Raw genomic sequence first — 102,953 nt, 5'->3', positions numbered from 1 at the left:
TTTTAATGAAAAATTTTTACCGTAATGCTTGCTGATAATTTTCAGGCACCCCGGTCCACAATCCATCTGATCATGCTGTATATAGCTGGGGAAGTTAAATTTAGGCATACAGAAAAGTTAAATCTTTGGAAAATCGCTCAGTTTGCACTTTTATCAGCAGAGAGGGAATCTCCCTTAAAAAATATGAAACTCCCTTTACCCACTCTGTGTCCGGCATATCCGCGCGGAAGCCAGGCTAATGGTTTGAATGAATGGGCAAGTATAGTGTCAGGTATGTCTGAAAAGTAATTTCCTCTTTGTAGCGCTACTTCACTGAAAGAATTGCCACGCATCACTTTGAGTGTAGCTGTCCTGTCCTGGTAGTGGAAGGATCTCGTTAGTTTGTTCCATTTGGAAGGAGTAACTTTAACTGCAGAAACTATCTTGTCTTTGTCTATGACATCTTCATAAAAAGAAGGTGGTTGGCCTACTACCGGAACATGATTGATCTCAAGGATGGTGTCTCTTAGATCTATACCCTCCTTATAAGCTATGATATCGTTAACAGCTATTATCCTATGAATCGGTTTATTCCCTACTTGCAGACCAATAGCATTTATTCTTGCATTCAGAGTGGTAAGGTACTTGTGAGATTTGAATACTTTAGGCCCCAGGTACAGAGTCTTTCCGGGATAATCAAATATGACATACTCAAATCGATGAAAGAAATCCATCCCGAGAAGGTTGGATCTTCCATAACCTATGTAGCTGATAATCTCATCTCTCAGGATGCAATCTCCAACAGAAATGTTTTGTATGCTATAGTAAGAAGTATCAATAAAGTCATCTCCTTCATAAGAAAAGACACTTGGATAAGGGGAAAGCTCTATCCACTTTATCATTTTTTCCGCATCGGGCAAATTTACTTTCTTGTCACTCCGACGAATACTTAAGAATTCTGAAAATCCCGTATCCATAAGAAATGTCAGTACATTATCAGCGTCATCAAGTTTTATGTCAATAAAGGGGATATTATTATCGGCCAGAATAAATGGAACACCTCTCCCGGTGGGCTCAAGGTTCTCCACTTCATCACTGAATTGAATGGTTTGCTCTAAAAAGTTTATTTTCCAGGCCTGCTCCTTTAGAAGATCCCCCCCAATAATCCCACCTACATCTAGTGAATCCACATATAGATACGAATCAAAATGATGAAATAACGTACGACCCAGCCTTAGGCTATCCAGCATAACTGTTTTCCCCGTGTGCGAAATATCTCTTGCGTCAGTGAATTTCTCATTCCGAATAAAGCGGCTGTAGTTGACAGAGCCACCTAACACAGTATTGCTTGCACCTGTATCAAAAATAAAATCATATGTCTTTTGGTTTATAACCACTTTGCATACCATGTTATGGTTGTTGTAAGTAAAGTTTATAGTATCAACCTTTTGACTGCTCAAAACTGCCTTCGGGTTTTTCATGTTGCAAGCACAAAGGACAAGCACAAGCAGTGTCAGATTCAATTTGTTTGTGATATATTTAATTTTCATATCGATTTTATTTCAACACCAGCCGCACCAGGAGATAGCATCAGTATTGAGGAGCAGCTAACAAAATTCTGGAATTATGATCAAGACAAATGAGACGGTAAGCAATCTTACCGTCTTCATGATGATTAAACCAGATAAATCAATTACCTAAATAGAACATATAGCTACCGTCACTATTCATCTTTACACTGTCACTTGCATTCATCAGCATTTCATTGAGATTACAAGAATCATCACAAGAATCTCCACCGTTACCAGCGTTGTAAGTAAGGTTATTAACAATCCCAGTTTGAGTAACCTCCAGCTTCATGCCATTTTCTTCGTAACACATATTTCCATTCGCATCAGCAGGTGGCTCTTCGCCACAACCGAAAAGGGATTCTGTAACTTTGGAGGCTAGCACTTTGAGTATTTCTACTAAATATGGGTTAGGTCCTCCGGCTCCCCCTTTCAATAGCATCTGCTCATGGTTTGAAATAGTTTGGAAATCTTGCATTTCGTTTAAGTTTAGCTTTTTTAGCTGTTTCATAATATTAAAGTTTAAAAATTAAAAAAATATCAGACTCGTTTTTCTTATTATTCCGTGAGAATGTGCCGGTCTGCCTCTGGACCATAGGATCACATTTTTCAGCGGGGTAATCGCTCGCTGTATTCCTCTCGTATCCCGGAAAAAAAGAGAAGATCATGATAAAGCTGACTTCACAATGGTTCGATTTATTATTTTGATTTTTGACAATGTATTTCGGTTCCGTAATACAATCAGAAGGATGCGAAATATCATCTCAGACAGTAAGTGTCCAATCGGATCGCTCGCCAGAAGTCACTATTAGGTTTTCTTCTATTTTCATTGATAAATTTTTTTTTGATGGTCAATAAGCTAAAAGCCGACAATTTGTTTTTCATATTGATTTGGTCAATGTTCTACTGGGGAGGTCTTTTCCGGCTCTTTAATCAGGTCCCAGTATGGAGATGCAATTATTCTTTTGCAAAATGTTTCACTGACCACTGGTTCACCTACTTATAGCTAGCAAGTCAACTCCACCAAAGCCAATGGCCAATAGCCTACACAAAGTCCTGCATCCATTTGTTCCAGCTAAAACATAGCAGGGAACCGCAAAATTTCGTATAGAATAAAGTTATCTTCTCAAACGTTTAAGGGCTCTTAACCTGCCCTTCGCTCTATAAGGGAAATAAAGATGGAGGTTGCTTGTAGGATCATTCAACTTTGCCCCTAAAGATCCGGTGATCAAAGGTTTAAAGATGCGACCATATGATTGAATTGTATCTGGCATTTGTGGATAGATATATTTCCTGTGAAGTGTAATTTCCCGAAAAGAGCCTCCTTTCTTCACTTTGATAACTGCGGTGTCAGTTAAAAAATGTAAATCGTTCAACAGGTCGCTAAAAATGGAATACTCAAATGCCCTTTTTGAACCTGATTTGATGTCCTGATAAAAACTGCTGTCTCTGTAAAAAACTGATGTACCATTAATATCAAGTATTGTATCTCCTAATAAAATTTCATTGTTAGCCATTAAGTTCTCACTGATGGAGGAGATTTTTGGAACAAGAGTTCCCGTAACCTCAATCCCTATTGTATTAATATGCCTGATCAGCGAACTCAGGTACCTGTGTGATTTGAACATCGGTGGACCTAAGTACAATTTCTTACCGGGGTAATCAAGTATGACATATTGAAAGCGTTGGAAAAAATCCATGCCTATAACATTCTTATTTATATAAGGATTAAATTCAATTATCTCATCCTTCAACAAATGCTGACCTATTGAGGCCGTGCTGATGTGATAATATGATGTGTCAATAAGACCGGGTAGATCAAAATCAAACGAACTGCAATAGGAAGCCTGAGACCGCCATTGTGTCGTTTTCTGTAATAAGGATGGATTTACATCACTTTTACTTGTGTTAATCTGCATAAAACCAACAAACCCAAAATCTAAGAGGAATGTGAGGTTTTCATTACCTATTTTCGCATCTATATAAGGACAGTTATTCTTTAATTCAAAGGGAATGCCTTTTCCTTGAGGTTTCAGATATTTGGCCTGTTCGGCAAAGACAATAGTTTGGTCTGAAAAATTAATCTTCCACGCCAAGTGTTTTAGGTTACCGCCCCCTAGAATACCCTCCACACCCCGCAATCTGACCTGATTGTATGCTTGGAATTGATAGAATAGAGTGTTGCCAAGTATTAAGCTGTCAAATGAGACCTTATCAACGGTGTGCTTGATTTTTCTGTAGTCACTAACAAAACTTTTTCCCAAATAGGTGCCTCCCTTAGTGGAGTCATTAATTGTAGTATTGCTGGCCCCAGTATCAAATACGAACTCATTTTTGGATTTATTTATTCTCACTTCACAATAGATATGATCGTCTTTGAGATTGAAATGAATCGTATCTGCTTTTTGATGAGCCAGATTAACGATTTTTTCAGACTTATCACCGCATGAAAAAATTAAAACAGCGTAAAGTAGCATTGACCAGTACACAGCTATTTTTTCTTTAATTTTATTTAAGTGAAACATTACAGAAGATTAAAACAGATTACTCCAATTTAAGATATTCGATCCCCAAGAAAAAAATAACCTTTGGGATGTCAGAATCATACTCTTTATAGATTCAGGATTCATGATCTTTTGGATTTATTTTTAATTCACATTATTGTAGCCCCATGAATTAAAAATGCTTTACCAAACCCTGTTGCATAAAGTAAAAAGCTTACTAATACTTTAGATTGCAAGAGAAAATTCGGCAAAGCATTTTTTAATAAATCCTAATAGTTTATTGTTCCACTCCACCATATATAATATATAACTGTGCATGAGTCAAGGATTGGAAGGTGAGTGAGATAATAAAATTTTATCACCTTTTTTGCCAATAAATAAATAACCTGCCCCATTGCTGCTTTTGATAAAGCCGTTCCTGGTCGAACAATCGATTTTTTCAGTGCTACAGTCTTCCAAAGAGATAATTTTAAACAACTTCTTATTCTGCTTATAGATAAGATCAATATTGGATACTCCAATATCTGCGCTAAAAAGATCTGCCAAGGGAAAAGGCTCATCTCCTTTTACTGTATAGAAATTGGATACCTTCTGCGAATTTTCTAAACTCTGCGAGCAGGAAAGAAAAAAACACAGCGTAGAAAATAATATACTAAACTTTTTCATTTTTTTCAAAATTTCTTAAAATGCCATACAACAAGCTTCTTGCGATATATCCAGTCTGCCTTCCAGTCCATTTTCTCTGTCTTGTTCATCGGTTCTGCTCATAATAGCTGAACCCGTTGAATTATCTATAAGAATTCTCTCATAGTCTGTTATCTCTGTACCGCACGATGAGCCATTGTATCTCACTACTACACTGTAGTCACCATCATCACCCCAGGGATAAGTACAAGTATGATCATAATCTGTACCACCTTTCAGTACCATTTGTTCTTTGCAGGATATCGTTTGGAAATCTTGCATTTCGTTTAAGTTTAGCTTTTTTAGCCGTTTCATAATATTTAAAGTTTAAAAATTAGAAAAATATCAGACTCGTTTTTCTTATTATTTTGATTTTTGACAATGTATTTCGGTTCCGTAATACAATCAGAAGGATGCGAAATATCATCTCAGACAGTAAGTGTCCAATCGGATCGCTCGCCAGAAGTCACTATTAGGTTTTCTTCTATTTTCATTGATAAATTTTTTTTTGATGGTCAATAAGCTAAAAGCCGACAATTTGTTTTTCATATTGATTTGGTCAATGCACATGCTCTGCGGTTCCCTGATCTGTTTCACCTAACATATAGTCCCGTCTTGATCCTGATAGCAAGCCACACAGCAAGATCCCTGACAATCCCAGTTGTAAACCTATTTCTACTGGGGAGGTCTTTTCCGGCTCTTTAATCAGGTCCCAGTATGGAGATGCAATTATTCTTTTGCAAAATGTTTCACTGACCACTGGTTCGCCGCAAAACAGGCTTTCTAATAGAACTACTCCTGAAAGCCCTGATAAGGGCTCAATTTTTATTTCAGAAAATTCCTGATTAATCATTTGTATATTTAGATTCTGCTCTAGCATTCTGATGTGATATGCCCACCTTTCTGGCAGGTTAAAAGCTGCGAGCACCTGCTTGACGGATAACATTAAGTAATATCGGTTAGCAGCATTTGCTCCAAATGTAGAGAGTAGAAAGGGTTCGAGGCTATATATAAGCACATCAACTTTTCGGCTGTAAATACCGCATTCTTTTATTTTTGCAAGCAAAATCAAAAGCAACGGCAGTTTCCATTTCAATTGGAAAGCAGGCGGTTCTCTCAGGAGATACTCTTTGTTTTCTACCACAGCATGTACTTGATTCAGCAATTCAGCCAACAATCTCCTGAGAAGGAAAAATTGGTCAGACTGATCTGTTTTGCGGTAGCTTTGCAACCTTGACACCAGGTAAAACCCATATCCCAGCAGCCCATCATGCAGATCCAGAGAAGCCTCCTTAATATTTGTCAGATATTGAAAAATTTTATCGTCTGCATCACAAAGAGCCTCATTTATATCACCAGCAACAAAGTTATTTTGCATCAGGTGCTCAGTACTCCAGGCTATACCTGCCAATCCATTTCCAAAGTCTAATGATTGGGGACTCTCCTCGACTTTAATCCATATATCATCGAGGAGAGCTTCTGCCTGTACTTGATATTGTTGATTCTCAGTATGCCTGGCCAGATAGAACAGGTAGATACACACTCCCATTTTCCCATTCAGCAGTCCGATATTCTGCAGGCTACTACCTTTTTGTGAGATAAGATTGTTGATAAGCGTAAGCTTGGTTTTCATTTTCATCAGTTATGTGTAACCAGATGTTATATGCATTGCTAGCTAAAGCTACCCTTAGTGTTATATAGCGAATTCGGCTATAGCTTTTAACTCTGTTGCATAGTCATCTAATTCATCGAGCTTTTCATTTCTGAGACGGGCTGCTTCCTGAGCTTGTCCTTTCTCAGCGGTGGCTTCATTGTGCAGTTTTTTAAGGTTTTCAATGGCCATTTTCACTGCATTCAGTTGGTCAGCAGTTGCTTCGAAATTCCCGAGTTTAGCTACAAAATCAGATTCTTTGAGTAACCGATTATATTCGTTGAGTAACAGATTATAAAAGCTTGTAGAGCTTTCAATCCATGATTCAATCGCATCGACTCTGCCATTTTGTAATCCCCATCTATTCTGTAAATCTTTATCATTTTGGGACAGGACTTTCATTCGTTTCAATGTTGGATCAAAGTTTAGCTTCGGCATCATCCTTCTCTAAGTAGAATTTGTCATAAGCAAGGCTCTGTTCCTGGTATTCCTTTTCAAGTTTTTCGGTGAGTGTTTTTATTGCCATGAAATAGTATTTAAGAATACGTTGTGTCAAATATTTTTATTCAAAGATGAAAAAGAGGGGGGCAAATCATGCATGCGAAAAACATTAAAATCTATGCGAAAACCCTCATTATATTGTTTTTTTTGTGTTGTTTCACTTTTGAAGTATTTATTTTCTCATATCAGAATAGAGTTTCTTTTTTAACAATCCTTTTTCCCCGATGAAGTTATGCATTTGTACGCCATGAGTGTACACTTTGAAGTGACCTTTCCTGAATAGCTTGATGAACTATCCAATAAGTTGACAGGCTTTTACTTAATTCCTGATATTGGTTTACAATGATTAATCTTAATTGCCAACTATTGATTTATATAAGGTTAGCTGTACTTAAAAAATTATTTTTTCACCAATTCTTGTAGATCTCCGGAATCGATCTCATAGGCTTGAGCGCGTAATTCCATTCAAACTCAGAAAATAAAAGGTAATGAGTGATCAACTTCAGTCAACCCTATTTTAATTCAAGCGAGATGATCACCCTATCAGATGATGGAGGAGGCTAAGGATGAATGATTTAAAATAAGGGGCCACTATAATCTACAGTCGGACTCCTTAAGTCGGAGCATACCAAAGAACCGCATGTGTGCTCACAGTTAAACCCGATCTATGCATTAGAATAATTAAAAGGGGGGTAGATTATTGATTTGTGAGAATATTCCCTGCATCCATGGTCTTTTTTTAGTAGGTAGAGAGATTTTCAATACGATTTTATTGGCATGATTTACTGTCCAAGCCCCTAATGCAAAGCAATAGACTTTTAAGGTTTTTAAAGTGGCTCGATTGTGATGATTAAGGGCAAAATGTCTGAATAAACTCATCAGGTTATAGGCGACCATAATAAAACGAAAGGAGGCTTCGGTAGCCCGGAAATCCTGCAAACAAAAGCTGTCCAATCCAAAATCATCTTTCAATTCTTTGATCCTATTCTCACAATCAGCCCGCGTATTATAGATGTTCCATACCTGATCAAGGGGCAAGTCCAGATTGGTCACATAGCAACTATAGCGATAGCCTGGTAGATCTTCAAAGAGTTCTTTACCCGCTGGGCCAGGGCGGATATCTACCTGCTTTTTAACCACAATGTATCTTGTTGGTTTTCCGTTTTCATGGGAGAAGATCATCTCTTTGAGCTCAATACCTTTGGCCAGGCTTATCCATTCATCCAGCCCCCAAACGGCACTTTTTACATTGGGGTACATCCGCACAGCCATAAGGTACTTATGGTGCTCTTCTTCCAGGTAGCCGAGTAGCTCTTCGGTGTAAAACCCACTATCTGCACGTACAAGCCCAACTTTTTTGCCCTATAAAGCCTGATCGAATGTTACCTGCATAAAGGCTTTACAGCTACTACTGTCTGCGGTATTACCTGGTCTGAGCCATGCATTGGCAACCATGCGGGTTTGACCTACAAAGGCCATCAAGGGATGGTGAGAGTTTCTTTCTCGCTTATTGGGGTTATAACCTTTGGCGCTACCTTGTTGATCACCATAAGGAGTGATTACCGTACTGTCAAAATCAACGGTGATATTATCTACACCAACCTGGTCGAAAAACCAATGTTGTAAAACAGGAAACACTTCGGTGTTCCGCTTCTGAGCAAACTTCCCGAAGAAACGACTGTAGGTGCTTTGAGAAGGCATTTGATCCCAAAAATGGATTGTAAAACCGTGTCATAGCGTAGCCAGTCACACTGAATATACCGTGAAGCCCCCGTCCAGATACTCAGCCAAAAAGATTCTATAATTTGTTCAGGTTTATAGCCACGATTTGATCCTGGTTGTGGTAAATCAAGCTGGCTTAGAAAATTTCTGATGTTGGTCTGATCTATAAAGCGTTTCAATAAACTCATACCGCCATAAGGGATCACTTGCTTAGCACTATATGCTATCGGTAAGTTAACCATTTGGGTGAATTTAAAACTTCCGCAAAATCGCCCTTTTATTCCCGTTTAAAAAGAATTAGCCCTCCTTATTAAAGCCTATTGAATAATCAGGGTTAAAGCCTGGGTATTAAGTTTTGCATGGTATGAGCAATCCGTCAAAGTATGGTACAGTAGCTTGACTGACAAGAAAATGAAGTAATACGTATGCCTACGTAATTTATGCTGACTCCACGTATTCCATCCGCTTGAACCTAGGGCTACCTTGCATACGGAAACCAATGGTAAATAAATTTTATGGAGGTGAACGAGTGACTGCTGTTTACTGCATCACTTCAGATCACCAATAGAGAAACTGACATTATCCAGGGTATTGTATCAAACATTGAACGAACAGAAAAGAGATCAAATAAGACAACCACTCATGAAAAAGCTACACTTATCATTGGTACTACTGTGTTTAATGATGAGCACATGTCACGAACTTATGGCCCAGGAGCCTAATTTTTCGATGTATCATTATACTCCCTTTTTGACCAACCCGGGCAGAATAGGAGTGCAGGAAGATGTGAAACTCATGCTCAATTACCGCAATCAGGCCATTGATGTAGGGGAGAATTTCACTACCTCCATGCTGTCAGGGTATTACCCTGTTAATGTCGGGAACCATCGATTAGTGATAGGAGGTACTTTCCTGAGTGATAATGCTTCCGAATTTATCAAAACCAATGGGGGGATGCTGGGAGTGGCGTATAGCATCCATATTGCTCGTGGTATGGAGTTGAGTTTTGGGGCCCAGGGAGGCTATTTTCATCGTCGGGTAGAAAGTGATTTCACTACGGACGATCAATTTATCAATGGTGAATTTGATCCTAATGCACCTTCCTCAGAAACCGCCATGGGTCAAACCAAAGGCTATCCAACCATCAGTTCGGGGATGCACTGGCAGTGGAAAGATGCAGAGGGAAGGGTAAAAGCGTTTGCGGGGGGTGCCATCTTTAACTTTACCGAACCTAATACCGCTTTCATTGAACCGGGTGATGCTAATCTGCCGCTAAGTATAAGAGGAAGCGCTGGCTTGCGGGTGTACCAGGGCATGAAATTCTCTGTGATGCCTTCGGTACGATGGATCAGCCAGGCAGGTAACAGTTATGTAAATACCGGTTCATGGTTCCGGTACGAACTCGCAAGTACAGAACAAGGGACAAATCAAATTGGTTTGGGGCTTTGGTATAATTCCAATGATGCCGGAGTGGTATCGCTGGAATACAATCAACCCAACCTGACCGTAGCTGCGAGTTATGACCTGCCTGTTTCAACAGAACGAAGCGCTATACAAACACGTGGGATCGTTGAACTGGCCATTGCATTCCGATTGAAAAAAGGAAAAAAGAAGCAGAGAAAAGAAGTATCTGAGCGATCTGAGGTGGTGGAAGCAGTAGAAGAGACCAAAAGTGAAGAAGAGGCTTTACCAGAGAAGGTAGAAGAGGAAGAGGTGGAAAAAGAAGTACTTGCACAAGAAACAGAGGAGATTAAAAGTGGAGAAGAACCCTCTGAGGGAACACCTCTACAAGAAGAACCTGTACAAGACGTGAAGAAGGAGAAAGAAGTACAGGAACAACCTGATGAAGCTATTCCGGGTGAAAGCAAAAAAGTGAACCCTCCCGTTTTAAGCGAGTCTGATCTGGCAATACTGTCCCAAACAGTAAAATTTAAGCTCAATTCTTATGACCTGACGGACGATTCAAAAGCGTTTTTGGACGAAGTAACCGGGGTACTGAAACGTAACGATTGGTTAGATGTGGAGTTGGTAGGACATGCATGTGACCTTGGCCCTGAAAAGCTGAACGACGACTTGTCAGTAAAACGTGCAGATAAAGTAAAGAGATACCTGCTGGAAAAGGGAATTGTCACTTCCAGGATCAACATAACAGGAGAGGGTGAAAAAAAACCTATAGATACTTCGGGAACGGAAGAGGGACGAAGAGTAAATCGAAGGGTGGAGTTTAGAGTGGTGGAATAAGTTGTGAACTGCGATCACACATTGAGTAATTAGCAATAAACCCTAATTCGAAGCTAATCATCAATTTAAAAATGAAAATAAGATATTTAATCTCTCTGAATTTAATTCTGTTTGCACTGTTACATACTTTTTCAGCCAATGCTCAGTGTGAATTGCTGAATGGGAGCGGAAATGCTTCCTCCAATCCGCTTTGGGTTTCATGTTCCGGAGGATCATATACACTTTTTATTCAATCGAACAGCACTTTCGGTGCCTGGACGATAGACTGGGGGGATGGTAGTACGCTACAAAGTGGAACTGAATTGGCGCCCCCGGCATTTATTTCTCATACATACGCAGCTGCCGTGGCCAATTATGACGTTATTTTTACCGAAGTCGGAACAGGCTGTGTAGTCACCGGGCTTGTAGTCATGGAAGAGCCGGTCAATGCTTCCATACAGATCCCCATCGGTGGCGTTACTCAAGGTTGTGCATCCATTACAACTTATGAATTCACGAATTCCAGTACGGATGTATCTCAAAATACAACGTTCACCTGGGACTTTGGAGATGGGTCCCCTCCGCAGGTCTATGATCATACCAATGCAGGCCGGACGGTTCAATATACATATCCACCGGAAGCGACCAATTGCATTTATCAAGTGACATTGTCTGCCAGTAACTATTGCAGTTTCGGTACTGCTTCTATTGCCACGTTCAATCCGGTGCAGGTCTTTTCTAAAGATGAGGCAGCTATTCAGGCCAGCGACGTTCTGCTATGTTACCCCAATACCTCCGTTACTTTTGAAAATGTAACCAATCGTAATTGTACACCTCAGGGAAATGTTTTCCAGCGGCAGGAACTTTGGAATTTCGGGGACCACTGGGGGACAGGCGCAGATTCGATCATCGGATGGCGCCCCTGGCCTCCGGCATCACCTATTACGATCGATTATCCCAATATCGGCAGATATAATGTGATGCTTATAGATAGCAACTTCTGCGGCCTGGATACCACCTATCTTGATATCGACATTGTGAACAGTTCCAGTTCAACGATCACGGAAACAGCCTGCGACAGTTATACCTCACCCAGCGGTAATTTTGTATGGACCAGTTCGAACACCTATATGGATGTAATCCCCAATGCTGTAGGTTGCGATTCTACCATTACCGTGAACCTGACCGTCAACAATTCTACCAGCTCTACGATCACGGAAACATCGTGCGACAATTATACCTCACCCAGTGGCAATTTTGTGTGGACCAATTCGAATACGTATATGGATGTAATCCCCAATGCTGTAGGTTGCGATTCTACCATTACCGTGAACCTGACCGTCAACAACTCTACCAGCTCCACGATTACAGAAATAGCGTGTGATAGCTATACCTCGCCCAGCGGTAATTTTGTATGGACCAGTTCGAATACTCATATGGATGTCGTTCCTAATACTGCAGGCTGTGATTCTACTATTACCGTCGACCTGACCATCAATAGTTCTACTAGTTCAACAATTACTGAAACAGTGTGTGACAATTATACTTCACCCAGTGGCAACTCTACCTGGACCATTTCAGGTACTTACATGGATGCCATTCCAAATGCTATGGGTTGTGATTCAACCATTACAGTGAATCTAACGGTCAATAACTCTACCAGTTCTGCGATTACCGAAATAGCATGTGATAGCTATACCTCGCCCAGCGGTAATTTTGTATGGACCAGTTCGAATACTTATACAGATGTCATCCCAAATGCTATAGGTTGCGATTCAACCATTACCGTGAACCTTACGGTGAACAATTCCACCAGCTCCACGATTACTGAAACAGCTTGTGATAATTATACCTCACCCAGTGGAAATTTTACGTGGACCAATTCAGATACCTACACGGATGTCATTCCAAATTCTCATGGCTGTGACAGTCTTATTGCCGTTGTTTTAACGATACAACAAAGTACTTCAAGCACGGTCACCAAGATGGTAGGGGAGAGTTATACCTCTCCGAGCGGTAATTTTATTTGGACTGAGAGTGGTATTTATCAGGACATTCTTTCCAATTCAGTAGGTTGTGACAGTGTTATCACGGTAAATCTTGATATTAGAACGGACCTTTTTCTTCCTACTCTGTTCACCCCTAACGGAGATCAGAAAAATGATGCTTTTATTGTCAGAGGGAATCCTGATGTAGAAGAAATCAACTTTACCATTTTTGACAGGGATGGAAATAAGGTATTTAATACGGCTGATTGGCCACAAATCTCTGCCATAGGATGGGACGGTACCAAAGGAGGGAAGGAGCAGCCTTCCGGAACCTATGTGTGGGTGGTGAAGGGCTTACTTGCTGATGGCACGCCGCTTCTGATCAACGGAAAAGAAACAGGATTTATCAGACTGTTGCGTTAAGCGCCACATCCAGGATCATAAATATCCACACTGAATCACGGATGGTAAAAATCACTCTTTGATGGTTGTAAGCAGTAAGCAAGCTCTGGTTCCCGGTGATGGATCCATCATGAATGATTTAACCGTTGCGGGCACCACAAATGTTTCAGCATAATGTACGGTCATGGGGTCGAAATCTCCCTTAACGGTCATTTCGTCTCCCTCTACCAGGTTTATCACGCTGATAGCTCCGGCGGTTTTTAATTTAAGTGGCTTTTCTATCCATATACGTTTTGTAATAAATGTGTCACTTTGGGTGCCTAATATCTCATATTCAGTGCCATTCTCCTTTGTTCCGTTAAGATCGTTAAGGTGTTGGCGATAATCCTCTGTAAAATTTGATGAAAACTCGAGCAGTTGATTTAAATGGTCGGCAGACCATACCTTCTCCTTTTCATCAAATAAGCTCAATTCGAATATAGAACTTGATTTGGTGATACTGAGTATCATCAACTTATTCCCTTTTGTATGTAATGCATCATTTGGAATTACCAGGTGGTCGTGTTTTTGCAGCTTAACGGTTTCCAGAAGATTTTGAATTTTATTTCTGGCATTTTTCGTTTTTGCAGCAAGGGTAGTTTCTTCAAAATACTCTTTTGATATACCTTCTTGTAACCCAATACCAATAGAAGCGCTTTTTTCAGCATCCATTACATAATAGCTTTCATATTGCTTATGATGGATACCGTATTCTTCTTTTAAGAAGTTGGCATTGGGATTCAAATATAGGTTATTGTCTTTTTCATCCAGTGTATCGATGAAATTATAACGAATGGGTAATTCATGACCATATTTTTTGTAAACATCATCACCCAATAGTTTGGTTGGATTAAAGTAGACCAGGTTAATGGCGGGGGATTCGAAGAGGTAGTCTCCGAGTTTTAGCAGGATATTGTTTTCATCCATACTGCAATTAAAGCCCCATTTAAAATCGTTATTTTCACGATTGTACTCGGTTTCATTTTCCCATAGTTCAGGGTCAAAGAAAGGTGCATTAAAAAAAGGTTGGGTATAGGCGAGCTCATACCCATTTCTGATGATCTCCCCGGTAGCTAACTTTGGTTTTTTCCAGTTATTGGTTTCCAGAAAATAATCACAGCTGGTGATTGCTTTTTTCTTTATTTTATCGCAAATGCGCCAATCAATGAAATAACTCCATTTTTGTTGTTTTTGATGAGGTACATCCGCATTGTATACACCGATATTGGATACTTCTCCTCTACGGAAACGCTGTAGCTGCTCCCATCTCGAAATATCCGAATAGATCAGAATATCCGGCTCCCATATTTTCGATGAACCGATCCCATGGATGAGTACAATGCCTTCATCAATGAAGTCGATGTTATTTTGTAGTCCTTTAAGTTTTTGTTTGTCGAAATAGTCTTCAATATTATGCGTGGAGGTAGACAAATGATGATCACTTCCGGAGTTGTTTTTGTTGAGTAGCCTGATGATTTTAGGGTCTTTATAAATGTCCTTGGCCCTGCAGGTAACATTGGGAACTATACAATCTCTTAGAGCATGTAAATTTGAATCCAGGTAAGTCCCTAAGTTAGATTCTATAGTGATTACCACTTTTTTCTTATCAACAGACCGGATGTGATCCAGTAGTACCTGGCCAATATTACTCCAGCCTTCCCAGCAGGCATTGTCGCTTTGAGGTACTTCTATGTATGGTTTCTTATTTATCATTGTTATGTCAGACTGAAGTTAAAGATTTGCCAATAGTTATGATTTGATCATCACTTGCCGAATCAAGGGCATAGAGCGCTATACCCTGGCTTCCACCATTTCTGGCATGTGCAACGGCCTGTGATAGTTCACGGTTATCAATTTCCGGTAAAAAAATGCCACTCCAAATGGGTTTGAGATTATTGAATTTTTTAAGTCGTTGGATGTTTTTCCTGGTATGCTCTTCAATAAACGCAATACCTTCATTGTAGAAATTATGATAGAGCATAGGCAGAAAGCCATCCAGGTCCCACTTATGCCATTCCTGACGTACACTTTCCCAGTTGGGAAATACTGCGGCAGTGGCCATGAGGTCCTTTTTTTTAATTTCCGGCAGCCAAAGGTTATTTACTAATTGAGTGATACTGTCATACCTGAATTGTCTCCATTGTTGGTGAGAGGCATGGTCCCGGATATCCGTTAAAGGGTCAATTCCAGTTAATGCCTTAAACTTATCGATACAATAACTGGAATAACAATAGTCGTATTCAGGATACTCTTTGTCCTGCACAATGTTATACTTGGGCTGCAACCCTTCAGCAAGGATGACATCAGGAAGCCTGATATAGTCGAAATGGACTCCATCTATACCGGGAATAGATGATACGGAAATAACATTTTGCCGAACAAATTCCATAGCCTCTTCATTACACGGGCAAAGGAATTTGTAATAGTCAACGTATGCGGGTTTTGAAGCTGCTGATTCCCCTTTTCTGTTTACCGCAAACCAGTCCGGGTGCTGCTGCACGATCTCCGGAATGTTACAAGGCATCGTGAACATCCATGCATGAAACTCCATGTCAATAGATTGGCAGATCTTCACCACTTCATGAGCAATGGTAGACTGAACAGGGGAATCAGCGGATTCAAAATAAGCAGAGCGCCCGTTATATACATTCATTAAAAGTGCATCAAACCCGTTGGATTTAGCAAGGGTCAGTTTCTTTTTCCAATCGTCGATCTTCCAGTCTTCCTGTGGGTTGATCCAGGCCCAGTTTTTTTGTTGCTTTGCCAAAGGTTGAGCAGCCTGAGGGCTATCAGCATGCTCCTTTGGTTTACACTGTAACCCTGTTAAGCCCATGCCTGCCATTGCCAATGTGCCCAGGCCAGCTTTTTTTATGAATGTCCTCTTTTTCATAACTCTCGCTTTGTAGTCCATAACTTGCCTTCGTTGTTCACATGCCACGTTTCTCCGTTTATGGTTTTATAAGAGATCTCGAATAATGAAGGAGTTGTATAGATCTTTATCTTTTGAATATCCATGGTTTTCGGAACGGTGACATTCAATTCACTTAATTGCGAAGTAAATGCCCCTTTCTGATTTTTATACTCATGTTCTGCACTGTATAGCGTCATTAGAAAAAGTTTGGTCTCATAATTTTCGTCCGGAGTGAATACCTCATTATTTGTTCCCGCCGGCGCATCGGAGAAATGTAAATATCCCCAGGTTTCTGGCTGATGCATGGCAATAACGTATTGAGGTGACCATACCCAATTGTACTCAGGGTAAGGTTTTCCATTTTCAGGATTCACTTTTTTTACATACACACCATCCTGATTTTCAATTCTCCATTGTACCCTGGAGAAATTGATCCGCCATACATCTTTGGACTCAGGTCTTTGGTCTGAAGCAGCCTCTTTTAATACAGACCAGGGTAAAGCGAGTTCTATGGTCCATCCATTGTCCTTGTCACCCGGATTATTGATCGTACCATCCAAATGAATGCCTTTTTTTAATCCTGCAATTTCCCAACTGTCCAGTGCAATGCCCTGATCCCTGTATGGTTTCGTCAACATTAGGTCCCATACTGTACCTAGTGCATTGATTTCTAACTCGTAATAATTATGATTATCTCCGTCGGGGTCAATGAAGACCTCGAAATCATTTTCATGGTATATTACCGCATCATGTGTTGTGTAAGTGGCCCATAGATCTTCCTCCTTGAGCATAGCCATGATATACAGGTAATGATCATCCCAAAGCATTTTGACACGGGTCTCATAGTAGGGGACAGGTTTGCCGGTACCTTCAATATCGATAAAAAGGTCACTCCATGCTGCTTTTTGCCAGTCATCTTCCTCGGCTTTTCCATCTATGTTGAGAGGGTGTGTAGCACGTTGACATACATAGGACCTCGGAAAGGTGTCTGACTTTTCCGTTGGCTGAGCACATAAGGCCTGAGTTAGCATGGGCAATATCATTAACACTCTTAGCTTCATACGCGTGTTTCGTTACTTCAAAAGGGGGTATTATCTTTATCGATCATGTGATCATCATGGCAAATATGAGGCCTGCGCCTACTATTCTTCAGTGTATTTCTACCTATTTCCAACATACTTCACTTTGATGGAGTTGAAGTCAGATCAAATTCCAATACTCCTCCATTGATCAGGTCTTTATGCTCAATGAAAAAAGAACGAACGGGTCTTCCATCTTTACGGATGGAGCTGATATATTTTGCATCATGGGAAGGTCTGTTGCTTTTTATGATCAGCGAGCTTCCCGGATAATACTGACTATTCAAGGTGATGTTGACTTTATCGAAATAAGGCGATACCATGGCATAGCTCATATCACCAGGACAAACAGGATATATTCCCAGCATGCTAAAGACCAGCCAGGTAGAAAGTGTTCCTGTATCATCGTTACCAGGTATTCCTCCTGGCGTATTGGTATAATACTTATCTATCAATTCCCTTACTTTTTGCTGGCTTTTATATTCCTGTCCCGGAAGGTAGTTAAACAAATAGGGATAGGTTATATCCGGTTCATTGGCCATGTCATAGTTATCACTATCAAAAAGCAATTGTAATTGTGAACCAAATTTTTTATTGCCTCCCAGTAACTTAATGAGCCCTTCTATATCATGAGGTACATAAAACCGGTATTGCCATGCATTACCTTCTACATATCCAATGACAGCTTCGAAATTTTTGCCTGCTTCCGGATTGAACGGAGTGAGCCATGAACCATCCTGAAAGCGTGGTCTTAGCATACCCGTAGATTTATCAAACAGGTTCTTATACCCTAAAGACTTTTGCTTATACTTTTTGTAGTCAGACGGGTAGTCAAGCTCTTTGGCCAGCTGGGCGATGTTCCAGTCTGCTATGTAATATTCCAACGAGGTAGATACGCTTCCTCCCCAAACATCCGTCGAGTCTTCGGCTACATACCCCAGTGTATTGTAACTATCAATTCCCGGGCGCAGGGCATTTGCTTTTTCTGAAGTATCAGAAGCTTTTTTCATAGCATTAAAGGCTGATGCGACATCAAAGTCACGGATACCCCGCAGGTAAGTGTCCGTGATCACCGGTGACCCCGGATCGCCCACCATCACATCTGTTTCCATACCGAAAAGTTCCCATTTAGGCAGCCATTGGTTTTCTTTATACATATCCACCATCGTATTGACCATTTGCGATTGTAGCTCAGGGTAAACCAGGCTTAAGAAAGGGTGAACATTCCGGTACGTATCCCAAAGAGAAAAGACGCTATACCTGTCTTTACCGGAATTCATAGTTTTATGACTCCCCATGGCCGGGTAATCACCATTAACATCGTTTATGAGGTTTGGATGAATTAATGTATGATATAGAGCGGTGTAAAAAATGGTTTTAGCCTCCTTATTGTCAGAATCTACCCGGACCCTGCCGAGCAATTCATTCCACTTTGACTCGTTCTTAACGCGTGTGTCTTCGAACTCGAAACCGGGTTGCTCTGCGTTCAGGTTTTTTCTCGCGTTGGCAATACTTACATATGAGATACCAACTTTCACCTCTATGACCTCATTTTCCTTTGTGTCGAAGGTGAAATATGCTCCTATGTTCTCACCGGCCAATTCGTGCATATATTTTTCATAGGGTTTATAGGCATTATTATATTTCACCCAATCCGCTTCTACAGCCTTATATTTCGGCATTTTTTTCCACGCACCGAAGGACGTCGGCGCTTTGCTTAATTTCGCTACGAAATAGACCGGACGAACATCTTCGGCATTATAGCAGAATGTTCCAATGGTTTTAAAACCTTCCACTTCAGTGGGTGAAATGATCTTCAGACTTGCGCCTGTTTCATTCGTGAGCCCCAGGCCAAGGTTCAATAGAATGTTGGACCTGCCCTCAGGGAAGGTGTAGCGACTGATCCCGGATCTTTTTGTGCTGGTCAATTCAGTCAGGACATCATACCTGTCTAACCGGTTACTGTAATACCCGGGGGACGCTTTTTCCTGTGAATACGTACTTCCATATTTTTCGGAGTCGAATGAAAGTGAGTCTGTGGTGGGCATCAGAAGAATGCTGCCGGCTTCTGGACATCCTACACCGCTTAAGTTAATGTGGCTGAATCCTGTGAGGTATTTGTTTTCGTATACATAAGGTCTTGAATGCCATTCACTGTCTTTCTCAAATTTGTTTTCTGCGCCTTTACGGTGTGCTACATTAAAAGGAGTCACGGAAACCATGGCATGTGGAAAGTTTGACCCCGGGTGGGTTGCGCCATAATTAGAGGTCCCGATGAAAGGGTTAACATAGGAAGTTGGTGGCTGCCCGAACAGCATGGTATTCACCAGTAAGCCGGAAATGACTAAAAGCCGTATCATTATAATATCTGAACTCCTTTGTTGCTGAACCTGTTTAATTGATGATGATCAGGACTTTCTTCTGTTATGATCATATGTATCTGACTAACACTTTCTACCTTGAAGGGCTGAATGGTTCCTATCTCATTGGAAAGGCACATAGCAATAACCTGTGACGATGACCTGAACATGGCCTTTTTCGTGTAGGCATTTTCTCTGTCACCATCGGTAATGCCGATATCTTCGTGAATGCTGTCGATTTCAGTAAAGAAAAGGTCTGCATGTATTTCACCCAAAGCGTTAATTACATCTATACCAAGTGTCATAGGGTATTTATGAGATATTTTACCTCCCAATAGAACGGTTTCTATATTTTGATAATTAAATAGTTTAGTGGCAAGCCGTAATGAGTTAGTGAATATGGTCAGGGTCATGTCATCCGGTATATAATCGACCAATAACAGGTTAGTCGATTCTCCCTCCATCAGTATCACTTGTCCGGATTGAAACAATGACGCTGCCTTTTCAGCTATTATCTCCCGTTCAGCCTGTTGGGATATTTTTTGCTTTCTAAATGATTCCGGTGAATTCGGGTTGGCCATTGCGCCACCGTGTACTTTTTTAATATGCCCGTTACCGGCCAGCTCTCTTAAGTCCCGTCTAATGGTGTCTTCAGATACATTTAAGAGTTGGCTTAATTTAGAAGAATGCACTTTATTATGTGTTCTGATCTCCTGGAGTATCGCATTCTGCCTCTCTACTTTTAACATAAGACCGGTGATTTATTCTCGTTTACATTCAAAATTTGTCTAATCATCAAGTAATCAGCTTGAAATAGTCATCTTCATCTAAGATATCCCGCAAAATAGTGCAATTATTAGAATACTTAGGTGATTACCCTGAGAAATGTAAATGATTATATCCATAGCTTAAGCTTAGTAGTACATCGAACTGCAGGTTATGCTTAAACAAGCCATAATATGCAATCGGTATAATTGAATTTGCGCATTTATATGTCTTGCATATGTTTTTTGCAACATTTGTGCATGAAATTAATTGTTTATATGCATGAAATGCAAAATTTTTGCACGAAATTCTTTGAATTAAATTTCCAATGCTTTAACATTAGTGTTTATTTAAAATAATTATTTAATATGATAAAACATCTACTTACATTCTTTTGCTTCTCTATGTGCTTGACACTAAGCGCTCAGGCACAGATAGTGGGAAAAGTAATTGATTCCGGCACAGGAGAGGGGCTACCTGGGGTGAGCGTTTTTATTGAAGGCACTACCACGGGAACGGTGACTGATATTGAAGGAAATTATCAGATTCAGGCAAATTCCGGCGATGTACTGAATTTCAGTTTTATAGGTTTTAAAACTGCACAGGCCGTTGTTGGTAATCAATCGACCATTGATATTTCACTGGAAGGTGATATTACTCAACTTAGTGAAATAGTGGTAACAGCTTTGGGCATAGAGCGGGATAAAAAAGCAGTGGGTTTTGCAGTTCAGAGTTTAGATGGTAAAGAGCTTGTGGAGGCCAGAGAACCCAACGTACTGAACAATCTGGCTGGAAAGGTTAGTGGGGTGCAAATCAATAATACAGGTAATGGTCCTGCGGGTTCTACCGTTATTTATATAAGGGGTTTCAAATCTATTACACGGGATAATGAACCATTATATGTGGTAGATGGTGTGCCCATAGTGAACCGGTTTGAAGGTGGCGGAGTTAACGACAATTCTGCCACAGGCGCATTTGATGGTGGAGTAGGTATTCAACAGATCAATCCTGACGATATAGAGAGTATGACGATACTAAAAGGCCCGTCTGCTGCTGCACTTTATGGTAATAGAGGGTTGAACGGAGTTGTGTTAATTACAACAAAATCCGGTAAGTCAGGAAGTGGTGTTGGTATTTCATTTAACGCCAATGTAATGTTTGATAAGCCTTTAGAGCTATACGACAATATGCAACACGAGTATGGCCAGGGAAATAACGGTGTTTATGCTTATGGGGCAGGCGGCAGTTGGGGACCTAGGGCTGAAGGACAAATTGTTGATAACTACTGGACAAACTTTGGGGAGGCCCCTTTAACTATTAATGAGGACGATCTCAAAGATTTTCTTCAAACCGGCGTAACAAAAACGTATAGCGTCGCTGCCGATGGGGGTAATGAACAAACTACTTTCAGAGTTTCTTATACACGTTTTGAAAACGAAGGACTTCTGCCTAACACGGAGTTGGAAAGGAACCTTGCAAGTATCAAGGCTCAACATAAATTCACGGATAAACTAACCGTAGAAGGTAAGCTTTCTTATACAAACGAAGAAGCGTTTAACCGTCCTTGGTTATCCGGATCTCCCCGGAGTGTTTTCTTTAATTATATTACCCAGCCAAGGTCCATTGGTTTTGAAGATCAAAGAAACTTTAAAACGGCTGAAGGCTTTCAAAACCTTTGGGATACTACCGCTTTCAGAACTCAAAGAAATCCTTACTGGTTAGTAAATGAAGGGTACAATACGGATGAGACCAACCGATACATCACCCTGGCAAGAGTGGAATATAATGTTACTGATTGGTTGAAAGTTCAATTGAGACACGGACTGGATTATCAGATAAGAAAAGATGAAAGGGTAAATCCATGGGGTGTGGGTACTCCCAGCAATAGTCCTGGGTTTGAATCAGATTTCGTCATTAACACCAGAACTATTTCAGAGTCTAACGCGGATGTTTTGGTATCTGCCACAAAGACGTTTGGAGATTTTAATGTGAATTTTTCGGTGGGTGCGAACAGAAGAGACGGAGAAGAAACATTTATAGGAGGAAGAACGGACGAGTTTACCAGAGATCCTGAAGGAGTATTTAGTTTGAATACTCCGAGTATCGAAGAGCGTTTCAGAGGAAATAATAGTATAAGAAAAATAAGGGTGAATTCTTTTTACGCATTTGCCAACCTTTCTTACAAAGATTATTTGTTCCTTGATCTTACTACCAGAACAGATTGGTCTTCTACACAGGACCCTGATAATTCTGATATAACCTATCCAGGTGTTTCAACTTCTGTTGTATTGAGTGAAATGCTGTCTGATATGGGAGTGGATTTTCCTTCTGTGTTGAGTTATGTTAAGTTACGTGGCGGATATGCTGAAGCTGGTAATTTCCTTGAACCCAGCCAGGTGATCAATACTTTTAATGTCCGGAATTTTGATGGAGGAATTATCATAGCGGATAATTCAGATGCTTTGAGAAGTTCTGGACTGGTTCCGGAAAAGTCTAAGAACGTTGAATTTGGTGTCGATCTGAGTTTATTCGAAAACAGGATCTCATTAGACGCGACTTACTACCATACACAAACCGTTAACCAGATCATCGACGTTCCTGTACGTAATATTACTGCGTCAGGAAGGCAGACTGTGAATATTGGTCAGATGGATAATAAAGGTATCGAGCTTCAATTATCTGTAATACCTATCCAACTTTCTAATGGCTTTGAATGGAATTTGGTAGGTAATTACACCAAAAACACGAACGAGCTGGTAGATATCGGATCTCAGTTTGACAACACAGTCATCAACCTCAATAGTTTTGGATTGGTAAACGTTCTGGCTCGAAAAGACTCAGTAGTTTCTGAATTTGGAGTTATTACAGGTTCGGACTTTGCACGTACCGAAGATGGTAGGTTGATTGTCAATGCTGATGGTACTCCAAGAGTAGATCAGGAGAATCAGAACCAACGTTTGGGTAATATTTTGCCCGATTGGCAACTGGGGATAAATAACAGGTTCACCTATAAAGGACTTTATTTTAGTTTTTTAATAGATATCCGTAAAGGTGGTGATATGTATTCAGGTTCTTTGGCCACAATGCATGCCAATGGAAATGCCGAAGGTACACTACCTTTCAGAGAAGGTGGGCTGGTGCTGGATGGTGTTACAGTGGATGAGGATGGTGCTGTTACAGGAGAAAATACAACCGAAATAAATTCTCAGCAATACTGGGCTGTTGCCTCTGGCGTTACCTCCCAATTCATGTATAAGGCCAGCTTCGTGAAACTCAGAGAAGTAACTCTGGGTTATAGCTTACCTAAAAAATGGTTACAAAATACTTTTATCAATAGTGTACGTATTTCTGCAGTTGGTAGAAACCTGTTACTGCTGGATAGTGATCTTCCCGGGATAGACCCTGAATCACTTTTTGCCACTAACAATGCAGCTGCATTTGAACTGGCTCCTTATCCGACAACCAGGAGTTTTGGATTTAATCTCAACGTGAAATTTTAAGCAGTTTAATCATTAGAGGATGAAAAAGATAATAAATGTAAAAGCAAGATTAATCATGCCGGCCATAGTGTTCATGGCAGTACTGTCGGGGTGCACGAACGATTTTGAAGAAATCAACAGAGATGTTGCGGAGACTGAACTGGAAAATGTAGAGCCTAATTTCTTTATCGCGCCGGTTATCTCAAGAGGTCCAATGGGTGATTTGCAAAATGTTTTTAACGTGCAGTTCAGTTTGCTGGATATGTGGGTGCAGTACTTCGCTAATTATAACAGAACGTCCGGGACTTCAGCTCCGGGAAATGCTACTGCCTGGTGGAATAAATCGGTCGGTGATATAGAAAACCTGAATCGTGCTATTGCGGCCATTAAAGAAAGAGAGGAAGTCACGAATGACGAGCAGATTGCTCGCATAATGAAGGTATATATCTTTCAGAGGTTGGTAGGAGTGCATGGTCCTATCCCTTACTTTGAAATGGCTGATCTTACAGGTAACAACCCCAATTATGATGATGAAGAAGTGATTTATCAAGACATGTTGAAAGAGCTTGAAGAAGCGGCGGCAGCACTGTCAGAAGATTTACCTATTATGATACCTGAGCAGGATCGTCTTTTCCGATCAGATGTGGAAAAATGGCAAAAGTTCGCTCAATCCTTACGATTAAAAATAGCGATGCGACTTTCCGAAGTGAACCCTGAGCTAGCCAGGAGTCATGCAGAAGCAGCTATAACTGCCGGTGTAATCGAATCAGCTACTGATAATGGACTGATAGAATTGGGATCTCAGTTTGGTTGGGGTAGCCAGAATGGTTATCATACCTATCAATTTGGCTGGGGAGCGCCTATCAACATGAGTCGTTCTTTCGAAAACATACTTGTGGGTCTTGGAGGAATTGATTTTCCTGATCCGCCAGAGCCAGGGGAAGGGGAAGACCCAATCGTATATATCGTCGATGATCCGGGCGTGGCCATTGATGGTAAAGAGAGTTCATTGGATCCGAAAAGGAATCTGTTCAGATCAGGAGTTCCCTCAAAAGTAGACCCAAGAGGACCACTCTATTTTGGTAACTTTGGATTTGCGCAAGATGAGGCAACATTGGATAATGGTGAAGTGGTCAATGTAGATAACCAGTGGGTTGGTAATCCCGCCGGATTGAATACTGTAGACCTCGGGAAAGAAGAGTATAATACCTTTTATTACGCTTCACTCGGTAATAACTATTCCAAACAGGACCGTCCGTATGAAGTAGTAAAGTATCACGAAGTACTTTTTTTAAGGGCTGAAATGGCGCTGAAAGGCTGGGATGCCAAAGGAGATGCCAAATTCTTTTATGAAGAAGGTATAAGACAGTCTATGTTATGGCATGAAGTAGATGAAACGCTGATCGATACTTATATTAATTCGAATGACTTAAATACGTATGGGTTATCCGTTAATTATGATTTCGATTCAGGTCAAACACTGCCGAACGGATTACCTGCTGACAGCAAATTGGCTAAGATAATTACGCAAAAATATATTGGTTGTTTTCCCGACTTTTCATGGGAAGCTTTTGCAGACTTCAGAAAGACTTCATACCCCTTCCTGATACCTTTAGCTGACCCGGAACCATCTATTTACTCTTTGGGTGATTTGCAAGCAGCTAATCCTGACGCTTATCCAAAACGGGTAAGGTATCCAAATGTAGAGGCCGTAAACAACGCTGAAAAATATAATCAAGGTGTAGAATTCCTTGGTGGATCGGAATTAGAAAATGTTCCGTTGTATTATGATCCGAATAAATAATAGGTCCTTTAATACTTAGGTTACAAAAAGAGGTTACTTTTTTAAGTACCCTCTTTTTGTTTTATTAACAGATATTTAATTCTTTATATTTATTTTCATTGCTAAGGCTTTCTGATCTGCGATATCTTATGAAAATAAGAACAGCCAGGTCTTCAAGAGTAAAATTTTTTCAATTTGATATGATCAATAATTCGAATCATTATGTGTTTATATGCTTGTTAGGGGCATTGGTAAGTTGTAATAAACCATCTCCCGGTCCGCCTGCATTTGAGTTGTTGCCTTCTGAAGAAACAGGGATTGATTTTGTCAATAGGAGTGGGGAGACTGAGGCCATCAATATTTTCACTTATGAATACCTGTATAATGGAGGTGGTGTGGCTGTTGGAGATGTCAATAATGATGGACTAACTGATATATACTTCAGTTCTAACAACCAGTCTAACAGATTATACCTGAACGAGGGCAATTTCAAATTTCGGGATATTACAAATACCGCAGGGGTAGCCAGTAAGATCGGATGGAAAACAGGTGTTTCTATGGTAGATATTAATGGAGATGGCTGGTTGGATATTTACGTTTGCAGATCGGCTGATTCTGATGCTAAAAACAGAGAGAACTTGCTTTATATGAATAATGGTGATCTGACCTTTACCGAAAGGTCGAAACAATTGATGATCAATGATGATTCCTATTCTACACATGCGGCTTTTTTTGATTATGACCGTGATGGGGATTTGGATATTTTCTCGTTAAACCATGCGCTAATCGAACTCTCCAATTCTCAAAGCATGTTTTTTGTGAATAAAACTGTGAGAACGCCTCATGTAGGTAACAGGTTTTTAAGAAACGACAATGGTTTCTTTACTGAGATAGCAGATGAAATAGGTATTTATGGCCCCTCATCTAATTACGGTTTAGGCATCGTTGTTTCCGATATAAATAATGACGGATGGCCTGATCTCTATGTAAGTAACGATTATAAAGACAACGACAAACTGTACATCAATGATCAGAATGGCAAATTTCTTGACCGTTCATATGAGATGCTCTCCCATATGTCCAATTTTTCTATGGGCGCTGATATTACTGACCTGAATAATGATGGGCACATGGATATTTTTAGTCTGGATATGCTGCCCGAAGACAACAAACGTCAAAAACAGCTTTTTGGACCTGACAACTTTGAGTTATTCGAGCAACAGGTGAAGACAGGCTATCACTACCAGTATATGCGCAATATGCTACACTTAAATAATGGAAATAACACGTTTTCTGAGGTAGGGCAGCTTACCGGTATTTCTAATACCGACTGGAGTTGGGCGGCATTATTTGCGGATTTAAATAATGATGGTTTGGAGGATTTGTTTGTTACCAATGGCTATAAGAGAGACTATACTAACAATGATTTTCTAAATTATAAGGCGGATCAACAGATGAAACGTTCAATGGCGGGTAGTGATGCGGACCCTTATTTGGAAATGCTGAAAAAGATGCCTTCTAATAAACTCCATAATTATGTATACCAATACCAGGGAAACCTTCAGTTTAAAAACGTTACATCCGAATGGGGCTTCAATGCTGAAACATTGTCCAATGGAGCCGCTTGGGCGGACTTAGATGCAGATGGTGACCTGGATATGATCATAAATAATATTGATCAACCGGTCAGTATTTATAGAAATAACCTGGTGCTTGATGAATCCTCTCACTACCTAAAAGTGTCCTTAAAAGGAGAAAAGAAGAACACATATGGGCTGGGGGCAAAAGTCACAGTTTTTGTAAATGGAGTTATGCAGAAAAAAGAGCTTAATCCATACCGGGGATTTCAATCATCCGTCGAGCCAATTCTTCATTTTGGGTTAGGTGTCCATGCTCAGATAGACTCTTTAATGGTACAGTGGATAAGTGGAAAAACGGAAGTAGTATATAACGTAGAGGCAAACCAGTGGCTGGTATTGGAAGAGCAAAATGCTACATCCACTGAATACATTATACCTGGTACAAAAACATTCTTCACAGAGGTTAGTCCAAAGGATTCAATAATACATGTGGAAAATGATTTTAATGACTTCAAGGTTCAACCACTCTTACCTAAGGCCTATTCAACGCAGGGGCCTGCAGTAGCCTATGGAGACGTTGATGGCGATGGAATTAAAGACATTTTTGTTGGAGGTAGTAAAGGGTACGCCGGAAAGATCTTTCGTCAAAAAGAGGATGGAGGTCATACTATAAGTGAAATAAACAGTGAAGATATAGATGCTGTTTTTCTGGATGCTGATGGGGATGGGGATAACGATCTTTTCGTAGCCAGCGGGGGATATGAGTTTTTAAGAGACTCCATCCATTTGGCAGACAGATTATATATCAATAAATCGGGGGAATGGGTTCTGTCAGAGACGTTTCCCAGGCAATTATTGAATTCTTCATGCGTAACAGTACTTGATATCGATGGAGATAAAAATATGGATCTGTTTGTAGGAGGAGGTGTAGTTCCAGGGGCTTATCCCTTGTATCATCCATCATGTCTTTACAAAAATGATGGTAATGGTATTTTCAAAGACATGACTTCTAATGCATTACCACTAAAAGGTAACCTTGGTCTTATTTCAGATGCTGTTTCTATCGACATCAACAGGGATGGGGCTGTTGATTTAATGCTTGTAGGCGATTGGATCGGCATTAAGGTATTGATCAATGAAAGCGGACGATTTGTTGATAAGAGTGATGTTTACATCGAATCGGATTTGAGTGGATGGTGGAATAAGATCCATGCATTTGATTTTGAACAGGACGGGGACATGGATTTTGTAGTGGGTAATTTTGGCTTAAACTCTCAGCTCAAACCTACTCTGCAAGAACCTGTTACTCTTTACTATGATGATTACGATAAAAATGGCTCAATAGATCCATTGCTTAACTATTACATTCAAGGTGAAAAGTGGCCTTATGCCTCGTTAGATGAGCTTTCGAGACAAGTGGTAACCTTCAAAAAGAGGTTTCAAACATATGAGTCTTATGCAGAAGCGAACATAGAAAAAATACTAACTGCTGAAGAATTATCAGGTTCAACAGTTTTAAAGGCATCCGAATTCAGGTCTTTATTCCTGGAAAATATAAATGGGAAATTGATTGTCAAGCCGTTACCTGTTGAAGCACAAATTGCACCGGTATATGCTGTTCAGTCCATGGACGTCAACGGCGACAACATTCAAGACCTTATATTGGGTGGAAACCTTAGCAAATCCAAAGTGAGAACAGGAAAGTATACAGGTAATAATGGAATGCTCTTAATAGGACAGAAAGGAGGGAGTTTTGAATATGTTCCTCAATATCAATCAGGTTTCAATGTATCCGGTGATGTAAGAGAAGTAATAAAAACTGCCGATGGCTTGCTCTTTATCGTCAACAACAGTAATGCCAAACAGTACGTACGAACCACTGACTTAATTGACCTGCCGTAAGTTCAGTATTTGATACGCCCGTTAAGGCCTGTAAAAGAACTATTTTAAGATTATAAATACATAAATCAGCTTTAAATTGCAAAATGAAAAAACGCACAAGAATTGTTTTGCTTATTATAGTGCTTTTGGGTGCTATTCCTATATTTTGGATTTTTCAGGATAGCGAGGATACCACAAAAAAACCGCCAACCATTGATGCTTTAGCCCAGGGATATTGTGGCTCTTGTCACTTAAAACCGGAACCGGGCTCTATTCCTACATATTACTGGCGGGATTATGTTCTTCCTAAAATGGGTGAATTTCTAGGTACAAACGGACCTTTATTCAATCCGTATTCAGGTTTGGACCCGGTGGAAGCTAACATATTAAAAAGTGCGAATATTTTTCCAACTCAACCTCTTATTGATTCGGCACACTGGGCTGATATTGTGGATTACTACCTTAAAAATTCTCCGGACTCTATTCAATCAGACTTGAGCCGGAATGACCGAAGTGAAAAGTTAGAACTTTTTCAGGCTACCAAATATAGTATAGCAACCCGTTCAGCGACTTCTATGGTTACCGGTATTAAGTACGATAGCTTATCCGGAGAGCTGTGGATAGGGGATGGGTTCAATAAAGTACACATCTGGAAAAAAGATACAGGCCTTATACGCGCATTTTCAACGAAAAGTCCAGTGATTGACTTTGATTTTACGGGCGAGTGGAAGGCCATGACCGAAATAGGTATTTTGTTTCCGTCGGATAAGTCGGAGGGTTTTATGACCTCACCTATTAACAAAGATTCTTTGAGAGTGATCATTCCTAATCTTCAGCGACCGGTATATACGGATTTTCACGACTTTAATGGAGATGGTACAGATGAAATAATCGTTTGTAATTTTGGGAATTATACGGGTAGCTTTAACATTTATTCCCTTTCGGAGACAAAGTACACTTCAATTTTTGAGTTAAGTCAACCGGGAGCTATTAAGGCTTCTATTCGGGATATGAATAAAGATGGAAAAGATGATATTGTCGTATTATTTGCACAGAGCGATGAGAGCGTCTACATTTTGTACCAGACTGATGACTTGCAATTCCGTACTGAAAGAGTACTCCGATTTCCTCCGCAATATGGTTCTTCCGATCTGGCGGTAATAGACTTTAATAAGGATGGCTACTATGATATTATAACAGTGCAGGGTGATAATGCCGATTATTCTTATTTTACAAAACCCTATCACGGACTAAGAATATTCTTGAATGACCAAAAAAATAACTTTTCTGAGGCGCATTTTACACCTATTTACGGCGCTACACGGTTGCAAACGGATGACTTTGATGGAGACGGAGACTATGATTTTGCGGTTTTATCCACTTTTCCGGATTTTGAAAACCTGGCACATGAGAACTTTGTTTACCTTGAGAATAACAGTAGCGAAGAAAAATATAGTTTTATAATTAGGACGCCTACGTTAGAGACACTTACGCATGCTATAACATTAGAAAAAGCAGATTTGGATCAAGACGGAGATAAAGATCTTATTATTGGGGCATTCAATGCATCACCTGTGCCTGTGCCTTCGTTTGTGCGTACTTCTTGGAATAAGCCGGGAACGGAGATATTGATTTTGGAAAACCAGCTATTTCAATCTGAAAATTAGTATTTGATAGTTCTTCTTGAGTAGAGTATTCTTCCATCATCACTCGCAGAATGAACATTCATTAAATACAACCCTGTGGGAAGCTTGTTAAGAGATTCCTTAGAAATAGTAATGGTGTTATTTTCGGTAGGAGTTTGTGGTAAGAATAGTTTTAAAACAGTTTTACCTTTTGTATTGATAAAATCAATTTTCAATGCACCATAATCCTCCATTTTGTTTAAAATGACGGAGAGCTCATTTTCGAATGGGTTTGGATAGATGAAAATGTCCTTTTTAGTGGATTCAGGGATTTCCTGATCAAGATTACATTCAATGCTCTTTCTGCGAGGGGGCTTTAGTGAAGTCAAACGAACTTCTTCATACATACCCATTTTAGAGGTATCACTATAAACACCTGGTAGTGTTCGGAACTTATCATGTATTAATACGGAGTCCTGTTCGCATTCTTTTTCAATCACGGTATAGAAGGCATAATACAAATTGTCCTTCTCTTTTATGGATATCAGTTTATCAGCTTCCAGTGAACGGTAGGTCTCTGTGTATCCACCCGGCCATTGAACTTCCAAACTGTCGATAATAGTAGCAGAACCTAGTCCAAAATGAAGGATAGAGGAGTTGTGAGATAAATAACTGGAGCCTCCATCCACCTCTCGGATCAAAACCCTATCTTCTAAAAATAGCCTGACCAGGCTTCCATAAGCATTCCTGTTACTTTCTGAACCTTCAAGCTGTACTTTAGACCAGTGACCGGTATCAATGTTTTCGTTCTGAAAAATAGAATTATGAATGGAATTACGATCTTTTGCTGAAACAGTTACTACCGCTAGGTCCAATAAGCCGTCATTATTCAGGTCGCCGGTAGCTACTCCCCGGCTTCTGGAGGCATCAGAGACCCCCTGATCATCAGAAACGTTGGAGAATTTTCCGCTCTTCCTTTGATAGAGTACATTTTTTTGTGGGATATCAGCGCCAAACATATCTCCATTGGCAACATAAAGATCCAGAAAGCTATCATTGTCGTAATCAAAAAAAACCGCACCCCAGCTTACCCCATTGGTAGATTCAACAGATTCGATCGAAGATTGATCCGTAAATCCTGTGGCATGGGTAAAGTCGTTGTTGAGCAAGACATTTTCGGCGAGATGTGTGACATAGTAATCGAGGTCCTGGTCCTCATCATAATCTCCTATAGCTATACCCATGGAATTAATAGCTACGTCAGCGCCCATTTCAACCGGAGTTTTTTCAAACGTATTTTCTGTAGGGTTGTTTAAGTATAATGCGTTAGGCAAAAAACGCTTTCCATGGTCATTACCAACGTAAATGTCAGGATATCCATCACCATTGACATCTGTAAAACTTACCGCCAGCGTTGATCCTTCATCCGCCACGTTAAATGATTCTGCTTCATCAGTAAAGGAGCCACCGTTATTGATATAAAGTGTATTAGGTATTGTTTTGGAGATTGACTCATCCCTAAACTTGTCCGTATCATAATCTGCAAAATTTCCGACATAAATATCCAGATCACCATCCATATCGATATCGCCCATAGATGCTGAAGTACTCCATACATTTCTCTTAGAACTCTTGAGCCGTCCGGACACATCAATGAATCGTTCTCCCTGATAATTGATCAGGAGAATATTTCCGTAACCTTTATGTGTGGTTACAAGAATATCATCATATCCATCATTGTCTATATCTCCTACAGCTACTCCATGTGTAAAAGCGATTTTTAAAAGGTCAGAATCTAATTTATCACTTACGTCAATAAATAATCCGGACCCATCATTTTCGTATAGCCTGTCTTCTTTCAACCCTCCGGTAAGGTAGAGGTCTTCAAAACCATCATTATTAAAGTCAAATATAGCTATGCCACCGGTAATCAGGTTGGGGTCATGTTGAAAGTGAATGACACCGATGCTCTTACTGACTTCTTTAAAGGATTGTGCAATACAGCATGATGTAAGAGAACACATTACCAGAATGACCGGTAAGATCATGAATGCTTTAGCTATACCAGCGTTTGACAACGTCAGCTTCATATTAAAATAGAATTTACACTTTGTACAGTATCATTTAAATATAGGCAAATTACCGATTTGTTTGCACGAAAATAAGTGTTTATTTGCGCTTTAATGAGCTTTTCATTGATAAACAATTAAATTTATGCATGAATTTCTTCGGATTTCCGAGATATTTTGCGTTTTTTGCCGGATGTGTATAAGCTGAATTCATGGTGGAAAAGGAAAAGTGGCGTGTGATACCAATGAAAAGAGTGAATCAAAAGGCTTATTAAAGTCCTCTTTAACCATCGGAAAGATTTAATCGGAACAAGTAGAATGAATGTATGGTGTAAAACACATCTGGTCAATAAGAAACTAATTGAACAAGAAAATGTTGGCACCATTAAGGAGCTACTTCGAAAGACCGAACCATGTCACATTAATGTTGCCGGGGCTCTTCATGATACCGGAAAACGAAGAGAAATTGTCTTTACGTTATTTGCAATGTTCATGGAGGTTTTAAAGACATGCCTATTAGTATTTTTCTTAAAGAAAATCTGCGCTTTATTCAGATATCAATGGCAGAAAGACAATTCATTGAAAGGTAGTAATCTGAGGTATGAAAGGATGAAATCCTTCATGCTATATGCTTGTTAGAAATGGGTAAAACGAAAATAGATAGAAGGAAATTTGTAAAACTAGGTGCTCTTGCGGCTTCTGTGTCATTATCACCTCGATTAACAATGGCTCGAATTGAGCCACTAAAACAATGGCCAATCATGATGTCTACCTGGGATCATGGAATGACAGCCAATACTGTTGGTTTTGAACTTCTAAAAAAAGGCAGCCCGGCGTTAGACGCGGTGGAAAAAGGTGTGATGGAAGTGGAGTCTGACCCAAACGTGAGAACGGTGGGCATAGGTGGCTATCCGGACCGTGAAGGTAAGGTTACCCTGGATGCCTGTATAATGGATGGAGATGGGGCATGTGGTGCAGTAGCTTTTCTGCAGGGGATCAAAAACCCCATTTCAGTGGCACGAAAGGTGATGCAAGATACCCCTCACATTATGCTGGTAGGAAATGGAGCAAAACAATTTGCCCTTCAGAATGGATTCAAGGAAGAAGAATTACTAACAGACGCTTCAAAAAATGATTATAAAGAATGGTTAAAGACTTCGAACTATAAACCTCTTATTAATATAGAGAACCACGATACCATAAGTACATTGGCGATTGATGAAAAAGGTAAAATGGCGGGAGCTTGTACCACCAGTGGCGCGGCCTGGAAAATGCACGGGCGTGTAGGAGATTCCCCGATAATAGGTGCAGGTCTGTTCATAGATGGAGAGGTAGGTGGGGCTTGTGCAACAGGCTTAGGTGAGGAAGTAATCAGAACAGCAGGAAGTGCCATGGTAGTAGAAATGATGCGTAATGGTAAAACGCCACAGGAGGCCTGTAAAGCAATTGTACAGCGGATCATAGATCGACAGAAAAACCCACATGATGTTCAGGTGGGCTTCATGGCCATGGACATGAATGGGCAAACAGGTGCTTACAGCGTTCAAAAAGGGTTTACGTATGCTGTTAAAAATGATACAATAGAAGAGCTGACGGAAGCTCGCTATCAAATCAAATAGCATGCTCGAAAGAATCAATCAGGTAAACGGCGAGATTGCATTAAGTAAATCTCAAAACGTAAGTGTGAACAAGGTCTTGCTACACGAGGGATGGCATTTCAGACAGGAAGGCAGTGAGGAATGGCTTGAAGCACAGGTGCCGGGTTGTAATTTTATTGATTTATTGAGCAACCGGAAGATCAACGATCCTTTTTTTGGTGATAATGAAGCTCATTTACAATGGATAGAAGAAAAAAACTGGGAATACAAGTGCGTCTTTAAACTAGAGGAGGATTTTCCGGACTCGACTGAGATAGAATTAGTTTTTGAAGGCCTTGACACCTATAGCGAAGTTTTCCTGAATGGCCATAAAGTCGTAGAATCGAACAATATGTTCATTGAATATCGTACGCTATGCAAAGAGCATTTGAGGCGTGGGGACAACGAACTGTTCATTAAATTCCGGTCCCCTATTCTTGAAACACAGGGACTTCAAAAAAGACTGGGTACAGTTTATCCGGCGGAAAATGATAAGTCAGACCATAAACTAAGTGTATTTACACGTAAAGCGCCTTACCACTATGGCTGGGATTGGGGACCAAAGTTTGTCACTTCAGGCATTTGGAAATCCGTGTACTTACAACCTGTCAATAAGGCCAAGATCTCAAACGTTCACATTACCCAGGCGTGGCAGAGTGATACACAGGTAAAGTTGAGTTTTGAGCTTGAAATATTCGCCTTTGAACAAATTAACGGTGAGTTGTTCATTGATTCTGACCAGGTATCGAAAAAAGTCTCATTGGAGCGTACCTTTGAAGCAGGTATGAATCGGGTCAGCCTTTCCCTTACCCTGTCGAACCCGGAGCGTTGGTGGCCTAATGGCTTAGGGAAAGCTTATTTATACAATTTTGCCATCCGTCTGATGATAGATAATTCACTCATCAGTAAGGCACATCAACGTATAGGTTTACGGACCATAGAAGTGATCAATGAACCGGATAATTACGGAGAGTCTTTTTATATAAAAGTGAATGGTCATCCTGTATTTATGAAGGGCGCAAATTACATTCCATCTGATAGTTTTCTTCCCAACGTAAGCAAAAGAAAGTATGATCAACTGTTTGATGATATAAAACAATCCAATATGAACATGATCCGTGTTTGGGGAGGAGGGATTTATGAAGATGATTATTTTTATGAGTTGGCCGATGAATATGGAATATTGATCTGGCAGGATTTCATGTTCGCCTGTACTTTATATCCGGGAACAGATGAATTCATTGATAATGTTAAAAATGAAGCGACAAATACAATAAAAAGATTACGGAATCATGCCTGCTTAGCCCTTTGGTGTGGTAACAATGAAATTGAAATGGGCATTGAGTTTTGGGAATGGAAAGATAAATTCGGCTATTCTGACAAACAATACGAAGGGTTGAAAGCAGATTACCAGTTCCTGTTCCATACGGTGCTCCCTCAATTAGTTACTACATTAGATACCAACCGTTTTTACTTCTCATCGAGCCCTATTGGTTTTTGGGAGATCGCATCTGACGACCGTAAAGGAGATAATCACTATTGGGGCGTATGGCATGGGGAAGAAGACTTTGATAGCTACAAAAAGAGAGTTCCCCGATTCATGAGCGAATACGGCTTTCAGTCTTTCCCATTACAACAGTCTGTGAATAAGTTCATCGCAAAAGAGGATCAGCGCATAGACTCGGCAGCGATGAAAATGCATCAAAAACATCCGCGTGGGAATCGTATTATTAATGAAACCATTCTCAAATATTATAAAGCCCCTCAAAACTTTGAAAGCTTTTTATATTTGAGCCAGCTGGTTCAGGCCGAGGGGCTGAAAATTGCGTTCGAAGCGCATCGAAATGCCAAACCATTTTGTATGGGGTCACTGTACTGGCAGTTAAACGATTGTTGGCCGGTAGCTTCTTGGTCAGGGATGGACTACTATGGTAAATGGAAGGCACTTCATTACCAGGTTAAAAGGTCATTTTCCACTTTCCTGGTAACTGGTGAAATGGAAAATGAGCGTGCATCTTTTTTTGTTATAAGCGATAGTTTGACAGAACAGGCCGCCTTACTAAAATTAGTTTGGAAGGGGATAAACGGACAGACTATCAGTGAAAAACAACTTGAACTGAACATTGCTCCTAATGTATCTGAGTTGACTTTAAATGAAGATGTAGGCACATTGTCCAGTGAGCCGTTTTGTTGTGTCATGACGTTGGAAGTGGGGGGTGAGCAGGTAAGTAGAAACATACTTTATACAAAAAAAATAGGAGATGTTGAACTTCCCAAACCGGACATCAGCTGCAAGCTGTGGGAAACAGACGGAGTTGTATCGTTAAAATTAATGTCGTCTACCTTTGTGAAAAACCTTTATGTAGAGATAGATGGAATAGAAGGGAATTTCTCTGATAACTTCTTTGATCTTATCCCTTATGAAAACACGACGATTCAGTACAAGCTAAGAAAAGGTGATAAACTGGGAGAACTCTCCTTTTTATCTGTATATGATACTTATAACAAATGCCAATGACGCTAGGAGGTTTAGACATAATTATCATATTTATATACCTCGGGTTAACGGTTTTTATAGGTTTTTTAATTTCCAGGAGAGCTTCCAAAAATATTAGCTCCTACTTTTTAGGAGGAAAAACGATCCCCTGGTGGGTGTTGGGAGTATCCAATGCCTCTGGTATGTTTGACATCACCGGTACCATGTGGTTAGTATCGATGTGTTTCGTTTATGGTCTGAAAAGTGCCTGGCTTCCCTGGATCTGGCCTACATTTAATCAGATATTTTTAATGGTTTACTTGTCAGCCTGGCTTCGCCGGTCAGATGTAATGACCGGAGCAGAATGGTTAAAAACACGTTTTGGAACCGGCAGAGGCGCTACACTTTCACACCAGGTAGTGGTGATCTTTGCTATTGTCAGCGCCATAGGGTTTATCTCTTACGCTTTTAAAGGAATAGGGAAATTTGCCTATACATTTTTGCCCTGGGAACTATCTCCCGATACCTATGCACTGATCATTATTGGTATTACCACACTTTATGTTATTAAAGGGGGGATGTACAGCGTGGTTTTTACAGAGTTGTTACAATTCTGTATTATGACCATAGCTTCCATTGCTGTTGGCATCATAGCGATCTACGCGGTAAGCCCAGAAGCCTTAAATAAAGCGATCCCGGAAGGCTGGAAAGATGTTTTTTTCGGCTGGACGCTTAACATGGATTGGTCAGGAATAATAGATACGGTCAATAACAAAATTGAAAAAGATGGATTTACTTTGTTCGGTTTCTTTTTCATGATGATGCTTTTCAAAGGCGTTCTTTCCAGCATGGCGGGCCCTGTACCTAACTATGATATGCAACGGATATTGGCTGCCAGATCTCCTCGTGAAGCGGCGAAAATGAGTGGTATTGTTTCGCTCGTTATGTTTTTCCCAAGATACATGCTAGTGGCAGGACTCACAATACTTGCATTGGTTTTCTTAGGGCCTGAAATACATAGTAAAAATGAGATTTTCGACTTTGAACTGATATTGCCTTATGCAATACAAAATTTTATTCCTGCAGGGCTTACGGGTTTATTGATTGCCGGATTGCTGGCGGCATTTATGTCGACTTATGCCGCTACGGTAAATGCAGCCCCGGCTTATTTTGTTAATGACATCTATAAAAAATATATCAACCCTCATGCCAGTGACAAACGTTATGTGAATTTAAGCTACCTGGTATCGTTTATTTTAGTAGCTGTCGGTATTGTATTTGGCTTTTTTGTAACCTCCATCAACGACATAATGCAATGGTTGTTTGGCGCATTATTCGGAGGGTATACTGCTTCCAACCTGCTCAAATGGCACTGGTGGCGTTTTAATGGGTACGGTTATTTTTGGGGTATGATCTCCGGGTTACTGGGTTCGCTGATCATGCCGTTACTTTTTCCTGAACTTCAACCATTATATGCATTTCCATATATTCTGCTAATGGCTACGGTAGGCTCCTTTTTAGGAACGTTACTCACACCGCCGGATGACGAAACTGTTCTTAAATCATTTTACAAAAAGGTCAGGCCCTGGGGAGTATGGGGTCCTATCAAAGACAAGGTGAAGCAGGATGACCCATCATTTGAGGAAAACAAAGATATGGGAAGGGACATCTACAACATTTTAACAGGTACCATTTGGCAGCTGAGCCTGGTAGTTATTCCTATTTATTTAGTTATACAGGAATATTTTTATATGTCGATCGCTACAGGTGTAATGCTTTTGTGTTCGGTTTCATTAAAAGTATTTTGGCTCGATAAACTGAAAGATTAACAGACACACTTACATACCAAGAAAAGCTAAAATGATAAATATGAGCATGATAAAGAAGTTACCACACTACATGATTATTATTTCGATCATGGCTGCATGTTCAGGACATCCTGAAGAGAAGGAGCCGGCAGTAACTCCGGTTGCTGATCCATTACAATATGTAGACCCTTTTATCGGGACGGCAGCACATGGGCATACTTTTCCGGGAGCTACCGTACCTTTTGGAATGGTACAACTAAGCCCGGACAATGGCATAACCGGTTGGGACTGGTGTTCCGGTTATCACTATTCTGATAGTATCATCGTCGGCTTTAGTCATATGCACCTTAGCGGGACCGGCATTGGTGACCTTACTGATATTCGTTTGATGCCAACTTCTGCTAAAGTTGATCTGACTAAAAAGATCACGGACAGGGCGGACCATGACTATAAGTCCTTTTACACTCATGACGACGAGCGAGCTTCACCAGGTTATTACTATGTGAAGTTACTGGACCATAATATTGACGTCTCATTGTCTGCCACAACACATGCCGGGATACAGCAGTATGATTTCCCTAAAGGCCAATTGAAGTCTGTTGTACTGGATCTTTCTGACACGAATAATTGGGACAAGCCGGTAAGGACCAAAATGGATCTGGTAAATGATACATTAATTACCGGGTATCGTTATTCTACAGGCTGGGCCAAAGACCAACGTGTTTACTTTGCCATCGCTTTTTCTCAACCTGTACTATCACATACGTTTGCTGATGGTACATCACTGCTTAAAGGAGTAAAGCATGAAGGTATTAAGCTTAAAGCTGTTTTTGACTTTGAGAGTAAAGAGGAAAGTTCAACATTATTTGCAAAAACAGGTATTTCCAGCGCCAGTGTAGAGGGTGCTTTAAAGAGTCTGAATCAGATCAAAGGATGGGATTTTGAAAAGGTTAAAAAGGAAGCTGAAGCTGCCTGGCGAGGTGAACTAAACAAAGTAGCTGTTACATCAGATGATGAAGTTTTAAAACGCACTTTTTACACTGCATTATATCACACCAACCTGGCGCCTGTCATTTATTCGGACTTGAATAATGAATACAAAGGAGTGGATGGAAATGTGCATAAAGCCGAGGGCTATACTCGTTATGACATCTTTTCACTTTGGGATACATTCCGCGCGGCAAACCCATTGTTAACCGTACTACAGCCAGACAAGGTGGATGATATGATCAACTCGATGTTGGCCCATTATAAAGAATATGGTTTGCTACCCGTATGGTCCCTTTTGGGTAACGAAACGAATACTATGACAGGTTACCATGCTATTCCGGTGATAAGTGATGCATATCTCAAAGGCTTTACAGGGTTTGATATAAATGTTGCATATGAAGCGATGAAAGCCAGTGCTATGCAGGATATCAGAGGGGTGAACTTCTTGAAGGAATACGGGTACATCCCTTCTGAACTGGAGGTTGAATCCGTCACCAAGACCCTTGAATATGCCTATGACGACTGGTGTATTGCCCAGGTAGCGAAGGCCCTGGGAAAAGAAGATGACTACAAATACTTTATAGATCGTGCTTCTGCCTATCGAAAACTATTTGACCCTGAAACGAAATTCATGAGAGGTAAGTTAGCAGATGGCTCCTGGAGAACACCTTTTGATCCAAAGCATTCTTCTCACCGTGTAAGAACCGATTACACTGAAGGAAATGCCTGGCAACACAGCTGGTTTGTGCCGCATGATGTACAAGGGCTTATTGAACTAATGGGAGGCAATGGATCATTCATTGAAAAACTGGATCAACTGTTTTCAGAAGATTCAAATATTACCGGGGAGAATATTTCTGCTGATATCTCCGGATTAATAGGCCAATATGCACATGGGAATGAGCCCAGTCATCATATCGCATACCTTTATTCTTATGCGGGAGCTCCGTGGAAGACACAGGAAATAGTACGTGATATACTGCTTACCTTATACAGTGACCAACCGGATGGTTTATGTGGAAATGAAGATTGTGGCCAGATGTCAGCCTGGTATGTTTTCAGCGCATTGGGATTCTACCCGGTGAACCCTGCCGAAGGGATTTATGTGATAGGCAGTCCTGTGTTCGAAAAATCACAGTTAACCGTGGCAGGAGGTAAGAAGTTTATAGTAGAAGCTATAGGGAGCTCCACTGACAACAAATACATACAAACCGCTGAATTAAACGGGCGTACCCTGGAAAGAGCATACATAAAGCATTCTGAAATACTGGAAGGCGGGAAATTAGTACTTACCATGGGAAGCGCTCCAAATAAAGAATGGGCTGCTGCTTCATCACAGGTTCCTCCTTCTATGAGTAAGTAAAAAATGAAGTATGCCATGAAATCGCCTAAAGTTGTAATAAGCATCCTGGTTGTTATTGCTTTCCTATTAGATAGCTGCCAGCAACCGACAAGCAATGAAATTGCTAATAGTACTACTGATGACAATTTAGTTCAGTACGTTAATCCATTAATGGGTACGGATTCTGATTTTGACCTTTCTAATGGGAATACCTATCCGGCCATAGCTACTCCCTGGGGGATGAATTTTTGGACACCCATGACCAGTAAAATGGGGGATGGGTGGACGTATAAGTATGATGAAAACAAGATCAGGGGGATCAAACAAACCCATCAGCCCAGTCCATGGATCAATGACTATGCGGCTTTTTCACTCATGGGGATAAGAGGTTCTTTGAAGTTTCAGGAAGATGAAAGGAGTTCCTGGTTTTCACATAAAGCAGAGATTGCAAAACCTCATTATTACAGTGTTTACCTGGCGGATTATGACCTGAAGGTGGAGGTATCCCCCACAGAAAGAGCTGCCCAGTTTAAATTCACTTTTCCTGAATCAGATTCGTCCTTTATTCTATTGGATGGTTTTTTTAGGGGGTCTATGGTAAAAGTGATTCCTAAAGAACGTAAGATAATCGGGTATTGCAGGAATAACAGTGGTGGCGTTCCCGAAAATTTTCATAATTACTTTGTAGCACAGTTTGATAAGGATTTTGAACAAATCCATACATGGGAGGACGACTGGAAGCTTAAACAAAACACACTTGAAAGTGAGGGAGAGCATGTAGGTGCTATTGTTGGTTTTAAAACACGGCGGGGAGAGCAGGTTCATGTCAAGGTGGCTTCCTCATTCATTAGTCCGGAACAAGCCCAGTTGAACCTAGACAGAGAAATTGGAAATGACACCTTTGAACAAACCAGATCAAAAGCACTCAAGGCATGGCAAACTGAATTGAGCCGGATAAAAGTAGAAGATGATAATATTGACAATGTGCGCACTTTCTATTCTTGTCTGTACCGATTGCTACTGTTCCCAAGAAAGTTTTATGAGATAGATAAAGCAGGCAGTATCGTTCACTATAGCCCTTACAATGGAGAAGTTTTACCTGGGTACATGTTTACCGATAATGGGTTTTGGGATACGTTCAGGGCAGTGTTCCCATTTTTCACCTTGATGTATCCACAGCTCAATGCACAAATTATGGAAGGCCTGGTCAACACCTATAAAGAGTCCGGCTGGTTACCGGAATGGGCGAGTCCGGGGCACAGGCAGAGTATGATAGGCTCTAATTCAGCCATTAATATCGCGGATTCTTATATGAAAGGAATAAGAGGATATGATATTGAAACATTGTACGAAGCCATGTTGAAAAATGCCACTACCAGTGAGGGCAGACCCGTTTCCAGCAAAGGGCAGGTGATCAACTCAGTAGGTAGAGAAGGAATAGAATATTACAATAAACTAGGTTATGTGCCTTATAACGTAAGTATCAATGAAAATGCAGCGCGTACCCTGGAATATGCCTTTGCCGATTTTGCCATTTCGCGAGTGGCTACTGAACTGGGTAAACCGGAAGATGCAACTATCTTCAGACAAAGATCTGAAAATTATAAGCACCTTTTTGATAAGGAAAGTGGCTGGATGAGAGGGAAAAATGAAGATGGGACCTTTCAGTCGCCGTTTAACCCCCTGAAATGGGGTGATGCATTTACCGAAGGTAACAGCTTGCATTACACATGGTCGGTTTTTCATGATATACAGGGACTTATAGGTCTGATGGGAGGTGAAGATGCATTTGCCCAAAAACTGGATGCTGTTTTTGAAATGCCTCCCGATTTTGATGATTCATATTATGGATTCACCATCCATGAGATACGGGAGATGCAGATTGTGAATATGGGTAATTATGCCCATGGTAATCAACCGATCCAGCATATGATCTATCTTTATAATTATGCAGCCCAACCCTGGAAGGCACAGCAGAAAATACGACAGGTCATGGACGTTTTGTATACTCCACAACCGGATGGGTATTGTGGAGATGAAGATAACGGACAGACGTCGGCATGGTATGTTTTTAGCGCCTTAGGTTTCTATCCTGTAACGCCAGCTACGACACAGTACGTAATAGGCAGCCCACTTTTTAAGAAAGTCACGTTGACGATGGAGGATGGAAAAATATTGTTCATCAAGGCAAATGCCAACAATACCAAAAATGTATTTATCGAATCGGTCAAATTTAACGGAAAAGCACAAGATCATATCTGGGTAGATCATCATGATTTGCAAAAGGGAGGTGTTCTTGAATTTACTATGACCGATAGCCCCAATAAAAACTGGGGTACGAATAAAAGTTCAATTCCTTTTTCCATGTCAAATCATAAAGATAAATGAGAAAACCAGCTTCTCAAGTAATATGGATGTATGTCCTCGTACTGGTATTCGGTAATAACCTACTTTCTGCACAGTCAAATCAAACAGTATCCGTATTCAAAAAAACGCCGATCAATTTTGGAGGAAAGATAAATGAAGATGCCGGTGTTATACGTCTTGAAAATGGTCGGATGGCGATCAAAAAAATCGTACTTCCTGCTTTTCCCGAAGGAGCCGAGGTTAGTCTTAAGTTGACCCTTACATCTTCCGGCGACCGTTGGGATAAATCAGGTTCTTGTTTTGTCATCACTGACCCTGGCCAGCATTCGCTGATAGATATTAACCAATCGGAACAGGATTATCCCAAAGGTTCTGTGGTGGGAGATGGGTACGGAGGTGTTAAAGCCACCGAAAAATTTAAACCTGCACTGGAACTATTGCGCTTTATGTCACCCTTTGGGGTAGGACATTACAGCACAGAGGATTCCTCTGACCACAGGAGACCGGTCTACATTCCTAAATGGGAGAAAGAAGTTACCTGGGAGATGGATGTCACAGATATGAGGAATGAACTATCCGGAGAAACTTACATCGGTATATGGATTGATTCCTGGACAAAGGAGGGGTATGAAGTGAGTATGGAACTGTCATATGACCCCAGAATACTTCCTGAGAAACATGTGCTGCCATTAGCGAATACAGTGAGCTATGGACGTAAGCAACGGCTACCTGATTTTTTTGCAAGCCAGGACCTGGAAGTCCGGTTTGACCTGGATAAACCTGTTCGTAATGCCGTTTTAAAATACATCACGACGGGCCATGGAGGGCATTCAGGAGGGGATGAATTTGTGAAAACTAAAAATGAAGTTTTTTTTGATGGCATAAAGGTACTGGATACTATACCCTGGCGTGATGACTGCGCATCTTTCAGAAGATTCAACCCCTCTTCCGGCGTTTGGCTCATCGGCGATTCAGCACAGTATATTGACTGGGAACAGCGAAAATACAAGGTCAAATACATTGAAGAACGACAGGCTTCTTCAGATCTTTCACGCTCTAACTGGTGTCCGGGATCAAAAGTGGCACCGTTTGAGATCTCTTTGAATGATCTGCCAAAAGGTAGTCATACCCTCCGCGTGAGTATCCCTGCACAGGCAGCAGAAGAGAATAAATTCAACCATTGGTTGGTATCTGCATACCTGGTGTACGAGGAGTAGAAGAATGAATTTGATTTTGACTATGTGTATAAGTCAAAGACAAACGGATAAGTTGAAATAATAATCACAACGTGTTGAAGAGAAATACAATAATGAATTTAAGGAGCTTTTTTACCATACTTTTTTTTCTTTCTTTGGATGGGGTATTTGCACAAACCGATTATGGTGAACATCAACCTTATTCGTCTTACTGGTTTGTGGACGAATTGTTAAAATGGGATAAGGATAATGACCCATATGCGAAGTTTAACGTGAGCCATACGCCACTGGCAGAACGATTTACAGATCCTAAAACACAACGTAACCCTGAACTGAGTGTAGACCCGTCCATCACATCTTTGGTGGCTTCTTATCCTACGTCAAATCATCCGTCTCAAGGTTTTCAAACTGTACAGCAATATGCGTTCCCTTACTGGCAATACATCGATTACTTTGTGCAATGGGGAGGAGCTGCTCAAGAAGGGATCATTGTTACCCCGGCAGTGCCCTGGATAGATGCTGCTCATAGAAACGGTGTTAAAATACTGGGTACGGTGTTTTTTCCTCCGGTAGTATATGGGGGCAAAAAGGAATGGGTGATAGAAATGTTACAAAAAGATGATAATGGTAATTTTCCTGTGGCCGACAAGCTATTGGAAGTCGCTGCATATTATGGCTTTGACGGGTGGTTCATCAATCAGGAGACAGACGGATTGAGCCAGGAAGATGCCCGGAATATGCAGGGTTTTTTGGCCTACTATCAACAGAAAGCCCGGGAACGATTTCAACTCATGTGGTACGATGCCATGATAGAAGATGGTCGTGTAATATGGCAGGAAGAGCTCAATCATCATAACTCCATGTATTTTCAACAGGGAGATAAAAAGATGTCTGATATCATGTTCATTGATTTTGGTTGGAGCGCTACCCAGTTAGAAGACACGCATAAAAAAGCATTGGAATTGGATAGAAGTCCCTGGCAGCTTTATTCAGGAGTAGATGTACAAAAGCGTGGCTATAAGTCTTACGTCAAATGGGGGAATTTATACAAGGACGATGCACCTTACACTACATCTATTGGCCTTTATTGGCCCAATGCCACTTTTGACCTTGCCGAAGATAAGCAACCTGAAACGGTTTACAGAGAAGAAAAAAAGTTTTGGAACGGCACCTTTATCAAGCAAAAAATAGGACATTTAGACGGGTGGGAATGGAAAGGGTTTGCCAATTATTTTCCCGCTCGCTCTACAATAAATAACATCCCGTTCATTACGCATTTCAATTACGGACTAGGCAGATTTTACAATGAAGAGGGTAAGCAATTATTTGAAAAAGAGTGGCACAATCTAAGTAGTCAGGATATTTTACCCTCCTGGCAGTGGGATGTAGACACAACACTTGTGAAGATCACTTTTGACTTTAATGAAAGTTACACAGGAGGCTCATCTCTTCGAATGGATATTCAAAAAGGTGAAAAGGAAGTTTATATACCCTTGTACAAAAGCAACCTGCAGCTTACAGGTAATGAAAAGTTTGAGTTAGCTGCCAAAGGTGCCGTAGCGATCAAACTTTCTTTTGACTTCTCAGATGGGACGAGCCGGGATTACCCTGTGGCCTTGGGGGCTGAGTGGGGTTTGTTCTCTGGCTTATTGGATAATGCTGCTTCCCGAAAAGTCGTTAAAATCGGTGTGAAAGTGTCAGGGAAAGATATGGATACGGTCTATCTCGGTAAGTTAAGTATTGTAAATAAACGTCAGGCGGGAATTTCAAGGCCGGAGATCTCCACGGAAACTTTTCAGAATGGTGACCAGGCAGAAATGTATGTACATATCAAGGGAGCGGATAACAGTGCATATCATAGCATTTACCAGCTGGCCCGTGATGGCAGTAGAACCTGGCTGGGACAGACCAACAGTACCTATTATTATGTTCCGGTGATAGAAAAAGAGAGTCACCGGAAATATACTATGATCCAGGTAGTATCTACGGCCAAAGACGGTTCAAGAAGCAAAGCTGCCCTACAGAAAGTGTATTGGAAATGAGAAAACAGTTAAGCATAGTATTCGTAAGTTTTTTGTTGGTTGCTTGTTCAAGTCAGGAAAAACCAGTGGATGATACGCGATTGGTAAATTATGTCAACTCTTTCATTGGTACGGATGGAAAAGGGAACACTTACCCCGGTGCTACCGTCCCCTATGGAATGGTACAGCTTAGTCCTGATAATGGCCGCTATGGGTGGGATTGGATCTCAGGTTATTTTTACCCGGATACCGTGATTGCCGGGTTTAGTCACCTCCATCTGTCAGGGACCGGAGCGGGTGATCTGTACGATATCTCATTTTTACCGGTTTCAGGTCGCTTAAAACAAGCTAAATTGGATGGTGTGAATGCCGGTGAAACGGTGTATTCCCGTTTCAGTCATGAGAATGAAGAAGCTGAGCCAGGCTATTATCAGGTATATCTGGAAGATTATCAAGTAAATGTGGAGCTGACAGCTACCACTAGAACAGGGTTACAAAAATATACGTTCGAAGGTGAAGATACTAACGTGAGATTGCATTTGGGCTACACCCGTAACTGGGATAAGATCACCGATAGTTTCATCAAAATAGTGAACGACACTACACTGGTAGGCTATAGAAAATCGACAGGATGGGCCCGGGACCAAAGGGTCTTTTTCAAAACCATATTCTCAGCCCCCTTCCAATATAAGCTGAGTGATGGTGAAATCATGTCTGCAATGGATACCATCAAAGGCTTGGACCTGTTGGCAGAGTTGTCTTTTAATCGCAAAGAAGTGTTGATCAAAACGGGTCTAAGTTCGGTAAGTATTGACAATGCTTCGCTTAACCTGGAAACTGAGCAAAAGGGTTTTGATTTTGACAAAGTTAAAGATCAAGCCAGTGCGGTATGGGAAGAGGCCCTGAACAAAGTACAGATCAAAGCCTCCCCGGATAATATGGTCCAGTTTTATACAGCTATGTACCATAGCATGCTGGCTCCCACCATATATTCTGACGTGAATGGTGAATATAAAGGAACAGACGGCAAAGTGTGGAAGTCTGAAAAACATCCCCGTTACACTACTTATTCCTTGTGGGATACTTATCGGGCGCTTCATCCCTGGCTTACCATTACTGACCCTGACAGAGTTCCGGACCTGGTCAATTCTATGCTTGACTTTTACAAAGAGGAAGGACTTTTACCTGTCTGGAACATGTGGGGTAGTGAAACAAATATGATGATAGGCTACCATTCCGTGGCGGTGATTGCAGACGCCATTCTGAAGCAAATTCCCGATATAGACCTGGAGCTGGCTTACAAAGCTATGAAAGCCAGTGCCATGCAAGATGATTTTGAATTAAAAGATTACAAGGCGTTGGGCTATGTCCCTTATGAAAACAGGGGATGGAATGTCTCCCTGACCTTAGAATATGCATTTGATGATTGGTGCATTGCACAGGTGGCCAGGAAACTCGGGAAAGAAGAAGATTATAACTACTTTATGACCCGTTCGATGAACTACCAAAATCACTTTGACAGTACCACCGGTTTTTTTCGTGCCAGATCTATATCAGGTGAATTTAAGCCTGACCTGGATCCATTGGCCTATCATCCGGAAGACTATTGTGAAGCCAATGCATGGCAATATTACTGGTATGTTCCCCAGGATATTGAGAAACTCATCTCACTTACAGGTGGTGAGAGTGTTTTTGAAGATAAGTTGGATAACATGTTCATTTTAGAGCCTCCGAAAAGTGATTTGCCTGAATGGATCTCCGGATATATTGGTCAATATGTTCATGGAAATGAGCCCAGTCACCATGTGCCTTATTTATACCAGTTCATTGATGCTCCCGGAAAAACCCAGCAGAAGGTGCGTCAAATTATGGATGAACTTTATACTACCACTCCGGATGGGCTTTGCGGTAATGAAGATTGTGGTCAAATGTCCGCCTGGTACCTCTTCAGCGCACTGGGATTTTACCCCGTAAACCCCTCAGATGGAAGATATGTTTTTGGAAGTCCTGAAGTTGAGGAAGCAACGATATATTTACCCGGGCATAAAGTATTTAAAGTATTGGTTAAAAACCAATCTAAGGACAATGTTTACGTAAAATCAGTTACTTTTAACGGCAGATTGATGGATGAGTATTTCATTGGACATGATCAAATTATGACAGGCGGAGAGCTGGTTTTTACTATGACAGATAAGCAGAAATTAAATGAAAAAAAGAAGAGATAAAATAAAGGTAGAGCACAAAGATAAGTTTATTAATAAAGCAATGATTCCTATAATTAAATGATGCAAAATACTACGATTGCTCTGGGCGTAGATATTGGTGGTGGGCACATTGCTTGCTCCGCGATTGACACAACTTCGGGAAGACCCATTCCAAATACAACTTCCACTAGTAAAGTTGATAGTAAAGGTTCCAGCCAACAAATACTCAAATGTTGGGCTGACTGTATTAATACCACACTGGAAAAAATTGACAAATCCCAACTGAAAGGGATTGGTTTTGCGATCCCGGGACCCTTTAATTATCAAAAAGGGGTGGCTATTTATGAACTCACGGATAAATATGAAAGCCTTTATAATATAGCTATCGAACCGGCCATAATGCCACTACTTAACTTAGATGAAACCAAAATCAGGTTTTTAAACGACGCATCGGCCTTTGCTGTAGGTGCGGCCTGGTGTGGGAAAGCATGGGGAACCAAAAAATCCATTTCACTAACGTTGGGTACTGGTTTTGGCTCTGCATTTATTGATAATGATCTCCCTGTGATCAAGCGAAGCGATGTTCCGGATCAAGGCTGTTTATGGTATCTTACATTTAAAGATGGAATAGCGGATGACTATTTTTCTACCAGGTGGTTCATCAGGGAGTACAAAAAGCTCACCGGTGAAACAGTTAAGGGGGTCAAAGAAATAGCTGAAATTGCTCGTAACCATTCACAAGCGAATAATATATTCCTGGAATTTGCTGATAACCTTGCCAGCTTTCTAATGCCCTGGCTTAAAAAATTTGAACCGGAAGTCCTGGTAATGGGAGGGAACATTATGAAAGCTGCTGACCTGTTTTTACCTGCTCTCAAGGGGTTGATTAATTGCGATGTTCAGGTGGATATCGAAATTTCCGAACTTATGGAAGAGGCAGCCATGATCGGTAGCGCCCGTTTACTGGATGACGATTACTGGCACAAAATAAAGCCACACCTTCCAATTATTTGATAACTTATACTAGCTCTACATGTCTGATAAACAACAAAATTACGCCTATCCTCTTGGTATTTTAACCTCACTGTTTTTTGCCTGGGGGTTTATCACCGCACTCAATGATGTACTAATACCTTATCTGAAGAACGTATTCGAGCTGACTATTTTTCAGTCTACATTGGTACAATTCGCCTTTTTTGGTGCTTATTTTATTGGTTCAGTGGTATATTTCTTAATATCGACTGTCAAGGGAGACCCAATTGCCAAAATAGGCTATAAGAACGGAATTATATTAGGCTTGATCGTAGCAGCGCTTGGCTGTTTTCTTTTTTTTCCGGCAGCAGAGTTTAGAAGCTATGGGTTCTTTTTATTCGCATTATTCACGCTGGGCCTTGGATTGACCTTACTTCAAATTGCCGCTAACCCTTATGTGGCCCTGTTAGGAAGGCCGGAAACAGCTTCTTCAAGATTAAATCTTTCACAAGGGTTTAATTCCTTTGGAACCACCATCTCACCGGTTATAGGTGGGTATCTCATATTTGAATATTTTCAGGCGGATACCAGTGGGGCTGACTCGGTGAAGCTACCCTACATATTCCTGGCAGCAAGTTTTCTCCTGCTGGCCGTGATGATCCGGTTTGTGAAGTTGCCTACACTAATGGAAGAGCAGGAAACGGGTAAAACTGAAGTGGGGGGATCTGCATTAAAGTATAATAATCTGGTATATGGTATTGGAGCGATATTTTGCTACGTGGGTGCCGAAGTAGCAATAGGAAGTTTATTAGTCAATTTTTTAGGCCTGAAAGAAATATTGGGTATTGGCGAATCCGAAGCCAGTAATCTTTTAGCACTTTATTGGGGAGGAGCTATGGTAGGGCGATTTGTAGGTTCCATATCTATGAGTGACTCTATAGTAGGAATAAAGAAGATAGGGGCGATGGTGCTTGTTTCAATGGTACTCTATGTTATGATCACATTTGTTTCCGGCTTTACATTTCAGGAAACCTACCCCTTTCTGATCTGTGTAGCGGTTAATATTATTCTTTCCATTGTCGGAAAAGGTTTACCAGCAAGAACGTTGTTTCTATTTGCATTAAGTGCTGCGGTATTGTTAGTGGTCGGTGTTGTAACCAAAGGGAACATTGCTATGTGGGCAATATTGGGTATTGGGCTGTTTAATTCTATTATGTGGTCCAATATTTTCACCTTATCCATTGCTGGTTTGGGCAAAGATACAAGTCAGGGTTCATCACTGTTGGTAATGGCTATTCTCGGAGGTGCATTGATACCGCCTATTCAAGGGGCCATAGCCGATGTAGCCGGTCTGCAAACTTCATTTTTGTTTCCTGTAGTTTGTTATGTATACCTCATGTTCTTCGGCCTGAAAGGATATAAACCTTTAAAAAGAGAGTAGTTAAACTTATAGTCTTGAGTTGTGAGTCCTTAGTCTTAAGTATACTCACGACTAAAGACTAAGGACTCACGACTAAAAATGATTAAAGAAGCCTGTGTAGAAACCATTGATCAGTGTGTCAGAGCTCAGGCACAAGGTGCCGATCGTATTGAGTTATGTGCTGATTTGATCCATGACGGGTTAACCCCGTCGCATGAACTTATACGCCTGGCGATCGATCAGTTAGGCATACCCATTAGGGTCATGATCAGGCCCAGGCCTGGAAATTTTATTTATTCAAAAGAGGAGGTGTCTCAAATGAAAGACGCTATTGATTATTGTAAGTCTGTAGGCGTAGAAGGAGTGGTTTTTGGTGCGTGTACCTCTTCTGAAACACTGGACCTTGATATCATTACTGAGTTAACCGAATATACTCTTCCTTTGAAGGTAACCATTCATAAGGCCATTGATAGTTGTGATGATCCGGTGGATGAAGTTCGACGTTTAAAAGAAATTGCAGGCATTGATTCTATTCTGACTTCAGGAAAAGAGGCCACTGCTATAGAAGGGACAGAATGTCTGAAATCAATGATATCCGAAGCAGATGACTACCTTCAGATCATTGCCTGTGGCAAAGTCACTGATGAAAATTTGACTGAAGTGCACGACATAATCCAGGCGAAAGCGTACCATGGTAAACGCATTGTAGGAGAGCTGGGAAGAGAGACTCCGTAACAGTTTTTAGTGTCATTTGTATTTCTACCGTAATGGAGACTCAACGATTTCAACTAAGTGACTTTTTGATAAACGACGAGATCTTTCATATCGCCAGAGTGCAAATTCACAGTCGTCAGGACCTTTCTCTACACAAACATGGTTATGCAGAAGTATTCTGGGTGGAAAGTGGGAGAGGCGTTCATCTTATCAATGGAGAAAGGAAACGATTGAAGCCAGGGGATTTGATCATGATCCGCCCTGATGATGAACACACCTTCACCTCATCGCGTGAAGTAGTAATTTTGATGAATTTGGCTTTTGGCACAGAAACACTCGAGTTCTTGAGAGATAGGTATTTTAACAATTCAAACTTATTCTTTTGGACCTCAGAAAAGTTGCCCTATCGCGTGAAATTGGATATGAACATTATACATCGTATTTCACAACGTGCGAAAGAAAGTATGATGTTTCGTAATGAACAACTGCATTTAGATAGTTTATTACTCTTTATCATTAGAATGATCCAGTCAAATGATAAAATCAGCATTGATTTGAAAATGCCTGAATGGCTGGTGAAAGCAATGCACGGATATAATACAGCGAAACATTTTGATGCCGGAGTGGCAGGCTTTGTGGCATTATGTGGTAAAAATACTAATCATGTAAATCGTGTAGTTAAAAAACATTTAGATAAAACGCTGTCTAATTTAGTACAAGAACTCAGACTAAGTTTTGCTTCAAGGCAACTGATTATCACCAATACACCTATCAAGACAATCTCCACAGAATGTGGGTATTCCAGTTTAGGGCATTTCTATCAAGTGTTTAAAAGTACCTATCATCAGACACCATCGCAGTTTAGAAGGATGAATCAGACTGTGTGCTGAGGGATTGTAGTTTCCATGTCACGGCTTCAGTGAAAGTAGCTATCGTGAGGTAGAAAGGAGTAATCCATAGACTGGTCCAATGTAAGGATTCCTTTTCTAAGGAGGAATTTAATTCTACTGCTCTTCGAAGCGGAGTTAGTTATTCATGAACTTAACTCGAATCCATCACATAGTATAGAGAAAATCATCTGCTTATATACATCTAATCATATAATTATTAGAACATATATAACTATTTGATTATAAAACATATGCCTATAAGCGATTAAATACTATTGATGTAATAATATTATTACCCCTCTCATTGTCAGCTATATAAATATTAATAATCCATTTTATTTCATAATTTTTTTAATTTATTTAAAAAATAATTTATCTTTAAGATAATTGTCTATGTATTAGTGCTTTACAAAATTCAACTCTATTTGTGCCTTAATAAGTTTTCCTACTAATAAAAAATATTGCACTTGAAAACCCTCGTAGATGTCATTGATGTAAGAAAACGGCTGAAAGATGTAGGTCTTTCATTTTTAGAAAGTAATGATAGCTCAACTTTTGTTTCCTATGAACGACTATACGAGCATGCCTTAAAACTATTGGCTTATTTTCAGTCACGGGGATTAAAGCCCGGGTCGGAATTGGTGCTTCAAATGGATGACAATGAAACCTTCGTAACGGCATTTTGGGCTTGTATTTTAGGGGGGGTGGTTCCCGTGCCGTTAACACTAGGCCACAATGATGATCGAAAGCAAAAACTGTTTAATGTTTGGTCAACACTACAAGACCCTTATTTATTCATCTCAAAAAGTGATTTTATAAAATTTGAGACTTTTGCCATCAGTCATTCATTGGAATCTCTATATAGCGAGCAGAAAGGCAAGACAGTTTTTATAGAAGAAAGAGATATAGATCAAGAATACGGAGAAGTTCATAATGCTTTACCGGATGATATTGCTTACATCCAATTTTCTTCAGGTTCTACAGGTAATCCAAAAGGAGTAATACTCACACATAGAAATTTGATGGTAAATATGGCGGCTATTGCAGCATCTGCTCAATATCGGCCTGAAGATGTGATGTTGAGCTGGATGCCTTTAACCCATGATATGGGATTAATTGGATTGCATCTGAATCCATTATATAGTGGCATGCATCAGATATTGATGCCTACTAATTTATTTGTGCGACGTCCGGCGTTGTGGATGGATAAAGCTACCGAGTATAAAGTCACAATTTTGGGTTCTCCAAACTTTGGCTACAGGTACCTGTTAAAGCATGTAAATCTCGAAGTGCAAAACTGGGATTTATCTACTATTCGCTTAATATACAATGGAGCTGAACCAATATCAGAACAAATTGGATTTGAGTTTACTGATAACTTATCAGCTTTTGGGTTGAGGAGAGAAGCGATCTGTCCTGTATACGGTTTGGCTGAGGCTAGTTTAGCGGTGACCATGTCCGGCCTATCGGATGAAATAACATCCGTCCATGTGGATCGTGATACGCTTAATCTGGGAGATAAAGTTTGTATTTCGTTACAAGGTGATCGTTCCTTGTCTTTGGTTAATGTGGGAAAACCAATAGATAATTGCAGGCTTCGAATAGTTGACGACAATGACATCATGGCAACAGAAGGTATCATTGGTCATATCCAGATTTCAGGTAACAGTGTTACCTCCGGTTATTACAACAATGAAGATGCTACCAATGCTCTGATCACTAAAGATGGCTGGTTAAGAACGGGTGATTTAGGCTTCAAGCTTCATGGTAACCTTTATGTTACGGGTAGATCAAAGGATATTTTCTTTGTGAACGGTCAAAATTTCTATCCCCATGATATAGAGCAGTTAAGCCAGGAAGTAGATGGAATAGAATTAAATAAAATAGTAGTTGGAGGTTTTTTTAATGCATCTCTTGCGAAAGAAGAAGTGATCTGCTTCATCTTTCATAGAGGCTCACTAGATAAGTTTTTGCCTCTGGCCCAGTTGGTTAAATCACATGTGAATGCTTGTGCAGGTGTTGAATTCGATCACATTTTACCGGTGTCAGACATACCTCGTACTACCAGTGGAAAGTTGCAGCGATATAAACTGATTGAAAGATTCAGAAAAGGGGAATTCGATGAAGTACAATATGCATTAAATGAAATGGCTGACAGCACTTTGAACGCTCAAGCTGTTGAAAGCCTGGAAGAATCTCAAAACACCTATGAAATCAGGTTGACCAGGATTTGTAGGAAAGTACTACAAAGAGACTATATATCACCTGATGAAGTATTTGCTGACATAGGTATAAACTCTTTAAAAGCGGCAGAAATAAGTATGCTGGTCTTAAAAGAGTTTGGCCTCGATTTACCTTTAAACACACTTTATGAAAAAACTACTGTAACACTTCTCGCAGAACTACTGGAATCCCTTAATAAACAGACCTATATTCCAATAATTGAAGTGGGGAATAAAGAAGTTTACAAAACGTCGTCCGCGCAAAGTAGGTTATATGCTAGTTGGGAAGCCAATAAGCTTTCAGTAGCTTACAATATTCCTATTGCTATCCGGCTGGAAGGAAAAATTGAGCTTGGTGAGTTGGACAAAGCACTGAAAACATTAATTGCACGTCATAGTTCTTTACGTACTACATTTGAATACCATAATGAACCCGTCTTAAGGGTCACCGATAGTGTTTCGTTTGATTTAAAAATGAGTCATTGTAATTCAGATGAATTAGATGAAGTATTGCAACAAACGGTTAAGCCCTTTGACCTAAAAATGGCACCTTTATTCAGGGCCCATTTATTCAAACTGGATGTGGATACTACTATCTTATTTCTGGACTTCCATCATATTATTTCAGACGGCATATCCGTTTTTAATTTCATCGATGAGCTATTCGATGTTTATCAGGGAAACCCGTTAAAAAATAAAAGCATAAACTACCAGGATTTTGCTGAATGGGAGTGTAAGAGTATCATCAATGACAGATTAAAAAGACAGAGAAAATTCTGGCAAGACTATTTAGGCAAGTATGTTCCCTTGTTGGATTTGGCAACCGACTATGCCAGGCCGGCTGTATTTGATGGTAAGGGAGCAAGAATACCTTTTGAGTTAGATCTGGTGACAGTAGAACGGCTCCGTGGTTTGGCTAAAAATCAAGGATGCACAATACATGCCTTAATGTTTTCAATCTATGTATTAACGCTAAACAGGTATTGTCGTAGCGACGAGATGATAATAGGTATACCAGTAGCTGGACGAACACATCCTGACCTGTTGGATGTACACGGTATGTTTGTAAATAACCTGCCCATTAAAGCCAGCCTGGATTCCGGGCAAACATTTATACAATACCTGCATGAAATACAGCAAAATCTGGCCAATGCATTAGAGCATCAGGACTATCCTTATGACCTGCTAAGGCAGCAAGTAGCTCAGAAGAGGGATGTAAGTAGAAATGTCTTATTTGATACGATGTTCAACTACCACAATATTGGTTTCCCTGTAGTAAGTGCCACGGATGTTAAAGTCAATCGACATTTCTTTGATCCTGGGTTTTCAAAATTTGACCTTTCAATGGAGATTTTTGAAAATGATGGTGTGTTAAACTGTGGGGTTGAATATGCTACAGGATTATTCCGGAAGGAAACAATGCAGGGATTTGTTGAGAGCTTTAAACGCTTGATAGATAACATTCTTAGTAATACTCACCAGGTAATAGGTGAAATTAGTTTATTGTCCGATGATGCTTATCAAAGAGAGGCAGCGATCTTCAATGATACACAACGTGACTACCCGAGTCAAAAAAGCATACATCAGCTTTTCGAAGAACAAGTGATAGCAAATGGCACTGTCCCTGCTTTGACATTTCGAAACGAAGTCATTTCATATAGACAGCTTAATAATAAGGCCAATTATCTCGCTACTGTTTTGGTCGGTAAAGGTGTCTGTTCTGACAATATTGTATGTGTCTTGCTACCACGTTGCCCGGAATTTATTGTGAGCATATTGGGCATTCTTAAGTCAGGTGGGTGTTTTCTTCCATTGGATACCGACCAGCCGGAAGAAAGGATAAAACATATATTAAAAGATAGTGACTGTAAGCATGTTATAACCGATACGTCGCGGTTAGATCATATGAAAAAGATCCTGGAAGATATTGAAGCGCCTCTTGCTCAGGGTCTGATAAACATTGACACATTTTACCATGAAGAAACAGATCAATATCAGTCCGGTACAAATGATTCTCATGATATTGCCTATGTGATCTATACCTCTGGAACGACCGGTGGTCCAAAAGGAGTGATGGTAGAACACAAATCGCTGGTGAATTATATCGTATGGGCGAAAGATCACTACGTGAGGAAAGAGCAGGTGATTTTTCCCTTATATACCTCGGTTTCATTCGACCTGACCATTACCTCTATTTTTACTCCGTTAATTACAGGTAACAGCCTGCTTATCTACGAAGATGGAAACTATGTATTGACGCAAAAGGTGATCAATGATGGAAAGGTAAATGTTATAAAAATGACTCCTTCCCATTTGAAACAGCTGCGCGAGATGTCTATACCGGCAAATGCAAAAGCAAATTTGAAAAGACTGATCGTAGGAGGGGAGAAGCTGGAGACCCAACTTGCCCTGGAGATCTATCAATTGTTTGGAGAGCAAGTGGAGATCTTTAATGAATACGGTCCGACAGAGGCCACCGTGGGTTGTATGATCCATGCCTATGCTCCAAATGAAGAATCACAAACAGTCGCTATTGGCAGACCTATTGCAAATACAGAGGTCCATGTACTTGATCCCAATATGAACCCTGTTCCTCAAGGTGTATTAGGAGAGCTATTTGTCGCGGGAGATGGATTAGCCAGGGGCTATTTAGGCCGTGAAGATTTAACCCGGTCCATGTTTATTCCTAATCCATTTGGGCAGGGCAGGAGAATGTATAAAACGGGGGACCTCGTAAGAAAAAACGCGGATGGAAATCTGGAATTTTTTGGACGGGTAGATCATCAACTTAAAATAGATGGTTACAGGATAGAGCTCTCTGAAATAGAACAATGCCTGCAGGCGTTTGAAACTATTTCTGCTGCAATAGCCACCGCATGGGAAAATGATAAAGGCAGGAATATGCTTTGGGCATATTATCAAAGTAGAACAGGTAATGTGTCAGAGTTGGAGTTGCGTAAGTTTCTCTCTGGAAGGTTACCTCACTATATGATCCCTACTTATTTCGTTCAATTGGCTGAGATTCCATTAACAAAAAATGGTAAGGTAGATTATTCATTACTCCCCAAAACATATTCAATATGCCAGAAACAAGTACTTCCCGCTAATGAAATAATAGAAACTATGCAGGAGATCTGGTGTGATATATTAGCGGTAGAGGATCTGTCAATGACCGATAATTTCTTTGAGCTTGGAGGTGATTCCATCAAAGCGATACAGATCGTCAATCGATTGGCAGAAAAAAATATAGCGTTAGAGGTAAATCAAATACTTACTTACCAGACCCTGGTACAGATAAGTGAACAAGCTAAAGTGCTTCATCAGTCAAATAGTTATGATCATGGAAGAGCAGAAGGTGAGTTTCCTATCACTCCCATGGCTAAGTGGTTTTCCGAGTTGGATTTTGTGAATCCGCACTGTTATAATCAGTCACTACTGCTGGATTTGAAAGAAAATATTGACTTCGGCTTATTACAAAAGGCCTTACCGGCAGCTATTAACCAGCATGATGAATTGAGGATCAAATATGATCAGCCAACCGCTTCTCTGACTTATCAGGAAGAGGGTGAACTAAACCTGCGATTAGAATTACACGAGGTGTCGGATAAACATGAGTTGCTAGAAATATGTCAGGAACTGAAGCATGCACTGAACCTGGAAGATGGCTTGTTGTTTAAAAGTGCACTAATTTCGATTAACGGTCATATCGATAAGCTGTTTATCACGATGCATCATTTAGTAATTGACGGCATATCCTGGCGTATTCTATTAGAAGATCTTGTGAGAAATTATCATTCATTGGTAAAAGGATCAAGTATACATACACCCTTCAAAACGGCTTCTATTAGTCAGTGGTCACGGTTTGTCAGATCCTATGGTCAGTCTGAAATTACCGAAAGTGAAAAGGAATACTGGCAAAGTATTGAAAAACAAGAGTTTAAACTTAAAGACGACATCAATACTGGTCCATCTGATTGGGTTGTTGCCAATACCAAAAAAGAAAACGTAACCATTGACCAGGAATACACCGATTATTTGTTGAAACAAGCCCATAGTGTCTATCAAACTGATGTGCCGATCTTACTGAGTACGGCACTTGCCGTAACCTTAAGTAAGTGGACCGGAGAAACCCAAATTAAATTGGAGTTAGAGAACCACGGACGTCACTTTGCCGGTATTGACATCTCAAGAACCATAGGTTGGTTTACCGCCATGTACCCGGTGAATCTGACCATAAAAGCAGATTCACTGTCAGAGAATATCAAAACGGTAAAAGAGGAAGTGAGGTCTGTCCCTAATAACGGAATTGGTTATGGCATTTTGAAGAGCCTTGGAGAGTTATCACCTACAAACCTGAGCGAAGTACGGCTAAACTATATTGGTCAGTTTGATTATGACCTTGAAAACGAGCTATTCTCCTACGCCGATCAGGACCATGGGATAGAAACCGATCCCAGAAACCGCATGAGCGCTAAATTGGAGTTTAATGCCATGGTGGTTAGAGGATGTTTACAGATTGAAATTATATACAATGGTAAAGCCTATCTGCCTCAGACAATCAAGCAACTTGGAAATACCTTGAAAGATAACTTACTAGAGTTGTTAGACCATATAAGAACAGAACGAAATGTGCATTTCACTCCATCGGATTTTGATGGAGCTGATCTGGATCAGGAAGAACTGGAAGCACTCTTTGAATAAATAACAAATCATCAGAACTACTAAACCCCCAACCAATGCCTGCGAATGAACTAATCCTACTCCTAAGTTTAGAACAGCAAATTGTATTTAAGCGCCCCAGGCAACATTGCAAGGCCCTGAAAGAATGCATTGATAGAAATTATGTCAGTGTTCACTTCCCTAAAACAGGAACAGAAGTCGGATTTAAGCTATTCCTACCTCAATGTGATCTGCTTTCCGGCAATTTTGAAACGGAGGAAGGCGCGGTTACCTTGAGTGGAGGACTCATTCTTGACTTTATCAAGGTGAAATGTACCGTTCAGCTTGACCTGGCCACATGTACCGGAGGTGGTTACCTTACAGCTATTGAAGAAAAGGAGTATTCCATGATCATGGGAGAAGCTGAAGGTGAACTCAATATGGTTTAAGCACCATACACGTACTCGTCAATTAACATATACATACTTTACGCGGAGAAATAAACTACGATTACCCCTATGTTTAAAAACTATGTGATGGTTTCTATCAGGAGCCTATTGAAAAATAAAATGTTGACAGGTATCAACCTTTTAGGCCTGGCGCTGGGTATTGCCTCTTCATTTTTGGTATTCATTTACGTCTACTATCACAATTCTTTTGATACACAGTATAAATCTTCCAACATTCATCGTGTCCTTACAGATACCTATTCCACTGATGGGGATTTTGTGAAACAGTTTGCCTTTGCCATGCATTTTCTGGGGCCGGAAGTAGAGGAGAACTTTACGGCAGTAGAAGAGGCCGTCCGGCTCTTTGAATTTGAGACATTGCTGCTCTATCGTGATGAGGATATTTTCTTTAAAAAGGCCGTTTTTGGTACAGACAATAACATCTTCAATTTCTTTGATTTTAAACTGATTAGTGGTGAAAGTGACCAGGTACTATCAGAGCCGAGGACGGCGGTAATTACAGCATCACTGGCAGAGCTTCTTTATGAAGGGGAAGACCCTGTAGGAAAGACATTGGGATTAGGTTACGGATTTCATGATCCCTGGCTCTATAAAATTACCGGCGTGATGGAAGACTTACCCGAAAATACCCATATCAGAATAGATGTGCTTACTTCTGCTATAAATGTGGAGTCTGACCTGGGGCAGTATACGGTATTTGATGGAGGCGATGCAAACTATTATTATCCAATGTTTGATACCTATCTAAAGCTTAAAGATGGTACCAATGCAGATGAATTTGAAGTTGATTTGAACAAATTCCTTGTTTCGAAAACCGAGGGAATAATGAAAAAGTATGGCTCTCGTGAGCTGCACCTGCAACATATATCAGACATTCATCTGCGAAAAAATATACACCCGAAATACCTGGGAGGTATGGAAAGAAGGTCTTTGATACGATCCGATGAGATCGATGAGAGAACGGTTAAATGGATCTTCTATGGGGCCCTGGTATTGCTCATATTCTCAATATTTAACTATGTTAATTTGACCTACATCAATTCTATAAACCGGTTCAAAGAGATCAACCTGAGGAAAATCTTTGGGGCGAATTTATGGGAGATGTTCACTCAGTTCTTGATTGAGTCGTTCATGCTTACCTTTTTGGCAGCTTCAATGTCCTTACTCCTGTTGCTGATTTTCCTGGATCCATTCTATGAGTTTCTGGACATACCTAAAGCTTTTACCATTATTGACAACCCCAAATTCTATCTTTTCTTCATTTCATTTCTCGTTACGGTAGCACTTTTAAAAGGAGTGCTGTTATTCCTGATCATTTTCTCTATGAAGCTTATTATGAAGAAAAATGAAAACCTTTCTTCCAATAAAAGGAATGCGTTGTTAAGGAAAATACTAATGAATACCCAGATAGCGGTTTCATTTATACTGATTAGTAGTACACTACTTCTGGACCGGCAAATTGACTTTTTCTTGAAAACGGACCTGGGTTTTGAGAAGGACAATGTTATGGTGATCCGGAAATATACAATGGCAAGTGGCTATGAAACTGTAGAGATCAATTACCTGGATGCCTTCAAAGATGAAATCAGAAAAAGTCCGGACATAGAGAATATCTGCCTTTCTACGATAACTCCTGGTTTTTTCTATAACAACAGTCAGGCGGTCTGGAGAAACTCAGATGATAAGTTTTATGCCAATAATATTTTTACCGATCAGGATTATGTAGATGTATATGGATTAAAGCTGCTGGCTGGACGTTTCTTTTCGGATAACCGTGAAAATGAAAAAGAAAATGTAGTGATCAATCGAAAATTGATGGAACTGCTTGGATATGAAGAGCCTCAGGATGCTATAGGTAATTCACTATACGTAGATGATGTAAATGCTCATTATGTAACACCCGGAGGGCATCAGATCATAGGTGTGTTGGAGGACTATAACCAGGAGCCATTGTCCAATGGAGTGGCGCCTATAAAGTACCACCTGTTTCCAATGAACAGGGGCTTTTACAGTATCAAAATCAAAAAAGGAGCCGATATTGAAAGAAGCATAGCATCTGTAAGAGAAGTGTTTCAAAAATATTACCCTAAAGATGAATTGGATTATAACTTCCTGGATGATTTTATAACCTCTCAATACAAAATAGAGCAGCAGATTAAGAAAATCATGCAGATCTATACATATACCAGCATCTTAATTGCTTACCTGGGTCTGCTGGCATTTAGTGTTTTCTTAATTCACCAAAAGAAAAAGTCCATTGCGATTAGAAAAGTATTAGGATCCACTATATCAAATGTAACGGCATTGCTTGTGAGAGAGTATGCTTACTTATTAATGGTATCATTCGCTATGGCCATCCCCTTGGCCTATTGGGTGATGTCTGAGATACTACAAAATTATTCTAATAAGATCCCTATTGGCTGGAGTGATTTTGTCATCACATCGGCTCTCATTGTGATCGTAGTGATCAGTACGATAACCTATCAGGCATTAAAGGCCACTTTAGAAAACCCTATCAAAGCACTTAAATACGAATAATCAATTCCCCCATGGCTACTTTATCTAAAGAAAATACCGAAGATATTTTTGAGATTACCCCTTTGCAGGACGGTCTTTTATTTCACTACCTTAAAAACAATGGAACAAGCTCTCAAAATTTCGAACAAATATGTTTGAACCTTCAAGGGGTACTGAACAGGGAGTTGTTTACAAAAGCATGGAATTTAGTAGTACATCACAACGAAATGTTGCGTGCTGTATTTCGATGGAGAAAACTGAATAAACCTGTACAGATCATATTAAAGGAGCACCCTGTCAATATTGAATACATTGATCTGACTAAACAGGGTGAAGAAGCAAGGAACGTTGCCTTTGATACAATAAAAGCCAAAGACAAAGCGGCTTTGTTTAACCTGGAAGAAGTGCCCTTTCGTATTAAAGTAGTCACTTTCAGTGAAACAGAATTTACCCTGGTCATAAGTAATCATTCTATCATATACGATGGCTGGAGTAATGGTATTATTCTTAAAGAATTCTTTCGTACTTACCAGGCACTACTCAAAGGTGAAGACTACCACTTTGGGCGGAAAGCTAAATTCAAAGCTTATGTAAAAGCATTGAAAGGGTATACTAATGTAGATGAAAAAGCCTTTTGGTCCACTTATTTTGAAAAGCCAGGTGAAAAAAGTGAAATGGTGATAAGGAGTAAGGGTGCGGGAGATATGATGAATAGCTCCAGCTATTGTCTGCACCTGCCGGACACTCTGACAAATGAGCTTGATCGCTTTTGTAAAGAAAATAAAGTGACCAAAGCGACTGTGTTTTACACTATTTGGGGGATTCTACTTCAAAAGATCAGCGCTTCAAAAGACGTTGTTTTCGGAACAACCGTGTCGGGTAGATCAGTAGATGTAACAGGTGTGGACAATATGGTCGGGCTTTTGATCAATACGCTTCCATTGCGTGTCAAAAATACGGGGCAAAAGGTAATGGATCTGGTGCAAAGCATTTCCGGACACCTGGCAGAACGTGAAAAATTTGAAATAACTCCTTTAGTGAAGGTCAAGGAGTATGCAGGTAGTGATGTGAACGAGAAATTCTTTGATACGGTAGTACTTATTGAAAATTATCCGTTGGACAAAGCCATTTTTAAAAATGATCCACTGTGTAAGATTGCCTCATTCAGTTTTGATCAGACCAATAACTTTGACCTGGCCTTAAGTATCGTAAATTTTGAAAAAGAGGTCGACATTCATTTTGGCTATAACCAGGGTAAATACGATGCTGAAACGATTGAGAAACTGGCGGCATATTTCTTAAAAATAACACAGGAAGTAATAACGCGGCCTGATAAAAATATCGCTGAAATTGAAATCATTTCCAAAGAGGAAAAGCAGGAAGTAGTCTACAGGTTAAATGAAACCCGGGAAGTTTACTCTTCGGGAAAATTGATTCATCAACTTTTTGAAGAACAGGTAGTTAACGGTCCGGATCGGATAGCAATCATTGGTAATGGCACATCTTTGACATACCAGGAGGTTAATGAAAAAAGTAACCAGTTAGCCAGTAAGCTGCTCAGTATCTACAAGGGAGCCAATGAGCTCGTACCTGTTATTATGGATCGGTCACCTGAGATGGTAATAGCTATTATGGGTATTTTAAAGGCGGGATGTGCTTACGTTCCGTTTGAATCCAGCCTGCCTAAGACCAGGATCCAAAAACTCATTACATCGCTCAATGCTTCCATACTGATCGTTGATGGTGTTACACTGAATTTTACACAAGAAGTGTTAAGCTTAATAGAAAACCCGGTAAGTGTGCTGTGCTTGCCCTGCAATGGTATTGAAGCACAAACACCAGTCAATAAATACACTGAAATACTAGACTTAAATTCAACCGGACTATCAACACAAAACCCAACATATGAACTAAGCAATGAAGCGCTGGCTTACATTATTTATACGTCAGGCTCTACCGGATTACCCAAAGGAGTAGCGGTACAACACAAACCAGTCATTAACATCCTGGAATGGATAAACAAGACCTTTTCGGTAAGTACTGAAGATAAACTATTGTTTGTTACTTCTCTTGGATTTGACCTTTCCGTGTATGATGTTTTTGGGACGCTGGCAGCAGGAGCCAGTATAAGAGTGGCCACTAAACAGGAGATAGAAGACCCTCAAGTTTTGCTGGATATAATTTCATCAGAAAATATAACACTCTGGGATTCTGCACCTCCTGCCTTTGATAGAATTGTTCAATACGGCACGGTACTCAATGCCGATATGGCAGGTAGTAGACTTAGGTTAGCGCTTTTAAGTGGCGACTGGATAGGCTTACAATTACCCGGGCTTGCTAAAGACCTGTTTAAAAACGTACAGGTAGTGAGCCTTGGAGGAGCGACAGAAGCAGTCATCTGGTCAAATTACTTTCTGTTTGATAAAGTAGAGAAACACTGGAACAGTATACCGTATGGCAGGCCTATACAAAATGCGAAATACTATATCCTGGATGAAGACCTGAACCCACTTCCTAAAGGGATGATCGGTGAGTTATTTATAGGAGGTGAGTGTCTGGCTCAGGAATACTACAATGAAGAAAAATTAACCGCTGAAAAATTTATTACCAACCCGTTTGTAGCCGGGGAACGCATATACCGAACAGGTGACCTAGCCCGTTGGTTTGATGACGGAAATATTGAATTGATCGGCAGGAAAGACCATCAGGTAAAAATACGAGGCTATCGAATAGAATTAGGAGAAATAGAAACATGCTTAAATGAGTACAGGGGCATTAGGAATAAGGCGGTATTACTCCATACAAACCAGTTGGGAGAAAAACAGTTATGTGTATTTTATACCTCTGAAGAGACTATAGATAAAGAGCTTTTACAGCAATTTATGCTGAATGAACTCCCTGAATACATGGTCCCGACTCACATTATTAGAGTGGACGGATTTCCTATCACCCCAAATGGAAAGCTGGATAGAAAAGTATTATTGGATCAAATAGCTGAGTACGATAATAACTTACCTGATGAAATTGAGTCTAAAATTGAAAAAAGGCTGGCTGCTATTTGGGCTGAGGTACTGAAATACGACCAGGGTAAGATTGGAAAAAGCACCAACTTTTTTGAAATAGGAGGAAATTCATTAAATGCTACTATAGTACAAGCTAAGATTGAAAAGAACTTTGAAGTCCAAATTCAACTCAGAGAGGTATTTAACTACCCGATTTTATCAGATTTAGCTAAATGTGTGGATCAGGCCAATGCTAATGTGTTGACAATTTCAAAAGCTGCAGCAAAAAAATACTACCCCGTTACTTCCGGTCAAATGAGGATGTATTCCTTACAAAAAATCAATGAAGAAAATGCTGTGTATAACATTACAGGGTGCTTGAAAATTGACGGAAGGATTGATGAGGTAAAGGTAGAGCTTGCTATCAGAAGAATGATAGCTTCACAAGAAAGCCTCAGAACCGTATTTATTACTGTAGACAATGAAATAATTCAAAAGGTACTTCCTTCCGTTGAGTTTCGCCTTGAAAAACACTGTTTAAATGAACCGATCACCACTTTTGACCCTTATTTACATTCTTTTGATTTAGCTGAAGGACCATTATTCCGACTTACCCTCTTAGAAATCAATGACCGGGAACAATACCTGCTGCTGGATATGCACCATATTATTTCCGACGGGCTTTCTGTCAATAAGTTTTTGTGTGATTTTGTAAATCTTTATGAAGGTGGGGCTATTGAAAGCCCCGAGCTTCAATTCAAGGATTATGCGGAATGGTGTAACAGCCAGTTTTATAAAAAGCGGATAGCAAAACAAGAGAAGTTTTGGCTGGCCCAATTTCAGGATGGTTTTGAGCGGTTAAACCTGCCTTGTGATTATGCCAGAGCAAAAAACCAGACCTATGAGGGAGATGACATAACTTTTAAGCTGGGGGCCGATCAATTTGCAAAACTTAATGACTTGGTTAGTACTACTGATGCGACCTTATTTTCTGTTGTATTGGCATTCTATAAAGTGTTCTTAGCCAAAATAGCCAATCAACGAGAGGTAGTTTTAGGTATTCCAGTTGTCAATCGACCGCATAATGACCTTATGAATACCATTGGTTTTTTCGTAAACACACTGGTCTTAAAGCAGGAGGTAGATCCGGACATCACCTTCCTGGAGTTTCTCAGGAAAATAAAAGTGTATACTCTGAGAGTGCTGGAAAACCAGGAATACCCACTGGCCGAATTGATCAGTCATGTAGAGCCTCAGCGTGACCCTAGCCGCAATCCCATATTCGATGTTATGCTGGAATTTGATAACCTGGACATGCCTGAGCCTGAATTAAGTGGTATTGAAGTAGAAATACTGCCTGATATAGCCAAGAGGGCCAAGTTTGACCTGGTGCTGGGCGTATATCCCGGCAAAACTGAGATTCGATTTAAGCTGGAATACGCCCAACAACTGTTTGATAAAAGTACAATAGAATGGATGAGAGATAGCTTCCTGCAACTCATTTCTACTGTTTTAAAAGATACTGGCACTCCATTAAGCGACCTTACCATTTTCAATGGGACACCCGTTTCACAAGAAGAGGCACCGGAATTTGATTTTAACTGATATGGACAGCCTGGTGTTAGATAGTAAGATAAGCAAGCGCACGGAGCAGTATTGGCTAAATAAGTTAACAGACGGCGAACTTAACGATTGGACATTTCCATGGAGTAGTGATACGGACTTGTCAGACGGAATATGTGCTGTATCGCTATCGGAGTCGAGCTCTCGTGAGATTACGAAGATCTGCCAGAACGCCCAACAAACTACGGTAGCTTATGTTATGGCAGCCTTGTCACTGGCCCTGGCTAAATATGTGGGTCAAACCCATTTGGTAATTAATACCCGGTTCAATGGAAGAATACTCCCATTGAAAGTTACTATTGACCCTTCCGGAACCTATGGAGAACATTTAAAACAGGTAAAACGAGAGGTGTTAGAAGGAACCGGTTTTGCAGATTTTTTATATAGCGCATTACTTGAAAAAATCGAATCCAGTCGCAGGATCCCGGATACAGGGATACTCAAAAAGGTATTGATCAATTTTGACCAGACACCTTCTGGTGATCAACAAGTGTTTGACACCGTTATAGACATCGTCCAAAAAGAGCGGTTTCAATTTATTATCAGGTCGGCCATTTCATTAGAATTTCGGGAAGTATTGACAGGGTTCGGAGCCTCTGTTGAACACCTTTTGATCAACACTAAATCTTTCCTGAAGCTCAGCCTGAAGGAGATCAATGTGTTAACGGAAAGTGATCAAAATAAGCTTTTGAGTGAGTTTAATGATAATTTCCGACCATCACAACTAACCACTTTTTTAGCACTATTTGCCGAAATGGTCAATAGTAAACCGTTTCATACCGCTTTACTATTTGATGATCACCGTATCACATACAAATGCCTGGATTCCAGATCACAACATGTTGCCGACAGACTCACCGCATATGGTATAGATAAAGGCATGATTGTACCCATATTGATGGCGCCCGGACCTGGAATGATTATCGGTTTGTTGGGTATCCTTAAGTCAGGGGCGGCTTTTCTGCCTATTGATATGAATTATCCTGAAGAACGGATACAATACATGGTTCAGGATAGTAAAGCTCCCTTATTACTAACCGCCAGATCCTGTATTGATAAAATCCCCGGATCAGTACATACACTTTGCATAGAAGACATTGAATTTCAACTTCCCACTATGCACTTGCCCGCATCCGCAACTCCTGGTGATCTGGCTTATGTGGTGTATACTTCAGGTACTACCGGCACCCCGAATGGTGTAATGATCACCCATGAGGCACTTGCAAACCTTTGCGTATGGCATAACAACTTTTACCAACTGTCGGGGGAAGATATTTCAACTAAATATGCTGGCTTTGGATTTGATGCTTCGGTCTGGGAGATCTTTCCTGCCCTCTCTCATGGAGGGTGCCTGTATATCGTAGAAGAGGATGCCAGAAACGACATCCGGTTACTGAATGATCAATACATAAAATACGGTGTTACATGCAGTTTCTTACCCACACAGTTGGGTGAACAATTTATGACACTTGGTAATACAACATTAAAAAAACTGTTGCTGGGTGGAGATAAGTTAAAGCAGATAGGCCATAATCTGTCCTATGAGATCTATAATAATTATGGTCCTACTGAAAATACAGTGGTGACTACTGCCGGCAGGGTGAAGAAAAATGAGGCGCTTATACCTATTGGAAAACCTATAGCTACGTCTCAGGTATTTATATTTTCAAAGGATTACAGGCATTTACAACCTGTTGGTGTTCCCGGTGAGTTGTGCATATCCGGTCCTTGTCTGGCGAAAGGTTATTTGCACAGACCTGACCTTACCAATGAGAAGTTTATTGATAACCCGCTGTTAGAAGGTCAGTGTATGTATGTTACGGGAGACCTGGCCCGATGGCGTCCGGATGGAAGTATTGACTTCATGGGAAGAAAAAACAGCCAGGTAAAACTCAGGGGCTATAGAATAGAATTGGGCGAAATTGAAAGCATTATGATCACTCATCCTGATATAAGGGATGCTGTGGTGGTAAAAAAGGAGAAGGAAAACGCCTTTTTATGCGCTTATTATACTGGTGAACAATCACTTTCTTCAGAAGAATTGTCGGCTTTCCTGGGAAGAAAAATACCGGAGTATATGGTCCCATCTATGTTTGTCAGATTGGATCATATACCATTAACGCCCAATAATAAGACTGATCGTAGGTGGCTTACCGATAAACAGGAAAACAGAGGAGGAAAAGCACAGGCAGCTCCTGCCAATGATCTCGAGAAAACTATTTTACAGGTTTGGAAAACTGTATTGGGTGTGGAAGAGATTGGCGTAACAGATAACTTCTTTCAGGTAGGAGGAGATTCTATTAAAGCTATCCAGATCCAATCAAGGTTACTAAGCCAGGGGTATACACTGAAGGCGAAGAGTATCTTTGAATTCCCCTCTGTTAGAGCGCTTTCTGGTGTAATCGACCATAAACAAAGGACAGAGCAGCAGGAGAATATAATCGGACCTGTGCTTTTAACTCCTATACAACGCCGGTTTTTCGAAGATGATGGATTGATAAACAAGTCTTACTTCAATCAGGCCGTGTTGCTTGAATGGAAAGAGATAGTAGCGGTAGAATGGGTAGAGTATATTTTCCGGAAGATAATAGCACACCATGATGCTTTGCGAATGACATTCGATACCGGGGGAGAAAATATTACGCCATATAACCAGTCGACCTCAGAGCTTGACCTTACCGTTGTAGAATGTCAGGATGAAGAAGGAACGGACCATACCATTAAAGAACAGTGTAATCGCCTTCAGCGATCTATTAACTTAAAAACAGGCCCTTTATTAAAGCTTATCCTTTTCCAGGGCCGCAGCAAGAGTCAGTTAGCCGTTATTATTCATCATTTAGTAATAGATGGTGTTTCGTGGAGGATTTTACTGGAAGACATTGATTTCTTATTTCAGCAACGCAAATTGAATACAGCGGATGAGTTGCCCCTGAAGTCCGATTCATTTCAACATTACGCACAAAAATTACAGGATTATACATCAGAGTATCAAACGTCAGTATATCCGGATCAAAAATTATCCGATAATACGCAGGGTTTTTCCTTGGCCAGGCAGAAAAACTACTGGCTTGAAGTAGAACGAAATCTGGATGCCACTGTTTTTGGGTATCTGTCAGAAGACGTCACCAATACTATCAGTAGCCTGACCTCAATTGATCTTGTTTTTGATAAGAAGACAACACAATCGCTTTTGTACGAAGCAAATGAAGCCTACGGAACGGAAGTGCTCCATTTGTTACTTGCCGCCTTATCCATAAGTCTTGCTAAAGTAAATAACGGTCAGAGTGTCCCAATATGGCTGGAAGGACATGGGCGGCAGGAGATATTTGAGGACCTTGACGTCTCGCGGACTGTGGGATGGTTCACTACAGTTTATCCTATACTGTTACCTGTTGTAGATGCAGATGATATAGGAAGGCAAATTATAGAAACTAAAGAAGCATATCATCAGGTACCGCATCGTGGTATTGGCTATGGTATGTTGAGGTATTTAGGTGGCGGAATGACCTCTGAAGCGAGCGAAGAGATCACATTTAATTACCTGGGACAATTTGATCAGGACATTCATAAAGCCTCGTTTGAAGTTTCTAATGCACTGGTTGGAGACGTGGTAGATGTCAATAATCATCCGCAGAGTGAAGTGGACATTACCGGATTGATTGCCGGCCAATGTTTAACAATAACTATAAAATATAATCCAAGTCGCTTGAATGAGGCGATGTTAAAAGACTTTGCCCAAAACTTTGAATCCACACTACGGCATATCGTAACGCATTGCATGTTACAGCAAAAACGGGTATTTACCGCCAGTGATTTTACCTACCAACACTTGGAACAGGAGAAAATTGACGAACTGTCTGACAAGCATCCTTTAAAAGATATTTATACCCTAAGCCCGACCCAGGAAGGCATGCTTTTTCATAGTATGATGAACAGATCATCAGCTAATTATTACACGCAGATAAGCTATGAAGTTAATTTTCCTTTTGACAAAAACCTGTTGAAGAAATCCTTTGAGAGCTTGGTACAACGGCATGATATTTTGCGAACAGCGTTTATTCATAGAAATCTGCATAAGCCTGTTCAAGTTGTATTAAGTAGGAGGAGTGTTGAGCTTAACTATTTCGACTTATCCGGGAGTGCTGAAAGTAGTATACAAAAGTCCATTGACGAATATGAGGTGTCAGATAAGCAAAGAGGATTTGACCTTTCAGAAGATAGTCTTATACGATTAGCTGTTTTCAAAACTAAAGACGAAGAACATGTTTTTGTTTGGTCATACCATCATATCCTTATGGATGGATGGTGTGTAGGTATAATTTATGAAGAGTTTTACCACATTTACAAAGCGCTGCTTACGGATAGTGCTGTCAATTTACCCATTACTAAACCTTACAAAAATTATATCCAATGGCTTGATCAAAGAGATCGCGATGAATCAAGAGACTATTGGAACCAGTACTTACAGGGCTTTGATAAGGTAACACCTATTCAGTTTAAAAAAGGGATAACGGCTACTTATGAAGTAGCTCAGGAGTGCCTGATATTAACCTCTGAAAAGTTAGAAATACTAAAGCAGGCGTCAGTAGCCGGACAACTTACATTGAGTGCTGTTTTACAAGGGATCTGGGCGCTAATTCTCAGTAGATGTACGAATAGTAACGATGTGACTTTTGGAAAGGTAGTAGCTGGCAGGCCGTTGGAAATAGAAGGTGTAGATCAAATGATCGGTCTCTTTATCAATACAATCCCGTGTAGATTTCGATATAAAGAAGATGATAAGTTGATCCAACTTATGCAGATAGCACAACAGGATCATATTCATCAGGAACCTCATCAATATTATGGGTTATCGGAAATTCAGAAAGATCATCCGCTGGGAAATGGGCTGTTCGATCATATATTCACTTATGAGAACTATCCGCTTGATAACCTGCAAATGGCTGAACGAGAGTTTCGGCTGGAAAACCTGCGAGCATTTGAGCAAACCAATTATAACCTGAATATTGTAGCCGCACCAGGCGAACAGTTGAGAATAACATTCAGTTACAATGCCAATACTTTTGATCAGTTTTTCATAAAAGGGCTGAAAGAAAGCTTTGAAGAGGCCATCGATCAGTTCTGTGCTAATACAGATGTGCTGATAAGAGATGTATCGCTAATACCGGTAACCACAAAAGAAAAATTTAAACGTGAGTTTAATAAGCCGTTAACCTCTTTCACTACAGCAACCTACCTGGATCTTTTTGCAAAACAAGTAAAGTCAACGCCGTATCAAAGAGCATTAATTCATCAGGATATTCAAATAACCTATAAGCAACTTGACAGAAGGTCAGATGCCGTGGCTGCCAGACTTACAGCGATAGGTCTGCAGAAAGAACAGGTAGTAGCTGTTATCATTGACCGGTCCATAGATATGGTAGTTAGTTTGCTCGGAGTTTTAAAGTCAGGAGCTGCCTTTCTACCTATTGATCCGGAATATCCACAAGACAGGATAGATTACATACTTGAAAATAGCCAGGCACGTATAGTAGTGGCTTCAGGAAAGTACCAAAGCAAACTGAACAGCATAACTGACATCCTTTTTGTAGAGGATCTGCCGGACTCGTCAAGCTTTAAAAGTGTGGAAGCGCCTTCACTAAATGACCTTGCTTACGTCATTTATACCTCTGGTACCACAGGCAAGCCTAACGGTGTAATGATTGAACACCAGGGGTTGGTCAACCTCTGCACCTGGCATAATCAGCATTACCAGTTGTTGAGTGAAGATATTTCCACAAAGTATGCCGGCTTTGGTTTTGATGCTACTGTATGGGAGATATTTCCACCTTTTATATGCGGAGGTTGCTTGTACATCATCGAAGATGAGCTTAGACATGACCTGAAAAAATTGAGTGCACATTACCTCAAGCATAGTGTTACGGTAAGCTTTCTTCCAACCCAGGTAGGTGAGCGCTTTATGGAGCTAAAGACCACTGGCTTAAAGAAATTATTAGTAGGTGGAGATAAATTGAAAAAAATGCAGGAGCACCTTTCGTACGAGGTGCATAATAATTACGGCCCCACAGAAAATACGGTGGTTTCCACAGCGGGGAAGGTGACTGCTTTGAACGATAATATTTCAATAGGTAAGGCAATCAATACCTCAAATGTCTATATACTTGATCCATCTACCCTGCAGTTACAGCCGCTAGGGACTCCGGGTGAATTGTGCCTGTCAGGAGTTGGATTAGCCAGGGGGTACCTAAACAACGAAGGGCTGACCCGCAAAAAGTTTGTGGAAAACCCGCATGATGATACCAAATTATATAGAACAGGTGATTTGGCACGATGGCTACCTGATGGTAACATTGAATTTTTAGGCAGAATTGATAACCAGGTCAAGGTAAGAGGACATCGAATCGAATTGGAAGAAATAGAATCGTCATTAATTGCACATGAAGTTATCAAAGAGGCTGCCGTAGTAGTTTCCGAAAATAAGGCTGGAAATAGTCTTTTGTTTGCGTTCTACACGGCCATACAGCCCAACCTTAATGCGGAGGATTTAAAGCTCGTTTTAATGGATAAACTGCCCGCTTACATGGTGCCTTCTCACTTTACTCAATTGGAAGAATTACCTATGAACTTCAATGGAAAGGTAGATAAAAAGGCCTTAGAAAAGCTATGTGTTATGCCGGCAACGGCTGGAATAAGACCAAAAAAGATGACCGATACTCAGGTTCGGATTTTGGCAGCGTGGCAGGAAGTGTTAAAGGTGGAACAGATCGGGATGGATGATAACTTTTTCGATTTGGGAGGGACGTCACTGGATGTTATGAGGCTGGGAGAGGTGCTGTCTGATGCTTACACTTCAGACGATATAGTAACCATGATATTTAAGTATCCAACAGTAGGCTCTTATGCAGCATACGTGGATAACAATCAAAAGGAGGATGTGACATTGAGGCTTAGAACATCATTATCCGAAGTGAAGAATAAAAGACAACAACAAAGAGATAGAAGAAGACTACTTAATAAAAGAAAATAATAGTGACCAACATGTTAAGCCCCCAAAACAAATGAATGGATCTGAGATTGCCATTATAGGGATGTCCGGGAGGTTCCCGGATGCCAATAACATAGAAGAATTTTGGAGTAACCTACAATCAGGTAAAGAGTCTGTGAAATTTCTTACAGAGGAAGAACTTGAAGCGTTGGTAGACAATGCGCTACGCAGTGATTCTAACTATGTGAATTCGAAAGGTGGTTTTCTTGAAAATAAAGATCGTTTTGATCGCGCTTTTTTCGGGTACAATCCAAAAGAAGCCGAGATAATGGATCCTCAATTCAGAATATTTCATGAATGTGTATGGCACGCACTCGAAGATGCCGGTTATGCACATGTAAAAGCGGATGCCAGCATAGGTTTATATGCAGGTGCTTCCGGAAATTTTCAGTGGAAAAAGACCCTTTCAGATTCTGATAAATATGGAAAGCGCAAAGGGCTGTCTTCTATGCAGTACCTCGAGAGAGACTTCCTGACTACACTTATCTCTTACAATTTAAACTTAAAAGGACCAAGTTATGATGTGCAAACAGCTTGTTCCACATCACTGGTAGCGGTTCATTTGGCAGCACAGGCACTACTAAATGGGGAATGTGATATGGCCTTGGCTGGTGGTGTATGCCTGGCTAGTGGATTAGACCAGGGGTATGTTTACCAGGAAGGTTCTATATTCTCTCCGGACGGACACTGCAGGGCCTTTGATGCAAAAGCCAAAGGGTCCATCTATGGTAGCGGGGCCGGGGTTGTCACAATGAAATTATTGGAAGATGCTCTGGAAGATAACGACAATATCTATGCGGTGATTAAAGGCACAGCCATTAACAACGATGGCAAGCGTAAAGTAGGGTTTACTGCGCCTAGTGTTATGGGGCAGGCTGAAGTTCTCGCGCAGGCGCATCAGGTGGCAGAGGTAGCACCTGAAAATATCGGATATATCGAAACGCATGGAACGGGGACATTACTGGGTGATCCAATAGAAATTGAAGCGTTGAAAACTGCTTTTAATACGGATAAAAAGGGATTCTGCGGTATAGGTTCATTGAAAACCAATATTGGACATTTAGATGCCGCCGCGGGAGTCGCCGGGCTCATCAAAACTATACTGGCACTTAATCATAAAAAAATACCTGCCAGCTTAAACTTTGAGACACCTAACCCTAAGATCAATTTCCGGGATAGCCCGTTTTATGTAGTAAATGAATTGCAGGAATGGACAAGTCAAACGCTGCGCTTAGCCGGTGTTAGTTCATTTGGTATAGGCGGCACTAATGCTCATGCCATACTGGAAGAAGCACCTTCCTTTGTAACGGCATCTACCTCAAGACGAAACTTTCTATTTCCAATATCGGCCAAATCTTCGACTGCTTATGATAATTGGCGGGATAAATTTTATACTCACCTTGAAAAACACTCGTCTCCTTCACTGGCAGATATAAGTTATACCTTATTGACAAAGAGAGAAGTGTTCAGTCATAAAGGTTTTGTAGTAGGAGGTAGTAAAGAGGAGCTGTTAACTAAGGTGAATGACTTGAGTACTGAAGCTTCAGCTCAGAATGCCAGTTCCAATCTGACCGAACCTTCCGTTGTATTTATGTTTTCCGGGCAGGGGGCACAGTATATGAATATGGGAATAGACTTATATCGTCATGAACCACTTTTTCAGGAAAAATTAGATGAATGCCTGGACCGTTATCATGCGATTACCGGGAAAGATATAAAGGAAGTATTATTCAGTACACACCAGGATAGTGATGAAACGGTCATCAATGAGACGGCCAATGCACAACCGTTACTTTTTGCTTTTGAGTACGCGTTAGCAACGTTTTTAATAGAGCTGGGCGTTCGCCCCCACCATATGATCGGACATAGTATCGGAGAGTATGTGGCCGCATGCCTTGCTGGTGTATTTTCATTGGATGATGCCATACGACTGGTAGCACAGCGGGGAGAGTTAATGCAGGATATGCCAAAAGGAACCATGCTCAGTGTTGCAATAACAGAAGCAGAAATCACTCCTTATATAGATGAAGAGGTCGCTTTGGCGGCGGTAAACATAGCCACAGACTGTGTGCTTTCCGGCACCAACTCAGGGATAACAGCTTTACGGGAAAGGCTTTCTTCAGAAGGTATTGCCTCGGTAGCGCTGAAAACTTCTCATGCCTTTCACTCACACATGATGGAACCCGTATTAGAAGCATTTGAAAAGTGTTTTGAGCAGGTTTCTTTGCATGAACCATCGATTCCCTTTGTCTCAAGCTTAACCGGAGACTATATCCGTAAAGAAGAAGCCACATCCCCGACCTATTGGGCCAAACAACTACGGCACACCGTCAGGTTTTCAGACGGGCTGAACAAACTACTGGAAAATGATAATATCGTGCTCCTGGAAGTAGGGCCTGGCAACACACTGGTGACATTTGCCGCACGACATAAACGAAAGAATGCTACGCATAAACCGATAAGCCTGATAAGGCACCCTAAACAAGCTGTTGTGCCAGATGATGCATTCTTTTATCAAGGGATGGGGAAGCTGTGGATGAATGATGTTCAGATAGATTGGGATAGTTTTTTTCAGCAGGAAGAGCGACGTACTGTGACTTTACCACCATATTGTTTTGATCCAATAAAAATTGAGCAGGTAGAAACGGATCACAGCCATAAAAACAACACGGAAAACATCGGTGACCAACCACGAAAGCCAATGTCGGAGTGGTTTTACGGACAGGTTTGGGAGCAAAGCCAATCCGCTGTACTTGCTAAACATCCGGTGGAAGGGGATACCTGGTTGCTTTTTGTAAATAATAAGTCCATTAAAGAGGCGCTCAGTTTGTATTTAAATGAATATGACGTCACCGTGGTACAATCGGGCAACAGTTTTATAAAAATTGCCCAGAACCATTTTGTGATTGATCCTGCTGACACAACACATTACAGGTACTTACTGGAAGAATTAAATCATGATAAGAAAATACCCGTGAATGTCATACATGCCTGGGCACTAACCGACGATCTTGGAGAAGGGGCTGATTTGGCCAGGAGTGAGAAACTTTTAGACCGTTCTTTTTATACTGTTATAGACTTTATCAAACAAGCCGCCGATAGATATGAGCGAATAAATCTCACATTATTGACTAATAACATTTTCGATGTCACCGGTGGGGACTTACTTTTTCCGGAAAATGCAGTAAACCTTGCTTTGGCTAAAATACTTCCTTTGGAGTATAGGAATGTCACTTGTAAATTATTCGACCTGGGTCTGGAACATCTAACGGGTAATGAACAGGTCATCCCAAATCTGATGCACTTTGTAAGTAAAAAAGGTATTGACCGGTTTGCTGCACTCAGAGGGTTGTATCAGTGGAAACCACAGATCAAACCGATATCCATAGAAAAACATATGGAAAATGAAAGCTTACTGGCAGATGGTAAGACTTACCTCATTCTTGGTTTTGGTGGAATGGCTACATATGTAGCCAAACACCTTGCCACCCGGTACAAATCAAACATAGTAATTGTACACCGGTCACCATTCCCTGAGAGTAAAGATTGGCAAGTGGTAATTGAAAATGGATCGGATGATCAGTTAGTTACTAAAGTGAAAATGCTCAAAGAAGTTGAGCAAGGCGGTAATGGTAAGATCCATTTGATGCAGGGGGATATCACGAACCTCCAGGTCATGAGCAGACTTGTGCAAGAGGTGGAAGAAAAGATTGGATCTATTGATGGAGTGGTGCATGGGGCTGGTGTGATAGACCGCGGAGGAATGGTACAAAAAAGGGATAAGGAATCTATTACAGATGCGATCAAAAGTAAGTTACATGGTGCTCTCATCATAGCCAATATTCTCCAGCATAAAAAACTCGATTTCCTCATACTTTTTTCCTCACTGGGCAGTGAATTGTTTGAAGAGAAGTTCGGTGAGATTGGATATGCTGCAGCCAATGAATTCATTGATGCATATGCTCAATATGAACTCTGCGAACAACGTAAGATTGTTATTAACTGGTGTGACTGGCAGCAAGTAGGTATGGCCATGAAAGCAATGGAATCGTTATACGATAAACAGCAAATTGAAAGCAATGAAAACTTTCAAAAACTAGCCATCAAGCCTGAAGAAGGTGTGGAGGTTTTTGCTACAATATGCCATACGGACCTGACCAGAATAGTCCTTAGTACTACAGACCTGGAAGTAAGGTTAAATCAAAGAGAGCGTGCACTCAGTAACTACGATCAATACCTGGAGAATAAATTCAATTTCTTTTCCAGCGAGTCAAAAAGGAAAGTTTCTGCTATTGATAAAGCCGCCACATTGGAGGAGAATGTTTTGAAGATATGGGAAGACTATCTGGGGCATGAACATATCAATAAACACGACAATATTTTTGAAATAGGTGCCAGTTCTCTGGATGTAATACAGGTAAATAATACCATACGTAGTGAGTTAGGCCTGGAGATTGCCGTCACCACCTACTTTGAATACCCAACGCTGTTTTCCTTTGTCAAGCACATTCAGGGCGATGCCGGTGAGGAAAAGATCATCAGCTCGGAGCAGGAAATAGAAAAAGGGAAAAAGAAGCTGCGCAAGCTAAAACAGTTATCAAACCGATAAACTATGAGCGACTTGTCAAAAGAATATACAGGCCTTGAAATAGCCGTAATAGGTGCTTCGGGAAAGTTTCCGGGGGCACGGAATGTGGCGGAGTTTTGGGATTTGCTTCAATCAGGTAAGGAAGGTATATCCTCTTTCAACGAAGATGAATTGAGAGCTGCCGGAGTAGATGAAGCGTCCATAGGGGCGGAAAATTTTGTTCCTGCAAAAGGTATCATTGATGATATAGAGTGTTTTGACCATGCTTTTTTCGGATACTCTGCGCGTGAAGCCGAACTGTTGGACCCACAGGTGAGAATATTTCTCGAATGTACCTGGGAAGCGTTGGAAGATGCCGGTTACGATCCTCATTCGTACTCAAAGCGCATCGGTATGTTTGCAGGTGCCAATCCCAATTTGTATTGGACTTTCGGGACGCATTTTTCAGGTAAAGAGGATATCGGCGATTTTGCCAATAAAGACTTATTAAGTACAAGGGTTTCGTATAAACTGGATTTGAAAGGGCCAAGTTACACAGTCTTCACAGCTTGTTCCACCTCATTAGTTACTATACATCAGGCCTGTCGCAGCTTATTGGGAGGAGAATGTGATATGGCGATAGCTGGCGGTATTTCTATTGAGCTTCCACAGGTCAGCGGCTATTATCATCATGAGGGAATGATACTCTCCAAAGACGGACACAACAGGTCTTTTGACAAGAATGCAACCGGGGCTGTATTTAGCAATGGTGCCGGTGTAGTGGTTTTAAAGCCTTTGGAAGATGCGATCAGAGATAAGGATAATATTTATGCGGTAGTGAAAGGTACGGCCGTGAATAATGACGGTAACCGTAAAGTAGGCTATCCTGCACCAAGCGTGAAAGGTCAGGCAGAAGTCATCCAGGATGCTTTACAAATTGCTGAAATTGGTCCTGAGTCAATTTGTTATGTAGAAGCACATGGCTCTGCTACAGCTATAGGCGATCCTATCGAAGTGGAAGCACTACAGCAGGCGTTCAACACTACGAAAAGGAATTTTTGTGCTATTGGATCCGTCAAATCCAATTTGGGACATACTAATATTGCCTCAGGAGTAGCCGGCTTTTTGAAAACAGTATTGGCGATTAAAAACCGGTTTATACCAGCCACTATAAATTTTGAAGCGCCTAATCCAAAGATAAATTTTGATAACAGCCCTTTCTATGTGCTGAACGAGCCGCTTGGACTCACCGGCATCTCCCCGATAAGGGCAGGAGTAAGCTCTTTTGGCGTTGGAGGCACAAATGCTCATGCCATTATTGAAGAAGGCCCTGACATCAAGAGTGACGTACTGCAGGGGCGCCCGGTATTACTTAGGTTTTCAGCTCATAATGCTGATTCACAGGTAGCCTACCGTAGTAAACTAGCCAATTTTATAACAACTACCGATGAAAACCTACGTGATATTGCCTTCACATTGCAAGTAGGAAGGCATGACTTCAGGCGACGTCAGTTTCTGGTTTGTAGCACGAAAGGTGAAGCGGCCCAGGCGTTGACGGAACAAGATATTGACAATAGAAATCAAAGCGAGACAGATGCTGACGAAGATCGCTTCGTGGTATTCATGTTTCCCGGTCAGGGGGCACAATATAATAATATGGGTCTTGACCTGTACCATAACTTTAAGGTTTTCAGAACCGAGATGGATCGTGGGTTAGCAATTATTAATGCGCATACCCAACAAGATATGAAAGACATTTGGTTTATGCACAATGCAGAAGATCTGGACTCATTTGAGCAAAACCCGATTAACCAAACACAAAATACTCAGCCGTTACTTTTTGCTTTTGAATATGCCCTGGGTAAGACCATGATGGCACTGGGTATTCAGCCTAATGCTATGATTGGACATAGCTTTGGAGAGTTTGTAGCGGCCTGTTTGGCAGGTGTCTTTTCATTGGAAGATGCCCTACGACTGGTTATAAGAAGAGGTGAGCTGATCGCATCCTTGCCGGAAGGAGTAGGTGGTATGATGTCAATAGCCATTTCAGAAAACGAGCTAATAAAGCTTCTACCTGAAACAATAGATATTGCAGCCATAAACAGCGATCAGTCATGTGTGATATCCGGAGAAATAAAAGAGCTTCAGTCATTCAAATCTATACTGGAAGCCAAAAACTATTCGTGTCGTGAGCTCAGGATATCAAATGCATTTCACTCCCGGATAATGGAGCCTATATTGGAAGAGTTTAGGGCGGAATTTGATACCATCCAAATTAACCCACCGCAAATTCCTTTTATGTCCAATTTGACAGGGCAATGGGCGACTGAAGAAGCCATCCAATCGCCTCAGTACTGGGTGGATCATCTTAGAAAAACGGTCAACTTCCAGTCTGGCTTGAAGCATTTGATAGATAAACCTAATGTGGTTTTCTTGGAAATAGGGCCTGGTACTACGCTTTCTACATTTGTGAACCAGGCTCGAGCAGGTGGGGACCGGATTTACGCAATTAACCTGATCAGGCATCCGAAAGATGAACACTCTGACGAACATTATTTTCTTGAAAAATTGGGTGCTCTATGGCTAAAGGGAGTAGATATTAACTGGAATGCCTATTATGAACAAGAAGAAAGAAAACGAGTTTCTGTGCCTACCTATGCTTTTAACAAAACCAAAAGCTGGCTGGATGAAGTGAAGTTTAAAGAGAAAAGATCACTGCTTGAAAGTGGTCAACTCACCTCAAGTGCAGTAAGTAAACTATACAAACCCACCTGGATACAGGAAAACGCGAGATCTACCGGGGCAGACTTAAGCCAGACTACCTGCATATTGGTAGCCGATAAATCAGGTGTTATGACCGGACTCCGTGACGCCTTGAAATCCCATTATGCCATCATTATTATGGTAAGGAAAAATGATAACTTTAGTAAAGCAGATGCATTTAACTATGCTTTTAATACTGAAATATCAGCGGATTGGAGGCGTTTTTTTGATGAAGTAGGTAACACCCAACCTATTCATATAGGGTATGCAGGATTGCTGGACCATGCCATGAAAACCACACAATTTAATGTTGTGCAAGATGATACTTCCGGGTTCAGTGATATGCTGGAGGTCTTGAAAAGCAGCAGGCTGGAAACCATGGTTTGTTGGTATACACAACAATCCACAGATGCTCCAATTACCGGGGTTAACGCACTTAATGCCTCCCTGTATGGAAAAGCCCGGTGGATAGCTCAGCATACGCCGAACCTGTATATCAGACGGGTAGAACTGGATATCTCAGATTTCACCAATGCATTGATAGCAAAGAAGAACACGGCATTATTGGCAAAAGAATTTGTTGACCATACTGCCGATGATTTTGTGTGTATAAAGTCAGGATCGCGCAGTGCTTTCAGGCGGGATTATTCACTTAAACCGTTAGATACAGAACCCACAAGCTTGCCGGTTAAAAACCACTTACTGGTAGGGGCGCTTAACGCTGAAGTCATTCAAACGATTGGCCATTTGCAGCAAAAAAATAACCCGGTGGGGTGGGTCAATACTACCTGTTTCCCTCCGGAAAAGGAGTGGCCTCTATGGCTGGAGGATTCACTCACTGATAAGGATAAGATCAACTACCTGCTTCATTCCGATGAAACCAAAAATAATCATGTGAGCCTGGAAGTGGCGCTGGATGATGAAAGAAAGAAACCGATTGAGCAGGTGGCCGAATGGGAACAGGAGTTTGTTCAAACGATCCAAACGTTAAGTACGGCGCTTGTTTATCATTATTTTGAAACGTCAGGTATATCTATGAATGTAGGTGCTCAACATGGCTTGACAGAACTGAAAGAGACCCTGAAAATCTTACCGCGGTTTTATAAATTCTTTGACTATTTCATACACATTTTAGAGGAGGACGGTTTAATGAGCTTTGCAGGAGATATTGTAACCATCCGCAAAGAATTATCAGCGGAGGCAACCATTGATGCTATCCGGGACCAACTGCAGGAGCAATTCCCTTCGTGCATGCCTATTTATGATCTGGTTATTCACTGTACTTCCAGCTATGGTCAGGCACTTTCGGGACAAATACCTGCTATTGGTGTTTTGTTTCCTGATGGTAGCTCGGATTTGTTGGATGCCGTAGCTCAAAACGATGTTTTTGTCTCATCTACCAAACGCTATTTCGAGAACCTTAAAAGTCTCGTTGATAAGTACATCAATGAAGTTGGAGATAAGAAGCAGATCAATATATTGGAAGTCGGTGCCGGCAGGGGGGAGTTAACACAAGCCCTGTTGCCCATGCTTAAAGGGGCCAACGTACATTATTACTTCACAGACATCGGACAAACTTTTGTTCAGAACGCCAGGAAAAAATGGGCCGATACTTATGATTTTGTAAGCTTTAAGCAATTTGATATATGCGATGATCCATCAGGTCAGGGGTTTGAACCTTTTTCATTTGATCTTATCCTGGCTTTTGATGTAATCCATAGCACCCCATCGCTGGCTGACACTATTTCAAATCTACATCACTTGTTAGTGCCCGGTGGCTGGATGGGATTCATCGAGAATACATCTTCGTTAAGACTGGTCAATCTTGTGTGGGGATTAGCCGATGGCTGGTGGGAGTTCACTGATCACGAAATTCGTACTACCACGCCATTGGTAAATGCCGCCACTTGGCTGAAAGTAATGGAAATGATGGATTTTGAAGTGGTTGCTAATGTTACATTGGATGAAATCACTACAACCAGCGACCATGACCTGCTTCTGATGCAGGCGAAAAAGGCAGATACCTTTAAAGCTTATCAACATCATTTATTGAAAACACACCAACCAAAATTAGAACGAGTAACCGGCCTTATAAAGGAAGTGAATCAAATGAAGTGTGATGGGCAGCTTTCTATATGGCAACTTTCTGAAAAGAATACACTAAAGCCTGCGTTGGAGCAGGCTGTTGAATGGCTCTCTGAAGCAGACGATATTATTTACCTGCCAGGTAATGAAACTCAGGCAGTGCATATATTGCATCAGCTTTGGACTATCGGTGATTTTGCCAGCACAAAAGGGATAGATAATTGCCTGTTTATTGCAGGAGCAGATCATCACCTGAGTGTGGACGATAGTGCTTCAACGGCAGGTGTGAGGTCATTGTTGCCTTCAACTATAAACTTGCTGAACCTTTCTCACAGTACTTTTTGGAGCCATTTTAGCTTTACTCATTTGACAAAAATGGAGGCAGTGAGTTTCAAAGAACAGCTTCAATTATCCAGGCATGAATATGTTACCATTATAGATCAATTCTTGCAAGGTGTACTATCCGGTAACATCATCATATCCAATAGTAATCCAACGGAGCTGGCTGGAAATACCAATCAGGAAGAAAATAAACAGGTTGAAAATGGTACGGTGGCAATATCCGATGCACCTAAATCGGAGATAGAACAACAACTGGCAGCCATTTGGAACGAAGTTTTTGGAACAGAATATATCAACAGGAACGATAACTATTTTGAATTAGGAGGCGATTCCCTCATGATGGTGGCAGTGATTGCCAGAATTGAAAAAACGTTCAAGACCAAAGTCAAGGTAAAAGAGTTTTACAACCATCCTACAGTAGCTGCTTTATCAAAAGTGATTGCTTCAAAACAAGGTGGACACTTTGTTGAAATTAAAAAAGCAACGCTACAGCCTTCTTACCCAGCCACTTCAGCTCAAAAAACCATGTTTTATTTACAATTCCTTCACCCTGAAGGGACCTCCTATAATATTACGCAGGTGATGGAATTGGAAAAAGGTATAGATATTGAACGGCTCACTATCGGTTTGAATGAATTAATAGAGCGGCATGAGACTTTGCGCACCATCTTTATACTTTCCGGTGGCGAACCCCGTCAGGTAGTCCTTGACCACTATGAAGTGGCGTTAGATCATTTCGACATTTGTAAGGGAGATGTGCATGAGGCTATGAATATCTTTATAAAGCCCTTTGACTTATTAAAAGAACCATGCTTCAGAGTAGCATTGGCGCAGGATAATGATAGCAAATACCTTATGGTGGACCTACACCATATTTTATGCGATGGAATTTCTATAGATGTTTTGAAAAAGGAACTTTCTGCCCTTTATAATGGAAATGAACTGGCCCCGTTAGAGTTACAATTTAAAGATTACGCTACATGGCAAAACTCAGAATCCTATCAATATTACCATAAAGAGCATGAACAGTATTGGCACAAACAGTTCAGCCAGGAGCCTCCAATATTAAAATTGCCATACGATTTTGAAAAGCAAAAGTATACGGAACCCGTAGGAGAACATTATGTAGCGGATATTGAAAAAGACCTCTTTAAAGCTACCAAGGCACTGATCAGAAACACTAACACGACGCTTTTTGGTCAGCTGATGACCATCACATACATCGTACTGGCCAAATATGCACAGGTGGAGGATATTGTGATAGGTACAGGTACCGTAGGTAGAAATTTTCCTCATTTGGACCAGATCATTGGCAATTTTGTCAATACTGTGCCCATCAGGTCACAACCTCAACAAGGAAAAAGCTACCGGTCGTTCAGTCAGGAAGTGCAGCATAGTGTAAATGAAGCATTGGAAAACCAGGACTATCCTTACGAAGATCTCATAACTCATTTACCCTATAATGAAACCAAGGAAAACAAAGCCCTTTTTAATGTAGCGGTGACACTGGTTTCATCTTCATTGATCGATCAGTCAGAAAGCGAAGAAGTCAGGCTTTTTAAGAGGTATGTGGATCATTTTGACAATACGTCCAAGTTTGATATTGACGTAAATGCAGTGGAGAAGAAAGACCGTATTACCATAGTGATTGAATATGCTTCACTACTGTTTCAGGAACAAACCATGGCCAGCTTTTTCACCCACCTTAAAGAAGTGCTGGAGCAGGCAACAGTTCGACCGGATATCAAACTAAAGGAAATTGAACTATCAGGGATAAGTAATGCATTAGAGCAGGTTAATGAACAGACCTTAGCACATGATAAGATTATAAAAGACAGCTTTTTTGACCACAAATATTAATCATAGCCATGAATGAATCAGAGACATTAAAATACCAAGACCACGCGGAACCATCAGCGCCAGAGTTTTGGGGAGAAATATTGTCAGGGCATGACAACACATTCATTTATACACAAAAAAATGAATTGGAAACGGGCAGACAGACTAATGCACGATTGGAATGGAAATTGAATCCATTAGCCTATGATAGTATCCTGGAATTAACCAAAGGGGCGGATACCGGCATATTTAATTGCGTTATGGCTGCTACTATACTGGTTCTGAGTAGGTATGCTCAGCGTAATTCCCTGGTGATAGATACCCCACTTTTTAATGCACAGGACCGGAGTACAACCGCAGAAGACACCGTACCTGTTCTTTTTCAAATTCGGGAGGAGGAGCCGATCCGTGCTTATTTGAACCGGCTACAAGACACAATAGGTAAGACATACCTGCATCAGTATGATCTGAAGGGCAAGCAAAATACCACTCAAACCAATGTATTGGTAAGCTACTCGGGGATATTCAATACCCCGGCGGATATTAGCGCCTATGACCTTTACATTGATATCAAAAAAAATGATACAAGCTTGCATCTGTCTATAGATTATAAAGTAGCCCATTTTGACAAAGCTTTTGTGCAAAGGTTCCAACATCACCTTGACAAGGTGATAACCTATTACAATGAATTGAATACATGTATTCAGCAGGTAGATATACTTACGGCTGAAGAATACCTGCAGCTTAAGGCATTCAACACCAGTACTTTTCCTGAGGCCCAAATAGCAGATAGTGTCATTAGCCAATTTGAACGTCAGGCGATTGAAACTCCTGAAGCTATAGCTGTAGTAATGGAAAATCAGTCATTGAGCTATGAAGCATTGAACCAGGAATCAGGGAAACTGGCCCGCTATCTGCTGGAGCATTGTCATGTTGAAAAAGGAGATGTGATCGGTATTATGGTGGATCGTTCTCCACGTTTTATTATCGGTTTGCTGGGCATAATGAAATCAGGTTGCGCCTACTTACCTATTGATCCTCGATACCCTAAAGAGCGTAAGCAATTCATGCTGGAAGAGTCCGGAGCAAAAGCATTATTAACGGATTCGGACTCGCTTTTTGATATTGACTTTTTCAATGGGGAGCTATTCGCATTAGACATTCAGCTTGATATGCTTGACACCCCTTTGGAAAGAAGTATTTTCTTAAATGGCGACGACCTCGCTTATGTCATATTTACTTCAGGTTCTACGGGTCAACCTAAAGGGGTTATGATCCGGCATTCCGCATTGTTGAACTTATGTCATTGGCACCAACAAGCCTTCCGGGTAGATACAAATAGCAAAGCGACGCTATTTTCTACGATTGCTTTTGATGCGTCCGTTTGGGAAATATGGCCTTATCTGCTGGCAGGCGCATGTCTTTATCCACTCAATGACGAAATGAAGTTGGATTTAACAGCTATCGTTAAATTTTTTAATGATAAAGGTATAACACATACTTTTTTGCCGACTCCTATATGTTCTGAATTAAATAACCAGGAAGTAACCGTGAGTGAGCAGTTGCTTATCCTTACTGGTGGAGATGAGTTGCAACTGGGCAAAGAAACGTCATTGAACATAGTGAATAACTATGGTCCTTCGGAAGCCGCGGTGGTGGCTACTTCTATTGCGCTAAAAGAGAATAAACATACACCTGTTATTCCTATTGGGAAGCCTATTGATAATGTGGAGGTTTTGATACTGGACGAGCAGCTACGTCGTGTTCCTGTAGGAGTAGAAGGTGAATTATATATATCCGGAGTTAGTTTGGCATTAGGATACATCAATCGGGATGAACTGACCACGGAAAAGTTTTTGCCACATCCTTTTCAAAAAGATACGTTGATGTACAAATCCGGAGATCTTGGTTGCTGGACAGACGATGGTAATGTTTTGTTCAAAGGAAGGAACGATCAACAGGTAAAAATCAGAGGTAACAGGATAGAACTTGGAGAAATTCGCGCGCGAATGTTACAGTATGATGAGGTGCAAGATGCTATTGCCCTGTTCGACAAAGACCATAAGCGAATTTTAGCCTATTACGTTGCCAACGAGGCAGTAAGTGAAGAGAGTCTGCATAATTTTTTGATGAAACGGTTACCGGATTACATGATACCCTCTGTTAGTACGAGGCTTAATGAATTTCCATTGACGGCTAATGGCAAAATAGATTCAAAGGTATTACTCAAATGGGCTGTTAACCATGAGCAAAGTCAGGTCACGGAGATCTTGAGTGCTGATGAAGATAAAATGATATCCGTATGGAAAGAAGTATTGGGCGTAGAGCAGGTAGCATTGGAACAGGCCTTTTTTGCGTTAGGAGGAGATTCCATCAAAGCTATCCGGTTGATCTATGATGTGAATAATGCCTTCCGGGTTGACCTTAAACTAATGGATGTTTTCAAGTATGATACCCCTGTCAAGTTGCTGGCCAGAATGAATGAGTTGAGTGTTTTACCTACGGACACAGCCATCCTTGATGACGTACAGCAATTTATAGCCGCCGGAAAAGAGGAATACCTACAGCAAACATCAAATAAAGAGCTCATTGAAGATGTATACCCTGTAGCAGACATTCAACTGGGTATGCTTTATCATGGCACCCACAGCGCAACGAAAGCCATGTATCACGACCAAATTGTACACCAGGTGAAGTATGCAGGCTTCGATGAAAAGCGTATGCGGAGAACACTGGAGTTAATGGCTGATGAACATGAAATATTAAGAACATCGTTTGATCTGGGTTATGAGCCGCCCGTACAACTTGTACATAAATCCATTGCTATAGACTATGTACATACGAACTTAACAGGCAAGCATACGGATGAACAAAAGAAAGCAGTTGATAACTGGTTGGTTGAAGACAGAGAACAGCCCTTTGATCATCATAAACCCGGTTTATGGAGGGTGCGCACGTTTACTTTGAACAATGATCGCGTGGTGGTGGCGCTCGTATGTCATCATGCCATTATTGATGGGTGGAGCGACGCTACTTTCAGTACGGAGCTCAATAATATTTACCATACACTTGATAAACAACCGGACTATATACCTCAAAAACCAGGATGTTCTTATCGTAATTATGTTGTAGATGAGTTAGTGGCCAAAAGAGACCCAGCAGTGAAGGCATTTTGGCAATCAGAGTTCGAACACTATGAAAAGATCAGGTTCATGTTTCCGTTGGATGACCAGGGATCGGTTACCAAGGTGTTCAACGCACCGTTTGATAGCACTTTGAAGAATGGATTGGTAACATTTGCCTCTGAGCACAATACCAGCCCCCGTGTAGTTTGCCTGGCGGCCTACCTCCGCGTTATAAAAACGATATCTTTTAACGACACGTCTATTATTGGCTTACATACGCATAACAGGCCACTGCATAGCGATAGTGATCGTATGCTGGGTTGTTTTCTGAACTCTGTCCCTTTCCAATATCAATTCCCGGAAGGCCTGAATTGGATGGACCACTTGCAGGCGGTCAATGACAAAGTGGTAAAACTGGGAGCTTACAACCACCTGTCTCTGATGGAAATAGCTCGAATTCATGCTAAAAAAGGAGGCGCTCAAAATGAAAATCCTTTTTTTGATACCCTCTTTGGCTACCTGGATTTTCATGTATATCAAGACTTGATCACAGCAGGTGAGGGCTTCTCTGAAACTTTTGAACAGCAGGAAATTGAAGCCAATGGGCAAGGCATTAATAACACCTTTCTCAATTTTATTGTCAATGCTACATTGAATGAATTTAACCTGCTTATTTTCTATAAAAGCACCCAGGTTGACGAAAAACTACTAAGCTACCTGGCAGAATTGTTTCAAGACGCCCTTGAAAAAATAATGGCACAATCTGAGGAAGTAATAGACTTTGGTGCGGAAAGATTTAATGTCAAAAAGATTAAAAAAACCAATGCGAGCATTGATTTTGACCTGTAATAAACGAAATGATTTTTATGAAGTAAACTGACAAACATGGAAAAAACGAAAATTTACCTCCTTCCATTCTCCGGTGCCAGCAAATATTCTTATGCACAATATGCCAAAATAGCACCACCAACGTTTGAAATGATTCCCGTGGAAATACCCGGCCGTGGTATGCGTGCCAGTGAAGAATCACTGACAGATATCCACAAAATAGTGGATGACATATTCTTACAAATAAAAGATGGCCTTCAGACTCCATACGTAATATATGGACATAGCTTAGGAGGTCTGTTAGGGTATTTACTCGTGCATAAAATTGTAGAGGCGGGACTTTCCATACCATTGCACCTGTTTTTTACCGGTTGCGTGGCGCCTTCTGTCCGATATCGAGGGTTGGTAGATCATTTGTTGCCCAAAGAACAATTCATACAAAAAATAAAAGAACTGGGAGGCAGTCCTGACGCTATTTTGAATGACAAGGCATTGATGGAGTTTTTTATCCCTATTCTTCGCGCAGATTTTCAAGCGGTTGCGGAGTTTCAATATAAAGAAAGGCCTCGCTTTGATGTAAATATGACCATTCTGATTGGTTCCGAAGAGGAAGCTTCTTTTGAAGAAGCCCAGGCCTGGCAAAAGGAGACAACAGGAGAAATAGATGTGAAAATGTTGCAAGGAAATCATTTCTTCATTTTTGATCATCCCAAAATCATTATGAAGATCTTAACTGAAAAAGTGAATTCAAAAATCCCCACCCTATGACTAACAAGAAAGTGTATTTAAAGCCCAATGTAGTGATCGAACCTCTGGTAGACCAATGGTATGCATGGCCCCACCTGGTTTCGCCGGCGACAGCTGCTATGAACATTACGGGGCGTCATTTGCAAATTATGAACTCCTACATTCAGGCACCACACATTCATGCAGCTGCCGTTAAAAACCCAAAGATGTTGGGAGGGCCTTTTATGGACTATGAAGGAGGTCGTCTGGAAGAAGTAAAACAGCTTCGGGAAGATACGTTGAGTAAAAGACGGCAAATGATTGAATTTTCTGAAGCAGTAAAAAAACTGGATCAGATGTTAAAAGCCCACAATAAGGGTCACTCCCTTGAATCACTCTACGAGGAAGTTCCCGGGCTATTGAAAGGGTATGTAGAGTTAGTTTATGACCTTAACCATAATCCCTCTTTTCGTTTTTTTGAGCCTTTACTTTATAGAAGCAGGTACTATGATCCGTCCGCTCAAAGCATTGCTTTATGGATTACTGAAAATGACGAAAGACCGTTTTGCTTAAGCACGCCTCGTTTGAACGAACCTAACGTATTGCAGCTAAACATTCCTTTTAGTCATGAAGGTATAGATGTATTGAGCAGTATGAAACGGACGGCTATGGACTTTGATCATATTAAAGGGCTGCTCAACATAACAGCAGAAAATGAACCGCTTTTCAGTACACTTTTTACAGAACAAGAGCCGGCAACATATGAGAAATATACCGGAGACAAGATCCGCATGAGATACATGGGCCATGCCTGCATTTTGATTGAAACAAAGGATGTCAGCATTTTAGTGGACCCATTGATAAGTTATTATGGTTACCATTCTGACGTATCGCATTTTTCCGATATAGATCTACCTGATAGCATAGATTATATCCTGATTACACACAATCACCAGGATCATGTTTTATTTGAAACACTTTTGCCGCTCCGTCATAAGGTAGGGAAAATCATCATCCCAAGAACCAGGTCGGGTGCTTTACAAGATCCAAATCTTAAGCTGATGTTTGATCATATTGGCTTTAATAATGTAATTGAAATTGACGAAATGGAGTCTATTGACTTTGGCGATACCAGAATAACAGGCGTCCCATTTACCGGAGAACATTGTGACCTTGATATCAAAACCAAGATCTGCTACCAGGTCAAAATTGAAGAATTCTCCTTACTCTTCGTTGCAGATTCAAGAATCATCGAAGCACGTCTTTATGAGCACATTCATAGTATAGTAGGGGATGTGGATGTTATTTTCCTTGGCATGGAGTGTGACGGCGCTCCGCTTACCTGGTTATACGGACCATTGTTGCTGGAGGACATATCAAGAGAAAAAGATGGTAGCAGAAGGCTAGCCGGTTCTGATTGTGAAAAAGGGATGGGGTTGATCAATATCTTCAACCCTAAGGAAGCCTATGTTTATGCCATGGGACAAGAGCCCTGGGTGGAATTCATCAGCAGCGTGAAATACACGGATGAGTCGAATCCAATTGTTCAATCCAACAAACTGCTGGAAGCTTGTGCCAAAAAGGGGATTGTTGCAGAAAGACTGTACGGAGAAAAAGAACTTCTTTATGATAAGAGCAAAATTGAACTGAGAGAAACGATGGCATAATGCCAATGCCTTCGGTCAAATTAGCTGCAGGAGGACGTGACCCTTGTCCTCCCTGAAAATAATGTACTACGAATACTATTAAAATCAACATTTCCAATTATGCAAGACATATCCCCAACCCCTTTTGACAAAAACCTTATCGCATATAACGCTAAAACACAGGAAAAAATCTATTGGACCGACCGATTTTCATTGGAAAGGGATGAATGTGATTTTCTTTCGTGTTACCCAGGCTTCCTTAGCCAGGAAAGTGGTGCATATCAATGTGTTGATTTTTCCCTTGAACAGCCCGTCGTTGCCAAATTAGAAAAGGCATGTGCGAATGATCAATCCCTCTATGTACTACTTATGGCAGTGTTTTTCGTGCAGCTTTCCAAAGCAAATCGAGTGGAAGCGTTTGCTGTAGGATCGATGATAGAAAAAGGAGATCATACCACGGACATGATCAATGAATTATTTCCTGTTATTGTATCGGTAACATCAAACCTTACTTTCAGAGAGTTACTGCATATTATCAAGGAAGCCTATCTGGAAGCCACAGAAAACGCAGATTATCCGGTACAGCATCTGATGGATAACTTAAGTGACGGAAATGGACAAAAGTTGTTCAATACAGCAATCATCATGGAGGGATTACATGAGTTGCATAGATTATTGGATCATGGACAAGCCACATTTATCTTGAATTTTAATCATACCTCGCAAGAATTAACGTGTTCAGCAACTTATAAAAATAATGTTTTTACTAAAAGCGATGTTGAAAGGATTATTCATGATTATCAGACAGTACTGAATACCTGCCTGGCGTATATAGACTTGCCCCTAAAGAATATCAGTGTATTAAATGACACAGAAAGACAATATTTACTTCATAATATTAATGACGTTCAGTCCGATTACCCAAAACACAAAGGGATTCCTGAGTTATTTGAGGCGCATGCACTGAGTAACCCAAATACACTGGCCATTGAAGGTGAGGATTTTACTTTTTCGTATAAAACACTGAATGAAGCCTCAAGCAGAGTAGCCCATTATTTGCAAACGGTGAAAGGTATACGTCAGGGAGATTTCATCGGGATTTTACTCGATAGGGAGCAATGGATGATGCCCGTCATTTTAGGAATACTTAAAGCAGGTGGAGCTTATGTGCCTGTTGATCCTACCAATCCCGGCCAGCGTATAGTATCAATTATTCGTGATGCAAACTTGTCATTGTTAATCACCAGAGATGAGTTTTTAGGAGAAAATATTAATTCTTTGGTGGATGTTGTGACGCTGGATTCCGTTGAGGAAGAAATAAATACCCTTGAACCTGTATATCAAAGTACTTCATTAACAGGCGATGATCCGGTTTACGTCATGTATACCTCAGGGTCTTCAGGTAAGCCTAAAGGCACACAGATATCGCATGCCAATGTTACCAGGGTAGTACTCCAAACCAATTATATCGATATTCAAAAAACGGATCGGGTATTACAACTTTCCAACTATGCTTTCGATGGCTCCGTGTTTGATATATATGGAGCGTTGTTAAATGGAGCGACGCTGTTGATGATATCAACAGCTATAACGAAGGATGTTCCAACTCTGGGCATATATATAAGGGAACAAAACGTTACTGTTTCCTTTTGTACTACGGCATTGTTTAATGCCTTAGTCGACGGCGACCTGAATAACCTTAAAAGCATTCGTAAACTGTTATTTGGTGGTGAACGTGTCTCCTTAAAACACTTGAACAGGGCCTTTGACCATTTAGGTCCAAACAAGTTAATCCATGTTTACGGACCGACGGAATCAACAGTTTTTGCCACTTACTACCCGGTTGATCAGTTGACCAAACAATGGACTACGATTCCAATCGGTAGACCCGTGGCTAATACGGAGATTTATATTTTGGATAAGGACCGTATGCCGGTTGCTCTTGGTGTACCTGGTGAAATTGCCATTTCCGGTGATGGGTTGTCCAGCGGCTATTTGAACAATGAAGAACTTACACAATCAAAGTTCATAGACCACCCTTTTATAGAAGGGCAGAAACTATACTTAACCGGTGACCTAGCAAAATGGCTCCCCGAAAAACAGATAGAGTTTATCGGTAGGACAGATCAGCAAATCAAAGTGAGGGGGTTCAGGATAGAACCCGGTGAAATTGAGAGTCAAATGTTGGCCCATGAAAAAGTGAAGGAAGCAAAAGTGGTAGTAAAGGCCGATGACGGAGATAAGCAGTTAGTTGCCTACTATGTTGCAGAAAGTGAGTTGGATCAAGGACAATTAAAAGCTTTTCTTTCCCATTGGCTTCCCGGATATATGGTGCCGCTTTACTATGTTAAGTTACAGGCGCTACCACTTACCATTAATGGTAAAATTGATCATAAGGCACTGCCAGTCCCTCAAACATTACACGATGGAAATATAAAAAAACCATCGAACACGCTGGAGAAAGAATTAGCCACAATCTGGTCGCAGTTACTTTCAATTGACATCGGTGAAATAAGCACTGAGCATAGTTTCTTCGAATTGGGAGGTCACTCCCTTAAAGCTTCGGCTATGATCAATACTATCCATAAGGTATTGAATATTAAGGTCCCGGTTTCAGAAGTTTTTAAAAACCCTACGATTGCATCGCTTGCCAAACATATGGAAGCCTTAGGAGATAATGATTATCTAAACATCCCTAAAGCGGATATACGAACACACTACCCTGTAACTGCTGCTCAAAAACGTCTTTTGGACCTGCATCAGCTAGACCCACAATCTTTGGCCTATAACATACCTCAATTCCTTTTATTAAAAGGAGCTATCGATACGGAAAAGTTTGCTAATGCCTTTAAACAGCTTATTGCCAGGCACGAAAGCCTGAGAACAGGCTTTGAAATGGTGGAGGGCAAAATTGTTCAAAAGATTATTCAGGAAATAGATGCCGAAATAGACTGTTTTGACGCAAAAATGAGTCAAGAGGAGATTACTCAACAATTTATAAGGCCGTTCTCGCTAAATCAGCCACCACTTATCAGGATTGGTTTAGCAGAACTTGCCGATGGAAATCACTTATTTATGACAGATATGCATCACTGTATATCAGATGGCGTGTCTCAAGGTATATTGATCAAGGATTTCATAGCGCTGTACGATGAGCAGAAGCTTGCTCCACTAAACCTTCAGTATAAAGACTTTGCTGTTTGGCAAGAGGAAAACCTAACCGAAAATAGTGAGGCGCAGAGAAACTTTTGGCGGAATGAATTTAATGAACTTCCTGATCCGTTGGAACTCCCTGCGGACTTTCACAGGGCCAAACTAAAATCATTTAAAGGCAGCTCTATGAACTTTGAAATATCAGCAATTCAGAGTCAAAAGCTCAGTGAGCTTGCCCATAAAGAGGGTGTAACCATGTATATGCTGTTAATCAGTATTTACTATGTTTTCCTAAGTAAATTAAGTGGGCAGGATGACATAGTAGTGGGCAATCCAATTGCAGGAAGAGAACACCGGGACCTGGAAAACATCATCGGCATGTTTGTCAACACTATCCCTGTAAGAAGCCGGGTTGACAGTGATTTGACTTTCCGGCAATTTCTCTCACAGATAAAGATCAGGATGCCTGAGTACTTTGAAAACCAATCCTATCCCTATGAAAAACTCATGGAAGAATTGGGTGCCGACCCAGGTATAAGTCGAAATGCGCTTTTCGATGTTGCTTTTGGTTTTAACAGTTTTGATGAGAATACGTTAAAAATTGACGGTCTCGCTATTGAGCCAATTGATCCTAAACATAAGATATCCAAGTTTGATCTTACCCTTTCCGTTATAGAGCAAGAGGATCACTTACTCTGTAATTTTGAGTATTCGACTGTATTATTTCAAGAGGAAACCATTCATAGGTTCATTGCATTTTTCCATCAGCTCACGGCTTCTATCACGCATGACCCAAGCAGGAAACTAGGCAGTGTTGAAATGATTGATGATAAGGAGAAAACACGTCTGTTACAAGATTTGAATCTTACAGAAACACCTTATCCGAAGCAAAAGACCTTAAGTGAGCTTTTTGAAATACAGGTACAACAAACGCCCGGATCGATAGCAATAAAAGGAGACGGGTTCCAATTGACTTATCATGAATTACAGGTCAAGGCAAATAAAATAGCCTGTTATTTAGTGAAGGAAGAAAAAGTGCTGCCCGGAGATTTTGTTGGTCTGATGTTAGGAAGCGAAGAGTACTTGATACCATGTATGTTAGGCATATTAAAAGCGGGCGCCGCCTACGTACCTATAGATCCTGAGTACCCGCAGGATAGGGTCATACATATTTTAGCCGATGTATCGGTAGAGGTGATAATTACCAGAAAAGATTACCTCTCGCGCTTAGATCAGAATGCTTGTCATGTATTGACGTTGGATGAAAAGAGTGAGCTGATAGAAACCATGGAGCCTTTACACGAATTAGCGGTGGGCGCTGGAAAGAGCACCGCTTATGTAATGTATACCTCTGGCTCTACGGGTAAACCTAAAGGAGCAGTAATCTCACACAGTAATGTTTCAAGAGTAGTAAAAAACACCAATTACATAGCTATATCTGATGATGATGTTATGATCCAGTCCTCTAACGTAGCCTTTGACGGATCAGTATTTGATATTTTTGGAGCGTTACTTAACGGAGCTACCCTCATTTTAGTCTCACCGGAAGTAGTCAAAGATGTAAGGAAATTAGGAGAGGTTATATGCTCTGAAAAAGTAACCGTACTCTTTCTTACCACTGCCCTTTTTAACACTTTGGCAGATCATAATCTCGATAGTCTTAAAGGCATTCGAAAGCTACTAACGGGGGGTGAACAATCATCCATTAAACATATGCAAAAAGTTCTGGCAGCGCTGGGGCCGGGTAAATTGGTTCATATATACGGACCTACCGAATCTACTGTATTCTCCATTTTCCACCCGGTGGATCATATTGATGACTCATTGGATGCCATTCCTATTGGTAAGCCGATTTCAAATACACAGGTATATATTCTTGATCAAAACTTCAACCCGTCTCCATCAGGCATTACAGGTGAGATTTATATTGGCGGAGATGGAGTCGCCAATGGTTACCTCAATCAAAAAGAACTTACGGAGAAAAGGTTTATTGACTTACCCAATATTTCTACTTCTCGCCTGTATCGTACCGGTGATTTGGCCAGGTGGCTACCCAATGACAATATACATTTTGTAGGGAGGGCAGATAATCAGGTAAAAATCAGAGGATTTAGAATAGAGTTAGAAGAAATAGAAAAGGAACTTCAGGCACATGCCGATATAAATGAAGCTGTAGTACTGGTAAAAGGCACCCATAATGACAAATGCTTGCTGGCTTACTACACTGGACAAGAAGTGAATAAGGATATGATAATAACGTCCCTTTCCGAAAAGCTTCCAGGTTATATGATTCCATTACACTATACCTGGTTGAAACAAATGCCTTTAAATAGTAATGGAAAAATAGACCGTAAAAAGTTGCCTGATCCGTCGGTAGAACAAAACCAGGAAGTTGTGAAACCTTCTAATAAAACGGAAAGTAAGCTATTAAAAATATGGGCTGAAGTACTTGATTTGCCTGCAGGGCAAATCAGTGCTGAGCATGACTTTTTCGTCATAGGGGGGCATTCACTTCGAGTTGTTTCACTGGTAATGAAAATTCAAGAGACTTTCGCCATAGAGATCACTATGGAAGAAGTGTGGTCCGGTCCAACCATTCGGCAGATGAGTGAGTGTATTGATAATTATTTATGGATTAAAGGAAATCCGGCACAAGAAGAAACATCAACGACCGAATTTATATAAGTATGCATGAGTTGATCAATAACCTGAGGAAAAACAACATTAGGATAGAAGTTGTAGAAGATAGGTTAAAAGTGGATATCCCCAAAGAAGTCCAGGCAGATGGGTTACTCCAGCAGATTAGAAATAATAAAGAGGCACTTATATCTTTTCTGAAAGAAGTAAATGATAAGGATATCTATCAGAAAATACCTCAGGTAGCGGAACGTTCCTATTATCCTTTATCCCCAGCGCAAAAGAGGCTCTATTTTTTACATGAGCTAGACCCCTCTTCGTTGGCGTATAACATGCCGCAAGTATTGAGGTTGACAGGGAAAGTGGAGCAGGAAAAAATGAATGTGGCTTTTCAAAAGTTAATGGCAAGGCATGAAATGTTGAGAACGACATTTCACCAGTCCGATGGAGGACCTGTACAAAAAATAGCGGATGACATAACCTTTAATATAGAAGTATTTAATAGTTCGGAAAAAGATGCACTTGCAGTATTCAATGGTTTTATACGACCCTTTGATCTTCAAAAAGGACCACTAATACGTGTTGCATTGATACAAACGGATGTAGCAAGTACACTACTGGTAGTAGACTTGCATCATATTATCTCAGATGGTATTACCCAGGTTGTGTTGATAAAAGACTTTATGGCATTCTACAATAATGCTTTGCTAAGTGCTCCTGAAATTCAATATAAGGACTATGTCATTTGGCAACAAAATGAAAAGCAGCAAGACGCACTTCAGGCCCAAAAAGAATTTTGGATCAATCAGTTCAAAGAGGATATTGATGAACTGAATTTACCTTCAGACTTTTCCAGGCCACCGGTTATAAAGTACCATGGTCACTCCATGAATTTCTATCTCGATGTTCCGACCTTAAAAGAGTTGAAGGAATTGGCTGTAGGGGAACATGTTACCATGTACACTTTGCTATTAGCTGTTTTTAACATCTTGATTGCGAAACTCAGCAACCAAAAGCAAATTGTAATTGGTACCCCTGTAGCGGGAAGAAAACACCCGGATGTAAAAGAGATGGTAGGCTTATTTGTCAATACGTTGGCCATCAAAAGCTCAGTTGATGGGCAAGTGACCTTTCGGGAGTTCCTTAAAACTACAAACCTGCATATTATCAAATGCCTTGGTAATCAGGACTATCCATTGGAAGACCTCATTGATCAACTTGGTATAGAACGTAATACCAGCCGTAATCCGCTGTTTGATATAATGTTTGCTTACCAAAATTTTGAAGATGCATCCTTTCAATTGCCAGGGGTAACGATATCTCCGTACCCTTCTGAAACGAATATTTCCCAGTTTGACCTTACATTAACAGCAGGGGAAGTGGACCAGGGAGTGTTATTAAATTTCGAATATTCTACGGATTTATTCAATGAATCCACGATTCAGCAGTTTTCGGGATACTTTAAGACGTTGGTAGAATCTGTTCTGGACAACCCGGATCAAAGACTTGCTGAGTTGGACCTTATGAGTAGCCAGGAGCAATATTCACTGGTGCATCAGTTTGATGCCGCCCGTATCGCTTTACCTTCAGATACCACGGCGCTTTCGCTGATGAGTGAGCATGTTGCTTTGCGTCCGGGTGCGGTGGCGTTGGTCTATGGAGATAGTGAGCTGACTTACGGCGAGCTGGACAAACGTTCTAATCAACTGGCGCATTATTTACTTTCCCAGGGGCTTGAAGATGAAGCTATTGTGGGTGTGATGGTAGATCGTTCTTTTGAAATGGTGATCAGCCTTTTAGGTATTATGAAGGCGGGTGGGGCTTATCTTCCGTTAGACAGAACGCAACCCCGGGAACGCAATGTGGTTATCCTGGAAGAAAGCGGTTGCAGGTTACTGCTAACCGAAGCCGGGTCGTGTGACCTCTACAAAGCTGCAGTACCATGTTTGGCTGTAAGATCACTTGATTTAAGCGGCTGTCCTTCAACAGCAGTTGATTTAATGCCATCTCCCTCACAGCGTGCGTATGTGATCTATACTTCCGGCTCTACCGGCGTGCCCAAGGGCGTTGAAATTGTTCATGCCACGCTGCTGAATTTGATTGTTTCTCAGACACAGGAGCTGAATATTAGTGCTCATGATCGTGTGTTACAATTCGCTAACCTGGTCTTCGATGCATCGGTAGAGCAACTGTGGCTGGCTTTGGCAAATGGGGCCAGGTCAGTTTTAGTATCTCGTGATATTATACTGGATCAGGGTGCTTTTATGAGCTATATAGCAACAAAAAAAGTAACTTATCTTGATGTTACACCTACTTATTTGGAAAGTATAGGAACAGGTTTCCATCCGGAACTGAGATGCATTGTTATTGCGGGAGAAGAGTGTAATGTGGCTTTAGTTAATGAGCTCTATGATAAATACATAGTGTTCAATGGTTATGGTCCGACCGAGGCTACGGTGACCTCCGTTCAGTATAGGGTCCGGGATAAAATAACAGATATCCGTGTACCCATAGGGCGTCCCTTTGGTAACATTCGTGCTTATGTTTTGGGTAGCGAGGGTGACTTGCTGGCAAAAGGAGTACGGGGAGAACTGTACATTGCGGGCTCCTGCCTGGCAAAAGGCTACCTTCACAATGCAGCATTGACGGCGGAGCGTTTTCTTCCTGACCCGTTTTTTGAAGGGGAAAAGATGTATCGTACGGGTGACCTGGTGAAATGGCGTTCCGATGGTAACCTGGAGTTTTTGGGGCGGTGTGATGATCAGGTCAAGATCCGGGGTTTCCGCATGGAGCTGGGGGAAATTACCCAGCAACTGGCGAGCCATCCCTCATTGCATGAGGTAAGTGTAGTTACCCGTGAGATCCAGGATGAGTTACAACTGGTGGCTTATTATCTTTCTGATGAGCAGCAGGATGAAAATAATTTGAAGGAGTATCTAAAGAGTCGTTTACCGGCCTATATGGTCCCGGTAGCATACGTTCATCTGGCAGAAATGCCTTTGACGGCGAGCGGTAAACTCAATCGTAAGGCGCTTCCGGCACCTGATCTGACATTCACATCCTCTTATACTCCTGCAGGAAATGAGCTGGAAGAACAGTTGGTCCATATCTGGTCGGAAATATTGAAGTTGGACCGGGAACAGATCAGTGTGACCCGAAGTTTTTTTGAGTTAGGCGGGCACTCTCTTCGGGCGATCACCATGATCAATAGCATACGGTCGGAGTTTTCGCTGGATGTTCCATTAATGTCAGTTTTTGAGCACCAGGACATCCGTAGTCTGGGGAGCTACATGTCAACGCTTCAAGAGAAGCAATATCAGGCTATTTTGCCGGCGCCATCTCAGGCTTATTATCCGCTCTCGTCTGCTCAAAAGCGGCTTTATTTTCTTCACCGTTTTGACCCGTCTTCTTTGGCTTATAACATGCCGGAAGTCGTTGTACTGGAAGGTGAACTGGACATTTCTCGCTTGAAAGGTGCATTTAATAAACTGATTGCCCGTCATGAAAGCTTACGTACCTCTTTTATAATGAAGGGAGAAGAACCTGTTCAGGTAGTTCATGATCAGATGGATTTCAATCTTATTCATTTTGGAAAAGTGGCGGAAAGAGAGGAGCAACAGTTGATTAAGGCTTTTTTGCGTCCCTTTGCATTAAATTCAGCCCCGTTGATGCGAGCTGGATTGATCACACTGACATCTGACACAGGAGATCAGGACGGATCACGTTACCTGTTGATCTTTGATATGCACCATATCATTACCGACGGTGTGTCCCAAAACCTGCTGGTGAATGATTTCATGTCGCTCTATAACGGAGAGGAACTTGAGGCGGTAAAACTCCACTACAAAGATTATGCGGTATGGCAGCATGCAGCCTCCAATGAGTCGGTTATAGCTTCTCACAAATCATTTTGGCTTTCCGAATATAAAGAATTACCAGAAGTGTTGGAGTTGCCGACAGACCGTCCCCGTCCTCAGCAAAGCTCTTTTTCGGGGGATACCTATACCTTTTCTCTTGATGCGACGACTTTCTCAGGATTAAAAGCGTTGGCACTTGCCTCAGAAGCTACGCCGTATATGCTGTTTTTATCGCTGTTCAATGTATTTTTATCGAAGTTGAGTAATCATTCGGATGTGGTAGTAGGCACGCCCATAGCCGGCCGGGATCATCCGGACCTTCAAAACATTACCGGAGTATTCATCAACACGCTTGCTTTCCGTAATTACCCTGAGGGGTCAAAGCAGTTCAAAGAGTTTCTGAAAGAGGTCCGGTCCGGTGCGATCCAGGGTTTTGAAAATCAATGGTATCCTTTCGAAGCCTTAGTGGATGCGCTGGAGGTATCCAGAGACCCGGGCAGGAATCCATTGTTTGATGCAATGTTTTCCTATCAGAACTTCGAGGCGACATCACTGGCCATTCCGGGCTTGAAGCTGTCTGCTTATGAGGTAGACCATAAGGTATCGATGGTAGACCTTAGCCTAACAGCCTTTGAGGATTCAGATTGTTTGACTTTAACGTTTGAATATGCGACGGACTTGTTTGATCGTGCTACTATAGAGCGATTTTCGGGATACTTTAAGACGTTGGTAGAATCTGTTCTGGACAACCCGGATCAAAGACTTGCTGAGTTGGACCTTATGAGCAGCCAGGAGCAATACTCACTGGTCCATCAGTTTGATGCTTCCCGTATCGCTTTACCTTCAGATACCACGGCGCTTTCGCTGATGAATGAGCATGTTGCTTTGCGTCCGGATGCGGTGGCGTTGGTCTATGGAGATAGTGAGCTGACTTACGGCGAGCTGGACAAACGTTCTAATCAACTGGCGCATTATTTACTTTCCCAGGGGCTTGAAGATGAAGCTATTGTGGGTGTGATG

Annotated in this window: 44 protein-coding genes and 1 pseudogene; 30 read left to right on the top strand and 15 right to left on the bottom strand. The window is 40.9% G+C overall.

Annotated features, from left to right (window positions below; genetic code table 11):
* The 9 genes and pseudogenes from FNH22_RS21070 to FNH22_RS21030 form a co-directional block, all read right to left on the bottom strand.
* On the bottom strand, window positions 1-108 hold a 108-nt coding region (locus tag FNH22_RS21070), incomplete at its 3' end, for a cysteine peptidase family C39 domain-containing protein (RefSeq protein WP_255518122.1).
* Window positions 109-137: 29 nt separating this feature from the next.
* Window positions 138-1,460, bottom strand: a complete 1,323-nt coding sequence (locus FNH22_RS21065) for a retropepsin-like aspartic protease (RefSeq protein WP_185154333.1) — start codon at window positions 1,458-1,460, stop codon at window positions 138-140.
* 208 nt (window positions 1,461-1,668) lie between these two features.
* Window positions 1,669-2,058 carry a hypothetical protein gene (locus tag FNH22_RS21060; protein WP_143400424.1) on the bottom strand — a complete coding sequence of 130 codons (390 nt, stop codon included), beginning with the start codon at window positions 2,056-2,058 and terminating at the stop codon, window positions 1,669-1,671.
* 607 nt (window positions 2,059-2,665) lie between these two features.
* Window positions 2,666-4,072 carry a hypothetical protein gene (locus FNH22_RS21055; RefSeq protein ID WP_143400423.1) on the bottom strand — a complete coding sequence of 469 codons (1,407 nt, stop codon included), beginning with the start codon at window positions 4,070-4,072 and terminating at the stop codon, window positions 2,666-2,668.
* A 300-nt stretch (window positions 4,073-4,372) separates the two neighbouring features.
* Complete coding sequence (locus FNH22_RS21050; RefSeq protein ID WP_143400422.1) at window positions 4,373-4,717, bottom strand: hypothetical protein; 345 nt, start codon at window positions 4,715-4,717, stop codon at window positions 4,373-4,375.
* A 15-nt stretch (window positions 4,718-4,732) separates the two neighbouring features.
* The gene (locus FNH22_RS21045) at window positions 4,733-5,050 is read right to left on the bottom strand and encodes a hypothetical protein (RefSeq protein ID WP_143400421.1); all 318 of its coding nucleotides are present in this window, start codon (window positions 5,048-5,050) and stop codon (window positions 4,733-4,735) included.
* A gap of 244 nt (window positions 5,051-5,294) precedes the next feature.
* Window positions 5,295-6,368: a lanthionine synthetase LanC family protein gene (locus tag FNH22_RS21040; protein WP_185154332.1), complete on the bottom strand. Its 1,074-nt coding sequence runs from the start codon at window positions 6,366-6,368 to the stop codon at window positions 5,295-5,297.
* Between the two features lie 60 nt (window positions 6,369-6,428).
* Window positions 6,429-6,788: a hypothetical protein gene (locus FNH22_RS21035; protein WP_143400419.1), complete on the bottom strand. Its 360-nt coding sequence runs from the start codon at window positions 6,786-6,788 to the stop codon at window positions 6,429-6,431.
* A gap of 780 nt (window positions 6,789-7,568) precedes the next feature.
* Window positions 7,569-8,588 (bottom strand): annotated as a pseudogene (locus tag FNH22_RS21030) (IS1380 family transposase).
* 663 nt (window positions 8,589-9,251) lie between these two features.
* Between FNH22_RS21030 and FNH22_RS21020 the strand changes: the two are divergent.
* Window positions 9,252-10,850, top strand: a complete 1,599-nt coding sequence (locus FNH22_RS21020) for a PorP/SprF family type IX secretion system membrane protein (RefSeq protein ID WP_143400416.1) — start codon at window positions 9,252-9,254, stop codon at window positions 10,848-10,850.
* Window positions 10,851-10,921: 71 nt separating this feature from the next.
* Entirely contained in the window at window positions 10,922-13,240 is a 2,319-nt protein-coding gene (locus FNH22_RS21015; RefSeq protein WP_143400415.1) for a gliding motility-associated C-terminal domain-containing protein, read from the top strand.
* Window positions 13,241-13,291: 51 nt separating this feature from the next.
* On the opposite strand, the gene FNH22_RS21010 is transcribed toward FNH22_RS21015, so the two are convergent.
* The 5 genes from FNH22_RS21010 to FNH22_RS20990 form a co-directional block, all read right to left on the bottom strand.
* On the bottom strand, window positions 13,292-14,971 hold the full coding sequence (locus FNH22_RS21010) for a hypothetical protein (protein ID WP_143400414.1): 1,680 nt from the start codon (window positions 14,969-14,971) through the stop codon (window positions 13,292-13,294).
* Window positions 14,972-14,978: 7 nt separating this feature from the next.
* On the bottom strand, window positions 14,979-16,148 hold the full coding sequence (locus tag FNH22_RS21005; RefSeq protein ID WP_143400413.1) for a family 10 glycosylhydrolase: 1,170 nt from the start codon (window positions 16,146-16,148) through the stop codon (window positions 14,979-14,981).
* Window positions 16,145-17,230 (bottom strand): carbohydrate-binding family 9-like protein, encoded by a 1,086-nt coding sequence (locus FNH22_RS21000; RefSeq protein ID WP_255518121.1) that lies wholly within the window; start codon window positions 17,228-17,230, stop codon window positions 16,145-16,147. The genes FNH22_RS21005 and FNH22_RS21000 overlap by 4 nt, the downstream gene beginning before the upstream one ends.
* Window positions 17,231-17,349: 119 nt before the next feature.
* A complete protein-coding gene (locus tag FNH22_RS20995; RefSeq protein WP_143400412.1) occupies window positions 17,350-19,608 on the bottom strand; it encodes a GH92 family glycosyl hydrolase in 2,259 nt (752 codons plus the stop codon).
* Window positions 19,608-20,357: a DeoR/GlpR family DNA-binding transcription regulator gene (locus FNH22_RS20990; protein WP_143400411.1), complete on the bottom strand. Its 750-nt coding sequence runs from the start codon at window positions 20,355-20,357 to the stop codon at window positions 19,608-19,610. The genes FNH22_RS20995 and FNH22_RS20990 overlap by 1 nt, the downstream gene beginning before the upstream one ends.
* A 384-nt stretch (window positions 20,358-20,741) precedes the next feature.
* Between FNH22_RS20990 and FNH22_RS20985 the strand changes: the two genes are divergently transcribed.
* From FNH22_RS20985 to FNH22_RS20970, 4 genes are all read left to right on the top strand, one after another.
* Window positions 20,742-23,873, top strand: a complete 3,132-nt coding sequence (locus tag FNH22_RS20985; RefSeq protein WP_143400410.1) for a SusC/RagA family TonB-linked outer membrane protein — start codon at window positions 20,742-20,744, stop codon at window positions 23,871-23,873.
* Window positions 23,874-23,892: 19 nt separating this feature from the next.
* A complete protein-coding gene (locus FNH22_RS20980; RefSeq protein WP_143400409.1) occupies window positions 23,893-25,656 on the top strand; it encodes a SusD/RagB family nutrient-binding outer membrane lipoprotein in 1,764 nt (587 codons plus the stop codon).
* A gap of 128 nt (window positions 25,657-25,784) precedes the next feature.
* Window positions 25,785-29,117, top strand: coding sequence for a VCBS repeat-containing protein (locus FNH22_RS20975; RefSeq protein ID WP_143400408.1), 3,333 nt, complete (start codon window positions 25,785-25,787; stop codon window positions 29,115-29,117).
* 83 nt (window positions 29,118-29,200) lie between these two features.
* Window positions 29,201-30,763 (top strand): VCBS repeat-containing protein, encoded by a 1,563-nt coding sequence (locus FNH22_RS20970; protein WP_143400407.1) that lies wholly within the window; start codon window positions 29,201-29,203, stop codon window positions 30,761-30,763.
* Here FNH22_RS20970 and FNH22_RS20965 read toward each other — a convergent pair.
* On the bottom strand, window positions 30,760-32,811 hold the full coding sequence (locus FNH22_RS20965; protein WP_143400406.1) for an FG-GAP-like repeat-containing protein: 2,052 nt from the start codon (window positions 32,809-32,811) through the stop codon (window positions 30,760-30,762). The two genes, FNH22_RS20970 and FNH22_RS20965, sit on opposite strands and share 4 nt — an antisense overlap.
* A gap of 704 nt (window positions 32,812-33,515) precedes the next feature.
* Between FNH22_RS20965 and FNH22_RS20960 the strand changes: the two genes are divergently transcribed.
* From FNH22_RS20960 to FNH22_RS20845, 24 genes are all read left to right on the top strand, one after another.
* The gene (locus FNH22_RS20960) at window positions 33,516-34,409 is read left to right on the top strand and encodes a N(4)-(beta-N-acetylglucosaminyl)-L-asparaginase (RefSeq protein WP_143400405.1); all 894 of its coding nucleotides are present in this window, start codon (window positions 33,516-33,518) and stop codon (window positions 34,407-34,409) included.
* Between the two features lies 1 nt (window position 34,410).
* Window positions 34,411-36,945, top strand: coding sequence for a glycoside hydrolase family 2 protein (locus tag FNH22_RS20955; RefSeq protein WP_143400404.1), 2,535 nt, complete (start codon window positions 34,411-34,413; stop codon window positions 36,943-36,945).
* Window positions 36,942-38,732: a sodium:solute symporter family protein gene (locus FNH22_RS20950; RefSeq protein ID WP_143400403.1), complete on the top strand. Its 1,791-nt coding sequence runs from the start codon at window positions 36,942-36,944 to the stop codon at window positions 38,730-38,732. Before FNH22_RS20955 ends, FNH22_RS20950 begins: the two co-directional genes overlap by 4 nt.
* Window positions 38,733-38,778: 46 nt before the next feature.
* Window positions 38,779-41,064, top strand: a complete 2,286-nt coding sequence (locus tag FNH22_RS20945; protein WP_143400402.1) for a GH92 family glycosyl hydrolase — start codon at window positions 38,779-38,781, stop codon at window positions 41,062-41,064.
* 15 nt (window positions 41,065-41,079) lie between these two features.
* The gene (locus tag FNH22_RS20940) at window positions 41,080-43,431 is read left to right on the top strand and encodes a GH92 family glycosyl hydrolase (RefSeq protein ID WP_143400401.1); all 2,352 of its coding nucleotides are present in this window, start codon (window positions 41,080-41,082) and stop codon (window positions 43,429-43,431) included.
* Window positions 43,428-44,627: a PNGase F N-terminal domain-containing protein gene (locus tag FNH22_RS20935; protein ID WP_221420320.1), complete on the top strand. Its 1,200-nt coding sequence runs from the start codon at window positions 43,428-43,430 to the stop codon at window positions 44,625-44,627. Before FNH22_RS20940 ends, FNH22_RS20935 begins: the two co-directional genes overlap by 4 nt.
* A gap of 92 nt (window positions 44,628-44,719) precedes the next feature.
* Window positions 44,720-46,648 (top strand): hypothetical protein, encoded by a 1,929-nt coding sequence (locus FNH22_RS20930; RefSeq protein WP_143400400.1) that lies wholly within the window; start codon window positions 44,720-44,722, stop codon window positions 46,646-46,648.
* Entirely contained in the window at window positions 46,645-48,852 is a 2,208-nt protein-coding gene (locus FNH22_RS20925) for a GH92 family glycosyl hydrolase (protein ID WP_143400399.1), read from the top strand. Before FNH22_RS20930 ends, FNH22_RS20925 begins: the two co-directional genes overlap by 4 nt.
* A 57-nt stretch (window positions 48,853-48,909) precedes the next feature.
* Entirely contained in the window at window positions 48,910-49,845 is a 936-nt protein-coding gene (locus FNH22_RS20920) for an ROK family protein (RefSeq protein ID WP_143400398.1), read from the top strand.
* Between the two features lie 19 nt (window positions 49,846-49,864).
* Window positions 49,865-51,244 (top strand): sugar MFS transporter, encoded by a 1,380-nt coding sequence (locus FNH22_RS20915; protein WP_143400397.1) that lies wholly within the window; start codon window positions 49,865-49,867, stop codon window positions 51,242-51,244.
* Between the two features lie 78 nt (window positions 51,245-51,322).
* Window positions 51,323-51,958 (top strand): copper homeostasis protein CutC, encoded by a 636-nt coding sequence (locus FNH22_RS20910; protein ID WP_143400396.1) that lies wholly within the window; start codon window positions 51,323-51,325, stop codon window positions 51,956-51,958.
* Between the two features lie 32 nt (window positions 51,959-51,990).
* Window positions 51,991-52,827, top strand: coding sequence for an AraC family transcriptional regulator (locus FNH22_RS20905; RefSeq protein ID WP_143400395.1), 837 nt, complete (start codon window positions 51,991-51,993; stop codon window positions 52,825-52,827).
* A gap of 467 nt (window positions 52,828-53,294) precedes the next feature.
* A complete protein-coding gene (locus tag FNH22_RS20900; RefSeq protein ID WP_143400394.1) occupies window positions 53,295-59,750 on the top strand; it encodes a non-ribosomal peptide synthetase in 6,456 nt (2,151 codons plus the stop codon).
* A 35-nt stretch (window positions 59,751-59,785) separates the two neighbouring features.
* On the top strand, window positions 59,786-60,157 hold the full coding sequence (locus FNH22_RS20895; RefSeq protein WP_143400393.1) for a hypothetical protein: 372 nt from the start codon (window positions 59,786-59,788) through the stop codon (window positions 60,155-60,157).
* A gap of 69 nt (window positions 60,158-60,226) precedes the next feature.
* A complete protein-coding gene (locus tag FNH22_RS20890; protein ID WP_143400392.1) occupies window positions 60,227-62,716 on the top strand; it encodes an ABC transporter permease in 2,490 nt (829 codons plus the stop codon).
* 11 nt (window positions 62,717-62,727) lie between these two features.
* Entirely contained in the window at window positions 62,728-67,302 is a 4,575-nt protein-coding gene (locus FNH22_RS20885) for a non-ribosomal peptide synthetase (protein WP_143400391.1), read from the top strand.
* On the top strand, window positions 67,253-74,347 hold the full coding sequence (locus FNH22_RS20880; protein WP_143400390.1) for a non-ribosomal peptide synthetase: 7,095 nt from the start codon (window positions 67,253-67,255) through the stop codon (window positions 74,345-74,347). The genes FNH22_RS20885 and FNH22_RS20880 overlap by 50 nt, the downstream gene beginning before the upstream one ends.
* A 31-nt stretch (window positions 74,348-74,378) precedes the next feature.
* A complete protein-coding gene (locus FNH22_RS20875; RefSeq protein WP_143400389.1) occupies window positions 74,379-78,974 on the top strand; it encodes a type I polyketide synthase in 4,596 nt (1,531 codons plus the stop codon).
* A gap of 3 nt (window positions 78,975-78,977) precedes the next feature.
* A complete protein-coding gene (locus FNH22_RS20870) occupies window positions 78,978-85,982 on the top strand; it encodes a type I polyketide synthase (RefSeq protein ID WP_143400388.1) in 7,005 nt (2,334 codons plus the stop codon).
* Between the two features lie 8 nt (window positions 85,983-85,990).
* The gene (locus FNH22_RS20865; RefSeq protein ID WP_143400387.1) at window positions 85,991-89,935 is read left to right on the top strand and encodes a non-ribosomal peptide synthetase; all 3,945 of its coding nucleotides are present in this window, start codon (window positions 85,991-85,993) and stop codon (window positions 89,933-89,935) included.
* 36 nt (window positions 89,936-89,971) lie between these two features.
* Window positions 89,972-90,682, top strand: a complete 711-nt coding sequence (locus tag FNH22_RS20860) for a thioesterase II family protein (RefSeq protein WP_143400386.1) — start codon at window positions 89,972-89,974, stop codon at window positions 90,680-90,682.
* On the top strand, window positions 90,679-92,307 hold the full coding sequence (locus FNH22_RS20855; RefSeq protein ID WP_143400385.1) for an MBL fold metallo-hydrolase: 1,629 nt from the start codon (window positions 90,679-90,681) through the stop codon (window positions 92,305-92,307). Before FNH22_RS20860 ends, FNH22_RS20855 begins: the two co-directional genes overlap by 4 nt.
* Window positions 92,308-92,406: 99 nt before the next feature.
* Window positions 92,407-98,124 (top strand): non-ribosomal peptide synthetase, encoded by a 5,718-nt coding sequence (locus FNH22_RS20850; RefSeq protein ID WP_143400384.1) that lies wholly within the window; start codon window positions 92,407-92,409, stop codon window positions 98,122-98,124.
* A 2-nt stretch (window positions 98,125-98,126) separates the two neighbouring features.
* Window positions 98,127-102,953, top strand: a 4,827-nt coding sequence (locus tag FNH22_RS20845; RefSeq protein ID WP_143400383.1) for a non-ribosomal peptide synthetase, incomplete at its 3' end; no start/stop codon positions are given.

This window comes from Fulvivirga sp. M361, from assembly GCF_007097395.1.
GTDB lineage: Bacteria > Bacteroidota > Bacteroidia > Cytophagales > Cyclobacteriaceae > Fulvivirga.
This window is presented reverse-complemented; position numbering and strand designations above follow the sequence as displayed.

Excerpts from the sequence above, each read along its gene's own strand:
- FNH22_RS21065 (WP_185154333.1), bottom strand. The coding sequence starts at position 1,460 with ATGAAAAACCCGAAGGCAGTTTTGAGCAGTCAAAAGGTTGATACTATA.
- FNH22_RS21060 (WP_143400424.1), bottom strand. The coding sequence starts at position 2,058 with ATGAAACAGCTAAAAAAGCTAAACTTAAACGAAATGCAAGATTTCCAA.
- FNH22_RS21055 (WP_143400423.1), bottom strand. The coding sequence starts at position 4,072 with ATGTTTCACTTAAATAAAATTAAAGAAAAAATAGCTGTGTACTGGTCA.
- FNH22_RS21050 (WP_143400422.1), bottom strand. The coding sequence starts at position 4,717 with ATGAAAAAGTTTAGTATATTATTTTCTACGCTGTGTTTTTTTCTTTCC.
- FNH22_RS21045 (WP_143400421.1), bottom strand. The coding sequence starts at position 5,050 with ATGAAACGGCTAAAAAAGCTAAACTTAAACGAAATGCAAGATTTCCAA.
- FNH22_RS21040 (WP_185154332.1), bottom strand. The coding sequence starts at position 6,368 with ATGAAAACCAAGCTTACGCTTATCAACAATCTTATCTCACAAAAAGGT.
- FNH22_RS21035 (WP_143400419.1), bottom strand. The coding sequence starts at position 6,788 with ATGAAAGTCCTGTCCCAAAATGATAAAGATTTACAGAATAGATGGGGA.
- FNH22_RS21020 (WP_143400416.1), top strand. The coding sequence starts at position 9,252 with ATGAAAAAGCTACACTTATCATTGGTACTACTGTGTTTAATGATGAGC.
- FNH22_RS21015 (WP_143400415.1), top strand. The coding sequence starts at position 10,922 with ATGAAAATAAGATATTTAATCTCTCTGAATTTAATTCTGTTTGCACTG.
- FNH22_RS21010 (WP_143400414.1), bottom strand. The coding sequence starts at position 14,971 with ATGATAAATAAGAAACCATACATAGAAGTACCTCAAAGCGACAATGCC.
- FNH22_RS21005 (WP_143400413.1), bottom strand. The coding sequence starts at position 16,148 with ATGAAAAAGAGGACATTCATAAAAAAAGCTGGCCTGGGCACATTGGCA.
- FNH22_RS21000 (WP_255518121.1), bottom strand. The coding sequence starts at position 17,230 with ATGAAGCTAAGAGTGTTAATGATATTGCCCATGCTAACTCAGGCCTTA.
- FNH22_RS20995 (WP_143400412.1), bottom strand. The coding sequence starts at position 19,608 with ATGATACGGCTTTTAGTCATTTCCGGCTTACTGGTGAATACCATGCTG.
- FNH22_RS20990 (WP_143400411.1), bottom strand. The coding sequence starts at position 20,357 with ATGTTAAAAGTAGAGAGGCAGAATGCGATACTCCAGGAGATCAGAACA.
- FNH22_RS20985 (WP_143400410.1), top strand. The coding sequence starts at position 20,742 with ATGATAAAACATCTACTTACATTCTTTTGCTTCTCTATGTGCTTGACA.
- FNH22_RS20980 (WP_143400409.1), top strand. The coding sequence starts at position 23,893 with ATGAAAAAGATAATAAATGTAAAAGCAAGATTAATCATGCCGGCCATA.
- FNH22_RS20975 (WP_143400408.1), top strand. The coding sequence starts at position 25,785 with ATGAAAATAAGAACAGCCAGGTCTTCAAGAGTAAAATTTTTTCAATTT.
- FNH22_RS20970 (WP_143400407.1), top strand. The coding sequence starts at position 29,201 with ATGAAAAAACGCACAAGAATTGTTTTGCTTATTATAGTGCTTTTGGGT.
- FNH22_RS20965 (WP_143400406.1), bottom strand. The coding sequence starts at position 32,811 with ATGAAGCTGACGTTGTCAAACGCTGGTATAGCTAAAGCATTCATGATC.
- FNH22_RS20960 (WP_143400405.1), top strand. The coding sequence starts at position 33,516 with ATGGCTCGAATTGAGCCACTAAAACAATGGCCAATCATGATGTCTACC.
- FNH22_RS20955 (WP_143400404.1), top strand. The coding sequence starts at position 34,411 with ATGCTCGAAAGAATCAATCAGGTAAACGGCGAGATTGCATTAAGTAAA.
- FNH22_RS20950 (WP_143400403.1), top strand. The coding sequence starts at position 36,942 with ATGACGCTAGGAGGTTTAGACATAATTATCATATTTATATACCTCGGG.
- FNH22_RS20945 (WP_143400402.1), top strand. The coding sequence starts at position 38,779 with ATGATAAAGAAGTTACCACACTACATGATTATTATTTCGATCATGGCT.
- FNH22_RS20940 (WP_143400401.1), top strand. The coding sequence starts at position 41,080 with ATGAAATCGCCTAAAGTTGTAATAAGCATCCTGGTTGTTATTGCTTTC.
- FNH22_RS20935 (WP_221420320.1), top strand. The coding sequence starts at position 43,428 with ATGAGAAAACCAGCTTCTCAAGTAATATGGATGTATGTCCTCGTACTG.
- FNH22_RS20930 (WP_143400400.1), top strand. The coding sequence starts at position 44,720 with ATGAATTTAAGGAGCTTTTTTACCATACTTTTTTTTCTTTCTTTGGAT.
- FNH22_RS20925 (WP_143400399.1), top strand. The coding sequence starts at position 46,645 with ATGAGAAAACAGTTAAGCATAGTATTCGTAAGTTTTTTGTTGGTTGCT.
- FNH22_RS20920 (WP_143400398.1), top strand. The coding sequence starts at position 48,910 with ATGATGCAAAATACTACGATTGCTCTGGGCGTAGATATTGGTGGTGGG.
- FNH22_RS20915 (WP_143400397.1), top strand. The coding sequence starts at position 49,865 with ATGTCTGATAAACAACAAAATTACGCCTATCCTCTTGGTATTTTAACC.
- FNH22_RS20910 (WP_143400396.1), top strand. The coding sequence starts at position 51,323 with ATGATTAAAGAAGCCTGTGTAGAAACCATTGATCAGTGTGTCAGAGCT.
- FNH22_RS20905 (WP_143400395.1), top strand. The coding sequence starts at position 51,991 with ATGGAGACTCAACGATTTCAACTAAGTGACTTTTTGATAAACGACGAG.
- FNH22_RS20895 (WP_143400393.1), top strand. The coding sequence starts at position 59,786 with ATGCCTGCGAATGAACTAATCCTACTCCTAAGTTTAGAACAGCAAATT.
- FNH22_RS20890 (WP_143400392.1), top strand. The coding sequence starts at position 60,227 with ATGTTTAAAAACTATGTGATGGTTTCTATCAGGAGCCTATTGAAAAAT.
- FNH22_RS20885 (WP_143400391.1), top strand. The coding sequence starts at position 62,728 with ATGGCTACTTTATCTAAAGAAAATACCGAAGATATTTTTGAGATTACC.
- FNH22_RS20880 (WP_143400390.1), top strand. The coding sequence starts at position 67,253 with ATGGGACACCCGTTTCACAAGAAGAGGCACCGGAATTTGATTTTAACT.
- FNH22_RS20875 (WP_143400389.1), top strand. The coding sequence starts at position 74,379 with ATGAATGGATCTGAGATTGCCATTATAGGGATGTCCGGGAGGTTCCCG.
- FNH22_RS20870 (WP_143400388.1), top strand. The coding sequence starts at position 78,978 with ATGAGCGACTTGTCAAAAGAATATACAGGCCTTGAAATAGCCGTAATA.
- FNH22_RS20865 (WP_143400387.1), top strand. The coding sequence starts at position 85,991 with ATGAATGAATCAGAGACATTAAAATACCAAGACCACGCGGAACCATCA.
- FNH22_RS20860 (WP_143400386.1), top strand. The coding sequence starts at position 89,972 with ATGGAAAAAACGAAAATTTACCTCCTTCCATTCTCCGGTGCCAGCAAA.
- FNH22_RS20855 (WP_143400385.1), top strand. The coding sequence starts at position 90,679 with ATGACTAACAAGAAAGTGTATTTAAAGCCCAATGTAGTGATCGAACCT.
- FNH22_RS20850 (WP_143400384.1), top strand. The coding sequence starts at position 92,407 with ATGCAAGACATATCCCCAACCCCTTTTGACAAAAACCTTATCGCATAT.